Origin of the sequence: Mesorhizobium sp. WSM3860 (assembly GCF_002294995.1) — a bacterium.
Lineage (GTDB): Bacteria > Pseudomonadota > Alphaproteobacteria > Rhizobiales > Rhizobiaceae > Mesorhizobium.
In genome coordinates this window covers 111,751-201,919 of sequence record NZ_NSGF01000010.1, presented here as the reverse complement: position 1 = coordinate 201,919, position 90,169 = coordinate 111,751, and the positions used below count along the sequence as shown (strand labels likewise).

Annotated in this window: 86 protein-coding genes, 1 tRNA gene and 1 pseudogene (1 of these 88 cut by a window edge); 52 read left to right on the top strand and 36 right to left on the bottom strand. The window is 64.1% G+C overall.

Translation table 11 applies throughout. From position 1 onward, the window contains the following. Positions 1-124: 124 nt before the first annotated feature. The 4 genes from CK220_RS18140 to CK220_RS18125 all read right to left on the bottom strand — a co-directional run bounded on the left by CK220_RS18140 (position 125) and on the right by CK220_RS18125 (position 4,773). Positions 125-2,086 carry an acetyl/propionyl/methylcrotonyl-CoA carboxylase subunit alpha gene (locus CK220_RS18140; RefSeq protein ID WP_095812824.1) on the bottom strand — a complete coding sequence of 654 codons (1,962 nt, stop codon included), beginning with the start codon at positions 2,084-2,086 and terminating at the stop codon, positions 125-127. A gap of 49 nt (positions 2,087-2,135) precedes the next feature. Further along, positions 2,136-2,411: a hypothetical protein gene (locus CK220_RS18135; RefSeq protein ID WP_348629666.1), complete on the bottom strand. Its 276-nt coding sequence runs from the start codon at positions 2,409-2,411 to the stop codon at positions 2,136-2,138. A 221-nt stretch (positions 2,412-2,632) separates the two neighbouring features. Further along, positions 2,633-3,163 carry an O-acetyl-ADP-ribose deacetylase gene (locus CK220_RS18130; RefSeq protein ID WP_095812822.1) on the bottom strand — a complete coding sequence of 177 codons (531 nt, stop codon included), beginning with the start codon at positions 3,161-3,163 and terminating at the stop codon, positions 2,633-2,635. 2 nt (positions 3,164-3,165) lie between these two features. Further along, the gene (locus CK220_RS18125; protein ID WP_095812821.1) at positions 3,166-4,773 is read right to left on the bottom strand and encodes a carboxyl transferase domain-containing protein; all 1,608 of its coding nucleotides are present in this window, start codon (positions 4,771-4,773) and stop codon (positions 3,166-3,168) included. 105 nt (positions 4,774-4,878) lie between these two features. Between CK220_RS18125 and CK220_RS18120 the strand changes: the two genes are divergently transcribed. Both CK220_RS18120 and CK220_RS18115 read left to right on the top strand, forming a co-directional pair. Continuing rightward, positions 4,879-5,133, top strand: a complete 255-nt coding sequence (locus CK220_RS18120) for a type II toxin-antitoxin system HicA family toxin (protein ID WP_095812820.1) — start codon at positions 4,879-4,881, stop codon at positions 5,131-5,133. Continuing rightward, the gene (locus CK220_RS18115; RefSeq protein ID WP_095812819.1) at positions 5,130-5,498 is read left to right on the top strand and encodes a type II toxin-antitoxin system HicB family antitoxin; all 369 of its coding nucleotides are present in this window, start codon (positions 5,130-5,132) and stop codon (positions 5,496-5,498) included. The genes CK220_RS18120 and CK220_RS18115 overlap by 4 nt, the downstream gene beginning before the upstream one ends. On the opposite strand, the gene CK220_RS18110 is transcribed toward CK220_RS18115, so the two are convergent. The 4 genes from CK220_RS18110 to CK220_RS18095 form a co-directional block, all read right to left on the bottom strand. Next, positions 5,495-6,658 (bottom strand): isovaleryl-CoA dehydrogenase, encoded by a 1,164-nt coding sequence (locus CK220_RS18110; RefSeq protein ID WP_095812818.1) that lies wholly within the window; start codon positions 6,656-6,658, stop codon positions 5,495-5,497. The two genes, CK220_RS18115 and CK220_RS18110, sit on opposite strands and share 4 nt — an antisense overlap. Positions 6,659-6,715: 57 nt before the next feature. Continuing rightward, a complete protein-coding gene (locus CK220_RS18105; RefSeq protein ID WP_095812817.1) occupies positions 6,716-7,366 on the bottom strand; it encodes a TetR/AcrR family transcriptional regulator in 651 nt (216 codons plus the stop codon). Between the two features lie 223 nt (positions 7,367-7,589). Beyond that, entirely contained in the window at positions 7,590-7,871 is a 282-nt protein-coding gene (locus CK220_RS18100; protein ID WP_095812816.1) for an acylphosphatase, read from the bottom strand. A gap of 231 nt (positions 7,872-8,102) precedes the next feature. Further along, positions 8,103-9,215: a pyridoxal phosphate-dependent aminotransferase gene (locus CK220_RS18095; protein WP_095812815.1), complete on the bottom strand. Its 1,113-nt coding sequence runs from the start codon at positions 9,213-9,215 to the stop codon at positions 8,103-8,105. Between the two features lie 133 nt (positions 9,216-9,348). Between CK220_RS18095 and CK220_RS18090 the strand changes: the two genes are divergently transcribed. Both CK220_RS18090 and CK220_RS18085 read left to right on the top strand, forming a co-directional pair. Further along, complete coding sequence (locus CK220_RS18090; protein WP_095812814.1) at positions 9,349-11,025, top strand: sulfotransferase; 1,677 nt, start codon at positions 9,349-9,351, stop codon at positions 11,023-11,025. A 263-nt stretch (positions 11,026-11,288) separates the two neighbouring features. Further along, positions 11,289-12,953: a sulfotransferase gene (locus tag CK220_RS18085; protein ID WP_095812813.1), complete on the top strand. Its 1,665-nt coding sequence runs from the start codon at positions 11,289-11,291 to the stop codon at positions 12,951-12,953. Between the two features lie 378 nt (positions 12,954-13,331). Here the strand turns inward: CK220_RS18085 and CK220_RS18080 are convergent, their stop codons facing one another. The 3 genes from CK220_RS18080 to CK220_RS18070 form a co-directional block, all read right to left on the bottom strand. After that, a complete protein-coding gene (locus tag CK220_RS18080; protein ID WP_095812812.1) occupies positions 13,332-14,513 on the bottom strand; it encodes a porin in 1,182 nt (393 codons plus the stop codon). A gap of 89 nt (positions 14,514-14,602) precedes the next feature. Further along, the gene (locus CK220_RS18075) at positions 14,603-14,863 is read right to left on the bottom strand and encodes a GIY-YIG nuclease family protein (protein ID WP_095812811.1); all 261 of its coding nucleotides are present in this window, start codon (positions 14,861-14,863) and stop codon (positions 14,603-14,605) included. A gap of 91 nt (positions 14,864-14,954) precedes the next feature. Beyond that, positions 14,955-15,045: transfer RNA gene (locus tag CK220_RS18070), tRNA-Ser, on the bottom strand. A gap of 444 nt (positions 15,046-15,489) precedes the next feature. Between CK220_RS18070 and CK220_RS18065 the strand changes: the two genes are divergently transcribed. Beyond that, complete coding sequence (locus CK220_RS18065; RefSeq protein WP_095812810.1) at positions 15,490-16,656, top strand: porin; 1,167 nt, start codon at positions 15,490-15,492, stop codon at positions 16,654-16,656. Positions 16,657-16,901: 245 nt separating this feature from the next. Continuing rightward, positions 16,902-17,975, top strand: coding sequence for a site-specific integrase (locus tag CK220_RS18060; protein ID WP_095812809.1), 1,074 nt, complete (start codon positions 16,902-16,904; stop codon positions 17,973-17,975). 82 nt (positions 17,976-18,057) lie between these two features. Here the strand turns inward: CK220_RS18060 and CK220_RS18055 are convergent, their stop codons facing one another. Both CK220_RS18055 and CK220_RS18045 read right to left on the bottom strand, forming a co-directional pair. Next, entirely contained in the window at positions 18,058-18,951 is an 894-nt protein-coding gene (locus CK220_RS18055) for an alpha/beta hydrolase (protein ID WP_095812848.1), read from the bottom strand. A 324-nt stretch (positions 18,952-19,275) separates the two neighbouring features. Beyond that, complete coding sequence (locus tag CK220_RS18045; protein WP_095812808.1) at positions 19,276-21,318, bottom strand: lytic transglycosylase domain-containing protein; 2,043 nt, start codon at positions 21,316-21,318, stop codon at positions 19,276-19,278. Positions 21,319-21,619: 301 nt separating this feature from the next. On the opposite strand from CK220_RS18045, the gene dapA reads away from it, so the two are divergent. The 3 genes from dapA to CK220_RS18030 are packed head-to-tail and all read left to right on the top strand — an operon-like array spanning position 21,620 to position 23,791. After that, positions 21,620-22,501: a 4-hydroxy-tetrahydrodipicolinate synthase gene (dapA, locus tag CK220_RS18040; protein WP_095812807.1), complete on the top strand. Its 882-nt coding sequence runs from the start codon at positions 21,620-21,622 to the stop codon at positions 22,499-22,501. A 25-nt stretch (positions 22,502-22,526) separates the two neighbouring features. Further along, positions 22,527-23,006: an SsrA-binding protein SmpB gene (gene smpB, locus CK220_RS18035; protein ID WP_095812806.1), complete on the top strand. Its 480-nt coding sequence runs from the start codon at positions 22,527-22,529 to the stop codon at positions 23,004-23,006. 41 nt (positions 23,007-23,047) lie between these two features. Then, a complete protein-coding gene (locus CK220_RS18030; protein WP_245429256.1) occupies positions 23,048-23,791 on the top strand; it encodes a glycoside hydrolase family 25 protein in 744 nt (247 codons plus the stop codon). Here the strand turns inward: CK220_RS18030 and CK220_RS18025 are convergent. Further along, positions 23,760-24,416, bottom strand: coding sequence for a uracil-DNA glycosylase (locus CK220_RS18025; protein WP_095812804.1), 657 nt, complete (start codon positions 24,414-24,416; stop codon positions 23,760-23,762). The genes CK220_RS18030 and CK220_RS18025 overlap by 32 nt on opposite strands. A gap of 11 nt (positions 24,417-24,427) precedes the next feature. Beyond that, the gene (locus CK220_RS18020; RefSeq protein WP_066997475.1) at positions 24,428-25,009 is read right to left on the bottom strand and encodes an NYN domain-containing protein; all 582 of its coding nucleotides are present in this window, start codon (positions 25,007-25,009) and stop codon (positions 24,428-24,430) included. 296 nt (positions 25,010-25,305) lie between these two features. Here CK220_RS18020 and rpoZ point away from each other — a divergent pair, with 296 nt between their 5' ends. From rpoZ to CK220_RS17970, 10 genes are all read left to right on the top strand, one after another. Beyond that, positions 25,306-25,707, top strand: coding sequence for a DNA-directed RNA polymerase subunit omega (rpoZ, locus tag CK220_RS18015; protein WP_066997473.1), 402 nt, complete (start codon positions 25,306-25,308; stop codon positions 25,705-25,707). A gap of 125 nt (positions 25,708-25,832) precedes the next feature. Then, complete coding sequence (locus tag CK220_RS18010) at positions 25,833-28,061, top strand: bifunctional (p)ppGpp synthetase/guanosine-3',5'-bis(diphosphate) 3'-pyrophosphohydrolase (protein ID WP_095812803.1); 2,229 nt, start codon at positions 25,833-25,835, stop codon at positions 28,059-28,061. A gap of 26 nt (positions 28,062-28,087) precedes the next feature. Next, positions 28,088-28,666: an orotate phosphoribosyltransferase gene (gene pyrE / locus CK220_RS18005; RefSeq protein ID WP_095812802.1), complete on the top strand. Its 579-nt coding sequence runs from the start codon at positions 28,088-28,090 to the stop codon at positions 28,664-28,666. Positions 28,667-28,741: 75 nt separating this feature from the next. Continuing rightward, the gene (locus CK220_RS18000) at positions 28,742-29,122 is read left to right on the top strand and encodes a VOC family protein (RefSeq protein WP_095812801.1); all 381 of its coding nucleotides are present in this window, start codon (positions 28,742-28,744) and stop codon (positions 29,120-29,122) included. Between the two features lie 274 nt (positions 29,123-29,396). Beyond that, a complete protein-coding gene (locus tag CK220_RS17995; RefSeq protein ID WP_095812800.1) occupies positions 29,397-29,981 on the top strand; it encodes a DUF2062 domain-containing protein in 585 nt (194 codons plus the stop codon). After that, positions 29,978-30,391 carry a holo-ACP synthase gene (acpS, locus tag CK220_RS17990; RefSeq protein ID WP_095812799.1) on the top strand — a complete coding sequence of 138 codons (414 nt, stop codon included), beginning with the start codon at positions 29,978-29,980 and terminating at the stop codon, positions 30,389-30,391. Before CK220_RS17995 ends, acpS begins: the two co-directional genes overlap by 4 nt. Positions 30,392-30,471: 80 nt before the next feature. Continuing rightward, positions 30,472-31,221, top strand: a complete 750-nt coding sequence (gene lepB / locus CK220_RS17985; protein ID WP_066997458.1) for a signal peptidase I — start codon at positions 30,472-30,474, stop codon at positions 31,219-31,221. A 4-nt stretch (positions 31,222-31,225) separates the two neighbouring features. Continuing rightward, the gene (gene rnc, locus CK220_RS17980) at positions 31,226-31,942 is read left to right on the top strand and encodes a ribonuclease III (RefSeq protein ID WP_095812798.1); all 717 of its coding nucleotides are present in this window, start codon (positions 31,226-31,228) and stop codon (positions 31,940-31,942) included. Beyond that, a complete protein-coding gene (gene era / locus CK220_RS17975) occupies positions 31,927-32,859 on the top strand; it encodes a GTPase Era (protein ID WP_095812797.1) in 933 nt (310 codons plus the stop codon). The genes rnc and era overlap by 16 nt, the downstream gene beginning before the upstream one ends. A gap of 39 nt (positions 32,860-32,898) precedes the next feature. Then, complete coding sequence (locus tag CK220_RS17970; RefSeq protein WP_095812847.1) at positions 32,899-33,789, top strand: aminoglycoside phosphotransferase family protein; 891 nt, start codon at positions 32,899-32,901, stop codon at positions 33,787-33,789. A 34-nt stretch (positions 33,790-33,823) separates the two neighbouring features. On the opposite strand, the gene CK220_RS17965 is transcribed toward CK220_RS17970, so the two are convergent. Further along, on the bottom strand, positions 33,824-34,618 hold the full coding sequence (locus CK220_RS17965; RefSeq protein ID WP_095812846.1) for a type II CAAX endopeptidase family protein: 795 nt from the start codon (positions 34,616-34,618) through the stop codon (positions 33,824-33,826). Between the two features lie 283 nt (positions 34,619-34,901). On the opposite strand from CK220_RS17965, the gene recO reads away from it, so the two are divergent. Further along, entirely contained in the window at positions 34,902-35,654 is a 753-nt protein-coding gene (recO, locus tag CK220_RS17960; protein ID WP_095812796.1) for a DNA repair protein RecO, read from the top strand. Between the two features lie 9 nt (positions 35,655-35,663). Here recO and CK220_RS17955 read toward each other — a convergent pair whose 3' ends face one another. Further along, positions 35,664-36,128 carry an NUDIX domain-containing protein gene (locus tag CK220_RS17955; protein ID WP_095812795.1) on the bottom strand — a complete coding sequence of 155 codons (465 nt, stop codon included), beginning with the start codon at positions 36,126-36,128 and terminating at the stop codon, positions 35,664-35,666. 239 nt (positions 36,129-36,367) lie between these two features. On the opposite strand from CK220_RS17955, the gene CK220_RS17950 reads away from it, so the two are divergent. Next, positions 36,368-39,103 (top strand): DUF2339 domain-containing protein, encoded by a 2,736-nt coding sequence (locus CK220_RS17950; protein WP_095812794.1) that lies wholly within the window; start codon positions 36,368-36,370, stop codon positions 39,101-39,103. 3 nt (positions 39,104-39,106) lie between these two features. Here the strand turns inward: CK220_RS17950 and CK220_RS32515 are convergent. Continuing rightward, positions 39,107-39,220, bottom strand: a pseudogene (locus CK220_RS32515) (type II toxin-antitoxin system VapC family toxin); the annotation flags it as partial. Positions 39,221-39,412: 192 nt separating this feature from the next. Here CK220_RS32515 and CK220_RS17940 point away from each other — a divergent pair. The 5 genes from CK220_RS17940 to CK220_RS17920 all read left to right on the top strand — a co-directional run bounded on the left by CK220_RS17940 (position 39,413) and on the right by CK220_RS17920 (position 43,837). Further along, positions 39,413-39,931, top strand: a complete 519-nt coding sequence (locus tag CK220_RS17940; RefSeq protein WP_066998131.1) for an RNA polymerase sigma factor — start codon at positions 39,413-39,415, stop codon at positions 39,929-39,931. Next, entirely contained in the window at positions 39,928-40,719 is a 792-nt protein-coding gene (locus tag CK220_RS17935; protein WP_095812793.1) for an anti-sigma factor, read from the top strand. The genes CK220_RS17940 and CK220_RS17935 overlap by 4 nt, the downstream gene beginning before the upstream one ends. A gap of 206 nt (positions 40,720-40,925) precedes the next feature. Continuing rightward, positions 40,926-42,023 (top strand): GNAT family N-acetyltransferase/peptidase C39 family protein, encoded by a 1,098-nt coding sequence (locus CK220_RS17930; RefSeq protein ID WP_095812792.1) that lies wholly within the window; start codon positions 40,926-40,928, stop codon positions 42,021-42,023. 4 nt (positions 42,024-42,027) lie between these two features. Beyond that, on the top strand, positions 42,028-43,491 hold the full coding sequence (locus CK220_RS17925) for a RimK family protein (RefSeq protein WP_067321133.1): 1,464 nt from the start codon (positions 42,028-42,030) through the stop codon (positions 43,489-43,491). Positions 43,492-43,564: 73 nt separating this feature from the next. Beyond that, positions 43,565-43,837, top strand: coding sequence for a DUF3303 family protein (locus CK220_RS17920; protein WP_095812791.1), 273 nt, complete (start codon positions 43,565-43,567; stop codon positions 43,835-43,837). A gap of 13 nt (positions 43,838-43,850) precedes the next feature. On the opposite strand, the gene CK220_RS17915 is transcribed toward CK220_RS17920, so the two are convergent. After that, positions 43,851-44,762: a LysR substrate-binding domain-containing protein gene (locus CK220_RS17915; protein WP_095812790.1), complete on the bottom strand. Its 912-nt coding sequence runs from the start codon at positions 44,760-44,762 to the stop codon at positions 43,851-43,853. 105 nt (positions 44,763-44,867) lie between these two features. Here CK220_RS17915 and CK220_RS17910 point away from each other — a divergent pair, with 105 nt between their 5' ends. Next, positions 44,868-45,758 carry a fatty acid desaturase family protein gene (locus tag CK220_RS17910; RefSeq protein ID WP_095812845.1) on the top strand — a complete coding sequence of 297 codons (891 nt, stop codon included), beginning with the start codon at positions 44,868-44,870 and terminating at the stop codon, positions 45,756-45,758. A gap of 13 nt (positions 45,759-45,771) precedes the next feature. Here CK220_RS17910 and CK220_RS17905 read toward each other — a convergent pair whose 3' ends face one another. From CK220_RS17905 to CK220_RS17895, 3 genes are all read right to left on the bottom strand, one after another. Further along, a complete protein-coding gene (locus CK220_RS17905; protein WP_245429254.1) occupies positions 45,772-47,766 on the bottom strand; it encodes an EAL domain-containing protein in 1,995 nt (664 codons plus the stop codon). Between the two features lie 212 nt (positions 47,767-47,978). After that, a complete protein-coding gene (locus CK220_RS17900; RefSeq protein ID WP_095812788.1) occupies positions 47,979-48,617 on the bottom strand; it encodes an HD family hydrolase in 639 nt (212 codons plus the stop codon). Further along, a complete protein-coding gene (locus CK220_RS17895) occupies positions 48,617-49,480 on the bottom strand; it encodes a folate-binding protein YgfZ (RefSeq protein WP_095812787.1) in 864 nt (287 codons plus the stop codon). Before CK220_RS17895 ends, CK220_RS17900 begins: the two co-directional genes overlap by 1 nt. Positions 49,481-49,565: 85 nt before the next feature. Between CK220_RS17895 and CK220_RS17890 the strand changes: the two genes are divergently transcribed. From CK220_RS17890 to CK220_RS17880, 3 genes are all read left to right on the top strand, one after another. Further along, entirely contained in the window at positions 49,566-50,897 is a 1,332-nt protein-coding gene (locus tag CK220_RS17890) for a dihydroorotase (RefSeq protein WP_095812786.1), read from the top strand. 49 nt (positions 50,898-50,946) lie between these two features. After that, on the top strand, positions 50,947-51,171 hold the full coding sequence (locus tag CK220_RS17885) for a hypothetical protein (protein ID WP_095812785.1): 225 nt from the start codon (positions 50,947-50,949) through the stop codon (positions 51,169-51,171). 74 nt (positions 51,172-51,245) lie between these two features. Continuing rightward, positions 51,246-51,959 carry a nucleotidyl transferase AbiEii/AbiGii toxin family protein gene (locus CK220_RS17880; RefSeq protein ID WP_095812784.1) on the top strand — a complete coding sequence of 238 codons (714 nt, stop codon included), beginning with the start codon at positions 51,246-51,248 and terminating at the stop codon, positions 51,957-51,959. A 17-nt stretch (positions 51,960-51,976) separates the two neighbouring features. On the opposite strand, the gene CK220_RS17875 is transcribed toward CK220_RS17880, so the two are convergent. The 4 genes from CK220_RS17875 to CK220_RS17860 form a co-directional block, all read right to left on the bottom strand. Next, positions 51,977-52,771 (bottom strand): hypothetical protein, encoded by a 795-nt coding sequence (locus CK220_RS17875; RefSeq protein ID WP_095812783.1) that lies wholly within the window; start codon positions 52,769-52,771, stop codon positions 51,977-51,979. 152 nt (positions 52,772-52,923) lie between these two features. Continuing rightward, positions 52,924-53,181 carry a hypothetical protein gene (locus CK220_RS17870; RefSeq protein WP_040972051.1) on the bottom strand — a complete coding sequence of 86 codons (258 nt, stop codon included), beginning with the start codon at positions 53,179-53,181 and terminating at the stop codon, positions 52,924-52,926. A gap of 338 nt (positions 53,182-53,519) precedes the next feature. Further along, complete coding sequence (locus CK220_RS17865; protein ID WP_095812844.1) at positions 53,520-53,897, bottom strand: TIGR02301 family protein; 378 nt, start codon at positions 53,895-53,897, stop codon at positions 53,520-53,522. A 70-nt stretch (positions 53,898-53,967) separates the two neighbouring features. Beyond that, complete coding sequence (locus tag CK220_RS17860) at positions 53,968-54,393, bottom strand: NUDIX hydrolase (RefSeq protein WP_176479121.1); 426 nt, start codon at positions 54,391-54,393, stop codon at positions 53,968-53,970. A 122-nt stretch (positions 54,394-54,515) separates the two neighbouring features. Here CK220_RS17860 and CK220_RS17855 point away from each other — a divergent pair, with 122 nt between their 5' ends. After that, positions 54,516-55,277 carry an SOS response-associated peptidase gene (locus tag CK220_RS17855; protein ID WP_095812781.1) on the top strand — a complete coding sequence of 254 codons (762 nt, stop codon included), beginning with the start codon at positions 54,516-54,518 and terminating at the stop codon, positions 55,275-55,277. Positions 55,278-55,375: 98 nt separating this feature from the next. On the opposite strand, the gene CK220_RS17850 is transcribed toward CK220_RS17855, so the two are convergent. After that, entirely contained in the window at positions 55,376-55,531 is a 156-nt protein-coding gene (locus CK220_RS17850) for a hypothetical protein (protein WP_082953737.1), read from the bottom strand. Between the two features lie 387 nt (positions 55,532-55,918). On the opposite strand from CK220_RS17850, the gene cysS reads away from it, so the two are divergent. The 9 genes from cysS to CK220_RS17800 all read left to right on the top strand — a co-directional run bounded on the left by cysS (position 55,919) and on the right by CK220_RS17800 (position 63,789). Then, entirely contained in the window at positions 55,919-57,370 is a 1,452-nt protein-coding gene (gene cysS, locus CK220_RS17845) for a cysteine--tRNA ligase (RefSeq protein WP_095812780.1), read from the top strand. A gap of 283 nt (positions 57,371-57,653) precedes the next feature. Then, positions 57,654-58,058 (top strand): endonuclease domain-containing protein, encoded by a 405-nt coding sequence (locus tag CK220_RS17835; protein WP_095812778.1) that lies wholly within the window; start codon positions 57,654-57,656, stop codon positions 58,056-58,058. Next, a complete protein-coding gene (locus tag CK220_RS17830; protein WP_095777834.1) occupies positions 58,055-58,441 on the top strand; it encodes a VOC family protein in 387 nt (128 codons plus the stop codon). Before CK220_RS17835 ends, CK220_RS17830 begins: the two co-directional genes overlap by 4 nt. 18 nt (positions 58,442-58,459) lie before the next feature. After that, positions 58,460-58,951, top strand: a complete 492-nt coding sequence (locus CK220_RS17825; RefSeq protein ID WP_095812777.1) for a GFA family protein — start codon at positions 58,460-58,462, stop codon at positions 58,949-58,951. After that, positions 58,948-59,424: a GFA family protein gene (locus CK220_RS17820; RefSeq protein WP_095812843.1), complete on the top strand. Its 477-nt coding sequence runs from the start codon at positions 58,948-58,950 to the stop codon at positions 59,422-59,424. Before CK220_RS17825 ends, CK220_RS17820 begins: the two co-directional genes overlap by 4 nt. After that, a complete protein-coding gene (gene pip, locus CK220_RS17815; protein ID WP_095812776.1) occupies positions 59,421-60,386 on the top strand; it encodes a prolyl aminopeptidase in 966 nt (321 codons plus the stop codon). The genes CK220_RS17820 and pip overlap by 4 nt, the downstream gene beginning before the upstream one ends. A gap of 61 nt (positions 60,387-60,447) precedes the next feature. Continuing rightward, the gene (gene cimA, locus CK220_RS17810; protein WP_095812775.1) at positions 60,448-62,064 is read left to right on the top strand and encodes a citramalate synthase; all 1,617 of its coding nucleotides are present in this window, start codon (positions 60,448-60,450) and stop codon (positions 62,062-62,064) included. Between the two features lie 82 nt (positions 62,065-62,146). After that, positions 62,147-63,076 carry an EamA family transporter RarD gene (gene rarD, locus CK220_RS17805; protein ID WP_095812774.1) on the top strand — a complete coding sequence of 310 codons (930 nt, stop codon included), beginning with the start codon at positions 62,147-62,149 and terminating at the stop codon, positions 63,074-63,076. A gap of 26 nt (positions 63,077-63,102) precedes the next feature. Continuing rightward, positions 63,103-63,789 (top strand): glutathione S-transferase family protein, encoded by a 687-nt coding sequence (locus CK220_RS17800; protein ID WP_095812773.1) that lies wholly within the window; start codon positions 63,103-63,105, stop codon positions 63,787-63,789. 133 nt (positions 63,790-63,922) lie between these two features. On the opposite strand, the gene CK220_RS31470 is transcribed toward CK220_RS17800, so the two are convergent. Together CK220_RS31470 and CK220_RS17790 are read right to left on the bottom strand one after the other, a co-directional pair. Then, entirely contained in the window at positions 63,923-64,210 is a 288-nt protein-coding gene (locus CK220_RS31470) for a hypothetical protein (RefSeq protein ID WP_141245160.1), read from the bottom strand. A gap of 226 nt (positions 64,211-64,436) precedes the next feature. Beyond that, positions 64,437-65,789, bottom strand: coding sequence for a hypothetical protein (locus tag CK220_RS17790; protein WP_095812771.1), 1,353 nt, complete (start codon positions 65,787-65,789; stop codon positions 64,437-64,439). A 438-nt stretch (positions 65,790-66,227) separates the two neighbouring features. Between CK220_RS17790 and CK220_RS17785 the strand changes: the two genes are divergently transcribed. The 4 genes from CK220_RS17785 to CK220_RS17770 all read left to right on the top strand — a co-directional run bounded on the left by CK220_RS17785 (position 66,228) and on the right by CK220_RS17770 (position 75,026). Beyond that, positions 66,228-67,721, top strand: coding sequence for an efflux RND transporter periplasmic adaptor subunit (locus CK220_RS17785; RefSeq protein ID WP_245429253.1), 1,494 nt, complete (start codon positions 66,228-66,230; stop codon positions 67,719-67,721). After that, on the top strand, positions 67,718-70,852 hold the full coding sequence (locus CK220_RS17780; RefSeq protein WP_095812770.1) for a multidrug efflux RND transporter permease subunit: 3,135 nt from the start codon (positions 67,718-67,720) through the stop codon (positions 70,850-70,852). Before CK220_RS17785 ends, CK220_RS17780 begins: the two co-directional genes overlap by 4 nt. Further along, positions 70,849-74,067 carry an efflux RND transporter permease subunit gene (locus CK220_RS17775; protein WP_095812769.1) on the top strand — a complete coding sequence of 1,073 codons (3,219 nt, stop codon included), beginning with the start codon at positions 70,849-70,851 and terminating at the stop codon, positions 74,065-74,067. Before CK220_RS17780 ends, CK220_RS17775 begins: the two co-directional genes overlap by 4 nt. A 101-nt stretch (positions 74,068-74,168) precedes the next feature. Continuing rightward, entirely contained in the window at positions 74,169-75,026 is an 858-nt protein-coding gene (locus tag CK220_RS17770; protein WP_095812768.1) for a hypothetical protein, read from the top strand. 41 nt (positions 75,027-75,067) lie between these two features. On the opposite strand, the gene CK220_RS17765 is transcribed toward CK220_RS17770, so the two are convergent. Next, positions 75,068-75,358 carry a muconolactone Delta-isomerase family protein gene (locus tag CK220_RS17765; RefSeq protein WP_095812767.1) on the bottom strand — a complete coding sequence of 97 codons (291 nt, stop codon included), beginning with the start codon at positions 75,356-75,358 and terminating at the stop codon, positions 75,068-75,070. Positions 75,359-75,475: 117 nt separating this feature from the next. Here CK220_RS17765 and CK220_RS17760 point away from each other — a divergent pair, with 117 nt between their 5' ends. Beyond that, positions 75,476-76,351: a LysR substrate-binding domain-containing protein gene (locus CK220_RS17760; RefSeq protein ID WP_095812766.1), complete on the top strand. Its 876-nt coding sequence runs from the start codon at positions 75,476-75,478 to the stop codon at positions 76,349-76,351. A 94-nt stretch (positions 76,352-76,445) separates the two neighbouring features. Here the strand turns inward: CK220_RS17760 and CK220_RS17755 are convergent, their stop codons facing one another. Beyond that, positions 76,446-77,057: a TIGR00730 family Rossman fold protein gene (locus CK220_RS17755; RefSeq protein ID WP_095812841.1), complete on the bottom strand. Its 612-nt coding sequence runs from the start codon at positions 77,055-77,057 to the stop codon at positions 76,446-76,448. Between the two features lie 117 nt (positions 77,058-77,174). On the opposite strand from CK220_RS17755, the gene CK220_RS17750 reads away from it, so the two are divergent. The 6 genes from CK220_RS17750 to CK220_RS17725 all read left to right on the top strand — a co-directional run bounded on the left by CK220_RS17750 (position 77,175) and on the right by CK220_RS17725 (position 83,341). Next, positions 77,175-78,758 (top strand): LysM peptidoglycan-binding domain-containing protein, encoded by a 1,584-nt coding sequence (locus CK220_RS17750; protein WP_095812765.1) that lies wholly within the window; start codon positions 77,175-77,177, stop codon positions 78,756-78,758. Positions 78,759-78,899: 141 nt separating this feature from the next. Next, entirely contained in the window at positions 78,900-79,247 is a 348-nt protein-coding gene (locus CK220_RS17745; RefSeq protein ID WP_095812764.1) for a metalloregulator ArsR/SmtB family transcription factor, read from the top strand. Positions 79,248-79,254: 7 nt separating this feature from the next. Further along, positions 79,255-81,138 carry an ABC transporter ATP-binding protein/permease gene (locus tag CK220_RS17740; protein ID WP_095812763.1) on the top strand — a complete coding sequence of 628 codons (1,884 nt, stop codon included), beginning with the start codon at positions 79,255-79,257 and terminating at the stop codon, positions 81,136-81,138. 214 nt (positions 81,139-81,352) lie between these two features. Next, positions 81,353-81,694 carry an antibiotic biosynthesis monooxygenase gene (locus tag CK220_RS17735; protein WP_095812762.1) on the top strand — a complete coding sequence of 114 codons (342 nt, stop codon included), beginning with the start codon at positions 81,353-81,355 and terminating at the stop codon, positions 81,692-81,694. Between the two features lie 90 nt (positions 81,695-81,784). Further along, positions 81,785-82,522 carry a phosphatidylserine decarboxylase gene (locus CK220_RS17730; protein WP_280952737.1) on the top strand — a complete coding sequence of 246 codons (738 nt, stop codon included), beginning with the start codon at positions 81,785-81,787 and terminating at the stop codon, positions 82,520-82,522. Positions 82,523-82,597: 75 nt separating this feature from the next. Continuing rightward, complete coding sequence (locus CK220_RS17725; protein ID WP_245429258.1) at positions 82,598-83,341, top strand: phosphatidylcholine/phosphatidylserine synthase; 744 nt, start codon at positions 82,598-82,600, stop codon at positions 83,339-83,341. A 150-nt stretch (positions 83,342-83,491) separates the two neighbouring features. Here CK220_RS17725 and CK220_RS17720 read toward each other — a convergent pair whose 3' ends face one another. Both CK220_RS17720 and CK220_RS17715 read right to left on the bottom strand, forming a co-directional pair. Next, positions 83,492-85,714, bottom strand: a complete 2,223-nt coding sequence (locus CK220_RS17720) for an AMP-binding protein (RefSeq protein WP_095812759.1) — start codon at positions 85,712-85,714, stop codon at positions 83,492-83,494. 305 nt (positions 85,715-86,019) lie between these two features. Beyond that, positions 86,020-86,427: a 4-oxalocrotonate tautomerase family protein gene (locus tag CK220_RS17715; protein ID WP_095812840.1), complete on the bottom strand. Its 408-nt coding sequence runs from the start codon at positions 86,425-86,427 to the stop codon at positions 86,020-86,022. Positions 86,428-86,539: 112 nt separating this feature from the next. Here CK220_RS17715 and CK220_RS17710 point away from each other — a divergent pair, with 112 nt between their 5' ends. After that, a complete protein-coding gene (locus CK220_RS17710; protein ID WP_095812758.1) occupies positions 86,540-87,394 on the top strand; it encodes a LysR substrate-binding domain-containing protein in 855 nt (284 codons plus the stop codon). Positions 87,395-87,543: 149 nt separating this feature from the next. On the opposite strand, the gene CK220_RS17705 is transcribed toward CK220_RS17710, so the two are convergent. The 3 genes from CK220_RS17705 to CK220_RS17695 all read right to left on the bottom strand — a co-directional run. Then, a complete protein-coding gene (locus CK220_RS17705; RefSeq protein ID WP_095812839.1) occupies positions 87,544-88,443 on the bottom strand; it encodes a DMT family transporter in 900 nt (299 codons plus the stop codon). A gap of 55 nt (positions 88,444-88,498) precedes the next feature. Beyond that, positions 88,499-89,395, bottom strand: a complete 897-nt coding sequence (locus tag CK220_RS17700) for a DMT family transporter (protein ID WP_095812757.1) — start codon at positions 89,393-89,395, stop codon at positions 88,499-88,501. A gap of 138 nt (positions 89,396-89,533) precedes the next feature. Next, positions 89,534-90,169: the 3' end of a peptidase S10 gene (locus tag CK220_RS17695; RefSeq protein ID WP_095812756.1), read on the bottom strand. It continues 867 nt past the right edge of the window; only the last 636 of its 1,503 coding nucleotides appear in the window; its start codon lies beyond the right edge, outside the window; it ends in the stop codon at positions 89,534-89,536.

The following is a 90,169-nucleotide window of genomic DNA, read 5'->3' as shown; positions in this document are numbered from 1 at the left end:
ATCCTCGATGGCCTCACCGCAACCGAATGCACCAACTACTTCGAAAACGCCGGATACTGTTCAACCTAAAATCATCCAGCTCTAGCCAGTTTGTCCCGTTGACGATGCAAGGCGATCAGGCGTCTCAGCCCCGCGTGTCCTCGAACCGCACCAGCACCGTGCCGTCGCTCACCTGCGCGCCTTCGGCCGCGATCTCGGCAATCACCCCTTCATGGGGCGCGGCGATGGTGTGTTCCATCTTCATCGCCTCGAGGATCAGGAGCGGCTGGCCCTTGATCACGGCATCGCCGGCTGCCGCGCGCACCAGCTTGACCAATCCCGGCATCGGCGCGCGCAGGCTGTCCGACGCGGCTGCGGCCTCATCCGCCTTGGCCAGCGGATCCGGCACCGTGAACGTATATCCGATCGCGCCTTCGAACACCGTGACGTGGCCCGGCCAGCGCGCGCTGCGCGGCATGTTCCTGAGGTCGTGCGCGTTGATCGCGTCATGCGGCGCCTCCAGCGCCACCTGGAAGCGGCCGTCGGGCCGCGCCGATACCCGCGCCAGGATGTTCTCCTCGCCGTAACGCAGCCGGGTGCGGCGCGCGAGCGTATGGAAATGCGCATAGCCCGCGAACGAGGACCACGGATCGGCGGCCGGACCCAGCGCGCCTGCGTCGGCCGCCGCCAGCGCCGCAGCGGCGATCGCTTCATCGCTTGGCGCGGGAACAGCGACGAGAGCATCCTGATGCCGGCCGATCAGGCCGGTGTCGATATCGCCCGCCGCGAAATCGGCGTCGGCGGCGAGTGCTGCAAGGAAGGCAGTGTTGACCGTCGAACCGGCAACTTCGGTCCGGGCCAGCGCCTCGCGCAGCGCGCCAAGCGCGGTGGTTCTGTCCTTTGCATGCACCACCAGCTTGGCGATCATCGGATCGTAGAAGGGCGAGATCGCATCGCCGGACCGCACGCCGGTCTCGATGCGCATGGCGGCACCCTCGGGCGGTGCGTCGGGGAATCTGAGATGATACAGCGTGCCCGTCGCCGGCAAAAATCCCTTGGCCGCGTCCTCGGCGTAGATGCGCGCCTCGAAGGCATGTCCGGCTAGCGCGATCTCGTTCTGTGTCTTCGGCAGTTTTTCGCCGGCGGCGACACGCAGCTGCCATTCGACCAGATCGACGCCGGTGACCATCTCGGTGACGGGATGCTCAACCTGGAGCCGCGTGTTCATTTCCATGAACCAGAAGCGATCGGCCTTCAGGCCCTCGGAAGCATCGACGATGAATTCGATCGTGCCGGCGCCCGAATAGCTGATCGCCTTGGCGGCCTTCACCGCCGCTTCCGTCATCGCCTTGCGCAGCGCCGGCGTCATGCCGGGGGCGGGCGCCTCCTCGATCACCTTCTGGTGGCGGCGCTGCGCCGAGCAGTCGCGCTCGAAAAGATGCACGGCATTGCCGAAATTGTCGCCGAACACCTGGACTTCGATGTGGCGCGGCTTGTCGACGTATTTTTCGACCAGAACGCGGTCGTCGCCGAAGGCGGCCTTGGCCTCGCGCCGCGCGCCGGACAGCGCCTCGGAGAAGTCGTCGGGATGCTCGACGCGCCGCATGCCCTTGCCGCCGCCGCCGGCGCGCGCCTTGATCAGCACCGGATAGCCGATCTCGCGCGCCTTCGACGCCAACAGCACGATCTCCTGCGCCTCGCCGTGGTAGCCTGGCACCACCGGCACGCCGGCCTTTTCCATCAGCCGCTTGGCGGCGTCCTTCAGCCCCATGGCGCGGATCGAGGCGGCGGACGGGCCGATGAAGATGAGGCCTGCCGCCGTCACCTGGTCGACGAAGTCGGGGTTTTCGGACAGGAAGCCGTAGCCGGGATGGATCGCCTCGGCGCCGGTGGCAAGCGCCGCGGCAATGATCCTGTCGCCGCGCAGATAGCTGTCACCGACCGGCGAGGGGCCGATATGCACCGCCTCGTCGGCCATCTCGACATGCAAGGCGCGGGCATCGGCATCCGAATAGACGGCGACGGTGCGCGCGCCGAGCTTGCGCGCGGTGCGGATGACGCGGCAGGCGATCTCGCCGCGATTGGCGATCAGGATCTTGCCGAACATGGAGCCTCCCGGTCTTGCGTCGGGCGGCGCCAGTCTGGCAGGCGCCGGCCTATTTCGACGCCGCGATCGCGCAGCCGCCGCTCGCGGTATTGAGCCGCCACTTCTTCAGGCCGCCCTGGCAGTTGCGCATCGCGATATCCTCCGCGGCCTTCTGGGATGGTGCGTTGAGCGCCTTGCCGCAGACGACATAGAGATCCACTACTCGCGTATAGAAGGTCGTTGCATAAGCCGAATGGCCGCTCGCCGCGACATACGCTCTGTAGGCGCTTGTGCACTGGTCTTTGGGATTCATCGACAAAGGCGGTGGGAAACGCTTGTCGCCCACGCTGCCCGCCAGCGACCCGGCTGCGACGGCACCTGACGCTGTTAATATTAGAAGTCCTGCAAGTATCGAAGCGGTCGACTTGCAGCAATATTTTACAATCATGTTCGCCCCACCCAAATTGCTTAATGCAGGATGAGCAATAGCGAATATTCCCAGAGACCGCTAGCTCACTGGAAAAAAATCGCACTTGAGGGTTCCGATGATTCTGCCTGTCCATAAGTTCAGCTTTCCCCAATGGCAGCAACGGCGCGCCGGTATAGTTCCACCGTCTGCTCGTCGAAGCAGCAGAAAGTAACGGTCTGCGGCCGCGCGCTTTGTTGCAGGAAGTCGCTTACCGTGCCGACAGCAATGCCGGTCGCTTCGTCCTTCGGAAAACGATAGATCCCGGTCGAAATCGCCGGAAAGGCGATCGTCCGGCAGTCATGGTCGCGGGCAATTTCGAGCGAGCGGCGATAGCAGGAGGCAAGCAGCTCCGCCTCGTCCTTGCCGCCGCCCTGCCAGACCGGGCCGACAGTGTGGATGACATAGCGCGCCGGAAGCCGGTAGCCCTTGGTCAGCTTGGCATCGCCGGTCCTGCAGCCGTTCAGCGTCCGGCATTCGGCGACCAGTTCCGGCCCGGCGGCGCGGTGGATAGCGCCGTCGACACCACCGCCGCCGAGCAGCGAGGAATTGGCGGCGTTCACGATGGCGTCCACCGCAAGCTTGCTGATGTCGCCGGTATGGATGCGGATTCTTTCGTCGAGAGTACCCATCGTCACATCCTGAACACGCCGAACTTCGTCTCCTCGATCCCGGCATTGAGCGCGGCCGAGAGGCTGAGCGCCAGCACCTCGCGTGTTTTGGCCGGATCGATGATGCCGTCGTCCCAAAGCCTTGCCGAAGAATAGAGCGGATGACCCTCATGCTCGTATTTCATCAGGATCGGCTTCCTGAATTTCGCTTCCTCCTCGGCGCTCCATTCGCCGCCCTTGCGCTCGATGCCCTCGCGCTTGACCATGGCAAGCACCGTCGCCGCCTGCTCGCCGCCCATCACCGAAATGCGTGCATTCGGCCACATCCATAGGAAGCGGGGCGAATAGGCGCGGCCGCACATGCCGTAATTGCCGGCGCCGAACGAACCGCCGATGATCACGGTAAGTTTCGGCACGCGTGCCGTGGCGACCGCCGTGACCAGCTTGGCGCCGTCCTTGGCGATGCCGCCGGCCTCATACTTTCGCCCGACCATGAAGCCGGTGATGTTCTGCAGGAAGATCAGCGGAACGCCGCGCTGGCAGCAGAGCTCGATGAAGTGCGCGCCCTTCAGCGCGCTTTCCGAGAACAGCACGCCATTGTTACCGAGAATGCCGACCGGCATGCCGTGCAGATGCGCAAAACCGGTGACCAAGGTGGTGCCGTAGTTCTGCTTGAACTCGTCGAACTCCGAGCCGTCGACGAGACGCGCGATCACCTCGCGAACGTCATAGGGCTGGCGCAAATCCGTCGGCACGATGCCGTAGAGTTCATGCGGATCGTGAAGCGGCGATACAGGTTTCTGTAAGTTCAGGCTTACGGCCTTGTTTCGATTCAGGTTCCTGACGATGCGCCGGCAAATGGCCAGGGCGTGCTCGTCATCCATGGCGTAGTGGTCGGCAACGCCGGAAAGCCTGGTGTGGACCTCGGCGCCGCCGAGCTCCTCGGCGCTGACATCCTCGCCGGTGGCAGCCTTCACCAGCGGCGGACCGCCAAGAAAGATGGTCGCCTGGTTGCGCACCATGATCGTTTCGTCCGACATCGCCGGCACATAGGCCCCGCCAGCCGTGCAGGAGCCCATGACGCAAGCGATCTGCGGGATGCCGGCTGCCGACATGTTGGCCTGGTTGTAGAAGATGCGGCCGAAATGCTCTCGGTCGGGGAAGACCTCGTCCTGGTTGGGCAGGTTGGCGCCGCCGCTGTCGACCAGGTAGACGCAAGGCAGGTTGTTCTGCAGCGCGATCTCCTGGGCGCGCAGATGCTTCTTCACAGTCAGCGGATAATAGGTGCCGCCTTTCACCGTCGCGTCGTTGACGACGACCATCACCTCCCGGCCTTCGACGCGGCCGATGCCGGTGATGATGCCGGCCGACGGAATATCCTCGCCATACATCGACCATGCCGCGAACTGGCCGACCTCGAGAAAGGGCGAGCTGGTGTCGAGCAGTTGCGCCAATCTTTCGCGCGGCAGCAGCTTGCCGCGGCTTTGGTGGCGCTCGCGCGCCTCGTCCGAGCCGCCGCGCTCGATGCCCGCCGCCTTCTCGGCGATATCGTCGACCAGCGCCCGCATGCGCTCGGCATTGGCACGGAAGCTGTCGGAGGAAGGGGAGATCTGGGAGGTGAGGGCGGGCATTGACGAACCTCGGATGATATCATATTTTACTATCACTTTGGGCTCTCGCCCTACCCCGAGAGGAGCCGACTACCAAGGTATTCGATTTGGGGAGGGCGAAAAGTCATGAAGACAGCGCATCGGCAGACGCTGGACAAGATATTTGCGAATCCGGTCAGCGCTGCGATCAAATGGCGAGATGTTGAGGCTTTGCTGGTTGCGCTCGGCGCGCGAGTGTCGGAAGGGCGCGGATCGCGGGTCCGATTCACATTGAACGGGATAACGCTTCGAGTGCATCGACCGCATCCATCGCCGGATACGAAAACATACGTGATCCGAGAGATCAGGACCTTCCTAATAGATTCAGGTGTTGAGCTATGAAGCCCTACAAGGGATATCTGGGAACGATCGAGTTCGATGAAAACGATGTGGTGTTTCACGGTCGTATCGTGGGTATTCGCGACATCTTCACATATGAAGCCGACTCGGCGGAAGAATTGCTGAAGGCTTTTCATGAATGCGTTGACGACTACCTCGAATTTTGCGCTGAACAGAACAAGGAGCCAGAAAAGCCTTTTTCTGGCAAACTCGCTCTGCGCACCACGCCGGAAGTCCATCGTCTTGTCAGCCGAGCGGCCTCCAGCGACGGCAAATCCATCAATCAATGGGTATCGGACACGCTTGCCGAGGCGGCCCGCAAGCGGGTCGACGAAGGCTCGACGAAGGTTACAACCCGAGCGCACTAGACTCCCTCCGCCATGATCTCGCGGCCGATCAGCCAGCGGCGGATCTCGCTGGTGCCGGCGCCGATCTCGTAGAGCTTGGCGTCGCGCAAAAGCCGCCCGGTCGGATAGTCGTTGATATAGCCGTTGCCGCCGAGCAACTGGATGGCGTCGAGGGCCATCTGCGTCGCCTTCTCGGCCGCGAACAGCACGCAGCCGGCTGCGTCCTTGCGGGTGGTCTCGCCGCGGTCGCAGGCGCCGGCCACCGCATAGACATAGGCGCGCGCCGCGTTCATCGTCGAATACATGTCGGCGAGCTTGCCCTGCACCAATTGGAAGCTGCCGATCGGCTGACCGAACTGCTTGCGCTCATGCACGTAAGGCACCGCCACGTCGAGGCAGGCCGCCATCAGCCCGATCGGGCCGCCGGAGAGCACGGCGCGCTCATAGTCGAGGCCCGACATCAGCACCTCGACGCCGCGCCCTTCCTCATGCAGCACGTTCTCGAACGGCACCTCGACATTCTCGAAGACCAGTTCGCCGGTGTTCGAGCCGCGCATGCCGAGCTTGTCGAGTTTCTGGGCCACCGAAAACCCGGCAAAGGCCTTTTCGATGATGAAGGCGGTGATTCCGCGCGAATTGCGCTCCGGATCGGTCTTGGCATAGACCACCAAGGTCTCGGCGTCAGGACCGTTGGTAATCCACATTTTCGAGCCGTTGAGCACATAGCGGTCGTTGCGCTTTTCTGCGCGCAGGCGCAGCGACACGACGTCCGATCCGGCGCCGGTCTCCGACATCGCCAGCGCGCCGACCTTTTCGCCCGAGCAAAGCGCAGGGAGGTATTTCTCCTTCTGCGCCGGCGTTGCCCAGCGGTTGATCTGGTTGACGCAGAGATTGGAATGCGCGCCGTAGGAGAGGCCGACCGAGGCGGAAGCGCGCGAAATCTCCTCCATCGCCACGACATGGGCGAGATAGCCCATACCGCTGCCGCCGAACTCGGGATCGGCGGTGATGCCGAGCAGGCCGAGCGCGCCGAGTTCGCCCCACAGATGTGCCGGGAATTCGTTGGCGCGGTCGATATCGGCCGCGATCGGCGCGATCCTGTCTTGTGCGAAGCGCCTTACCGTATCGCGCAACGCCTCGATATCGGGATCAAGCCCGAAGTTCAGCGTGTTCGTGTACATGGCGTTCCTCCCGGCGCATGACCCCGAAATCGACTTCGATAAGGATGATGCGCGAAATCAAAGTGCCACGGCCTCCGTTGCGCGCCCGACGGGACGCGCGGCGCTGCAGGCGCCGATCTTCGCGCCGACGAGCCGCATTGTCATCGAAAGATATGTCGTGGTGACTTCAGAGATCGACAGCCGCTCGCCCGGACGGAACCAAACGATGACGCCGGTCATCATCTGGATCAGCGCCATGGCGGTGAGGCCGACATCGTCGGTCTCGAAGATGCCGGCCTCGGCGCCGTCGCGCAGGATCGCGCGCAACTCCTTCTCATAGGCCGTGCGCATCTTCAGGATCTGCGTCAGCCGTTCATGCGAGAGGCTGCGCAATTCCATGTTGGAGACATGGGTGGCGTGGCGCCGCTCGATATGGAAGGCAATGTGGTTCTCGACATAGGCGGCGAGCCGCGCCGCCGGATCGGCCGCTGCCGGGCGCGCGTCATCCCAGGCTTCCAGCAGGCCTTCCATATGCTCGCGCATCAGCGTGAACAGCAGGTCTTCCTTGGTCGGAAAGTAACGGTAAAGGGCGGCGGCCTGGACGCCGACTTCCGCCGCCAACTGGCGCATCGACATCGCCTCGTAGCCGAGCCGCGCGATCAGCCCCACCGCCGCCTCGCGGACGGCCGCCTCGGTTTTTTCGCCGTCTGAACCCGTGGTGCGTGCCATGCGTTCGCCTCCAAAAGAGATAATAAAACGAACGTTCAATTAATTCAAGTCTATCTCCCCTTGAGGGGGAGATGTCGCCAAAGGCGACAGAGGGGGTCGCCGCGCGTAGAGCGCCATCGTCCTTCGCGGCAAGCGTCAATGCCGAAGAGCTACGCGCAGCGACCCCTCTGGCCTGCCGGCCATCTCCCCCCTCGAGGGCCCCTCGAGGGGGGAGATCCCTGGTCTACGCGATGATCCTGAAATCGTCAGGTACGTCGTCGTCGGCCCCCGTGACCTCGACCTTCGAGACCAGCGCGCCCCGCGGCCCTTGCCAGAGGCGTTCGATCATCGCGTCGACCGCCGTGTCGCTGCCGGCGATCAGCGCCGTGACCGAGCCGTCGCCCTCGTTGCGCACCCAGCCCGTCACGCCAAGGCGAATGGCTTCGCTGCGCGTCCACACGCGATAGCTGACGCCTTGCACCATGCCGAAAATGTGTGCTCGCACGGCTCTTTTTCGCTCGGTCATCGCCTTTCCATTCTCCAGGCGAATCTGGCGCAGGAGCAGGCAAATGCAACGTTAAATGTTGGCGAAAGCCTCGCGACGGCCAATGTCCCCTCAAGTGGAAAATGTCCGGTCCACCCCCCGCAGCCTGCGGCGCAGCTGCTGCAGAGGATGGGCAGGACAGGGCGCTGTCCCGTCCACCTCTCCGCTGTCTCTGGCATTGTAAGGCTGCGCTTCGCCCGACGAAGGCTCGCCCTAATTCCCTCCCGCCGCCGCCAGCGCGCCGGGCAACTCTTCGGCGAAGAGGTCGAGCTCATGGTCGAGGCCGACGCTGACCCGGATGCAGCGGTCGAGCCGTGGCGCCATCGGTTTGCGGATGAAGACGTCGCGCGAGAGCAGCGCCTGCATCACCTTCAGCGCGAAGGCGCCGTCGCGGCCGCAGTCTATGGTGACGAAATTGGTCGCCGAGGGCAGCGGCTTCAGCCCGTTCTCCTCGGCGATGGCCGCAATGCGCCGGCGCCCGGCGGCCACGCGCGCCACCACCGAATTCAAATAGTCCTGGTCGGCAAGCGCCTCGAGCCCGGCGATCTGCGCCATGCGGCTGACGCCGTAATGGTTGCGGATCTTTTCGAAGTCGCGGATCACTTCCCGTTCGGCCACCGCATAGCCGCAGCGAATGCCGGCAAGCCCATAGGCCTTGGAGAAGGTGCGCATGCGCACGACGTTCGGCCGCGCGACGTCGATCGGCGGCAGCGCCGAGGCCGGTCCCAGCTCGCCATAGGCCTCGTCCAGCACCAGCATGGTGGTTTCCGGCAGCGCCTCGATGAAGCGGACGACGTCCGGCGCCTCCCACCAGCTTCCCATCGGATTGTCCGGATTGGAGAGATAGACGAGCGGCGCCTTTTCCCTGGTGACGGCGGCAAGCAGTCCGTCGAGGTCCTCCTTGTCGTTGGCGTAAGGAACCGTCACCAGCCGGCCGCCGACGCCGGCGATGTGGAAGTTGAAGGTGGGATAGGCGCCAAGCGAGGTCACCACCGCGTCGCCCGGCGCGACATACATGCGCGCCACAAGGCCGAGCAGCCCGTCAATGCCTTCGCCGACCACCACGTTCTCGACGCCGACATTGTGATGCGCGGCCGCTGCGACCTTCAGCTCGAAATTGTCGGGGTCGCAATACATCCACTGGTCGCGCGCGACGCTCTCCATGCGGGCAATCACGCGTGGCGAGGGCCCAAAACTGCTTTCGTTGGCGCCGATGCGGGCGCGGAAAGGCCGCCCGCGCCCGCGCTCCTGCGCCTCCGGCCCGACAAACGGCACCGTGGTGGGGAGCGCGCCGACGATCGGCGTAAGAGGAGGGCGCTGACGCATGGCAAATGGCTCGGTTGAAAAGGGAGCTTCTTGCTAGCGTGAGCGAAGGGTGGGTGCAAGCTGCGCGAGGAGCAACCGAAGACGCACCATAGCCGGACTAGATTCTCCCGAGCGCTTTTGCTAGCGAGGCAGGATGAGCAACCGATTGCCGCCCGCCTGGGCAAAGCACCTGAAAACTCAACCCTCGGCTAAGGCGGCACCGCCGAAAACCGCAGCACCCAAAGCACAGCCGACGCCCGGTCCGTCTCGCGCGCGAGCCGACGACATGCTGTTGAGGCAGGCGCTTGAGCTGCAGAAAGCCGAGCGGTTGCCTGAGGCAGAGGAACTTTGCCTTCGTGTCCTCGCGCATACCCCAAACCATCCGCTGGCCTTTTATATCCTGGGAACCCTCGGTATCGGATACGACAACGAGAAGGCCCTGCGCTACTTCGCCCGGGCGGTTGGAGAGGAGCCGCGAAATCCTTATTACCACCTTAGCCTCGGTGAGACCTACCTGAAACTCAGCGAATTTACGCCGGCAATCAGGCACATTCAGCAGGCCTTGGCCTTGAAGCCGGATCTGGTGGAAGCGCTTTGCGCCCTGGGCGATGCTTACAATTCCTTTGATAAGGGGGAGTTGGCGCTGCCGCTCTTTGAGAAGGCGCTGGAGATCGACCGTGATCATCCTCTGGCCCTGATCGGGCTGCCTAGTGCACTCACAGGCCTCGGTCGTATGGATGAAGCCGCAGTTCATCTGAAAGAATCGATAGAACGGCGCATATCGGTACCGACTGCCTACAACGCGCTTGTGCATACGCGCAAATTTACGGAAGAGCCACCGGAGCTAGCGGCAATCCTGAAGGAACTTCGGGACATGGGCCATGAGTCGGAAGGAGCGGCAGCCCTCCATCACGCCGCCGGAAAGGTACTCAACGACCTCCGTCGCTACAAGGAAGCGATGGATCACTTCAAGCAAGGGAATCAAGCCAGGGACCAAAAATTCGATCTGGAAAACTACCGTCGCTGGGTCGATGCCACGATCGAGACCTTCACGCCCGAACTGGTGGCTTCATTGGCCGCTCACGGCAACCCCTCGGAAGTACCTGTATTCATCGTCGGCATGCCTCGCTCGGGCACGACGCTGACGGAGCAGATCTGCGCCAGCCATCCTGAGGTTCATGGCGCCGGCGAACTCAGCAAGCTCAGACGAATTGCCAATGGGCTAGGCCTCAAAGACGGCTCCGACGCAAACATCGCCAAATCGGTCGCGACGATTACTCCCGAACTGACCAAGACGCTGGCATCGGAACATCTTGTCTATCTCCGCGAGCGTGCCCCGCACGCGCTCCGAATCGTCGACAAGATGCCTCACAATTTCGAGTTGATCGGCTTGATCGGCATTCTGTTTCCCAACGCGCGCATCATTCATTGTCGCCGCGACGCCATAGACAATTGTATTTCCTGTTTCGTGCTGCAGTTCAGTGAAGCGCACAACTATAGCGCAGATCTCGAGACACTAGGGCTTTACTACAGGGAATATGATCGCTTGATAAGGCACTGGAGCAAAGTCCTTCCGGGGCGCATCTTCGAAAACCAGTATGAGACTCTGATCGAAGACCAGGAGGAGCAGTCGCGCCGTCTCATAGATTATCTCGGGCTGCCTTGGGACGATGCTTGCTTGCGCTTTTTTGACAGGGACGGCTCGGTAAATACTTTCAGCCGTTGGCAGGTTCGGCAGCCGATCTACAAGTCGTCCGTCAAGCGATGGAAAAATTACGAGAGCGAGATTCGGCCCTTGATCGAAGCGTTGGGCGATCTGGCTGAAGTTTAGCGCGCTTCCCGGGGCGGGTTGACCGCTCGGCTGATCCACCGAGTTGCGCCGCTGATATTTGTCCAGTTGATGCGGCAGCGCCGTTGGCGCGGATGGCAAAGTTCGCTGGAAAACGGGGGTTCTTCGTGTCATGGCCTCGGGTGTGTGCGCAAGTCTGCCGCTCACGTCAAATTGACCGGCGGCGCCTTTGAAAAGGGGAGTCCCCGCCCGTGGCGCGATGTCTCTTTCTGGATTGCAAGGGCCTTTTTTGCTAAGCAAGACCGATGAATAATCGCCTGCCTCCGTCCTGGTCCAAACACATTAAGTCCGGCCCGGCGCTGAAGCACAAAATGCCCCATGCAGCACTCCCCAGGGCGAATGTGCTCTCTCGATCACAGGCCGATGACCTGCTGCTGAAGCGGGCCTACGAACATCAGCAGGCCAGGCGACTTGCCGAAGCTCAAGACCTATGCCTGCAGGTGCTGGCTCGAACGCCAAACCATCCGCTGGCTCTCTACATCATGGGCACCGTTTGTCTCGGTTACGACGACGAGGCGGCGCTACGCTATTTCGGACGTGCGATCGCTGAGGAGCCCAAGAACCCTTACTACCATCTCAGCCTCGGCGAGGCCTATGGCAAGCTGAGTGAATATTCGGCAGCGATCAATCATATTCAGTATGCCTTGGAAGTGCAGCCGGATCTCATAGAGGCGCTTTGTGCCCTGGGGCGCGTCTACACACAGTTCGACAAACCTGATCTGGCCTTGCCGCTGTACGAAAAGGCGCTGAAGATCAACCGCGACCATCCCAAGGCGCGGATCGGAATAGCGGCCGCGCTCGCTGGCCTTGGGCGCATGGATGAGGCCGCTTCCTATCTCGAAGAAGCGATCGAACGCCACATCGATGTGGCGGCTGCGTACTACGATCTTGTGCAAACCCGGAAGTTCACTGAGGAGCCCGCCGAACTCCAGTCGATCCTTCGCGAGCTGAACAGTCCGGGGCTCAAGCCGGAGGCCAAAGCGAGTCTCAACTACGCCGCCGGTAAAGTGGAGAACGACCTCAAGCGCTATGCGGCAGCCTTCGGCCACTTCAAGAAGGCGAAGCAAGCGGAAGGTTACAAATTCGACATCGATCAGTATCGTCGTTTCATAGACCTGACGATTGAAACTTTCACGCCGGAGCTGTTTGCCGAAAGGTCGGGCTGTGGCAACCCTTCCGAAGCGCCTGTATTCGTGGTGGGCATGCCGCGCTCGGGCACCACGCTTACCGAACAGATATGCGCCAGTCATCCCGAGGTTCACGGGGCGGGAGAGTTGAGCAAACTAAGGCGGGTGGCGAATGCAATCGGTCTACAAGCCTCGGCCTCCGATTTCAGCAAACCGATCACGACAATCACCGAAGGCTTGTCCAAGACGTTGGCCGATGAACACCTTTCCTATCTGCGGGAGCGCGCTCCGACGGCGCAGCGCATCATCGATAAGATGCCGCACAATTTCGAATTGATCGGCCTTCTCAGTCTTCTCTTCCCCAAGGCCCGCATCGTTCATTGTCGCCGCGATGCCATCGACAATTGCGTATCCTGCTATGTCCTGCCGTTCAGCTCGGCGCACGGCTACAATACGGACCTGCAGACACTAGGCCTCTACTATCGCGAATACGACCGCTTGATGCGTCACTGGAACGAGGTCTTCCCAGGCCGCATCTTCGAGAATCGATATGAGACACTTGTGGAGGACCAAGAGGCGCAGTCGCGCCGGCTTATCGATTATCTCGGGCTGCCGTGGGATGATGCCTGCTTGCGCTTCTTCGACAGGGAAGGGGCGGTCACCACCCCCAGCCGCTGGCAGGTTCGTCAGCCGATCTACAAATCCTCCCTGAGGCGCTGGAAGAATTTCGAAGCCGAGATCACCCCCCTGACTGAAGCCTTGGGTGACCTGGCGCAGGTTTGAATTCGATGGCTGGGCGCAGCCGCTCCGGCGAGCCAGTTGCTCGATCCGGAGATTCTGACGGCTTGGTCGCTTGGTCGAGGAAATGCGGCGACGCAAAGCCGGTTCGGTTATGACCGTTCGCGCCCCCTTTGTCCTGCCGGACCTTCGGCAGCAACTGCGGAGGCCGGACTGAACATCTCCCCACAAGTCGCGAGATTGGCAGCTTCGACATGCCGTTCCATGCCGCCGCTACGCCGATTGTGTCGAACACCAAACGGCGCCTCGGACATTGCTGCAACACCCAAACTGCGCAGCGATTGGGGACCTCGAGATGCAGTCAAAGCAGAAAAAACCCAGCGGTTGCCCGCCGGGTTTCCTGTCTCCCCAGAAATGTCTGGTTTAGAAGTCGCGCTGGAAACGGATGATACCGCCGACGCTGTTCTTCTTGGTGGCACCGGTCCAGTTGGAATTGTCCAGATCGCCGAACCTGCCATCGTGCAGGAAGTCAATCTCGGGCGTGACCGTGAGGCCGGGAACGACGGTGTAGGCAACGTTAGCTGCAATGCCGTAGTTCTTGAACTGATCGCCCGACACTTGGAGGTTGAAGGAGGCCTTGTCGCTGAACTTGTAAGTGCCGCCGGCCCAGAAGCCCCAGTGGCCGCCCCATGGCTTGTAGAAGGAGCGAGCGAGTCCAGCATCGCCAAGCTTGCCGTCGCTGCCGTAACCGAACATGCCGAACAGCGACAGTTCATTGGTCACGTTCACATCCAGGCGAACCTTGCCGGATACGTTTTCGTAGTTGCTGTCGTAGGCAACGACACCAACGATGTCGCCCCAGCCCTGCGTGTACTTCACGCCGCCGACGACATGCGGGACATAGCTGTCGATCGTGCCCTGACCATAACCATTATAATTGGTCATGGAACCACCCGAACCTTCTTCGAGCGAGACCACCGCCGAGAAGCCGTTGCCGGCATCGAAGTAGTACTGGATTTCGTTGGTCTGGAAACCACCGTAGGGGACCAGCGTGTCATTGATGACGTTGCCCGCATAGCCGACGAAGGTGTCGAAGGCCGATTCGTCGAGACCGACGCGCAGGCCACCGAGCTGGATCCAGGCGAAGTGCAGGTCGAAGGACTTATTGCCGGCGTCGTTGTGCAGGAAGCTGCCTGAAGCGGGGTCATACCCGCCCAGATCTGCGTTATGGTTGCCGAAATTCATGCGCATTTCGGTGTAGGTCTTCAACGTGCCGAGTTCGGTTTCCTGGCCGGTCCAGGTCTTGAGCGTGAAGCGGGTGTTCTTCAGCCAGGTGCCCTGGTCCTTGCCGGTTACGACATCGCTCGTGCGGGCGCCGTCGAACGAGCCGAGGTCGCCGCCAGCGGCGTCATAGCGGATATAGCCGCCGATGCGCAGGCAGGTCTCGGTGCCGGGGATATAGAAGTAGCCGGCGCCGTACACGTCGCAGATCTTGACGTATTCAGCCGGTTCCGGCTCGGCGACGGTCACCGCGTCGGCGGCGCGAGCACCGGAAACTGCGATCAGGGCCGCAGCTGAGCCGAGAAGAAGGCTCTTGATGTTCATTTTCTGACCTCCAGTCAGAATCGAGAGGGGAGGTCGATGAAAATCGGCTCATCATGTCGCTTTCTATTTTGATTTCAGGTAGATATCCCTTAGTCCGTCTCAGCGCTGCCTGTCCGCCAAAAACGCTTGTTCGCGAAGGCCTTGCCCGATCCGCTCTTGAAATATCGCTCGAGTTGCCGGGCGTTAGCCTCGGTTTCAACCGCGATGTAGGCCTTCAAGGTTATAGGCAGATGAGCCATGGTCGAAGTCACATAGCCCGATCGATGCGATTCGAAACGTCGTCGGAGGTCGTTGGTGGACCCGACATAGACGTCGCCGTTATGCAGCTGCAGGAAATAGACGTACCACATGGTCCCCCTACGCTACTTCGTAGCTTCGGGCGACACCCTACGCCCTGCCGGCCTCAGGTGGCCTGCCACCCGAAGCCCGCAGGGCGTAGGGTGGCGGAGAGGATGGGATTCGAACCCACGAGAAGCTTTTGACCTCTACTCCCTTAGCAGGGGAGCGCCTTCGACCACTCGGCCACCTCTCCGTCGCGCCGCTGGATAAAGAAAAGCGCCGCCACAATCAACAAGCCGGCGCCATAATCGCCGAAAATTTGGCATCGGCGGCAAGACGGATGGCCTCATGCGGCGATTCCATGGCGATTCCCTGGCGGCGGCGACTCGCAACTGGCGCCGCAATTTCGGCCGCCCATCGCCGGATTCGACCGGCCGCAACGCCTTAATGGTTAATGAGAACTTTCGGAGTGAGGCCAAATCGTGTCATTTGTGCAACAACGTTCGGGGATAGCGTCTGGACGAGCCTTCCGCCGATACGATCGTGGTTGAACGCCGCCGCCGCCTGGGTAAAGGTCACGTTCGAAGGAGCGGCGCGGTGCGCATCTTTTTCGGTAAGTGGGGATGGGGCAGGGAACGCTGTCCTTCAGCAAAAAATACCCAGACCCGTTTTTTAACTTTTGACTGGAGGTCAGAAAATGAACATCAAGAGCCTTCTTCTCGGCTCAGCTGCGGCCCTGATCGCAGTTTCCGGTGCTCGCGCCGCCGACGCGGTGACCGTCGCCGAGCCGGAACCGGCTGAATACGTCAAGATCTGCGACGTGTACGGTTCGGGCTACTTCTACATCCCCGGCACCGAAACCTGCCTGCGCATCGGCGGCTATGTCCGCTACGACATCGGCATCGGCGACGTCGGCTCGTTCGACGGCGCAAAGGCGTTCGATCATGAGGACGGCGACGAGCAGGATACGTTCTACAAGCAGGCCCGCTTCACGCTGAAGACCTGGACCGGCCAGGAGACCGAGCTCGGCACGTTGAAGACCTACACCGAGACCCGCTTCAACTTCGGCAATCACAACGACTACGCTACCCGCACAAATGGCGACACCAATTACGCCCACAACAAGGGCGTTTCGCTGAACTTCGCCTGGATCCAGCTCGGTGGTCGACGCGTCGGTAAGGACGAATCGGCCTTCAACACGTTCATCGGCTACGCCGGCAACGTCATCCAGGATACGCTCGTTCCCTACGGCGATTTCGACACCAACGTCGTCCAGTACTACTTCGACGCCGGCAACGGCTTCTCGGCGGTGGTCTCGCTGGAAGAAGGCCAGGGCCCCATCGGCACCATCGACAGCTATGTTCCGCACGTCGTCGGCGGTCTGAAGTGGACGCAGGGCTGGGGCGCCATCACCGGCGTCATCGCTTACGACAGCAACTATGAAGAAGTGGCCGGCAAGGTTCGGTTGGACGTGAATGCTACCGACGCGTTGTCGCTGTTCATCATGGCTGGCTACGGCACCGACGACAACCTCAGCGATGCGACCTGGTCAACCCCGGCTGGCGGCCGCGGCTTCTACAAGCTGTGGGGCGGCAGCTGGGCAGTCTGGGGCGGCGGCACCTACAAGTTCAACGAGAAGACCTCGTTCAACCTTCAGGCGTCATATGACGACTGGGAGAATCTCGGCATCGCAGCGAACGTCGCTTATGACATCGTGCCCGGTCTGACGATCACGGCCGAAGTCGACTACCTGCACGCTGGCAGGTTCGACGATTTCGGCACCGGTACCGACAGGCTCAACTGGACCAACGCCGACAAGAAGAACAGCGTCGGCGGCATGCTCCGCTTCCAGCGCTCCTTCTAAGGGCTGGACTGCAACAACATGAAATCCGGCCCGGGCATCGCTACGCCCGGGCCGTTTTTGCTTTTTCGCGATGGACCAACGCAACGAAAGGATGGGGGTGAAAACGGTAAGCTGATCGGGTCTGTATAGCGACTTTGTGGGATCCGCCGTGGCGGATGGGGTCGGAGGCCAGACTCGAAAACTCTTGAAAGGATGCTCCCGAGCGGTTAGGGCTGGTCCCTTAACCACAGGGGGTGTGGCTAAAAATGTCGAACGAAGCGATTCAAGAGGGGGAGCCCTCTGGTCATTTTGCGGTATTTTCTTCTCAGAATTCGAAGTTTAGGTATACCTATAACAAGATCCGGGAAGTAAAATCGTACAGGGTCAGTGAGCTCTTTACAGCATACCGGGATATACTCTGGGATGATGGGCGGCATAAATACAATGTCAGCTCATTCATCGGTGAAATAGACGAGATCCTTCTGGGAGAGCGTTTCAGCACCTTTGACCAGAACACCCTGGACAATCTTATCGGTACCTTGCGCCAGCGCGGGAACAGCAACGCAACCATCAATCGCAAGATGGCTGCACTCAGCAAGCTGCTGCGCAAGGCTCATAAGATGGGAGATATCCACAGCCTGCCCGAATTCCGCCGCCAGAAGGAGCGGGCGGGACGGATTCGCTTCCTCGAAAGGGACGAAGAGGCAAGGCTGTTCGCCGCCATCAAGAGCCGCAGCGAAGATGCTTACAGATTGTCCGTCTTCCTGGTCGATACCGGCTGCCGTCTCGGCGAGGCGCTCGGCCTGATTTGGAACGACATCCAGGAACACCGCGTCAGCTTCTGGATCACAAAGTCAGGCCGCAGCCGCACCATCCCGATGACCGAACGGGTCAAGGAGGTGATCAAGCTGCCGCCGACCACCGAGGGTCGCCGGCCGAAGGGGCCGTTCACGAAGCTCAGCCAGGCGCAGTACCGCGCCATCTGGAACGAGGCGAAGGCCGAAGTCGGTCTTGGCGCCGATGAGCAGGTGGTGCCGCATATCTTGCGCCACACCTGCGCTTCGCGACTCGTCCAGGGCGGCATCGACATCCGACGCGTGCAGATGTGGCTCGGCCACCAGACGCTGTCGATGACGATGCGTTACGCGCACCTCGCCACCAACGATCTCGATGGCTGCGTCGTCGTGCTCGAGAAGCCGCGCGCCGAAGAGGCGCCGCGGCCCGCAGAGAACTCGGTGTTTGCGTCCCCGTTGACCACGCCGTCACCGGCCAAACCCGCTCGCAAGGAGAGCGGATCGGAGCCGGCGAAGGCACGCCGCAGGAGCTCGAAGAGCAAATAGGCGGCACGCCACGGGCCGACCTCGCTGGCGGAACCTATATTTCAGGGACGAGCCCGGGGCTGAGTTAACCTCGGGCTTTACTTTACTTCGACTTGGCTTCGGCGCGATCGAGGAAATCCGCAATCTGCTCCGGCAGGTTGCCGGTTTCCAGGAAGGGCGCGTGTCCCTGGCCTTCCACCGTGATCGTGTCCATGCCGGGATGACGCTTTCCCATCTCTTCGAGCGTCGCGGTGGAGAGAAGCGTCGAATTGCCGCCGCGTATGGCGAGCAACGGCACGGCGGCAAGCGCGTCGAACTGTGGCCACAGATCCGGCAGTGGCTTGCTGAAGTCGACGTCGGCCAGCGTCCCGACCAGGGCAGGATCGAAATCGGGCACCAGCCCGGCATCCGTATCGCGGCAGATAGCGCCGACCATCCGCGCCCAGTCGGCATCGGTGAGCGCCGGGAAGCCGGCACCATGTACGCGCCGCTGCGCATCGACCGCCTCGGCGAATGACTTCGGCTTCGGCGCGCGATCGAGATAGGAGCGGATATGGGCGAGACCTTCCGCCTCGATCACCGGGCCGATATCGTTGAGGACAAGCGCCTTCAGCACGGCCGGCTTCAGCGCGCCGAGCACATGGATGATCAGCCCGCCGCGCGAGGTGCCGATGAAGGCTGCCTCTTCGATGCCCAGATCCGACAAGCCAGCGAGCACGTCGCCGGCTTCGACCCCGACATTGTAGCGGCTGATATCGGGATCGTAGTCGGATTGGCCGCGTCCGCGATAGTCGAAAGCCACGACCTTGCGCGTCGTCTTCGCCTTGCTGGAGAGGTAAAGCGCGAGCTCATGGAAGTCGCGCGCATTGCGGGTGAGGCCCGGCAGGCAAACGACCGGCCGGCCACCGCTGTTCGCCTCGCCATAAATCCGGGCGTGCAGTTTCAGCCCATCGGGCGCGGCATAGAAGAAGTCGAAGAAACCCTGATCGCTGGACATAAGCATTCTCGCGACTATCGGATCATATCCGACTGCTAAAGGCGGGCGGGACGGTCAATCCAAGGCCGACGAAATTTCGAGGCACAGCGGGACAGCACCCCCCTCTGGCCTGCCGGCCATCTCCCCCGCAAGGGGGCAGATTAGATGTCGCCAGGGCTTTCGCCAATCTCCGACGTTGGAGAGGGAGAGCCAGCACGCGAACTGCCAATCTCCCCCCTTGCGGGGGAGATGGCCGGCAGGCCAGAGGGGGGTGTGAAGGAACTCGATCGTATGAAGTCGAGCGCTCTGTCTTCACAACAAGAAGGCAATCATACTGAGGCTTCCTCAACTCCGCCCGTTCACCAGATCGCCGACAATGTCGTATTTGCCGGAAATGCGCATCTTGTAGACTTCGTAATTCTCCATGACGCGCTGCACGTAACTTCTTGTTTCCGTGTAGGGAATCCGCTCGACCCAGTCGACGACGGCGTCCACGTCCTTGCCGCGCGGATCACCATATTTCGCCACCCACTGGGCGGCGCGGTTTGGACCGGCATTGTAGCCGGCGAAGGTCAGCACATAGGAGCCGTTGAAGCGGTCGAGCTGTTCGCCGAGGAAGGCTGAACCGAGCGTAGCGTTATAACCGGCATCGGTCGTCAGCCGCGTTTGCGAGAAGCTCATGCCGGCCTTCTTTGCCAGCTGCTTGGCGGTGCCCGGCATCAACTGCAAAAGGCCGCGCGCGCCGGCGCTCGAAATCGCTCCGACATTGAACTCGCTCTCCTGGCGGGCGATGGCATAGGCCAGCGCCTTGCCGGAGCCGGAGATATCGGCCGAATCGGGAATGACACCCAACGGATGCGACAGCGCGCCGACATCGATGCCGCGCTGGGCGGCGATTTTGCCGACCTTCAGCGCCATGAAATGGTTGCCCTGTTTTTCGGCAAGCCCCGCCAGCAGCGCAAGCTCGCCCGGGCTGGTCAGCTGCCCGGCAAGGTCGCGGTAGAGCGTCTCGGCATAGCGGTCATAGCCTGCCTCCTGCAGCCGCTTGATCGCGCTCACCGCCTCGCGGCCCTCGAAGCTTTGGCGGTCGGCCGCGCTGGGCGTGGGATAGGCGATGTTCAGCGTCCTGAGGCCCACACGCTCGCCGGCCAACTGGCCATAGAAGGTGGTGCCGTAGCTGGCTGCCCGGATGAAATAGTCCTTGGCGCTGCCCGGACCGCCGGCTTCCGCAGCGCGGCCAAGCCAGTAGTAAGCACGCGACAGCGACACCGGGCCCTGGGCGAGCTCGGCGATGCGTGAGAAATGCGAGGCGGCCGTTGCCGGGTCGTTGAGACCGCGCAATGCATACCAGCCGGCATGGAACTCGGCTTCCGCGGCGCTGGCCGCGCTTTCGGCCGCATGCATGGAGGCAATCTTGTAGGCGGTCTTTATGTCGCCCTGATCGACCAGCTCGCGCGAAAGAACGCGCCGCTCCACCCACCAGGCATCAGGGTCGACCAACGCGTCGCGATCGGTCGGCGCCTTCATCACCACTGCCGCGGCATCGGCAAATTTTTGCTGCTTGCGCAGATATTCCGCCTCGGCGAAGAAATAGCCGGCCGAACGCTGCGCCGCCGGCACGGCCTTCAACAGTTTCGCCGCGTTTTTGTCGGCTTTATCGACCGCCACCCAGGCATCCGCCAGCTGCTGGGCGCCGGCAAGGCCGGCGACGCGCAGCGCCGAGGATGGCCGGTCGGCATAGAACATGCGCTCCATGCGATAGCGATGATCAGGGGCCGGGATCAGCGTGCCGAATTCCTTGATGATGGAAGCCTCGTCCTTGGCTTCCAGCTTCTCCGTGCGCCAGAAGGGGACCAGCACCGCGCGCGCCGCCGCTTGGTTGCCCAGCGCCACCTGCGAGCGGGCGAGGATCGTCACGCCTTCCGGCGTCAGCGGCTGGCTGCGGCCGAAGGCCCGCACCACCGCTTGCGGCGGCGGGTTCTCGCGATAGAGCGCGCGCTCGCTGTTCCTGCGCAACGCGATCGTGCCCGGCCATCCGGGCAGCATCTTGGCGGCATCGGCGATCTCGCCGCTCGGCACCTGGTCGCCGCCATAGAGCGCGATCGCCCAGGCCAGGATGTGCCGGTCGAGCGAGGTGGCGGGCAGCGTGTCGCGGGCATTGCGCGCCGCGGCGATGTTGTTCACCGCGAGCGCGTCGAGCCCGCTCTTCAATTGCGCGATGCTGGCCGGCGGCTGAGACTGCTGCGCCTGGTCCGCGGCCGACGGCGAGCCCGGCGCGGCAATCGCCGCCGTCACGCGCACGTCGACGCTGCCGCCGATCGCCATACCTGGTATCAGCGCGACGACCGCGCTCAAAAGCGCGAACAGATGAGGCCGACTTGTCGGCATTGTTCCACCCCGGCACATTGTCAGCAGGCAGCGCCTTCGAGGCCGACCCGGAGCCTAAACTTAGGTCGTGAAAGGCTCGTAAACAAAAGGTTATCGAGGCCGTTCGAAATACGCTTGCTGGCACTATAGCGATGCTTGCCGCTGAACCGTGTCGAGACTATGGTGCGCGGCTTCGCTTTCGGTTAGAAGGCCCGCAATTATCGCATCGACAAAACGCTGATGCATGTCGCCCAAAAGTGAGTACCCGGGTTTGGGAGAACGACATGCTTAGACCAACAAAGTCCCAAGGAGTTTGGACAATATGCTGAGAGGCTCGCTGACTGCGCTCGTGACACCGTTCGAAAAGAGCGGGCGTTTCGACGAGAAAGCCTTTCGCGCGTTTGTCGAATGGCAGATCGCCGAGGGCACCAAGGGCCTCGTCCCCGTCGGCACCACCGGCGAATCGCCGACGCTGTCGCATGACGAGCACCGCCATGTCGTCAAGGTCTGCATCGAGGTCGCCAAGGGTAGGGTTCCAGTTGTGGCCGGCGCCGGCTCCAACAATACCGAGGAGGCCGTCGGCCTGGTGCAATATGCCGAAAAGGCAGGCGCCGATGCAGCACTCGTCGTCACGCCTTATTACAACAAGCCGACCCAGCGCGGCCTTTACGAGCATTTTGCCGCCGTCGCCAGGGCAACCAAGCTGCCGATCATCATCTACAACATCCCGCCGCGCTCGGTGATCGACATGACGCCCGAGACGATGGGCAGGCTGCGCCACGACTTCAAGAACATCGCCGGCGTCAAGGACGCGACCGGCAAGGTCGAGCGCGTCTCGGAACAGCGCATGACCTGTGGCAAGGATTTCATCCAGCTTTCCGGCGAGGATGCGTCCGCGCTCGGCTTCAACGCCCATGGCGGCGTCGGCTGCATCTCGGTGACGTCGAATGTCGCGCCGCGGCTCTGCGCCGAATTCCAGGAAGCGACGCTCTCCGGCGACAGCGCCAAGGCGCTAGAACTGCAGGATCGTCTCCTGCCGCTGCACAAGGCGATCTTCACCGAGCCCGGCCTGTGCGGCGCCAAATACGCGCTGTCGAAGCTCGGCAAAGTCGAGAATGTCGTGCGCTCGCCGCTGGTCACGATCGAGGCCTCGACGGCCGAGAAGATCGATCAGGCGATGCAGCACGCCGGCTTGATTAATTAGCGATGAGGCGCCACCTCTCCGCATTATGAATCAAGTCAAGAAAGCCGATCCCAACAACAGGACGGTCGCCGAAAACCGCAAGGCGCGCTTTTCCTACGAGGTGCTCGACACGATCGAGACCGGCTTGGTGCTGACCGGCACCGAGGTCAAGTCGCTGCGCCAGGGCCAGGCCAACATTCAGGAAAGCTATGCCTCTGCCGAGAGCGGCGAAATCTGGCTGATCAATTCCTATCTGCCGGAATATCTCCAAGCCAACCGCTTCAACCATGAGCCGCGCCGGCGCCGTAAGCTGCTCGTCAGCAAGCGCGAGATGGCCAAGCTTGCGCAAAGCGTCGAGCGCGACGGCATGACGCTGGTGCCGCTTAAAATCTATTTCAACGATCGCGGCCGCGCCAAGCTCTTGCTCGCCATCGCCCGCGGCAAGAAGCTGCACGATAAGCGCGAGACCGAAAAGCAGCGCGACTGGTCGCGCGAGAAAGGTCGGCTCCTCAAGGAGCGCGGGTAACCACCTTCGATATGCGGGCAAGGCGAGCAGGGGGCCAAGGCTTGAGGAACGGCTTGATTGCCTTGGCCCTGGCTTTCGTCGTTCTGGCGCTTGGCATCTGGGCAGAGGGCTTTTTCCGGCCCCGCGCCTTCCCGCCGGATCGCGGCGAATTCCCCATAAGGGGCATCGATGTTTCGCATCACCAGGGCAGGATCGACTGGCCGCGCGTCGCGGCCGATGATGTCGCCTTCGCCATCATCAAGGCGACGGAAGGCGGTGATTATGTCGATGATGCCTTCGCCGAGAATTTGCGCCAGGCCCGCGCGGCGGGCCTAGCTGTCGGCGCCTATCATTTCTTCACTTTCTGCCGCCCGGGCGCCGATCAGGCCAGGAACTTCATCTCGGTCGTGCCGCGCGGTGAGCAGCTCTTGCCGCCGGTGGTCGACATCGAGTTCCACGGCAACTGTCCGCGGCGCCCTTCACCCGCCGAGCTGAACGCGGAACTGCTTGCATTCCTGGGCCCGGTCGAGGCGGCTTACGGCAAGCCGGCCATCCTCTATATTACCGATGAGACGGCGCCGACCTATGCCGCTCATATCGCGGTTCGCCAGCGCTGGCTGCGCTCTGTGCGGGGGCCGCTGAACGAAGACGACTGGGTCTATTGGCAATATCTCGACACAGGCCGTGTCGACGGCATCGACGGCGACGTCGACCTGAATGTGCTGAAGGGCGGGCCGGCGAGGCTCTCGGAGCTGTTTGCGGCCACGCCTTACTCTAGCTCTTCAGGAACACCGCTATCTCCTTGAACACAGCGACGAACATCTCTTCCGTCAGCACGCCGGTATTGGTGTTGTAGCGCGAGCAGTGATAGCTGGAGAACAGCGTGATGCCGCCGGCCTGCTGGCGTCCGCCGTGGCGGAACGGAAGGGTGGCGACGCGCCCGCCCAGTGCCCGCACGGTCGATTGATGCGCGATCGAGCCCAGCGTCAGGATGGCTCGCAGATTGGCAAAGCGCGCGATCGTCGGCATGAGGAAGGTGCGGCAGGTGGCGATCTCAGCGCCGACCGGCTTGTTTTCCGGCGGCACGCATCGCACCGCATTGGTGATCGCGGTGCCGACGAGCGCCAGCCCGTCATCGGGCCTGGCCTTGAATTCCCCGCGCGCCAACCCTTGAGCGATCAGCGTTCGGTAGAGCAGGTCGCCGGCATAGTCGCCGGTGAAGGGACGCCCGGTGCGATTGGCGCCGCGCAGGCCGGGCGCCAGCCCGACAATGAGGAGCCTGACCGAGTCCTCGCCCACCGGCGGCAGGAAGGTCGGCACCGGTGCATTGAACCAGCCCGGCTCGCGCTGGCGCCAGGCGGCGATGAAGTCGTGCAGACGCGGGCAAAGCGGACAATTGCGGTCAGGCTCGGGAGAAGACGCGGCGCTCAAGGCCGCCCCGCTCAATAATCGTCCTCGTCGGCTTCAGCCGGCTCAGGTCGACGGACCGGCCGTTCCGATGGATCGCGGCCGACTTCATTCTTCAGCGTCATGAGGTCGATGAAGTGGTCGGCCTGACGTCGCAGGTCGTCGGAGATCATCGGCGGCTGCGAGGCCATGGTCGAGATGATCGACACCTTGCGGCCACGCCGCTGCAGCGCCTCGACCAACGTGCGGAAGTCGCCGTCGCCGGAGAAGATGACATAGTGGTCGACGACATCGGCAAGCTCCAGTGCATCGACGGTGAGCTCGATGTCCATATTGCCCTTGATCTTGCGGCGGCCGGTCGAGTCGGTGAACTCCTTGGCAGGCTTGGTCACCACCTTGAAGCCGTTATAGTCCAGCCAGTCGATCAGCGGCCGGATCGAGGAATACTCCTGATCTTCGACCAGCGCCGTGTAGTAATAGGCCCTGAGCAGATAGCCGCGCTTTTGGAAGCTCGACAGAAGCTTGCGGTAGTCGATGTCGAAGCCCAGCGCCCGCGAGGTGGCGTAGAGGTTGGCGCCGTCGATGAAAAGAGCGATCTTTTCACGGGGATCGAACATTGAAAAATATCCCTTTTCAAAAATTTCTGTCGTCTAAAAGGACGTGACGGGCAGGTCCGATAATGGTCCCTCTTGCCGCCTCTTTCGAGATAACGCCAGATTTATGGATATCCAAGGGCAGGGGCGCTCATTGCAAGCAATTGTGATCGGCACTAGGTAAGGGAGGCGATGTCGGGTATTGAGCCGGGCAAGGGCTCGTGCTTCAGCGGTGCCGCCATAAAGCTTGTATTTCGGCGGCGTCCTTGTTATGGAGCCCGCCAGTTTTCCATCAAATCCACGCATGAAAGGGGCAGTCCATGGCCCGCGTAACCGTTGAAGATTGCATCGACAAGGTCGACAACCGTTTCGAGCTCGTGCTGCTCGCCGGCCACCGTGCCCGCCAGATCAGCCAGGGCGCGCAGATCACCGTTCCTCGCGACAATGACAAGAATCCGGTCATTGCGCTGCGCGAGATCGCCGACGAGACGCTGTCGCCCGACGACCTCAAGGAAGACCTGATCCACTCGCTGCAGAAGCATGTCGAGGTCGACGAGCCGGAGGCCGAGGGCGAGGCGATCGCCGACCAGACCGGCGCTGCCACCGCCGCTGCCGACACCGACGATGCCGAAGAGAACATCGCCTTCGACCGCATGAGCGAGGAAGACCTGCTCGCCGGCATCGAGGGGCTGGTGCCGCCGGAAAAGAGCGACGACTACTAAGCTCTTGGACACGGGCCTGGATCACGCATCCGGGACTTCCGTATGGTCGGTTTCGTGGCTATCTATGGGATGCGTCGCACGCTGGTGCGGCGCATCAATCATTTCATCACCGCGAGATCCCGCCCATGATGCGTCAGTATGAGCTTGTCGAGCGCGTCCAGCGCTACAAGCCTGACGTCAATGAGGCGCTGCTCAACAAGGCCTATGTCTACGCCATGCAGAAGCATGGCCACCAGAAGCGCGCCTCGGGCGATCCCTATTTCTCGCACCCGCTGGAAGTCGCCGCCATCCTCACCGAGATGCATATGGACGAGGCGACCATCGCCGTTGCCCTGCTGCACGACACGATTGAGGACACAAGCGCGACCAGGGCTGAGATCGACGAGCTGTTCGGCCCCGAGATGGGCAAGCTGGTCGAGGGACTGACCAAGCTTAAGAAGCTCGACCTCGTTTCCAAGAAGGCCGAGCAGGCCGAGAACCTACGCAAGCTGCTGCTGGCCATCTCCGAGGATATTCGCGTTCTGCTGGTCAAGCTCGCCGATCGCCTGCACAACATGCGAACGCTCGACCATATGCCCGAGTCCAAGCGCCTGCGCATCGCCGAGGAGACGATGGACATCTATGCGCCGCTCGCCGGCCGCATGGGCATGCAAGGCATGCGCGAGGAACTTGAGGAGATCGCCTTCCGCTACATCAATCCGGAGGCCTATCGCGCCGTCACCGCCAGGCTCGCCGAAATCTTCGAGCGCAACAAGGGCGTGCTGGACGAGATCGAGAAGGCGCTATCCGGCCTGTTCGAAAAGCACGCAATCAAAGCCAGCGTCAAAAGCCGGCAGAAAAAGCCTTGGTCGGTGTTTCGCAAGATGGAGGCCAAGGCGCTTTCCTTCGAGCAGCTCTCCGACATCTTCGGTTTCCGTGTGGTCGTCGACACCGTCGAGGACTGCTACCGCGCGCTTGGCGCCATCCACACCACCTGGTCGATGGTGCCCGGGCGCTTCAAGGATTACATCTCGACCCCAAAGCAGAACGACTACCGCTCGATCCACACCACCATTGTCGGGCCGTCACGCCAGCGCGTCGAATTGCAGATCCGCACCCGCGAGATGAACAAGATCGCCGAATACGGCGTCGCCGCGCATTCGATCTACAAGGACAGCGGTGGCAAGCCGAATGGCGCAGCGCACGCGATCTCCAAGGAGACCAACGCCTATGCCTGGCTGCGCCGCACCATCGAGCAACTGGCCGAGGGCGACAATCCCGAGGATTTCCTGGAAAACACCAAGCTCGAGCTGTTCCAGGACCAGGTGTTCTGCTTCACGCCCAAGGGCATGCTGATCGCGCTGCCGCGCGGCGCCACCCCCATCGACTTCGCCTATGCCGTCCACACCGATGTCGGCGACACCTGTGTCGGCGCCAAGGTCAATGGCCGCATCATGCCGCTGATGACGGAGTTGAAGAACGGCGACGAGGTCGAGATCATCCGCTCCAAGGCGCAGGTGCCTCCGGCAGCCTGGGAATCGGTCGTCGTCACCGGCAAGGCGCGCTCCGCCATTCGCCGCGCCACCAAGAACGCCATCCGCAAGCAATATTCCGGGCTCGGCGCCCGCATCCTTGAACGCGCGTTCGAGCGCGCCGGCAAGAACTTCACCAAGGAAAGCCTGAAGCCGGTTCTGCATCGCCTGGCGCGCAAGGACACAGAGGACGTGCTGGCCTCTGTCGGCCGCGGCGAGCTTGCCTCGACCGATGTCATGAAAGCAGTCTTCCCCGACTACAAGGACGAGCGCGTCACGGTCGCGGCGCCCAAGCAGCGCGAGGAAGGCTGGTCGAAGATCCGCAACGCCGCCGGCATGCTGTTCCAGATGCCCGGCCGCGCCGCGCGCAAGGGCAAGGACCAGCAGCGCGACGGTGCGGTGCCTATTCGCGGCGTGCGCGGCGACTTGCCGGTGCGCTTCGCGCCGGAAGGGGCGGTGCCCGGCGACCGCATCGTCGGCATCATCCAGCCGGGAACCGGCATCACCATTTATCCTATCCAGTCGCCGGCCCTGCAGGCTTTCGACGACCAGCCCGAGCGCTGGATCGATGTGCGCTGGGATATAGACGAGCGCACCAAGGAGCGCTTCCCGGCCCGCATCTCGGTTACAGCCATCAATGCGCCGGGCTCGCTCGCCGACATCGCGCAGGTCGTCGCGTCCAACGATGCCAATATCCACACGCTGTCCATGGTGCGCACCGCGCCCGATTTCACCGAGATGCTGATCGACCTCGAGGTTTGGGACCTGAAGCACCTCAACCGGCTGCTGTCGCAGCTCAAGGACAATTCGAGCGTCAGCGACGCACGGCGTGTGAACGGCTAGACGATTAACGACGAATGGGGAACGAAATGAACACCGATGAAGTGCTGGGCATTTTCCGCGAGGCCGGCGCGGTTCTCGAGGGGCACTTCATCCTGACGTCCGGCCTGCGCAGCCCGATCTTCCTGCAGAAGGCGCGCGTCTTCATGCATGCCGACAAGACCGAGCGCCTGTGCAAGGCGCTGGCCGAGAAGATTCGTAAGGCGGTGCCGGGCAGGATCGACTATGTCGTCGGCCCGGCGATCGGCGGCCTGATCCCGGCTTATGAGACCTCGCGTCATCTCGGCGCCCCGGCGGTCTGGGTCGAGCGGGAAGGGGGCGAGTTCCGGCTGCGTCGCTTTGAGATTGCCAAGGGATCGCGCGTCGTCATTGTCGAGGACATCGTCACCACGGGTCTCTCGATTCGCGAAACCATCAACTGCCTGCGCGAGCTCGGCGCCGAGGTGGTGGCAGCCGCCTGCATCATCGACCGCTCGGCCGGCAAGACCGATGTCGGCGTGCCGCTGATTGCGCTCGCCGAATATGAGGTGCCGGCCTACCCGCCCGACAGCCTGCCGGCGGAACTTGCCGCTATCCCTGCCGTTAAGCCGGGGAGCCGTAACATCTGAGGTCGCAACGGATGAAAACAAGCACTTGAGCGTGCCCGTTGAAACCCTTAACCAGCAATGCGCGCTGACGCCCGAATGATCGCCGGCATCGATCATTTCGTGCTGACGGTCCGCTCTGTCGAAGCGACTTGCGATTTCTATCAGCGCGTGCTGGGCATGCGGCGGCTGGACGAGCCGAACCGGCCGACCGCGCTTCTGTTCGGATCGCAGAAGATCAACCTGCACGAAGTCGACCGTACTTTCGAGCCGAAGGCAAAGGCGCCGACGCCGGGTGCCGGCGATTTCTGCCTCATTGCGGCGGTGCCTCTTTCCGACATCCGCGCCAGCCTCGCAGCCAACGGCGTGGCGGTCGAAGTCGGGCCAGTCGAGCGCAACGGCGCTCGTGGCAGGATGATGTCGGTCTATTTCCGCGATCCCGACGACAATCTGGTCGAGGTCAGCGAATATCGGACTTAGCTGAAAGGCCCAGGCTGATCGTGCCCAATATCTCGGCGCGGCGGTTGCGCAGGGCGACTGGCCAAGCATGCTTTGCCCGGTCTTCCTTAGTTTCGCCAGAATGGCGCTCTTGTTAGAGCCTGCGGCAGACCAATCGCGGCGACGTTTCGTTGTCCCGTGGTCTGGCAATCGCTATATCAAAGTTTTGTTGCCTTCCTGCGCCGTTGAAGCGCAAGATATGTTGGCGCGACCCGGCTGGCAGGGAAGCGTGTGTTGGACCAGGAACTGAAACAGAGTGCTTTTTCGACGCCGAGAGCCTGATGGCCTCCTGGAGCGGGTGCGTACTTATCTATGGCCGCGCCGCTCGTTCTCGCGCTCCGTTCAGTATTTCTCCAAGCGCATTCTGCGGCTGAAAGCGACGCCCCATTCGGTCGCCGCCGGCGTTGCGGCGGGCGTTTTCGCCTCCTTCTTCCCGCTTGGCTTCCACTTCATCATCGCCGCCGTGCTCTGCTGGGTGGTCGCCGGCAATCTGGTGGCGGCAGCCCTCGGTGCGGTGTTCTTCGGCAATCCGTTGACCTTCCCGTTGCTCTGGGGCGCGTCCTGGGAGACCGGCAAGCTCATCCTGCATGAACATCTGCCCAGGCACGGGCCGCCGGAGCATCTCGGCGAAATGATGCACATCCTTTCCTTCGCCAAGCTGTGGCGCCCGATCCTGGAGCCGATGCTTCTCGGCGCGGTGCCCCTCGGCTTGGTCTTCGGGCTCGTCTTCTATGCTGTCACGCGGTGGGGCATGACCGCTTTTCGCGCGCAACGGCAGCGGCGAATGGCCGAGCGAGCCAGGACGGCCCGGCAAGGCGGACGGGAAGTTCCCGCCGAATGATCATCGGCATCGGCAGCGACCTGATTGACATCAGACGTATCGAGAAGTCGCTGGAACGGCACGGCCAGCGCTTTATCCAGCGTATCTACACCGAGGTCGAGCAGGCCAAGTCGGAGAGGCGCGCGGCCCGTGCCGCTTCCTACGCCAAGCGCTTCGCCGCCAAGGAGGCCTGCGCCAAGGCGCTTGGCACCGGCATGGCCGAGGGCGTCTTCTGGCGCGACATGGGCGTGGTCAACCTGCCCAGCGGCGCGCCGACCATGGCGCTCACCGGCGGCGCTGCCGCCAGGCTGGAAAAAATCCTGCCCAAGGGCCACCATGCGCTGATCCACCTGACCATCACCGACGATTTTCCGCTTGCTCAAGCCTTTGTGATCATCGAGGCAGTGCCCGCCGAACAAGCGCCACATTGATTCCATCTGACCACGAGCGGCATGACGTTGCCCAGCGCGCGCCGAGACTCTATACCAACCAACGCACAATCGAGGACGACATGAGCGTGGCTGAAAAATCGCAGAAGAAATCCGGCGGGCTTGGGGAAACCTTTTCCGTCATTATCCAGGCTCTGCTGCTCGCGCTTGTCATCCGCACGCTGCTGTTCCAGCCCTTCTCCATCCCCTCCGGCTCGATGCGGCCGACGCTGCTCGAAGGCGACTACCTGTTCGTCACCAAATGGGCCTATGGCTATTCGCGCTACTCGCTGCCCTTCGGACCCAACATTTTCTCCGGCCGCATCTGGGGCTCTGAGCCCAAGCGCGGTGACGTGGTGGTGTTCAAGTTCCCGCCGGATCCGTCCGTCGACTACATCAAGCGCGTCGTCGGCCTGCCCGGCGACAAGATCCAGGTCAAGGACGGCCAGCTCTTCATCAACGGTACCGCCGTGCCGCGCGAAAAGGTCGGCCAGATCGACAATCCCGATATCACCGAGGTCGACCGTCCAGTCGACGTCTATCGCGAGACGCTGCCCAACGGCGTCACCTATGACACGCTCGATCTGACGCCCAATTCGATCGGCGACAACACGCGCGAGTTCGACGTGCCGCCCGGCCACTATTTCATGATGGGCGACAACCGCGACAATTCCTCCGACAGCCGCTTCACCGTCGGTTTCGTGCCGGCCGAGAACCTCGTCGGGCGCGCCAACGTCATCTTCTTCTCGATCGCCGATGGCGCAAGCCCGTTGGAAATCTGGAAGTGGCCGTCGCTGATGCGTGCCGGGCGCTTGTTCCATCTCGTCCACTAAGGTCATGGCGGCGACCAAGCGTTTGACCGCCGATGCCCTTGCCGAAGCGCTTGTCGAGCGCACCGGCCACGCCTTCGCCGACCGCCAGCGGCTGCAGCGCGCGCTGACCCATGCCAGCGCGCGTTCAACCCACGCCGGCGTCGACTACGAACGCTTCGAATTTTTGGGCGACCGCGTTCTCGGCCTTGTCGTGGCCGATATGCTGCTGGCCGCTTTCCCCGATGCCGCCGAGGGCGAGCTGTCGCTCCGCCTTAACGCGCTGGTCAATGCCGAAGCGCTCTCCGAGATCGCCGAAGAGATCGGTCTGCCGGAACTGATCCGCGCCGGCTCCGACGTGCGCAATCTTGAAGGCCGCAAGCGAACCAATCTGCGCGCCGACGCGCTGGAGTCGCTGATCGCCGTGCTTTACCTGGATGGTGGGCTTGAGACTGCCCGCGCGTTTATCCACCGCTACTGGCAGCCGCGCTCGCAGGCGATCGGTGCTGCCCGCCGCGACGCCAAGACCGAGTTGCAGGAATGGGCGCATCAGGCAGCGTCGGGCGCGATGCCGGCCTACCGGGTGGATGCTCGGGAGGGGCCCGACCACGACCCGCTGTTCACCGTGAGCGTCAAGGTCGGCTCTATCGCGCCGGCGATCGGCAGCGGCCGTTCCAAGCGCGAAGCGGAGCAGGCGGCGGCGGCGGCGTTGCTGCTGCGCGAAGGCGTATGGAGCGCTGCATGACCGTCACCGAAACTTCCGAAACGCCTGCCACGCGCTCCGGCTTCGTCGCGCTGATCGGCGCGCCCAATGCCGGCAAGTCGACGTTGCTCAACCAACTCGTCGGCGCCAAGGTCTCGATCGTCACCCACAAGGTGCAGACGACGCGCGCGATCGTGCGCGGCATCGCCACGCATGACAACGCGCAGATCGTCTTCGTCGACACGCCCGGCATCTTCAAGCCGAGGCGGCGGCTGGACACGGCCATGGTCACCACCGCCTGGGGTGGCGCCAAGGATGCCGATGTCGTGGTGCTGCTGATCGATGCCGAACGCGGCATCAAGGGCGATGCCGACGCCATTCTCGACCGGCTCACGGACGTTAAGCAGCCGATGCTGCTCGTCCTCAACAAGGTCGACCGGGTCAAGCCGGAGACGCTTCTTGCTTTGGCCGCGGCAGCGAACGAAAGGGCGCCGTTCAAGCGCACCTTCATGGTCTCGGCGCTCACTGGCTCCGGCTGCAAGGACCTGCTGGACTATCTTGCGGAGACGCTTCCAGCCGGCCCCTGGTACTATCCGGAAGACCAGATTTCCGACCTGCCGATGCGCCAGCTCGCGGCCGAGATCACACGCGAAAAGCTCTATCTCAGGCTCCATCAGGAGCTTCCCTATTCCTCGCATATCGAGACCGAGAAGTGGGAGGAGAAGAAGGACGGCTCGGTGCGCATCGAACAGGTCATCTACGTCGAGCGCGAGAGCCAGAAGAAGATCGTGCTCGGTCACAAAGGCGAGACGATCCGCGCCATCGGCCAGGCCGCGCGCGCCGAGATCGCCGACATCCTCGAGCAGAAGGTGCATCTCTTCCTGTTCGTCAAGGTGCGCGAGAACTGGGGCGACGATCCCGAGCGTTATCGCGAAATGGGACTGGAGTTTCCCAACTGATCCATGTCGCCCAAAAGCGACGCGGTTTGGGATAACGACATGCACACCCCGAAGATAGATATCGACACCGATCTCGTGCGCCGGCTGGTCGACGCGCAGTTTCCCGAATGGCGGCATCTGCCTGTGAAGCCGGTCGCCTTCGGCGGCTGGGACAACCGTACCTTCCATCTCGGCGACGCGATGACGGTCAGGCTGCCAAGTGCTGCTCCCTATGCGCTGCAGGTCGAGAAGGAGCATCGCTGGCTGCCCAAGCTCGCGCCGCTTCTGCCGCTGCCGATTCCCGAGCCGCTCGCCATGGGCGAGCCCGCGGCGAGCTATCCCTGGCACTGGTCCATCTACCGCTGGATCGAAGGCGAGACGGCGAAAACCGGGCGCATCGCCGACCTTCGCGGGTTCGCGGTCTCGGTGGCTGAGTTCCTCGTAGCCCTGAAACGGATCGATCCGACCGCCGGGCCGGCACCTGGCCAACACGATTTTTATCGCGGCGGCCCGCTGGCCGTCTATGACGGCGAGGCGAGACAGGCCATCGCTGCGCTCGAAGGCCGGATCGATACGCAAGCCGCCACTGCCGTCTGGGAGGCGGCGCTTGCTGCCGGCTGGCACGGCTCGCCCGTCTGGTTCCACGGCGATGTCGCCTCAGGCAACCTGCTGGTCGAGGACGGTCGTCTGAGCGCTGTCATCGACTTCGGCACGTCGGGCGTCGGCGACCCTTCCTGCGATCTGGCGATAGCCTGGACGCTGTTCGAAGGCGAGAGCCGCCAGGCATTCCGCGCCCGGATCGCCGTGGATGACGCCACCTGGACGCGCGGCCGCGGCTGGACGCTGTGGAAGGCGCTGATCACGGTAGCCGGTCACGACGCCAACCAGGCCGAGTTCGGGAGGCAGCGCCGGGTGATCGACGAAGTGCTCGCCGATGATCGCAAGGCGTGACGGCGTCGAGCAGGCGCCGTCACCGGTCGAGTATTCATGCAGTGGCAAGTCGCCTCGCAGGCCGTTGTACAAAGCTTTCCGTGCCGTAATAGGCAACGATCGCGACCGCGATGACCGCCCAGATCGCAACCGCGATCCATTGCTGCTGGATGTAGTCGCCGTCAACGAACGCCTTGGCGAGGAAGCGCACGCTGTTCTGGTGTGAGACATGCATCAGGATGGGGAGCAATACGCTGCCCGTGTTCTGGTAAAGCCAGGTGAAGACGATCCCGGCCAGCACGACGTTGATCGTGCCGTAGAGGCTGAGATCGCCGATCAGGCCGAGCGGCAAGTGCCAGATTGCCCATATCACGCCGAGGATCAGGCTGCCGGCGAGCGCCGGACGGCCGCCAAGAAGATACGGGGTCGCAAAGCCGCGCCAGCCGGGTTCCTCGCCCAGCGGACCGCTGAATACGGCATAGAGCGCGATCATAGGCGCCACCTCGGAGAAGGCCGGGATGTTCCCCCAGGACGGCTCCGCCGAACCGAGCAACGGATTGATCAGGATCGAGGCGAGCTGCATCCCGAACGGCAGGCCGACCGCCACCAGATACCAGATCGGGCTAACGCGCCATTTCACTATCGAGGCGAGGATGGTCTTCACCGCGCCCCAGCCGCCGGCGAGTGCCGCGACGATGAAGCCGGAGACTGCCGGTCCGAAGGTGAACCAGGGAATGCTCTCGCCATGCGACAGATAGAAGGGAATGAACGCCAACCATGTCAGGCCGAGCGCCAGCGAAAAGAAGATGGTCAGCTGGTGCCTGCGCACCACGCCCAGGAAGGAGTTCATATCGATCCTCTCATCGGGCCATTGTTGCGAGAGGTCGCCTGCCCGAGAGGTCGACGCTTCGGCAAAAGGCCAGCCGAACCGCTCGGCGGTCTGCGCCGGCCACCCGGTCGCGCCTGTATTTGGCGCCGGCTCGGCCGAAAAATCCCGACCGCTTTCTGAGAATTTTCCGATATTGCCGCCGCGGCGGCAGCAGCAGATGTTGCCGGCCTTCCCTGTCAGGACAGATTTTGAGTCAGGGGCGGCAATCTTGATTTCGCCGCCCAACAGGTGGAAAGCTCGACCCATGGAATGGCGCGACGAGGGAATCATTCTCGGCACCCGCAAGCATGGCGAAACCAGCGCCATCCTCGAGGTGATGACGCGCGCCCATGGCCGGCATCTCGGCCTGGTGCGGGGCGGCCGCTCGCGCAAGCAGCAGCCGGTGCTGCAGCCCGGCAATCGCGTCGATCTTTTGTGGCGGGCACGTCTCGACGAGCATCTCGGCATCTTCCAGGCCGAGGCGATCGAGATGAACGCCGCCCGGCTGATGGACAGCGCAGTCGCCGTCTACGGCCTGCAGACCATGGCCGCGCATCTCAGGCTTCTGCCCGAACGCGATGCCCATGGCGGCCTCTACGAGGCTCTAGCGGTGATGATCTCCCATCTGGGCGATGCCGATGCCGCGGGCGAGCTGGTGGCGCGCTTCGAATTGCTGATCCTGGATGAGCTCGGCTTCGGCCTCGACCTCAGCCAGTGCGCGGCGACCGGATCGCGGCAGGATCTCGCCTATGTCTCGCCGAGATCCGGGCGCGCCGTCTCGCGCGCCGCGGGCGCGGCTTGGCACGACAAGATGCTGGCGCTCCCCGCCTTCCTGCAGCGCGGCTCCGGCGTACGCGCCGATGCCGCGGCGCTGGAGAACGCCTTCCGGCTGACCGGCTTCTTCTTCACCCGCCATGTCTATGAGCCGCGCGGCATCGAGCCGCCCGACGCACGCGCCGGCTTCCTCGCGGCTCTGCGCCGGCACCAGGCGGCGGTGAAGGTGATTGCCGGCGAATAGGGCGAGGATCTAATCGGCTCTCCGTCGTTCCAGAAAATCGTCGAGGATGGAACGCTGGCCTTTCAGGATCTTGAGACCTGCCTCTGGGAGTGAGAACCAGCCGGCTTTGTCCACTTCGGGAAATTCCTTCATGGCGCCCGATCTTGGCGGCCACTCCATTGTGAACATGTTGCTCCTGACGGCATCCACATCGATGTCGGCTTCGACGCTCCAGGCGATCACGATTTTACCGCCCGGCTGCTTGTAGCTGCCGACTGGCTGGAAATCGCCGTCGATCGCGACGCCTAGCTCCTCCTCGGCCTCGCGCCGAGCGGCCACGAGATCATCCTCGCCATCGTCGATGAGCCCCTTCGGGATAGACCAGGCCCCTTCATCTTTCCTTGCCCAGAAGGGTCCGCCGGGATGGACCAGCAGGAACTCGAACACACCGGCGGTTTGCCTGAAGATCAGCAGGCCTGCGCTTCGCTGCGGCATCGATCATCCTCTTGGTAATTGTTTCGGAGAATAGCACGAGTATTTCTGGGCCAGCGGCAGGCAATTTGCGGCCCAAGCCTCACCCGTTTCGACGTATCGCCGTTGGATAAAGCCGGCGGTCGCTGGCAATCGGCGCCGAAACATGCTCGATCTTGCAGGCCGGCAAGGCGCTGATTGGGTAGCCGCCTCATTGCCGCATTTGTCGGCCACGACTGGCACGGTTTTGAGGGGAAACCGCCATGTTTTTCGGCCTGATCGCCATTGCCGCCGTCATCGCTTTATTCGTCATCATTTCACGCCAGCAGACCCGCATCGGCCTGATCGAGCGCGAGCTTGGCGCGCTGCGCAGCCTGGTGCTTTCGGCTGCCCCGCAGGCCGCGCCAAGGACTGGCGAGGCCGCGGAAGCTGCGTCAAGCGGAGTTCCCGCCGTGATTGCCGCAGGGGGCTCGCCGCCGGCAGGTGAAACAATCCCGCAGGCCGCCGCCGCGACCCCCGAAGCGCCAGCCCAAGCGGGCGAGGGGGCTCCGTCCGAACCCGCCGGAGAGGGACGACTGACGCAACCTGCCGCGCCGGCCGAAGCGGCAGTGCCTGCAATGGCCGCCCGCGATGTCGAGACGGCGCTCGGCACGCGCTGGGCGGTCTGGGTCGGCGGCATCGCGCTGGCGCTGGGTGGCCTGTTCCTGATCCGCTATACGATCGAGGCCGGCATTTTCGGTCCCGGCGTGCGCCTCACCATGGCCGGCGTTCTCGGCCTTGTGCTGCTTGCCGGCGCCGAGTTCATCCGCCGCACCGGCTTCAGGGTGCCGGTGCAGGGCGCCGCCGGCGCCTATATCCCGGCGATTCTGACGGGCGCCGGCGCCTTCATCCTGTTCGGCACCGTCTATGCAGCCCATGGCATCTACGGCTTCATTGGTCCGGCGCCCGCCTTCACGCTGCTCGGCGCGATCGGCGTCGCCACCATTGCCGTCTCGCTGGTTCACGGCCTGGCGCTGGCCGGCATCGGCCTTGTCGGCGCCATGGTCACGCCGGCGCTCGTCGCCTCGGAGGCGCCGAACCCCTGGGCGCTGTTCGTCTACCTGGCGATCGTGCTTGCCGCCACGGCGGCCATCGCCCGCATCCGCGATTGGAAGGCGCTTGTCGCGGCAGCCTTCGCCGGCACCGGCATCTGGACCATCGCCTACATGATCAATGCACCGGAGGTGAATCTCTCGACGGTGCTGTTCATCAGCCTGGCCTCGCTTGCCGTGCTCGCCTTCGTCTGGCTAGCCCATTTCTTGATTACTGGCCGCGACGACGCGGAGCCCGGCTTCGACTGGCCATCGATCGCGCCCGGCTTCTTCGTTGCGCTGACCGCGCTCGGGCTGTCGATCGATCCGGTGTTTGTCGAGGCGGGCGATGCCTTGCACGGCGCGGCGCTGCTTGCCGCGCTGCTGTCAGTGGCGCTCTACCGGCCGCGCGCCTTGCCGCTCCTCTTCGCCGCCGGCCTGGCGACGGCGCTGATCTATCTCGGCATCATCCCGCCCGCCACCATCGGCGCCGATGCGCTGGATGTCGGCCTGGGCGCCGAGCCGCTGGCGGCATCCGACACGCTGACCTTCCGCCTCGGCATCGCGCTTGCCCTTGTTTTCATCGGAGCCGGGTTCTGGGCCGCGCGCCGCTTTGCAGCTGCTGCGCCCATCCGCGCCGCGTCATGGGCGGCATGGGGTGTCATTGTGCCGCTGGTCGTGCTCACCGCGCTTTGGGTCACCTTCGGCGACATCGACCGCGATTTTGGCTACGCGCTGCCGGCACTGCTTCTGGTGCTCGTCTTTGCCGCCGGCGGCGAGTGGATCGCGCGTGCGGAGGAACCACCGCTCCGCGGCGGCCCCGCCGTCTCCTTCGCGCTCGGCGGCGCCGGCGTCGCAGGCTCGCTGATGCTGCACATGGCCTTCGGCTCCGGCTGGACGACGGTGCTGCTCGCCGCCGCCGCCGTCGTGCCGGCGCTCGCGACACGCTGGCGCAGCTTCCCGGTGCTGGGCTGGATCGCGGTCGGCCTGGCGGTCGCCGTGCTCGGTCGCGTAGCCTTCGATCCGACCATCGTCGGTGCAGCGGCACTGTCGAGGACCCCGGTCTTCAACTGGCTCTTGCCGGGCTATGGCGTGCCTGCGCTCGCCTTCGGCTTCGCTGCCTGGCAACTCGCGCGCACCACCGACGGACGGCCGCGTCTTGTCATGGAAGCGGCCTCGGCACTGTTCGGCCTGCTCGCCATTGCGATGCTGGTGCGCCATGCCATGCATGGCGGCGTCATTGACGCCGGCCCCGTCACGCTTGCCGAACAGGCGATCTACACGCTGATCGCGCTCGGCGCCGGCGCCATCCTTGTCGCCATCGACATGCGCTCGCCGAGCTCGGTGCTGCGCTATGGCTCGATGGCCGCCGGGGTGCTCTCGGTCGCCTTCATCGTCATCCGGCATTTCGTGGTGCTGAACCCGCTGCTGACGGATGAATCGACCGGCGCCATCCCGTTTTTCAACCTGTTGTTCCTCGCCTATTTGCTGCCGGCGGTCGCAGCAGGAGCATTGGCGCTTTATGTCCGCGACAGGCGCCCGAGATGGTATGCCGCGATGCTGGCACTGGGCGGAGCGCTGCTCGGCTTCGCCTACGCCACGCTGTCGGTGCGGCGCCTGTTCAAGGGCGAGTTCATCGGCCTGTGGAGCGGCCTCGGCCAGCTCGAGACCTACACCTATTCGGCGCTCTGGCTGGTCATCGGCGTGGCGCTGCTGACCGCCGGCGTCGGGCTGAGGTCGCAGGTGCTGCGCATTGCCTCGGCCGTGCTCATCGCGGTCGCCGTGCTGAAGGTCTTCCTCTTCGACATGTCGGAGCTGGAAGGCGTGCTGCGCGCGCTCTCCTTCATCGGTCTGGGCGCCGTGCTTATCGGTATCGGACTTTTCTATCAGCGCCTGCTGACAAGAGCGGCGAGGTTAGAGGCCGAATAAAGGTCAGGCCAGATCGGTCTGCGAGAAGTCGTTGCCCTTGTAGAGCAGAGGTACGCGATAGGCGTTGGCTAATGCGTAGCTAAAGCAGTCGCCGAAATTCAGGTTGGCTGGGTGACCGACATATCGAACATGAGAGCCGGTATTCAACTTTGGTTCCGCTTCAGCTCAAGCCGGGAATAAACCTGCATCCGCCGCCGTTATTCAGGTGCTTGGGTACCGGAGCGGGTGGTCCGCTTCGCGCTGGCTGCTTGCGCCGCGCCGGGAAGGCGCGTTCAATCGAAATGGAAGACGACCACGAAACAAGCGGTCATGGACGACAAGAAGGCAGCGATCCTGAGCGAGATACCGCGTCTGCGCCGCTACGCGCGCTCGTTGCTGCGCGACCGCGATTCCGCCGACGATCTCGTCCAGGACTGCCTGGAGCGAGCGCTTGTGCGGCTCGACAACTGGCAAACTGGAGAAAGCCCCAGGAGGTGGCTGTTTACGATCATGCATCATCTGTTCATCGATCAGATGCGCAAGGTTAACCGGCGAGGCGAGGCGGCAATGTTGCCTCTGGAAGCCGGCGAAGCCCAGGCTGCGCCCGCCGATCAGGTCGAAAGCATAGCCTCGCGCGAGATCATGGATGCTTTGCAGGCGATCGGCCCCGATCGCCGCGCGGCATTGGTCATGGTCGCTATCGAAGGCTTTTCCTATGCCGAGGCAGCCAACATTCTGGGCGTGCCGGCCGGCACGCTGATGTCGCGCATCGCGCGCGGTCGCGAGGAACTGCGCGGCCTGCTGGACGACTCCTCGCGCCGCCGCTCGATTAGGATTGTCGAGCGATGACCCGGCGCGATTTCACTGACCGCGATATCCACATGGCCCTCGATGGCGAGCTGCCGGGCGAGGAGCGCGTAGCCTATGACGCCTGGCTCGAAGCCAATCCCGAAATGAAGGCGAAGAGCGCCCGTTACATCGCCGACCGTGCGGCGCTCCGCGCCGCCCTGGCCGGCGTGATGGACGAACCGGTGCCGGCAAAGTTGCGGCAGGCGGTGCTTGGCGAAGCGCCGGCGCGGACGCCTGCCTGGCGCTCGCGCTGGTGGCTTTCGGCGGCGGCCGCAGCCGTGCTGACGGTCGGCGGGTTCGGTGGCTATCTCGCCGGCATCGACGGCGTCGGCCGAAGCGAGAGCGACGACCAGCTCGCCGAGCAGGCGATCGCCGCCCATCTCATCTACGCCGCCGAGAAGCGTCACGCGGTCGAGGTGCCGGCAAGCGACAAGGACCACCTGCAGACCTGGCTGTCCAACCGGGTAGGGCTGAAGCTGGTGGCGCCCGATCTCGCGGCCGAGGGCTTCGCACTCGTCGGCGGCCGGCTGTTGCCAGCGGGCGAGCGTGGCAAGGCCGCGATGTTGCTTTACGAGGACGCCAAGGGCGAGCGCATCTCGCTCTTCGTCACCGCCGAATCATCGCAGACGACCAAGGGAACCTATACGGCCGAGGCTGACGGGCCCGAGGCGGTCTATTGGCTGGACAAGGGTTACGGTTGTGCCGTCGTCGGCTCGCTGCCGCCCGAGCGTCTGTCGGAGGTCGCCAAGAGCGCCTATGGCCAGCTTCTGGCCGGTATTTCGAGTTGAGGAGGAGGCTGTTTTCAACGGCCTGCGCTGTTTCGAAATGGTGGTTCAGTTCAAAGCCATGGTGCTTTTCTGCCGCCGCGGAACCTGTCACAATTCGGCCCTAATCAAGGAGCGATAGCGCTTGATGAAGACCGGCGCTTCGGCCGGGTGCTGCTTTTGACCGGGGCCGTTTCCTTTAATCCAATCGAGGTTCTCCCAAACCCCGCATGCCTGCCGAGATCCGCAAGGCCCGCGCGTCGGACGTCGATGACCTCGCCGCCATCGAGAAGGCTGTTTTCTCAAGCGATCGCCTGTCGCGCCGGTCCTTTCGCCAGTTGATCGAGCGTGAGACCGCCGAGATGCTGGTGGCCGAGAATGACGGCCATGTCGCCGGCTACGCGGTGGTCTTGTTTCGCAAGGGCAGCGGCGTGGCCCGGCTCTATTCCATCGCTGTCGGTCCGTTCTTCGGCAATCTCGGCATCGGCCGCCAACTGCTGGCCGCGGCCGAAGAGGCGGCTTATGAACACGATCGCATGATGCTGCGGCTCGAGGTTCGCGAGGACAATCAGCGCGCCATCCGCATCTACGAGCAGGCAGGCTACCGAAAAATCGGCCGCGAGCCCGACTATTACGAGGACGGCGCCACCGCGCTGCGTTACGAAAAGACGCTGCGCGGCGATGTCCCGACGAGCACCGGGGTGCCGTTTTACCAGCAGACCTGCGAGTTCACCTGCGGTCCATGCTGCCTGATGATGGCGATGGCCAATTTCGATTCCGGCTTCGTGCCTGATCCGGTCATGGAAATACGCCTGTGGCGCGAGGCGACCACGGTATTCATGATGTCAGGGCCGGGCGGCTGCGAGCCTTTCGGCCTGGCGGTTTCCGGCTATGAAAGCGGGCTTGCCGCCGAGATCTTCGTATCCTTCCACGGCGCGCTGTTCCTGCAGTCGGTGCGCAGCGAGGACAAGCGCCGGGTGATGGAGCTCGCCCAGGTCGACTTCCGCCGGCGCGCGGAACTTTACGGCATCCCGGTGAATTACCGTCCGTTCGGCATCGACGACATCCGCGCGGCTCTTGCCGAGGGCAAGCTGGTGCTTGTGCTGATCAGCGGCTTCCTGATGTTCGGCAAGAAGGTGCCGCACTGGGTGCTGGCCATCGGCGACGACGGCGACCATATCCTCATCCACGATCCCTGGGTCGAAGACGAAAGGCAGGAAACCATCCTCGACGCCGCCAACATTCCCGTGCCCTATGGCATCTTCATGAACATGGCTCAGTTCGGCCGCGACGGGTTGCGCGCCGCCATCACTCTGGGAAAACGCTGACACAATGACCTGGGTCATCCTTACAGGCAGGCAGAACGATCTCGACCAGGTGGCGACACCGCACAAGATCATCACCAACCGCGACTATCTCGCGCATCCGGCGCTGTTTCGCGGCCAGCGGCCGAAGGTGATCAACCTGTCGAACAATTACGGCTATCAGAGCCGCGGCTATTATGCCTCGCTGCTCGCCGGATCGCGCGGCCACAAAGTGATCCCGACCGTCGAGACCATGATCGATCTGTCGGAGCGCAAGCTCTATGAGCATGCGTTGCCGGAACTCGAGCTCGCGCTCAACAAATGCCGCAAGGATCTCGACGGAACCTTTCCCACGAAGGTTGCCGTCTTTTTCGGCATCGGGCCCTCGAAAGTGTGGGACCGGTTCACCAAGCTCTTGTTCGACTGGTTCCGCGCGCCGGCGCTCGAGGTCCACATCAAGGACAGCGCCGAATGGGCCTCGATCCGCAAGATCGGCTTCCTGCCGCTCGCGCGCATGAGCGAGGAGCAAGAAGAAGTCTTCCTGCAATGCCTGGAGACCTACACCAACCGCGAGTGGCGCGACACCAAGGGGCGCACGCCGGCGCGCTACACGTTCGCGACGCTCGTCGATCCGCATGAGGAATTGCCGCCTTCGGAGATTTCGTCCTTGCGCTACTGGGCGAGGATCGCGGAGAAGATGGGCGTCGAGGTGGAGCCGATCACCAGGAAGGATCTAGCCAAGCTCGCCAATTACGACGCGCTGTTCATCCGCGAGACGACATCCATCTCCAACCACACCTACCGCTTCGCGCGCCGCGCCCAGCAGGAGGGCATGCCGGTGATCGACGACCCGCTGTCGATGATCCGCTGCACCAACAAGGTCTATCTCAACGAGCTGATGACCTACAACAAGGTGCCGGTGCCGCCGACGGTTATGATTGCCGGCACCTCCGATCTGGAGCTCGCCGCCCAGACCCTGGGCTTCCCGCTGGTGCTGAAAATCCCGGACTCATCCTTCTCGCGCGGCGTCAAGAAATGCGAGAACCTTGCCGATCTGACAAAGCTGGCGACCGAGTGGCTGGAGGATTCCGATCTCCTCATCGCGCAGAAATTCATCCCCACCGAATATGACTGGCGCGTCGGCGTGCTCGGCGGCCAACCGCTGTTTGCCGTGCATTACCTGATGGCCAAGAAACACTGGCAGATCGTCAATCACAAGGCCAACGGCAAGCCCGATCAGGGCGGCATCAAGACCTTCACGCTGAAGCAGACGCCGCCGCACGTCGTCGAGACGGCGGTCAAGGCGGCACGCTGCATCGGCGACGGGCTCTACGGCGTCGATCTCAAGGAAACCAAGGACGGGGTCTTCGTCATCGAGGTCAACGACAACCCCAATCTCGACCATGGCTGGGAGGATTCCGGCGAGAAGGACGAGCTCTGGGTGCGCCTGACGCAATGGTTCCTGGAGCGCCTGGAGCGCACTGGCCGCTAGAGCATTTTGCAGCCGGGCGGGATCGCCTGGCGTCGCAGAATGCGGCTGAGACAATCATCCGAATGGGGGCAAGATGCTGTTTTTCGTGATCGAGGATTTTCACGGCTGCGACCGCAAGGAAATCTACCGGCGTTTCCGCGATCGGGGTCGGCTGAAACCGGACGAGCTTGTCGTTCACCATAGCTGGATCGCAGGCGACATGAGCCGCTGCTTCCTGCTGGTCGAGGCCGATGACGTCACGCACCTGCAGCGTTGGGTCATCGAATGGGCCGATCTGGTGGAGTTCGAGATCGTTCCGGTGGCCACCAGCAAGGACATGGTGGCGGCGTTGGCCGGGCATCTCTGACCAGGCGCGGACGTCAGACCAGCGCCGGCGATTTGACGGCGCGCACGCATGCGGCGATCAGCCACTCGCGAAACGCCGCCACCGCATCGCGCCTTGCGCTGCGTTCGGGGATCGTCAGGCAATAAGGCTGGCGCAGTTCCAGCGCTCGGGCAACGGGCCGGACCAGCCGGCCGTCCTCCAGCGCCCGTGCGCAGTAGATGCCTTGCGCCAGCGCCACGCCCAGTCCCGATATGGCGAGATCGAGCGCCGCCCGCGACGAGTTGGCGGAAAGGCCGCACTGCGCCGCCCGTCCTGGCTCGATGCCCGCCGCCTCGAGCCAGTTGCGCCAGGACGGAAAGGCGGCGCCGGACGGTCCCCAGTCGGTGTGGATCAGCGGCAGGCCGGCGAGAGTTTCCGGCTTGGTTGCGCCGGCAAGGCCGGGGGCGCAGACGGGGTAGACGGCGTCCTGGACGATCTCCTCGGTCGGGTGCTCGCGATAGTGCGGGCCGTAGGATAGCCGGATGTCGATCATCTGATGGTCGAACGGCACCGGGTCGTCGTCGCCTCTCAGCGATATATCCGCGGCGCCGTGGCTGGCGACAAAGCCGGCGAGGCGTTCGGAAAGCCAGCCCATCGCCATCGAAGGCGGCACCGAGATGACGAGCCTTGGCCGGAACGCATCGCCGCCTACATCCCGTGCAACGCTGCCGATTTCCTGGAAGGCCATGGTGAGCCTCGGCAGCATCTCGACGCCGGCTTCGGTGAGCACGACGCGCCGGTTGACGCGGTGGAACAGCTTGCGGCCCATCTGCTCCTCCGCGGTGCGGATGAGCTGGCTGACCGCCGCCGCCGAAATCGACAGCTCTTCCGCCGCCGCGGCAAAGCTGCCGCTGCGCGCCGCCGCCTCGAAGGCTTGAAGACCGCGCAGGGAGGGAAGTGCGACCATGGCTACCAGAAGATAAGTTGAACTTATCTATTTTGCAGAATTCCTCGTTTTTCGAAAGCTTTCTTTCTGCAGTACGGTAGCGTCATGAGCGCCATCGACCACACCATCGACCACCGCGACGTCATCGCCTCGCTGACCAATGAGGAGCGCAGCCTGCTGACCGGCAAGTCCGATCTGCCGGGCATCATCCAATTTGCCGTCCATTTCGGCGCCATCGTCGCTCTCGGCGCGCTGATCGCGGCCAAGGTGCCTTACTGGCCGGTTCTGATGCTGCCGCAGGGCATCCTGATTGTGTTCCTGTTCACGCTGCTGCATGAGACCGTGCACAGGACGGCCTTCGAAACGCATTGGCTGAACGATGCCGTCGCGCGGCTCTGCAGCCTGGCGATCGCGCTACCCGCCGACTGGTTCCGCTACTTCCATTTCGCTCACCATCGCTTCACTCAGGACCCGGAGAACGATCCGGAATTGGCTTTCCCGAAGCCCGAGACCTTGCGACAGTACATCGTCCATGTCTCGGGGCTGCCGGTGTGGTGGGGTCATTTCAAGACGCTCTACACCAATGCCAGCGGCCGCTGCCGGGACAGCTATGTGCCGCCGAAAGGCTTGCCGAAAGTCCAGGCCGAAGCGCGGGCGATGATCGCCTTCTACCTCGTCGTGCTGACGCTTGCGATCTGGCTCAAGGCGACCGTGCTCCTCTACGTCTGGCTCGTACCGGCACTGCTCGGGCAGCCCTTTCTCAGGCTTTATCTGCTGGCCGAGCATGGCCGCTGCCCCTTCGTCGCCAACATGCTGGAAAACACCAGGACGACGCTGACCAACTGGCTCGTGCGCAAGCTCGCCTGGAACATGCCCTACCATGCCGAGCACCACGCCTATCCGGGCGTGCCGTTCCATCAATTGCCGGCTTTTCATCGGCTGATCGCGCGGCATCTCAAAGTGGTAGAGCCCGGCTATGTGAGCTTCCACGAGAAATATTTCGAGACGCTGCGCTGACAGGTCCCCGGCTTCAACCGGATCGGCGAAGCTTTTCCTGCGAGCGCAGCAGCCGGCTCATCTCCGAGGCCTTGGCCGGCGCGCCGATCAGAAAACCTTGCGCCTCGCCGCAGCCGGCCTTGCGCAGCATGTCGAGCTGCGCTTCGGTCTCGACGCCTTCGGCGGTGACGGTGATGCCGAGCTCGGCACCGAGCCCGATGACCGTGCGCACGATCGCCGCCGTGTCGCGTTTGTCGAGATCGTGGATGAAGGAGCGGTCGATCTTGATCTTGTCGACCGGGAAGCGCCGCAGATAACCGAGCGAAGAATAGCCGGTGCCGAAATCGTCCAGCGCGATGCGAACGCCGAGCCCGCGCAATTGCCCGAGCGTCCTCAGCACGCTATCGCTCTCGTCCATTATCACCGTTTCGGTGATTTCGAGTTCCAGCCGGCTTGCAGGCAGGCCGGAAAAGGCGAGCGCCGCAATCACGCTGCGGGCGAAGCCGCCGCTCTTGATCTGGGCCGCCGAGACGTTGACCGCCATGCGCACGTCCTGCGGCCAGCCCGCCGCCACGCCGCAGGCCTTGCGCAGCGCCCAGTCGCCGAGCTGCACGATCAGCCCGGTTTCCTCGGCCGCGGCGATGAAGTCTTGCGGCGGCACCAGCCCGCGCGACGGCGAGCGCCAGCGCATCAGCGCTTCTGCGCCGACGATCTCGCCGGAGGCGATGTCGAGAATCGGCTGGAAATCCAGTTCGAACTCGCGCCTCGGGAGTGCAGCTTCCAGCTCGGCCTCGAGCGCCAGGCGCTCCCGCACCATCGCGTCCATGCCCGGCTCGAAGAAACGGTAGATGTTGCGCCCCTCGCTCTTGCCCCGGTATAGCGCCATGTCGGCATTGGTGAGCAGCGTATCCGCATCCTGCCCGTCGCTGGGATAAAGCGCGATGCCGAGGCTCACCCCGACATGCATTTCGCGGCCCTTGTCGCGATAAGGCTTGCCGATCACCTCGATAATGCGCTTGGCCAGCCTTTCGGCGTCGCCTGCCGCCTTGACGTTGAACTGGATGATGGCGAACTCGTCGCCGCCGAAACGCGCCACCACGTCCTTGTCGCTGCGCAGGCAGCGCTGCAGGCGCTCGGCCACGCTTTTCAGCAACCAGTCGCCGGCCGGATGCCCGAACGTATCGTTGACGGCCTTGAAGCGGTCGAGGTCGAGCGAGAAGATCGCCACCGGCGCGGCCTTGGCCTCGCTCAATGCCTGGTCGAGCCGCTCGCGGAACATCGAGCGGTTGGGCAGGTTGGTCAGCGTGTCGTGATGCGCCAGATGGATCATGCGCTCTTCGGCGCGGCGACGCTCGGTAACATCGTCGAAGGTCACGACCCAGCCGCCGCCGCCCATCGGCTGGCGTACGACGAGAAATGTCCTGCCGTCGGCGAGATAGCGGTAAGCCGACTGCATCTTGCCCGCCCGAAGGGCGGCTTCGGTTCTGGCGACTTCGCTGTCGACGTCGATCTTGGTGTAGATGCCGAGCTCAAGCAGTCGTTCGAGTGCGTCGCGATGCGTCGTTCCAAACGGGAAGTCCGCCTCGATGACCTTGTAAAGCTCCAGAAAACGCTGATTACGCACGATCATCTTGCCGTCGGCGTCGTACATCAGCAGCCCTTGCGACATGTTGGCCAAAGCGGCGTTGAAGCGGCGATGCTGCTCCTTCAGCTCGTCTTCGGCGCGCCGCTGCACGGTCACGTCCTCGTAGATCGACACCCAGCCGCCGGAACCCAGCGGCCGATGCGAGATGACGATGATGCGCCCGTCCGCCAGCGTCTCCTCATAAGTCGAGGGCTTGGCGCCATCGATATAGGGTTTACGGACGGCGTAGAGCTCCTCGGCGCTTTGCGAGGCGATGCCGATATCGACGCTGTGCTGCAAGATGTCGAAGAAGCGGATGCCGGGCTTCGTGACTTTGGCGTCGAGGCGGAAGAGGTCGATGTAATTTCGGTTGCAGATGATCATGCGCTCGTCGGCGTCGAACATGCACAGCCCATGCGACATGTTCTCGACGGCAGCCGAAAAGCGCTCGTTTTGTGCGCGAAGTTCCTCCGCTATTCGTCGAACCGGGCCAATACCGGTTGCCTTCCGCCTGACTGCGGCCGAACCAGCCTTGACATGAGCAACGGGCATGAGCGCGCCTGCTGACCGTGACTGAACACGTTACTGTCGTGGCCGCCGGTTAATTTAGCGTTCTTTTATTTGACGGAATTGGCAGCAAGAAAAGGCTGGCGTTTGGCTTCCAGCGCCGCGAACCGTTTCAGAAATGCCGCCTGCGCCCAGGTCACCGAGCGTGGCGTGAAGTCGAAGCGGTCGGCGGAAAAGCTGCGCGGCCGGCCGAAATACTCCGTCGCCTCCGCGGTCGAGAAGCCGGCAAGCAGTGTCGCCTCGTAATAGGCGGCGATCTGGTCGGCGCGCTTGATGTCCTTGCGCAAGGCGGCGCCGAGCTCGGCCGGTAGCGAGAAACGCTGATGGATGGCGCGCTGCAGCCTGAGCTCGCAGTCCCTGTAGGAGCCGCCCATCACCGATTTGAAGGGCGAGATCATGTCGCCGATGACATATTCGGGGGCGTCGTGGAGTAGTGCGGCGAGCCGCGCCTCGGCGGCAGCGGCCGGCACCAGCTCGCCATAGAGCGTCTCGACCAGCAGCGAATGCTGAGCCACCGAAAACGCGTGCTCGCCGCTGGTCTGGCCGTTCCAGCGGGCGACGCGGGCGAGCCCATGCGCGATGTCGGCAATCTCGATGTCGAGCGGCGAGGGGTCGAGCAGGTCGAGCCGCCGGCCTGACAGCATGCGCTGCCACGCGCGCGGCGGCGCTCCCGCCCTGTCGGCCGCCATCAGGCCTCCTCCGCGCTGACGGTGTCCTGCGGGAAGGAGAACTTCGCCCAGCCCGGGATGGCGAGCGTCACCGGGACCTCGCCGGCCATAATCTTTTCGCCCGCGTCGGATGCTGCCTTGACGCGGTCGATGCGGGCAATGGCGAGGCCGCGTCCGCCGCTTACCGAACCCAGCGTGCCGACCGGGCGGCCGGCGACGGTGAGCTCGGTACCGGACGCAGGCAGGGGACCCCCGGCCGTGGCGATCAGCACGCGGCGTCGCGCGGTGCCGCGATGCTGCATGCGCGAGACGACTTCCTGGCCAACATAGCAGCCTTTCTTGAAGCCGACGCCGCCGGTCTCATCGAGCAGAACGTCATGTGGGAAAGCGTCACCGGGCTGATAATCGCTGCCGCTTTCGGCGATGCCGTTGGCGATACGCAGGGCCTGCCATGCGCCGGCATCGCCGCTGTCCTGAACTGCGCCGTCATAGGTGCGCCTGACCTCCACCTCGCGGAAGCGGGCGTCGGCGAGCGAAGTTGAATCGGCAAATGAGGCGGTTGAATCACGGCCCCATGCAATCGTGACAAGCGCCTGATCCTGCTTGGCAATCTCGGCCTTTGCCCGCAACCGGTAAAGCATCAGCCGGCGCACAAAATCATCGGCTATGTCGGTCCGGCATTCCAGCCGGAAGCCGTTCTCGCCGGCTCGAGAGATGAGAAAATCGAACAGGATCTTGCCTTGCGGTGAAAGCAGCGCGCCGGGCTTTGCCTCGCCGGCGCCGAGCGCATCGAGATCGGTCGTGAGGATGTTTTGCAAAAAATGCTCGGCATCCGGGCCTGACACGGAAATGAGCGCGCGGTCTTTCAGCAGGGCGAAGGGCATGGGCGTGAAGTCGGCCTGATCTTGCAAAAATGATGGTCATTACGTAAGCCGGCCACACTCCCCCCGCAAGAGATTGGACCAGTCCATGGCAACCACCTTCGACCTCATCCTGACAGGCGGCACGGTGGTCAACCATGACGGAGAAGGCCGGCGCGATGTCGGCGTGAAGGCCGGGCGAATTGCCGCGATAGGCGATCTCGGCCAAGCGTCGGCCGGCGAGACGATCGATTGCGCAGGCCTGCACATCCTGCCCGGCGTCGTCGATAGCCAGGTGCATTTCCGCGAGCCTGGACTGGAGCACAAGGAAGATCTGGAAACGGGGTCTCGCGCCGCGGTTCTGGGCGGCGTCACCGCGGTCTTCGAGATGCCCAACACCAATCCGCTGACCACCAGCGAGGCGGCCCTTGCCGACAAGGTGCGGCGCGCCACCGGCCGCATGCATTGCGACTTCGCTTTCTGGGTTGGCGGCACGCGCGACAATGCCGGCGATGTCGGCGAGCTCGAACGGCTGCCGGGCGCCGCCGGCATCAAGGTGTTCATGGGCTCGTCCACCGGCGACCTGCTGGTCGAGGACGACGAGGGTGTCGCCTCGATCCTGCGAAACACGCGTCGCCGCGCCGCTTTCCATTCGGAGGACGAGTTCCGTCTGCGCGAGCGGCTCGGTCTGCGCGTCGAGGGCGATCCCTCGTCGCATCCTGTCTGGCGCGACGAGATCGCGGCGCTGCGCTGCACCGAGCGGCTGGTGCGCATCGCCAGGCAGACGCGCGCGCGCATCCATGTACTGCACATCTCGACGGCCGAGGAGATCGCCTTCCTCGAACAGCATAAGGACGTCGCTACCTGCGAGGCGACGCCGCATCACTTGACGCTTTCGGCTGGCGATTATGCGCGGCTCGGCACGCTGATCCAGATGAACCCGCCGGTGCGCGCGGCGCGCCACGGCGACGGCGTCTGGCACGGCATTGCGCAGGGCATCGTCGATGTGCTGGGCTCGGATCACGCGCCGCACACGCTGGCCGAGAAGGCTAAGCCTTATCCTGCCTCGCCTTCGGGCATGACGGGCGTGCAGACGCTGGTGCCGATCATGCTCGACCATGTCAACGCCGGCCGGCTCACTTTGCAGCGTTTCGTCGATCTCTCCAGTCACGGTCCGCAGCGCATCTTCGGCATGGCGCGGAAAGGCCGCATCGCCGCCGGCTACGACGCCGATTTCACCGTCGTCGACCTGAAGCGCCGCGAGACCATCACCAACGCGCAGGCTGGCTCCAAGGCCGGCTGGACGCCCTATGACGGCAAAGAGGTCACCGGCTGGCCGGTCGGCACGATCGTGCGCGGTGAGCGAGTGATGTGGGAGGGCGAGATCGTCACGCCCGGCCAGGGCAGGCCGGTGGAGTTTTCCGAGGCGCTGCCGGCGTAGAACACCGGCGTTGGATTTCTTAAGCGCTCTGCACTATGTTGAGCGCGTCATGACCGCAAATATTGCGCCGATTGTTCCCGCAGAGTTCCCGCAGCTCCAGGCGCTCGCCTGGAACCGCGATGCCGCGCGCCCGATCCCGGCGGAAGAGGCATTCGCACTTTACGAACGCAATTGGCGCTTTGTCGATCAGAAGCGCCTTACAGCGCGTGAGAAGCTGCTTATAAGGAAGCTGGCTGACAAATTTGGTCATGGCATCCTTCTGACCACGTCCTGAAACCCCGGACATCCTCTCCTCGATTTTCTTGTCGCTGCCACACCGCCAAACAGGAAACACCGCGAGTTGAGATCATGAAGGAGTTCAGAAAACCGGAACACAGGATCATTGCCGAAGCCCTCGGGCTGATGGACCGTGACTTCCTGACGACCGTTCAGTGCTGGTTTGGCGGCGGCACGGCCATTGTCATGAAACTTGGCGAATATCGACGGTCATTGGACCTGGATTTCCTTTGCGCGAACGCCAACGGCTATCGCGAACTGCGAACACGAGCCTCAGAGCTTGGTGTCAGGGCCTTTTTCCCGGAGCCCGTTCAGGCCGTTCGGGATTTTCAGATCGACCAGTATGGCCTGAGGACAGTCGTGCGCCTCAACGGCCAGCCGATCCGCTTCGAAGTTGTCCGCGAAGGACGCATCGATTTGCGAGGGCGTTTCGACGAGGATTTGGGGGTACCGGCCCTCGTTCCTGCAGATATGTTTGCCGAGAAGCTGTTGGCGAATGCCGATCGATGCCAAGATCCCGCAACCGCATTTCGAGATGCTTTCGATCTTGGAATGTTGGTCAAGTCTTATGGGCAAATCCCAACCGATGCTCTTGATAAGGCGGAAAGAGCCTACGGCCCCGACATCCGGCTCAAGGTCGCCTGGGTGGTGGACAAGCTCCAGGACAAAAGCGAGTTGCGCGACGCAGCCGACATTCTGCAAATGGACGTTGCGGTGGGAACCGATGCGTTTTCGGCCTTGCGAGAGGAAGCCGCTCGCATATGGCCGGAGGTCGGATATCGATAAGCGCGAGTCCGCTAGGCTCAATCCCCGGCGACGAAGAACAGCCACTGGCCGCTGGGCGTGATGCCGACGCGGTAGAAGATGTAAGCGCCGAACTGCTTCATATCGTCATAGTCGCTTGCGGTGACGAGTTTGAACAACTCGACGCGCTGCCTGGGGTCCAGCTTGTCGAGCGGCAGCGCGAAAAAATACGGCCAGACATAGAGCTCCTGCGGCGTGCCGGCGTCGACATGGACATAGCCGGCGTTGAGCACCTCTTCCAGAATGGCGAGAATCTCCTGGCCGTCGCCGTCGCCCGAGAGCCCCTTGAGGAAAGTGACCGGGTCGCCGTCGATGTCGCCGAGCGACAGCTGCGTCATGGATTCGCCCGAGCCGATCAGCGGCCGAAGTTTCTCGATGTCGCCGCTCTTGCAGGCGTCGATGATCAGGCCGTGCATGCGTTTGACCGGTTCGGGAAGCTTGGCGAGGTCGTAGACGACGGCTGGCGGCGGCGCATCCGGGTCGGAGCGCGGTCTGGTGATGCCGCCGCTGCCGGTCGGCGCTTCGGGCGCGCTCTTGTCCGTCTCGTCGGCCGGCTGGCTGTTGTCGGAGGGTTTGGTGCCGGGCGCGGCCGGCATCGGCACGTTGGTCCCCGGAGCGGTCGTTTCGTCACTGGTGGGCGGCGTGACCGGCGAAGGCAAATCCTCGCGCTGGATCTCGCTCAGCGCATAGGAAGGCGTGGTGGCCAGGCAGATTGCCAATGGTCCGGCGCAGGAAGCAGCGATCCAGATGCCGAGGGCCAGCCCGCGCGGCCTGCCTGCCAACGAAAATCTCACCCCTTGCCTCTCCATGGTTCCGGGCTCGCTAGAGCAATTCCAGGAAAACTGTGTAACGGCTTCCGTCCGGAATTGCGAAAAAACAAATGGCTAGGCGGCCGGCATGATGCCCAAACGGCGCGTCGCCGTCAAAAGCGGCCAAGGCGGGCGGGCTAGTGCTTGAGCCGTTCCGGCTCGAAGGCGCCGGAGATCACCTTTTCGCGCATGCGGTCGAGCAGGGCCAGCGCTGAGGTCTCACCATTGGCGCGCAGCATCTCGCCGAAGGCGGTTTCCAGCGCTGCCTCGGCGATGATTTCGGGCTCGATGCCGGCCGACAACCCTTCCGCCCAGGCTTCGCTGTGGCTCTCCACGGCGGTCAGGCGCTTTTCTTCCCTGACCAACGCGTCGATGTCGCTGACGCCATGTTCCATTGCGGTGTCCACCTTTTCAAGCGTCGGTCCGGCAAGGGACCGGGCTTGACTTGCCAGTTCATGCGCTGCCCGCACAAGTCCTTGTAAATACGACATTTTGCAGTCGCAAATCTACGTATCGAGCAAGGCTGCGATCAATTTCGACCAAGCTTAGCCGATTAGACCGGCTTGCGGCATTAAAACCTTCAGTTTGAGTTAATTCGGCATTTATCCACTAACGTTTCATTAACATTGTTGCACAAGCGCAACAGATGATTGCACCAAGGTGCAGCCTGAAACAATAAGGCCGGCCACATTGGAGCCAGTTCGTGGTGGATAGTCGCGATCGATGCCGATCCTCAATTGCCGTAGCGGGATGCGATGTCGCGCGACAGCGTCTCGCCTTCCTTCATGTAGCGGGCAATGGCCTCGGTCGCTGAAGGCGTGCATTGCGTGTAGGTGCCGCTGAAGGAACGGTAGCCGCGATTGAAGGAGGCGATGAAGCGGGCGCGCCGGTTGGGATCGGGATTTTCCGACTCGAGCAGCTTTTCCATCTCGAGCCGCCACTGGTCGCCCTTTTCGCCGCAGAGGTTGCGCAGGAAATGCAGCGAACCCAGCACCTCGGCGAGCCGCATCAGCCCGGGCTCGAACGGCGCCTCGGCCGCCGATGCCGGCTGCGCCGTGACGGCCAAGCTGATGGCGAGGCTTGCGGCGAGAAAGGGGGAGGCGCGGGTCATCAGGGCCTTGCGATGGAAGAGCAAGGCTTTGTGGCGAAACATTTTGTCGCCCGCAAGGCCCATTCTGGGGTCACCGCTCGGCGGCTTGCGCAGGGCCGAGCAATTCCTCGGCAACTTCAAAAACGTCGCCCGCCAGCGGCATCCCCGCCATTTCCGCCAGCGTGTAGAACGCCGCCGTCTCGGCGTCGTCGCTCGCTGCCGGCTCGCCGCCGACATAGGCCGCGCCGAACACCGTCAGCAGATAGTCGACCGCGTGGTTTTCGGCACGGCCGTCGATATGGATGTCGCGCAGCGGGCGGTAATCCTTAGCCTCGAGCCCGGTTTCCTCCTTGAGCTCGCGCGCCGCGGCTTGCGCCAGCGTCTCGCCCGGCTCGACCTTGCCGCCGGGATACGCGTAGAGCCCCTGCGAAGGCGGGCGCGCCCGCTTGACCAGCAGCACCGTCTTGCCGCGTACGATGGCGACGGAGACGGCGGGAATGAGCTTGCGTGGTTCCATGACGTGTTGAATGCTCTCGCAGCCTGTTGTGGACCGACCGGCCGTACTGAGCATTAGCGGTTGCGGCGCGGCGGTTCCATCGCCACTTTTTTTGATGCGTCAATCTCGAAGAGCCTTGATCCATGTGCGGACGCTTTGCCTTGACCGCCTCGCCGGACCAGACCGCCGCCATTCTGGGCCTGGTGGAGCTGGAGGCGTTTCCGGCCCGCTACAATATCGCTCCGACGCAGCCGGTGCTGATGGCGCTCGCCGGTCCGCCAAGAGCGCCAGGCTCCAACCTGCCTGACCGCCAGGCTATGCTGGTGCGCTGGGGCCTGATCCCGACTTGGGTCAAGGATACGAAGGAATTTCCGCTGCTCTTCAACGCGCGCTCGGAAGGCGTGCTGCAGAAGGCATCGTTCAAGACTGCCATGCGCCATCGCCGGGCCCTGGTGCCGGCCTCCGGCTTTTATGAATGGCAGCAATCGGGCAGCGCCAAGGGCCAGCCCTACTGGATCCGGCCGCGGCGGGGCGGGGTGATCGCCTTCGCCGGCCTGATCGAGACCTATGCCGAGCCGGGCGGCTCCGAGATGGACACCGGCGCGATCCTCACCACGCGGGCCAATACAGGCATCGCCCATATCCACGACCGCATGCCGGTGGTGATCGAGGAACGCGATTTCGCCCGCTGGCTGGATTGCCGCACGCAGGAGCCGCGCGACGTGCTCGACCTCCTCAAGCCCGCCGAGCCCGATTTCTTCGAGGCGATTCCGATATCCGACCTCGTCAACAAGGTCGCCAACACCGGGCCGGAGATTCAGGAGCGGGGCATGGTCGGGCCGCAGCCCGACAAGGTCAGTCGCCACAAACCCGGCGCGGACGAAAGCCAGATGACCCTGTTTTAGCGAGGCTCGCGCTTGGCGTCGGCCCCTTTTCCGGGGTGCGCTTCGGCAGCCTCAACGCCGGCGTTCCCATCGTGGGAGACTACGCCGGTCGTGCCGTTTCAGGCGGCGCGCGGCGAGATGATCTTCTGCGCCGGCTTCTTCTTCTTCGCCGTGTGAAGAAGGGCTGCGACGATTGCCGCAGGACCGATCGCGCGGTAGTGGCTGGCGAGCGGCTGTTGCGCCGGTCGGCTTTGTTCCTGCTTACTTCGTGGCATTGGGTCTCTTCCCTGGTAACGTTTTCGTGTCTGCGTCTGGTGGTCGATTCGGACCAAATCGTGACCTTTGGCGGTCTAGTCCGATAATGTTTCATCACTGTGCCGAGATGCTTAATAAAATGTTTCGACCCGTTTTTACCTGTGATGGAACGACAGCTTTCCCGAGTTGAGCGACTTGACGGCAACACCTGCGGGCGCGATAAAGCCGGCCATGAAAACGTCTTTCGCCATTTGTGGCATTTGCATTATTGGCTAGCCTCGCGCTGGTCCGGACGTTTTCGCCTTATCTTCCCCTAGATTGGACAAACGCCCCGGCCAGCAGGCTGGAGCCCGATTTGCGCGCGCGCGCGGAGGCTCCGTCCAACATAAGGGATCGGAAGGGCACGCATGTCTGACGCATCGAAGGGCTTCAGCCTCTACAACACGCTGACGCGGGCGAAGGAGCGTTTCGTTCCGATCGATCCGAAAAACGTGCGCATGTATGTTTGCGGCCCGACCGTCTACGACTTTGCCCATATCGGCAACGCGCGGCCGGCGATCGTCTTCGACGTGCTGTTCCGTTTGCTGCGCCAACTCTATGGGGAAAAGCACGTCACGTATGTGCGCAACATCACGGATGTCGACGACAAGATAAATGCGCGCGCCCTGCGCGATTTCGGCGCCGAGATCGAAGCCGGGAAGCTTTCGCTGAACGACGCGATCCGGAAGGTCACCGAAGAGACCGCCGAGCAGTATCACGAGGATGTCGCCGCGCTCGGCTGCCTGGAGCCGACCCATGAGCCGCGGGCGACGGAGTTCGTCGCGCCCCGCGCCGACGGCAAGGCCGACATGCTGTCGCTGATAGCGCAGCTGATCGAGCGCGGCCACGCCTATGTCGCCGGCGGCGAGGTGCTCTTCGATACCGCCTCGATGCCCGATTATGGCGAGCTTTCGAAGCGCAATCTCGACGAGCAGCAGGCCGGCGCCCGCATCGCCGTCGACGCGCACAAGAGGAACCCCGGCGATTTCGTCTTATGGAAACTCTCGACGCCGGAAGAGCCCGGCTGGGCAAGCCCGTGGGGCAGGGGCCGTCCGGGCTGGCACATCGAATGCTCGGCCATGTCGGCCGCCTATCTCGGCTCGGTCTTCGACATCCATGGCGGCGGCCTCGACCTGATCTTCCCGCACCACGAGAATGAGATCGCCCAGTCGCGCTGCGCCCACGGCACCAAGGTCATGGCCAATGTGTGGATGCACAACGGCTTCCTTCAGGTCGAGGGCCAGAAAATGTCGAAGAGCCTCGGCAATTTCTATTCGATCCATGAGCTCTTGGAGACCGAGACTTTCGGCGGCAGGAAATGGCCGGGCGAGGTGCTGCGGCTGGCGATGCTGATGACGCATTACCGCGAGCCGATCGACTTTTCCGTACGCAAGCTGGAGGAGGCGGAAAACACGCTGCGCAAATGGAAGCGTGCGGCCGACCTTGCGCCCGCGGCGGCGAAGGACCTGCCGGCAGGCGTGGTGGAGGCGCTGTCCGACGACCTCGCCACCTACGCCGCCTTCCAGCGGCTGACGCAGCTTGCCGGCGAGGCGGTGGAGTTCGCTGGCGCCGGCGAGAATGCCGCCGCGGCTTCGCTGAAAGCGGCGCTTGCCTTCCTCGGCTTCGACGTCGGCGCAGCGAAGGTGGACGAAACCGCTATCGCTGAGGCGATCGCCAGGCGCCTGAGGTTCATCGCCGACAAGAACTGGGGTGAGGCCGACCGCATCCGCGACGAGCTGCTGGCGGAAGGCGTTCAGCTCAAGGACGGCAAGGATCCGGTCACAAACCAGCGCGTGACGACCTGGGAGATCAAGCGGTGAGGGTGGCGCTGCACATCGTTGCAAGGCTGGCGAAAGCGCCGGTGACGTCCAATCTCCCCCCTTGCGGGGGAGATGTCCGGCAGGACAGAGGGGGGTGCGAAGGAACTCCAGGGTTCGAGCGTTCCCGCTCACACAATCGCTGTTTCCTAGGAGGGCAGCACTCTCTCGTTGCCACGTCGGCGGGACAGCACCCCCCTCTGTCCTGCCGGACATCTCCCCCGCAAGGGGGGAGATTGGCCGCCGCATTCGGTTTCGCCAATCTCCAACATAGGGTCGCGTAGCCATGGGACACGACCTCGTTCCACAGCGTCAGCGCAACAATGCGAAATCGATGCGTCGGGTCATGACCGATGCAGAACTGAAGCTTTGGAACGAGTTGCGTGCTCATCGCCTCATGGGAATGAGCTTTCGCCGGCAAGTGCCCATAGGGCCTTACATCGTCGACTTCGCTTGCTCGTCCCATCGACTGATCGTGGAAGTTGACGGCAGCCAGCATGCCGACGCCGAACATTCGCGGCGCGACGAAGCGCGAGGCACCTATCTTAGCGCCAGTGGCTGGACCATCCTACGCTTCTGGAAGCACGACGTGATCCGCGATATCGACAATGTCTGCCAGCACATCGTCATTGCGGCCGGCCTGGCCGGCGCCGAAGTGCCGGAGACCGCAACGCAGGAGCTCGTTCCATGATCGATCATCTCGGCATCAGCGTTTCCGATTTCGAAAAATCCAAGGCCTTCTACGACCAGGCGATGGCGCCGCTTGGCGCTTCGCTGCTCTATATGGTGCCGGAGGAATACACCGGCGGCGCCAAGGTCGGCGGCTATGGCCGCGACCGGCCGGTGTTCTGGCTGAGCGCGGGCAAGGAGAAGCCGAAGGACCATCAGCATGTCGCCTTCACCGCGCGCAGCCGCGCCGAGGTCGACGCCTTCCATGCCGCGGCTCTTGCGGCCGGCGGCAAGGACAATGGCGGGCCGGGCCTGCGTCCGCATTATCACCCCAATTATTACGGCGCCTTCGTCTTCGATCCCGACGGCAACAATGTCGAGGCGGTCTGCCATGACCCGGAGTGAGCTCGAAGGGAGGGATCGATGAGCCTCGATAACCGGCCGGTCTATACGGGCGGCTGCCAGTGCGGCGCCGTGCGTTTCCGCGTCGAGGGCGCGCTGGGCGATGCCTCGGTCTGCCATTGCCGCATGTGCCAGAAGGCGAGCGGCAATTTCTATCTGCCGTTGGTGTCGGTGCGCGGCGCCAGGCTCGACTGGACGCGCGGCGAGCCGAAGCGCTTCCGTTCGTCCAACGCGGCATGGCGCGGCTTCTGCGCCGAATGCGGCACGCCGCTGACCTTCGAGGCGCCGGATGGCGTGGCGCTGGCAATCGCCGCCTTCGACGACCCGACCGGCATCGCGCCCACCATCCAGTGGGGCGTCGAGGAGAAGCTTCCCTATGTCCACGGCATCGCGAAACTGCCGTCCGAGGAGACGATGGGCGATGTTTCGTCCGCGCCTTATCTCGCCGATCTCGTCTCCTATCAGCATCCCGACCACGACACCGAGAAATGGCCGCCGGAGGAAAAACCATGACCGATGAAGTTCGAACAGGCGGCTGCCAGTGCGGCGCCGTGCGCTTCCGCATCCACGGCAAGCTCGGGCGCCCGTCCATCTGCCATTGCCGCATGTGCCAGAAACAGTTCGGCAATCTCTTCGGTGCCCTGGTGACGGTGCCGAAGGACGGCGTCGAATGGACCCATGAGGAGCCGAGCTATTTCCAGTCCTCGGTCAACATCGACCGCGGTTTCTGCCGCCGCTGCGGCACGCCGCTGACCTACCGCCAGCCGGGCGGGCTGGAGATCGCCATCGGCGCCTTCGACGACCGTTCGGATCTGGCGCCGCAGATCCAGGTCAACTACGCGGTGCGTCTGCCCTGGGTGGAGAAGATCTTCGAGGCGCCGGCCCACGAGGACCCCGACTACTATCGACGGCAGGAGCAGATCATCTCCTTCCAGCATCCCGACCACGAGACGGCCAACTGGCCGCAGCAGGGACTGAAACTATGACGATCCACAGCAGCTCCTTGCGCACGCTCTATCCCGAGCTCGAGCCGTTCGAAACAGGCATGCTCGACGTCGGTGACGGCCACACCATCTATTGGGAGCGCTGCGGTACCAAAGGCGCCAAGCCAGCCGTGTTCCTGCATGGCGGCCCTGGCGGCACGATCTCGCCGAAACACCGGCGGCTGTTCGACCCGAAACTCTACGACGTCATCCTGTTCGACCAGCGCGGCTGCGGGAAATCCATGCCCAACGCCTCGCTGGAGGCCAACACCACCTGGGATCTTGTCGCCGACATCGAACGCCTGCGCGAGATGGCGGGCTTCGACAAATGGCTGGTGTTCGGCGGCTCGTGGGGCTCGACGCTGGCGCTCGCCTATTCCGAGACGCATCCCGAGCGCGTCAGCGAGCTCGTCGTGCGCGGCATCTATACGCTCACCCGCGCCGAGCTCGGATGGTACTATCAGTTCGGCGTCTCCGAGATGTTTCCCGACAAGTGGGAGCGTTTTCTGGCGCCGATCCCCGAGGCCGAGCGCGGCGACATGATGGCCGCTTACCGCAAGCGGCTGGTGGGTACCGACCATAAGGCGAAGGTCGAGGCGGCGCGCGCGTGGAGCCTGTGGGAAGGCGAGACGATCACGCTGCTGCCCGAGCCCGAGACCAGCGCGCCTTTCGGCCAGGACGACTATGCCGTCGCCTTCGCCCGCATCGAGAACCACTATTTCGTCCATGCCGGCTGGCTGGAAGAAGGACAGCTGCTGCGCGACGCCTGGAAGCTCAAGGACATCCCCGGCACCATCGTCCACGGCCGCTACGACATGCCGTGCCCGGCGCGCTATGCCTGGGCCTTGCACAAGGCCTGGCCGAAGGCGGATTTCCACCTGATCGAGGGTGCCGGCCACGCCTATTCGGAGCCGGGGATTCTGGACCGGCTGATCCGGGCGACGGACAAGTTTGCGGGGAAGTAATGATGTACGCTCGCGCTCTACGGCCGGGGCGCGAAGGATCGCGGCTTTTCGAGTTACGACCATGACAAAACAACGCCTTTACCTCTTCGACACCACGCTGCGCGACGGCCAGCAGACGCCGGGCATCGACTTTTCCGTTGAGGACAAGATCGCGATCGCCAAGCTGCTCGACGGGTTTGGCATCGACTATGTCGAGGGCGGCTATCCCGGCGCCAATCCGACCGATACCGCCTTCTTCCAGCAGAAGCGCACGGAAAGCGCGAAATTCGTCGCCTTCGGCATGACCAAGCGGGCAGGGATCTCGGCGTCCAACGATCCGGGGCTGGCGGCGCTGGTGCAGTCGAAATCCGACGCCGTGTGCTTCGTCGCCAAGAGCTGGGATTATCACGTGCGCGTGGCGCTGGGCTGCACCAACGAGGAGAACCTTGAGTCGATAAAAATCTCGGTCGAGACGGCGGTCGCGTCCGGCAAGGAGGCGATGGTCGACTGCGAACATTTCTTCGACGGCTTCAAGGCTAATCCCGCTTACGCGCTGGCCTGCGCCAAGACCGCCTATGATGCCGGGGCGCGCTGGGTGGTGCTGTGCGACACCAATGGCGGCGCGCAGCCTTCGGAAGTGCGGGTCATCGTCGAGAAGGTGATCGCGGGCGGTATTCCGGGCGACCATCTCGGCATCCACGCCCATGACGACACCGGCCAGGCAGTTGCTAATTCGCTGGCAGCCGTCGAGGCCGGCGTGCGCCAGATCCAGGGCACGCTGAACGGCATTGGCGAGCGCTGCGGCAACGCCAATCTGATCTCCATCGTGCCGACGCTGGCGTTGAAGCCGGCCTTCGCCGACCGCTTCGAGACAGGCATTTCGGCCGAAGCACTGACCGGCATTTCGCGGCTCTCCCGCGCCTTCGACGAATTGCTCAACCGCGCTCCGGAGGCGCAGGCGCCCTATGTTGGCTCATCCGCCTTCGCCACCAAGGCCGGCATCCATGCCTCGGCGCTGGCCAAGGAGCCGGCGACTTACGAGCATGTGCCGCCGGAAGCCGTCGGCAACCGCCGCCGCGTCATGGTCTCCGACCAGGGCGGCAAGGCCAATTTCCTCGCCGAATTGAAGCGGCGCGGCATCGACGTCCCGAAGGACGACAGCCGGCTCGACGCGCTGATCGCCGTCGTCAAGGAGCGCGAGGCCGAAGGCTACGCCTATGAAGGCGCCGACGCCTCCTTCGAGCTCTTGGCCCGCAAGATGCTGCACGGCCTGCCCGAGTTTTTCAACGTTACTTCGTTCCGCTGCATGGTCGAGCGCCGCTTCGACGCCAACGGCAATCTGAAGACCGTCTCCGAGGCGATCGTGAAGGTGATGGTCGACGGCGAGGAGAAGATGTCGGTGGCCGAGGGCCACGGTCCGGTCAACGCGCTCGACATCGCGCTGCGCAAGGATCTGGGCAAGTATCAGAACGAGATCGTCGACCTCGAGCTTGCCGACTTCAAGGTGCGCATCCTCAACGGCGGCACCGAAGCCATCACCCGAGTGCTGATCGAATCGCACGATTCCACCGGGGCCCGCTGGTGGACGGTCGGCGTGTCGGAAAACATCATCGACGCCTCCTTCCAGGCGCTGATGGATTCGATCATCTACAAGTTGATGAAGAACCGCGAGATGGCGGGACTGGTGGCGGCGGAGTAGGTTGAACCATCATCAAAAGTCCATTGATCCATCAGTATTTTGCGATGGTCTTGGACGATCCGCTGGGCCATAGCGTTGGGCCATGGTCACCGCAACAGCCGATCTCGATCAAGACGCCAAGGCTCGCCGCGGCTTTCTTTTGGCGCTCGGCGCCTATTTCCTCTGGGGGCTTCTGCCCTTCTACATGAAAGCGGTGGCGCATCTGCCGCTGATCGAGGTGATCTCGCACCGGATCGTCTGGTCGGTGCCGATCGCCGCTGCTGTGCTGATCTGGGCCGGCCGCACCGCCGACTTCAAGGCGGCGATCCGTTCGCCGAAAAGCCTTGGCATGGCGGCGCTGACGGCGGTGCTGATCTCGATCAACTGGGGCATCTATGTCTGGGCGATCGCGGTCGACCGCACCGTCGAGACCGCGCTCGGCTACTACATCAATCCTCTGGTCAACGTAGTCGTCGGCGCCTTGCTGCTCAGCGAGAAGCTCGACCGGCTGCAGATCGCGGCGGTGGCGCTGGCCGCCATTGCGGTGACCGTGCTCACCGTCGAGGCCGGCAAATTGCCCTGGGTATCGCTGGCGCTCGCCTTCTCCTTCGCCGCCTACGGCTTTTTCCGCAAGACGCTGCCGATCGGCCCGAGCCAGGGCTTTCTGCTCGAAGTGCTTTTGCTGTCGGTGCCGGCGCTTTGCTACATCGCCTATTTGATCGCCACGGGACAGGACCATTTCATATCCAGCACCGGCGCCGACACCGCGCTGCTGATCGGCTGCGGGCCGGTGACCGCGGTGCCGCTGCTGCTCTTTGCCTTCGGCGCCAGGCTTTTGCGCCTCTCCACCATCGGCATCATGCAATATATCGCGCCGACCATGGTGTTCCTGATCGCCGTGCTGATCTTCGATGAGCCGTTCGGCACCACGCAGGCCATAGCTTTCGCCCTGATCTGGACTGCGCTGGCCATGTATAGCTGGTCGATGTTCAGGGGCCGAGAGGTCCGCCAGCCGACAACGGCGGCACGCTAGGAAATTCCAGGGAAGGTGCCGATCCGATGTATCTGCTGCACATTGGCAACAAGAACTATTCATCCTGGTCGCTACGGCCCTGGGTGCTCATGCGCACTCTCGACATCCCGTTCGAGGAGCGGCTGACGCCGTTCCCGACCGGACCGAGTTTCAACCTCTACCGGCAATTCTCGCCGAATGGCCGCGTGCCTTGCCTGGTCGACGACGGCTGGGCGGTCTGGGATTCGCTCTCGATCGTCGAATATCTGGCAGAGCGACATCAGGGCGTCTGGCCGGCCGATGCGAAAGCGCGCGCCTGGGCGCGTTCGGCCGCCGCCGAAATGCATTCGAGCTTTACGGCGCTGCGCAATGACTGCCCTATGAGCTGTGGCGTGCGCGTCGAACTGGCACCGATGTCCGATGCGCTGAAGCACGACATTTTCCGTATGGGCGACTTGTGGAACGACGGCCTTGCGCGTTTCGGCGGCCCGTTCCTGGCCGGTGACCGCTTCAGTGCCATCGATGCTTTCTTCGCCCCGGTAGCTTTCCGGGCCCAGTCCTATGGACTGGCTTTCGAGGGCGCCGCCGCTGCTTATCCCAAGCGGTTGCTCGATCTCCCTGCCATGCGCGAATGGTATGCGGCCGGCCTCGCCGAGATATCGCGCGAGCCGGGCCACGAGGCGGAGGTCGCGGCCGCTGGCATCATCGTTGACGATTTTCGGGCAACCGCCTGAAGCGCTACACGCGCCCCAGCCGCCGCACGACCACCCACGTCTGATCGAGCCGCTGCCGCTCAGACCAGACGAAGTTGAGCCGTCCATGAAAGGAAATGCCCGCCCCTGGCAATCTGGGACGGGCTGGCCTTGGCTAGCACCCTTCGGTGGTCTTTTTCATCTGGCCGGGCGCGGCCGTTTTCGCATCGGTATCCTGCTGTCCGGGAGCTGCCTGCTTCGCGCTGCCCGTCTGCTGGCCAGGCGCGCAGTCCTTTGCCGAATTGGTCGCGCCCGTGGTGGTCGAGTCGGTGCCCTGTGTGCTGGGTGTCGTTGTCGTGGTCGTCGTGGTCGTGGACGATCCGCTGGTGGTGCTGCTGGATTGCGCCATAGCAAGACCGGCGGACATGGCCACAATGGCTGAAGCGAGAAGAAGCCGTTTCATTCATCATCTCCTGGAAGCGGCAATTTCCCTTCTCTTGTGAAACAGCGAAAGGAAGCGTCGGTTCCCTTGGCTGTAGCCGGATAAACGTGCTTACCAGGAAGGAGCCCCTACCGACGAGGCCGAGCGTGACGCGCGCGCCGGCGCCGGCAAGCGCCTGCGCGAAGGGCAAGTCCCAACCCGCGCCTGGCGCCAGTGATAAAAGCGTGTCCTCCGGGACGGAACAGTCCTACTCCTGCCGTCGCGCCAACGCTGCCTGGACGGCCGCCATTCCGGGGTCGCGACCCTTGAGCAGATCGTCGATCGACCATGGCGCGGCAATGTCGGGCTCCAGCGTCTTGAGCGCAACCGGCTTGCGGCCCTTCCCTTTGTCGATGGTGGCGACAAGCACGGGCGTCGTGCCCGTTGCGGAACTCGGTTGCGCCATGCCGACGAAACAGTCGGTGTAGGCCTTGCAGCCGTTTTGAAGGTCATAGCGCTGCGTCGCGGACTGCAGCACGAGGCCCGAATGCGGCAGCGTCACCTGCTGCTGGTCGGCGAAGAACATCATGCGGTCGCCGGGCGCTTCGCCGACCAGCGTGACCCTGTCGCCGCCCGCCTGCTTGAGATAGGCGACGTCGACAATTCCCGCCGAAAAGGTAATCGGGCTTTCCAGAACGAACAGCCGTCCCGGCGGGCTGACACGGGACGGCCAGGAGCTGAGGACATCGCGGGTCAGCATCAAGTTGCCGCCGGTGTTGAAGCGCATATCGAGGACGAGGTTCTTGCGGCCGAGGCGGACCCGGGCGGCTTCGACCTCAGCCAGGAAATCGGCGATCTTCCCGGTCTTGCCGTCGACGTTGCGACTGATTTGGGCGACGACGCCATCGAGTTCGGGCGCATCGCGCCAGCGGAAAGGCTGTTCCTGATCCTGCAGCGGCCAGGGCGCGCGGCCCTTGGGAAATATCTTCACCCAGTCGCGGCGCTGCGGCTCCGGGGCGAGCTTGCGGTCGATGACGCGGCCGTCGGGCCTCTGGAAACGAAAGATCGCGTCGCCGGTGGCATTGGCGAGCCCGAGCGCATGCAGCAGGTCGGGCCGGACGATCGCGTCGGTCGCCTCGATGTCGCGCCATGCCGCCACACCGCCATGCAGGCTGCGCAGCGCCGAGGAGACTTCGGCAGCCGGATGGCCGTCGATGCCGGCGAGTCGGCTGCCCAGCAGATCGCCGTTTTGGGGACTGGCCGCTATGACGTAGAAGGCGCCGCCGATCGGCAGCAACGACACTGCCACGCCGTTGGCGCGCGGCAGCTTGCAGGTCGTGTGCCCATCGTCGGCCAGCGCTGCGACCTGGCAGAGGTGGACGGTGAACATCGCCGCATCGATCGAGCCCGCCGCTGCGTCCAAGGCCTGCAGGCGAAGTTCCGCTTCCGCGCGGGCGGCTTGCGAATAGGACCGGTCGACGTCGAGGAAGTCGCGACGGAAGACTTTCAAATCCTCGACCTGCGCGTCATGCGAGGTAGCTCCGTCCGGACTTTGCGCGGTCGCGTGGCCGAGCGCCAACAGGCTGAGCAGGGGCAAGGCGAGCAGCCGGGCAAAGGTCATGGCTTCCCTCTTCGATCGCGATCCGGCCCGCTGCCGATAAAGCTGAGGAATAGGGCAGCTTCGCACGTGGCCGCGTTCACATCTTTGCGAGCGGGATGGAGTGGGGTCGCGCTCGGAGGCTGCGGTTGCGCCGGGACTGGAACGGCGCCCGACCGTCAAAAGGCGGTCCATCGCACGGGCCGGATTCACCCCTTAACGCCTTGTCATCATTGGCCGGCGCGCCGCGGTCGGTCACTCCCACGCGATGGGGGCGCGTCCCCGAACAGCCCGCCCGGGCATGCATTTTGAGTGTGGTCTTCGACCTAACCCATTCAATTTCTTACGGGAATTTAATGTCATGCGCAATTGCGCGGCCCGTTTCCGGCGTTATGTTCCCGGCCTGATTGCTCTTGGGCCCGTGACTCTGGCCAGGACGTGGTTCGATGGATAGGTGACAAAGTGGACGACGAAGTCGCCAGCCGGCTACAGCCGCTCCGTGAGCCGATGACAGACTTGAAGCCGGTGGTCGTGCGGCGCCGGCGCCGCGGCTGGATTATCGCGCTGCTGCTGGTGGCGGCTGGCGCAGGAGTCGCCTTCTGGCTCCATCCAGCACCGGTGCAGCAGCAAAGCGCGCGCGGTGGCGGGCGCTTCCGGGGCGGCGATCTCGGCGCGCAGCCGGTCGCCGTCGCCTCGGTGACGCAGGCCGACATCCCGATCACGCTGGAGGCGCTCGGCACGGTAACCTCGCTGTCGACGGTGACGGTGCGCCCGCAGGTCAGCGGGCAGATCACCGCGATCGGCTTCACCGAAGGGGAGATGGTGAAGAAGGGCGATTTTCTTGCCCAGGTCGACGACCGCACTCTCCAAGCCTCGCTGCATCAGCTGCAGGGCCAATTGAAGCACGACCAGGCGCTGCTGACCGATGCCAGGCTCGACCTCGACCGCGATCTGAAGCTGACCTCCAACGCCATCACGCAGCAGGCAGTGGATTTGCAGCGCGCGACGGTGCAATCCGACGAGGGCACGGTCATGTCCGACCAGGCGCAGATCGAGGCCGTCCAGGTCAATATCGCCAACAGTCACGTCACGGCGCCCGCCGACGGCCGCATCGGCCTGCGCCTCGTCGACCAGGGCAATTACGTCACGCCTTCCGACAGCACCGGCATCGCGGTGATCACCGAGATGCAGCCGATTTCGGTGCTGTTCTCGCTGCCCGAGGACAGCCTCGCCGAGGTGCTGGAACAGACGCATGGCAATGCCGGGCTCAAGGCTGGCTTGTTCGACCGCAACGACACCAAGCAGATCGCCGAAGGCACGCTGCAGACGATCGACAACCAGATCGATCCGACCACCGGCACGGTGAAGCTGCGCGCTGTGTTCCCTAACGCCAACGGCGCGCTTTATCCCAACCAGTTCGTCAACGTGCACCTCCTGGTGCGCACGCTGACCGGTGTGACGGTGCTGCCCAACGCCGCCATCCAGCACGGCGCTCCAGGCACTTTCGTCTATCAGCTCAACGACGACAGCACCGTCTCGGTGAAGACCGTTTCCCTTGGCCCGGGCGACGCCTCGGTCACGCAATTGCTGTCGGGCCTTTCGCCGGGCGCCAAGGTGGTCGTCGATGGCGTGGACCGGCTGAAGGACGGCGCCAAGGTGACGGTGCCTGACAACAGCGCTGCGCCGACCGCCGGCGCTGGGTCTCCCGCGCAACCACAAGCGGCTGGTACGGGCAGCCCGGCCGCCGGTGCGCCGGCCGCCGCCACCAGCAATACGTCTGCCGTCAATCGCGGCAACGCGCCCGCGATGTCGAGCGGCCAGGGCCGAGGCTCGGCAGGCGAGGGCACGGACGCATCCGGCGATGCCGGCCGCAAGCATCACCGCCACCATCGTCGCGACAGCAACGGTAATAGCGGCAGCAGCGGAAATGGCGGCGACAGCGGCGAAGGCCAATGAGCACGCCCAGCGGTCTCGTCTCCGGGTGGCTTAACCCGTCGCGGCCGTTTATCCTGCGGCCGGTGGCGACCACGCTGATTATGGCGACCATCCTGGTGGTCGGCATGATTGCCTATCTCTTCCTGCCGCTCTCGGCGCTGCCCGAGGTCGACTATCCGACAATCCAGGTGCAGACCTTCTACCCCGGCGCCAGCCCGGAGGTGATGACGACTTCAGTCACGGCGCCGCTGGAGCGCCAGTTCGGCCAGATGCCGGGGCTGGAGCAGATGTCGTCTGGAAGCTCGGCCGGCGCCTCGGTCATCACGCTGCGCTTCAGCCTCGACCTCAGCCTGGACATTGCCGAGCAGGAGGTGCAGGCGGCGATCAACGCGGCCGGCAATCTCTTGCCCGCCGACCTGCCGGCGCCGCCGATCTACGCCAAGGTGAACCCGGCCGACGCGCCGATCCTGACGCTCGCGATCACCTCGAAGACGCTGCCGCTGACCGAAGTCGAGAACTATGCCGAGACGCGGCTGGCGCAAAAGATCTCGCAGCTTCCGGGCGTCGGGCTGGTCAGCATCTCCGGCGGCGAGCGGCCGGCCGTGCGCATCCGCGTCAAGCTCAAGGCGGTGGCCGCCATGGGGCTCAACATCGACGATCTGCGCACCACCATCGGCACGCTCAACGTCAACACGCCGAAAGGCAGCTTCGACGGGCCGGCCCGCTCGTACACCATCAACGCCAACGACCAGATCAGCGACCCCAAAACCTATGCCGACATGGTCGTCGCTTACCGCAACGGCGCGCCGGTCAGGCTGGGCGAGGTCGCCGATATCATAGAGGGGCCGGAGAACTCGAAGCTGGGCGCTTGGGAAAACCGCTCGCCGGCGATCCTGCTCAACATCCAGCGCCAGCCCGGCGCCAATGTCATCCGCGTCGTCGACTCGGTGAAGCTGCTGCTGCCGCAGCTTCGCGCCGGCTTGCCGGCGGCGATCGCTGTCGAGCCGCTGACCGACCGCACGACCACCATCCGTGCTTCAGTCCATGACGTCGAGTTCGAGCTGGCGACGGCGGCGCTTCTGGTCGTGCTCGTCACCTTCCTGTTCCTGCGCAACATTCCGGCGACGATCATTCCGAGCCTGTCGGTGCCGCTGTCGCTGATCGGCACGTTCGCGGTGATGTATCTGTGGGGGTTCAGCCTCGACAATCTGTCGCTGATGGCGCTGACCATCGCCTCCGGCTTCGTCATCGACGACGCCATCGTCATGATCGAAAACATCTCACGCTTCATCGAGCATGGCGACGATCCGGTCACCGCCGCGCTCGAAGGCTCGGCCCAGATCGGCTTCACCATCATCTCGCTCACCGTCTCGCTGGTCGCGGTGCTGATCCCGCTTCTGTTCATGGGCGACGTCGTCGGCCGCCTGTTTCACGAATTCGCCATCACACTTGCGATCGCCATCGTCATTTCGGCCATCGTCTCGCTGACGCTGGTGCCGATGATGTGCGCCAGGCTCCTCAAGCCGCCGTCCGGGCGCAGGCAGGGCGCGCTGGCGCGCGGCGCCGAGGCCGCCTTTGACGCTGTCGCGAATGGCTATGCCGCCGCCTTGCGCTGGGTGCTCGACCGTCAGGCGCTGACGCTGCTGGTCGCCGCAGCCACGCTTGCGCTCACCGTCTATCTCTACGTCGTCATCCCGAAAGGCTTCTTCCCGGTTCAGGACACCGGCGCGATTGCGGCGGTCACCGAGGCCGCGGGCTCGGCCTCCTATGCCGACATGGCAGCGCACCAGCAGGCGCTCGCCGATGTCATCCTGAAGGACCCGGATGTCGCGAGCCTGTCGTCCTTCATCGGCGTCGACGGCCAGAACATGACCGCCAACAGCGGCCACATGCTGATCAATCGGAAGCCGCGCGACGAGCGCGAGGCCGATGCCAGCGCGATCATCCGGCGGCTCGCTCGGCAGACCGCCGCCGTGACCGGCATCGCGCTGCATATGCAGCCAGTGCAGGACCTCACCGTCGATTCGACGACGAGCCCATCGCAATATCAGTATGTGCTGCAGGATTCCGATCCGGTGGAGCTGGCGACGTGGACATCGAAGCTCACCGACAGGCTGGCGGCGCTGCCGGAACTCGCCGATGTTGCCAGCGACAGCCAGCAGAGCGGGCTAGCCGTCGACGTCACCATCGACCGCGCGACGGCGGCACGCTTCGGCATCACCCCCGCGACCGTCGACAACGCGCTCTACGACGCCTTCGGCCAGCGCATCATCTCGACCATCTTCACCCAGTCGAACGAATATCGCGTCATCCTTGAAGCCGATCCCTCGGTCGGCCAGACGCCGGCTTCGCTCGGCTCGATCTACCTGCCGTCCTCCGGTTCCGGGCAAGTGCCGCTGTCGGCGATCGCCAACATCGCTGTCCGGCAGGCGCCGCTGCTGGTGAACCACCTTGCCCAGTTCCCGGCCGCGACCATCTCCTTCAATCTCGCGCCCGGCATCTCGCTCGGCGACGCCACCGCGGCGATCACCAATGCGGAACATGACATGCAGCCGCCCGCCGGCCTGGTCACCGGCTTCCAGGGCGCCGCGCTTGCCTTGCAAAGCTCGCTGTCCAACGAGCTGCTGCTGGTGCTCGCGGCAGTCGCCACCGTCTATGTCGTGCTTGGCGTGCTCTATGAGAGCTTCATCCACCCGCTGACGATCCTCTCGACGCTGCCCTCGGCAACCGTGGGCGCGCTGATGGCGCTGATGCTCGCTGGCCACGATCTCGACGTGATCGGCATCATCGGCATCGTGCTCTTGGTCGGCATCGTCAAGAAGAACGCCATCATGATGATCGACTTCGCCCTGCAGGCCGAGCGCCTGCAGGGGCTGGACCCGCGCGAGGCGATCTACGAAGCCTGCTTGCTGCGGTTGCGGCCGATCCTGATGACGACGATGGCCGCGCTGTTCGGGGCGCTCCCGCTCCTGCTCGGCGGTCTTGCCGGCTCGGAATTGCACCAGCCGCTCGGCATCACCATCGTTGGCGGGCTGATCGTCAGCCAGGTGCTGACGCTTTTCACAACGCCGGTGATCTACCTTGCCTTCGATGGACTGACGCGGTCCGGGGCGCGTGAAGCGAGAGCGCCGGCCGGCGGGCTTACGCCGTGAACCTCTCCGCGCCCTTCATCGCCAGGCCGGTCGCCACCACGCTGCTGGCCATCGGATTGGCGGCGGCGGGCCTGATCGCATACGTCAATCTTCCCGTCGCGCCGCTGCCCAAGGTCGATTTCCCGACCATCTCGGTGCAGGCCTCGATGCCGGGCGCCAGCCCCGACACGATGTCGACCGATGTCGCGGCGCCGCTCGAACGCCATCTCGGCCAGATCGCCGGCGTTTCCGAGATGACCTCGCGCTCAGGCACCGGCTCGACCAATGTGGTGCTGCAATTCGACCTTGATCGCGATATCAACGGCGCGGCGCGGGACGTTCAAGCCGCCATCAACGCCGCGCGCGCCGACCTGCCGTCCGACCTGCGCAGCAACCCGACCTACCGCAAATACAATCCCGCCGATGCGCCGGTGATGATCCTGGCGCTGACCTCACGAACGCTGACCTCCGGCCAGCTCTACGATGCCGCCGCGACCGTGCTGCAGCAGCGCCTGTCCCAGGTCGAGGGCGTCGGCAATGTCGATCTCGGCGGCTCGTCGCTGCCCGCCGTTCGTGTGGAGCTCAATCCAGGCGCGCTGTTCCACTACGGCATCGGCCTGGAGGACGTGCGTGCGGCACTTGCCTCGGCCAATGCCCGCAGTCCGAAGGGTTTCGAGGAAGACGGCGCGCTGCGCTACCAGCTCTACACCAACGACCAGGCGAGCCATGCCGCCGACTATCGCGACCTGGTGATCGCCTGGCGCAACAGTGCGGCGGTGCGGTTGCGCGACATCGCCGATGTCGAGGACTCGGTCGAGGACGTGCGCAATCTCGGTCTCGCCAATGGCGTGCCGGCCGTGCTTTTGGTGCTCTATCGCGAGCCCAACGCCAACATCATCGACACGGTCGACCGCGTGCGCGCGCTGATCCCGACGCTGCAGGCTTCGGTGCCGGCGGATGCGCGCCTCAGCATCGCGTCCGACAGCAGCCTCACCATCCGCGGCTCGCTGCACGACACCGAGCTGACGCTGGTGCTCGCGGTGCTGCTGGTCGTTTTCGTGGTGTTCTGCTTTTTGCGCGACTGGCGCGCGGCGCTGATCCCGAGCGTGGCGCTGGTCGTCTCGATCCTCGGCACCTTCGGGGCAATGTATCTGCTCGGCTACACGCTCGACAATCTGTCCTTGATGGCGCTCACCATCGCCACCGGCTTCGTCGTCGACGACGCCATTGTGGTGCTGGAAAACATCATGCGCCACATCGAGGACGGCATGCCGCGCGGCCGGGCGGCGCTCGTCGGCGCTCAGGAGGTCGGCTTCACCGTTCTGTCGATGAGCGCTTCTCTCGTCGCCGTGTTCCTGCCGATCCTGTTGATGGGCGGCATACTCGGCCGCCTGTTCCAGGAATTCGCCATGACCTTGTCGCTGGCGATCGCCATTTCGCTGGTGCTGTCACTGACGGTGACGCCCATGATGTGCGCGCATTTTTTGCGCGCGGGTGCAGTCCGGTCGGAGCGCCGTTCCATCCTCGCCCGCTTCGGCGAAAGCGTCTTCGAGCGCGTCCGCGCCGGCTACGGCCGCTCGCTTGCCTGGTCGCTCGACAATGCCGAGGTGATGCTGATCATCCTGATCGCCGCCGTCGCGCTCAATGTCTACCTCTACACGATCGTGCCTAAGGGCTTCTTCCCGCAGCAGGACACGGGTGAGCTGATCGGCGGCCTGCGCGCCGACCAGGCCATTTCCTTCCAGCTCATGCGGCAGAAGTTCGAGCGGCTGGAGGCGATCCTGAAGAGCGACCCGGCGGTGGCAAACGTCGTCGGCTACATCGGCGGCCGCCAGACCAATTCGGGCTTCGTCTATGTCAACCTGAAGCCGAAGGGTGATCGCGCGCCGCTGCAGGCGGTGCTGGGGCGGCTACGCGCGCAGCTCAGGCAATTGCCCGGCGCGCAGCTCTTCCTCAACCCGCGCCAGGAGATCAGGGTCGGCGGCCGCCAGAGCCTCGCAACCTATCAATACACGCTGCAGGCCGATACGACCGCGGACCTCGACGAATGGGCGCCGAAACTGGTCGAATTGCTGAAACAGGCGCCGGAGCTAACCGACGTCAATTCGGACCGCGACGAGGCCGGGCTCGAAACCAACATCACCGTCGACCGCGAGAGCGCGGCCCGGCTCGGCCTGACGCCGGCGAGCATCGACAACACGCTTTACGACGCCTTCGGCCAGCGCCAGGTGTCGACCATCTTCAACGCCCGCAACCAGTACCATGTCGTAATGGAGGTGGCGCCGCGTTACCTCCAGGACCCGAGCGCACTCAACGGCATCTATGTCAGCACCTCGGGCGCGGCGGCGAGCGGCACGCAAAACACCAACGCGCTGGCCGGCAGCCTGTCTGGCTCGCTGCAGAACCAGGCGACCAATGCGATCGCCGTGACCGGCCACGGCAGCGCCTCGAGCGGCGCCGCCGTCAGCACAGCGGCCGAGACCATGGTGCCGCTCGCCGCCTTCAGCACCTACGGTCCGGCGATCACGCCGCTTTCGGTCAATCACCAGGGCCACTTCGTCGCGACGACGATCTCGTTCAACCTTGCCGATGGCGCCACGCTCGGCGACGCCTCGGGTGCAATCGACCGCGCCATGGCGGAGCTCAAAATGCCGGTGTCGATCCACGGCTCGCTTGCCGGCACGGCGCTCGCCTTCCGCTCCAACCTGCTCAACGAGCTTCTGCTGATCGCTGCCGCGCTCGCCACGATCTATGTCGTGCTCGGCGTGCTCTACGAAAGCTACGTGCACCCGATCACCATCCTGTCGACGCTGCCTTCGGCCGGCATCGGCGCGCTGCTCGCGCTCATCGTCACCGGCATGGAATTCGACGTGATCTCGCTGATCGGCATCATTCTCTTGATCGGCATCGTCAAGAAGAACGCCATCATGATGATCGACATGGCCTTGCAGGCCGAGCGCCAGGAAGGGCTGGCCGCGCGCGAAGCCATTCACAAGGCGAGCCTCCAGCGCTTCCGGCCGATCATGATGACGACCTTCGCGGCTTTGCTGGGCGCCTTGCCGCTGGCGCTGGAGACCGGCACCGGGGCGGAGCTTAGGCAACCGCTCGGCATCGCGATCGTCGGCGGCCTCATCGTCTCGCAGCTCTTGACGCTCTACACCACGCCGGTCGTCTATCTCTATCTCGACCGGCTCAGCGCCCGCAGACCGACGCTGCGAGTGGCGCCGGCGGAGTGATCGGGCACAGCGACCTTGAGTTGTTCGAGCCTTGATCGTGAGATCTGGGCTATCGCTTCGTGAACTGGCAAGATGCTATCGGATGCGCCGCGGGGAAGGCGATGACTTTGCTTCAGTTCAATATAACCGGCGAACAGATCTCAAACGATGAGACGGAAGAAGTCATCCGCGAGGCGGAACCGCATCGCAGCCTGGTCCGCTACCGCCCCGATGGCGGCGGCGAGCTGTTCATCCATACCCGGGTGAACATGCAGCTTCTGCGCGCTGCGGCGGCCCTTCCGATCCTGCTCCTGAAGCTCACCCCGCGTGCAAGCGAATTAACGCCGCGTGACGCTCTGCTGACGCTCAAAGGATCGGCTCGGAATTACGCCTTCCTCGAAAGGCTTTGCGACGATCTGGCAAACGCCGGCTGTCTTGCTTGCTACATAGCGGAGCAGCATGGCGAGGGGCGCAGGGATTTCTATTTCACGACCGAAGATGTCGCCGGCTTCGAGCGGATCGCCCGCAAGGCTGCCGAGGCGTTTGCCTTTCCGCTCACTCTCGAATCGCATTCGCTCGCCGCGGTGGCGCCGCTCATCCTGCCTGCCGAGGCGATTGGCGACCTCAACCTGGAAATCGCCCCGGAGGCCCGTATTCGCCCGACGCGCTTCGAGTTCTGGGGCGCGGAGCCTGCACTGAAAAAGCTGTGCGCCGAGCTCGAAAAGCGCGGCTATCGCTTCCTCAGCTTCGAGGCGTTCTCCCGCGAATTGCGCATGGCAAAGAACGTGCCCATCGACGGAGAAGGGTTCGGGGCGGTGTTGAAGGAAATCGTTCCTTTGGCCCGTTCCCAGCAATGCAGCTATTGCGGCACCGAGACCGTCGAAGGGCGCGACCAGTTCCTGCTCACCCGCCCATTGCCCGAGCGCTACACCGGGGCGTCGCGGGCGGGCCTTTTGCGTCGCATCTTTGGTCGCTTATAGGTGCTGCCGGGTGAGGGGCAGCACCTATCTTCATGCCGGTCTCAGCGCTTCGGGCCGAAGCCGGGATAGGGATTGAGCGGCACGATCGCCGCGATGTCCATCATTCCGGCCTCGACCAGCGGCAGGGTGGCGAGATGGCCGCGCACCTCCTTGTCGTCGGCAGCCTCGAACATCATGCCGCTGCCGGGAATATCGCCGCGGTTCCAGACCTGGCGCACGGCGCCTTGCGCATAGAGCGTGCGCCGCTGCTCGGCTTCGCCCGGAAGCAGCGGCGCGAAATCGCCATCGCTGAACTTTTCGGTGTTGCGGGTGAGAAGGGCAAAGAACTGCATGGCGGTCTCCTTTGTGGCCGGTTGATGCGGAAGATATCGCGCCGGCTGGTCAGACTGTCCAAGACTGATTAGGCTAAAGTTCAGACCTTCAAGGACTGGAAGTCATAGAGGGAAACAATGCTTGACCTGCGGCAGATCCGCTATTTCGTCGCCGTGGCCGAGGCCGGCAATGTCGGTCGCGCCGCCGAGCAGCTGCATATCTCGCAGTCGCCCTTGAGCCGGCAGATCATGCAGCTCGAGGAGCAATTGGGCGTCACGCTTTTCGAGCGGTCGAAGCAGCGCGTCCATCTCAACGCCGAGGGCAGGGCCTTCCTAGCCGAGGCCCGGGCGCTGCTCGCCAATGCCGCGCGGCTGGAAGAACTCGGCCGCAATCTTGCAAGCGGCGCCGCCGGCAGCCTCGCCATCGGCTATGTCGAGGGGGCGGTGCATGCCGGGCTGATCGCCGCGATGCTCAGGGAATTCCGCCGCGAGCGGCCGGATTTTCATCTGCAACTGAGGAGCCGCCGCACGGCCGCGCAGTTCGAGGATCTACGCCAGCGCGTGCTCGACCTCGGTTTCGTCTATGCGCCGGCGCCGCAAGGCGATCCGGACATCGACAGCATGCTGCTGCGGCGCGAACCGCTGGTGCTGGCGATGCCCGAGGGCGATTCTCTGGCCGGCGTCGCCGAGATCCGGGCCCGCCATCTCGACGGCCGCGTCTGGATCACCGTCGTGCGCCAACCCGACGACACCAACCGCGCGCAGTTCCTGGCGGCCTGCATGGAGGCCGGTTTCTTGCCCGACATCGCCTATGAGACGGCCGATCCCTTGACCTCGCTTGGCCTGGTCAGCGCCGGGCTGGGCCTGGCGACGGTACAGGAAAGCCTGCAAAGCGCCGCGCCGGCCGGCATCGTCTTTCGCGACCTGCCATGGTTCACGCGCAGCGTTGAAATTCATCTCGCCTGGCGGCGCAACGACAGGCGCGCGGTGATTGCCGATCTGAGGAGGCGGTGAGTAGTGAGTAGCGAATAGTGAATAGTGAATAGTGAATAGTGTGAAGCCGGTCATGTGCTCGGTTGTTCACTACTCACTACTCACTACTCACTCCTCACATCTTATCTATCACCGACTGCACACCCTCCGTCGGCGCGTCGACCGACGAGCCCGCCACCATGATGGCGGCGACGATGGCCTCGGGGTCGTTGACCACCAGCGGCTTCACCCTATGTGCGGTGTGGATGAAGCCTTCGCCCGACATGTGCTCGATGAGCGCCAGCATCGGGTCCCAGAAGGCCTTGATGTTGGCGAACACGATCGGCTTGCGGTGATGGCCGAGTTGCGCCCAGGTCATGATTTCGACGATCTCCTCGACCGTGCCGATGCCGCCGGGCAGCGCCACGAAGGCGTCGGATTTCTCGAACATCCTGTGCTTGCGCTCGTGCATGTTGTCGGTGATCAGCAGCTCGTCGAGCTTGTCGAGAGCGGTCGCGGTTGCCTCCTTGTTGATCAGGAAGCGCGGGATGATGCCGGTCACCTTGCCGCCGGCCTTGAGCGCCCCGTCAGCGACGGCGCCCATGATTCCCTTGGTGCCGCCGCCATAGATCAGGCGCAGGCCGGACTTCGCCAGCGAGCGGCCGAGCAGGTGGCCGGCCTTGACATAGGCCTCGTCGCGGCCCGGAGACGAACCGCAATAGACGCAGACGGATCGAATCGTGTTCATGGTCATGATTGGTGATAGGGACGGTTGGCGCGGTCAAGCCCAAGGACGGGCTTTTTCTTGTGAGCTTGGTGAAAACACGCTAGACCGGCGTTAGGTGGCTAAGGGGCAGAAAAGATTATGGCTATCAATCCTTCCAAGGCGTTTTTGTTCGCGGCGGGCGGCGTTGCCGTCGTCGCGGCGGTCGCCTACGGGTCGGGCGCGCTCGACCCATACATCAGCAAGCAGAAACCGGCACAGGTCGCGTCGCTGCCGCAGGCAGGCACGAAGCCGGCCGAGTCCTCAAGCGCCTCCACCGAGGCGCGCCTGCCGCAGGCGCAAGCACCGGCCAATACAATGGCGCCGGCCAACAACACGATGGCGCCGGCCAACAAGATGGCGCCCGCCAACAATGCAATGGCGCCTGCCAACAACGCGACAGCCCCGGCGGAATCCGCGCCGGCCGCTCAGGCGCCGGCCGCCGCAGGACCGACGCTGCCAACCTTTGATGTCGTGCGCGTCGAAGGCAATGGCTCGATTGTCGTCGCCGGCAGCGCGGCGCCCAATGCCAAGGTCGAAGTCCTGAACGGCGGCACGGTGCTCGGCTCGACCGATGCCGGTCCCGACGGCGCCTTCGCCATCGTGCTCGACGATCCGCTGAAGCCAGGCGATTACACGATCACGCTGCGCTCCACCGCCGGCGGCGTCGCCGTCGCCTCGGCGCAGACCGCCGTCGTCTCGGTGCCGCAGAGCCCGACCGGGCAGGTGCTGGCGATGGTCGAGGAGCCGGGCAAGCCGTCCGAATTGCTGACCATTCCGCAGCCCGCGGCCAAGCCGGCGGCACCTGCCGCCGACGGTCAGGCAGCCGCACCGGATGCGCAAGCGCCGGCCGCAACCGCGCCGGCGGGGTCTGCCCCGGCGACGGCGCCGGCTGCAACGGCACCGGCAGCTACGGATCAGGCTTCCGCTCCGACCCAGAACGCCCCCGCAGCAGACGAGCCGAAGATCGCCGTCGAGGCGGTTGAGATCGACGGCGGCAAGATCTTCGTCGCGGGCAGGGCCGATCCCGGCCGCAAGGTGCGCGCCTATGCCGACGATGTCCTGCTTGGCGAGGCCAAAACCTCGCCTGACGGCCATTTCCTGATCGAGGCGGCGCGCGACATTCCGGTCGGCAACCACACCATTCATGTCGACGGCCTTGCCGACGACGGCGTTAAGGTCGTCGCCCGCGCCGCTGTGCCGTTCGAACGCGAGCCCGGCGAGTCGATTGCCGCCGTCGCGCCCAGCGAGGCCAAGCCCGCGGAAAGCAAGCTCGCCCAGGGTGCAGGGTCCCAATCGGCGGAGGCAAAGCCCGGGGCGGCCAATCCCGCCGAGACAACGGCGCCGGCCACGGCAACCGCGGAAGCGGGCAAGCCCGCCGCGTCGGCCGAGGTCGCTGAAGCGAATCCTGCGGCCGACGTGCCGGAAACCATGGCACCGAAGCTCGAACACGCCGATGGCGCCGTCATCATCCGCCGCAACGATACGCTCTGGCGCATCTCGCGGCGCGTCTATGGCCATGGCGTGCGCTACTCGACCATCTATCTCGCCAACCAGGATCAGATCCGCAATCCCGACCGCATCTGGCCCGGCCAGGTCTTCAAAGTGCCCGGCAAGTCGAAGGAAGGCGAGCCGGCCGACATGAAAGCCATGGGCGACCAGATGACGGCGCCCAAGACGGAGTAGCGAGCGCAATCTTCCTCGTGGGGGAGATGCCAGGCCGGGCAGAGGGGGGCGCTGTCCCGCCAGCGTTTTCGACACTTCCTGCCGTGCTACCCATCCGCCTAGCTTGCCCTCTCATCCTCCATCGTTTATCGGCGATGAACGATGACCGAATCCCTATCCGACAACCGCGCCCTCGACAGCCGCGCCCTCGACAGCCGCGGCATCGCCACGCGGTTCGCGGCACTGTCGCATCCGGCGCGCATTGAGATACTGAAGCATCTCTCGGCCAGTAGCTGCTGCTCCTGCCGCGAGGTGGTCGATCATCTCGATCTCGCCCAGTCGACAGTTTCGCAGCATCTGAAGATCCTGGTCGAAGCTGGGCTCGTCCGCTTCGAGGCGGATCGCCAGCGTTCACGCTACGCAGTGGACCGCGCTACGCTCGCCGAAGTCTCGGCGTCGCTCGCAGCCCTGGTCGATTCCTGCTGCGGCAAAAGCATGAAAGAAAGCTAACAACAAAATGGCCGACAAGACCGTCTCCGCCGAAACCGGCACCCTCACCACACTGCGCAATCTGTGGCCCTATATGTGGCCGGCCGACCGTGCCGACTTGAGAGCCCGCGTTACCTGGGCGACACTGCTTCTCGTCGTCGCCAAGGTGACCCTGGTCGCCGGCCCCTATTTCTTCAAATGGGCAACCGATGCGCTGGCCCACGGCTCGAAGACGCCGCCGCCGCTGCCCGCCTTCATGCTCGCGCCGGTGATGCTGGTCATCGCCTATAATGTGCTGAGGCTGGTCCAGCTCGGCTTCAACCAGCTGCGCGACGCGCTCTTTGCCCGCGTCGGCCAATATGCGGTGCGCCAGCTTGCCTTCCGCACCTTCGTGCACATGCATCAGCTGTCGCTGCGCTTCCATCTTGAGCGCCGCACCGGCGGTCTGTCGCGCATCATCGAGCGCGGCACCAAGGGCATCGAGACGATCGTGCGCTTCGTCATGCTGAACACGGCGCCGACCATTCTCGAATTCGCGCTGACGGCCGGCATCTTCGCCTACACCTATGGCTGGAAATACGTTGCCGTGGTCGCGGTAACCGTGTGGATCTATGTCTGGTTCACAGTCAAGGCCAGCGACTGGCGCATCTCGATCCGCCGCGACATGAACGAAAGCGACACCGACGCCAATACCAAGGCGATCGACTCGCTCTTGAATTTCGAGACGGTCAAATATTTCACCAACGAGCGCATGGAAGCCGAGCGCTTCGACCGCTCGATGGCGCGTTATGAAACCGCCGCCACCAAGACCTGGACCTCGCTCGGCTGGCTTAACTTCGGCCAGGGTCTCATCTTCGGCCTCGGCACGGTCATCGTCATGTGCATGTCGGCGCTGGAGGTGCAGGCCGGCACGCAGTCGGTCGGCGATTTCGTCTTCATCAACGCCATGCTGATGCAGCTGTCGGTGCCGCTCAACTTCATCGGCTTCATCTATCGCGAAATCCGCCAGGGTTTGACCGATATCGAGCACATGTTCGACCTGCTCGACGTGCCCCAGGAGATCGTCGACAAGCCGGACGCCAGGCCGCTGAAGGTGAGTGCCGGCAAGGTCGAGTTCCGCGACGTGCACTTCTCCTATGATTCGAACCGCAAGATCCTGAAGGGCGTCTCCTTCGAGGTGCCGGCCGGCAAGACGGTCGCCATCGTCGGCCCCTCCGGCGCAGGCAAGTCGACCATCTCCAGGCTTCTGTTCCGCTTCTATGACGTGCAGCGCGGCCAGGTGCTGATCGACGGCCAGGATATCCGCGACGTCACGCAGGAGAGCCTGCGCGCGGTGCTCGGCATGGTGCCGCAGGACACCGTGCTCTTCAACGACACCATCGCCTACAACATCCGCTACGGCCGCGTCGGCGCCAGCGAGGAGGAGGTGCGCAAGGCGGCCGAGCTCGCCCAGATCGGGCCGTTCATCGAGAAGCTGCCCGAGGGCTATCGCTCGATGGTCGGCGAGCGCGGCCTGAAACTGTCGGGCGGCGAGAAGCAGCGCGTGGCGATCGCCCGCACCATCCTCAAGGCGCCGCCGATCCTGATGCTCGACGAGGCGACCTCGGCGCTGGACACCCAGACCGAGCAGGAGATCCAGGCGGCGCTGGACCTCGTCAGCAAGGGCCGCACCACGCTTGTGATTGCCCACCGGCTGTCGACGGTGATTTCGGCCGACGAGATCATCGTGCTGAAGGACGGCCAGATCGCCGAGCGCGGCACCCACGCCGCGCTCTTGCGCCAGCAGGGCCTCTACACCTCGATGTGGGACCGCCAGCGCGAAGCCACGGAAGCCGAGGAGCGCCTGCGCATTGCGCGTGAAAGCGACGAGTTCGGTGTGATCGTACGGAGAAGGACGTCGGAGGTGAGCTAGCGCCGAGACGGTTGAGGGGTGTTCCAGGGAATGCCAGCGTCTCACTCCGCTGGAGCACCCCTCATCCGACCGAGCTTCGCTCGGCCACCTTCTCCCACAAGGGGAGAAGGGAGGTTGCGCCGAAAAATTCCCCTTGACCTCAACCTAGCTTGAGCTTGCAAACCGTCTCCGAGCCCCTGCGAAGCAAGCCTTCCAAGAACGGAGACTGATCGAAATGAGCACTCAAAATCAACGCAATGGCAGCGTCTTCCGGGTCGACAAATTCGTCGTCCCGGCGGAAGCGCGCGACGAGATCCTCGGCAAGGTCAGGACGACGCACGAATTGCTGCGCCAGCAGGACGGCTTCGTGCAGGACTTCCTGCTCGAGCAGTTCTCCGGCCCCGGCGAATTCAACATCGTCACCATGGTCGAATGGGAAAGCCAGGCCGCCGTCGACAAAGTCGTGCCGATCGTCAAGGCAGCGCACGAGCGCATCGCCTTCAGCCCGCATGAAACGATCGCGCGCCTCGGCGTCAAGGCCGATATCGCCAATTATCAGCGCGTGCCGGAGTTGTAAGGGACTGGCCAATGAATCTATTTTCGGCATGACGTACGGACCCTATTCGCCTCTCCCATTGTTGCGTTGCGGGGAGGGGGGCTTTCCGCTATTCAGACCGGACCTGAAACAGGGACGGCTCCCAGCCCTATGACGCTTCTCGATACGATCAAGAATACGTTCGTTCCGATCCATCGCGAGGGCTATCCCTTCATCGCCGCCTTCGGTGCGGCCACGCTGTTCCTCGGCTATTTCTCCACGATCCTGTTCTGGGTCGGGCTGATCCTCACCGGCTGGTGCATTTATTTTTACCGTGATCCAGAGCGCGTCACGCCGGTCGACGACCGGCTGGTCGTGAGCCCGGCGGACGGGGTGATTTCAGCAGTTGGGCCTGCGGTTCCGCCGCGCGAGCTTGGCCTGGGCACGGGCGAAATGACCCGTATCTCGGTGTTCATGAATGTCTTTTCCTGCCACATCAACCGCGCGCCGGTGCGCGGCAGGATCACGCGCATCGAGCACCGTCCCGGCAAGTTCCTCAATGCCGAGCTAGACAAGGCAAGCTCGGAGAACGAGCGCAACGGGCTGGTCATCGACAGCCCCAACGGCACCATTGCCGCGGTGCAGATCGCCGGCCTTGTGGCGCGCCGCATCGTCTGCTGGGCCGAGCAGGGCGGTTCGATCGGCATCGGCGAGCGTTTTGGCCTGATCCGCTTCGGCTCCCGCGTCGACGTCTTCCTGCCGTCGAACGCCGTGCCGCGCGTCGCCGTCGGCCAGACGGCGGTAGGCGGCGAGACGGTCCTTGCCGAATTCGGCGGCGCGGCGGTCGCCCCGCTGGTCAGGATTTCCTGAGCGGTGGGCGCGCCTTTCAAGAAGTTCGAGGCACACGCCAGCGGCGGCCCGCGCATCCGCGAGATACCGATGCGCATGGTGCTGCCCAATTTGGTGACCGTTCTTGCGATCTGCGCCGGCCTCTCCGGCATCCGCTTCGCCTTCGAGGACCGCTTCGAGCCGGCGGTGGTCATGGTTCTGCTCGCCGCCTTCCTCGACGGCATCGACGGCCGCTTGGCGCGCATGCTGAAGGCTACCTCGAAGTTCGGCGCGCAGATGGATTCGCTGGCCGATATCGTCAATTTCGGCGTCGCGCCCGCGCTGGTGCTCTATGCCTTCCTGCTCGACCGCGCCGGCTCGCCGGGCTGGATCGCGGCGCTTCTGTTCACCATTGCCTGCGGCATGCGGCTCGCTCGTTTCAACGTGCTGGCCGACGACACCGATCAGCCGGCCTGGCAGACCGAGTATTTCGTCGGCGTCCCGGCGCCGGCGGGCGCTGTGCTGGTCATGCTGCCTTGCTATCTCTACTTCTTGCGGCTCGGCCTGGAACCGACCCGGCCGACGGCCTTCGTCGCCACCGGCTTCACCGTGCTCGTCGCCTTCCTTCTGGTCAGTCGCCTGCCGGTCTATTCGGGCAAGAGCGTCAAGGTGCCGGGAGACAGGGTGCTTCCGGTGATCCTCGGCGTCGTGCTCTACATCCTGCTGTTGATGGCCTATCCCTGGTACACGCTGACGGCCTCGGTCGCTGGCTACCTCGTCTTCCTGCCGTTCTCGGTGCGCGCCTATTCGAAGCGCGCCATGCGCGAAGGCGAGAAGGTGCCGCCTTCGGATATCGGGTAGCGGCTGATCTCCCCCCTTGCGGGGGTGATGTCGCCGAAGGCGACAGAGGGGGTCGCCGCGCATGAAGCGCCAACCTCTTCAACACGCCGGCTCTCTATGTGAGACGACCCCCTCTGCCGCTTCGCGGCCATCTTCCCCTCGAGGGGGAGATTACGCCGCCGCGCTCAGCCCCAGCCGATCGATCGCCAGCTTCCGCGCCGACACGTAATCCGTCTTGCCGGAACCCAGCACCGGGATCTCTTCCACCTTGATGATGTCATTGGGCACCATCAACTCGGCCGCGCCCGCCTTCTTGCCGAACTGGCGCAACTCTTCGGCATTGGCATCGTCGGCCGTGGTGACCAGCACGATGCGCTCGCCGCGTCCTTTGTCGGGCACCGCCACCGCGGCATGGCGCTGTTCCGGCCACAGCGACTGCACCAGCATCTCGACCGCGCCCAGCGACACCATCTCGCCGGCGATCTTGGCGAAGCGTTTTGCCCGCCCGCGGATGGTGATGAAGCCGTCGCGGTCGACCGAGACGATGTCGCCGGTGTCGTGCCAGCCTTCGAGCGGCTGCAACTCGCCGGGGCGGTCGGCGGTCATGTAGCCCATCATCATGTTCGGCCCGTCGAGCCAGAGCCGGCCGGCATCGGCGATGCCCTCGACCGGCTCGAGCTTCATGCGGATCGCCGGCAGCAGGCGGCCGACGGTGCCGTCGCGGTTGTGGATGGCGGTGTTCACCGCCACGACGGGCGCCGCCTCGGTCAGCCCAAAACCTTCGATGATCGATGCCTGGAAACGGTCGCGGTAGGTGCGCCTCGTCTCGGGCTTTACCGCTTCGGCGCCGGCCACCACGAAACGCAGGCTGGAGAAGTCGCCGTCCTTGGCGGTGCGGGCATAGTTGGCGAGGAAGGTATCGGTGCCGAACATGACGGTCGGCTTCACCTTGCGCGCGATCTCCGGAATGATCTTGTAGTGCAGCGGCGATGGATAGAGGAACAGCTTCACGCCGGTTACCAGGGGCAGGATGGTGCCGCCGGTCAGCCCGAAGGAATGGAAGACGGGCAGCACGTTGAGCAGGATGTCGGCCGGCGAGATCGTGATGCGCGCCTCGGCCTGCATGGCGTTGGCGAGCAGGCTGCGGTGCGACAGCACCACCGCCTTCGGCGTTCCTTCCGAGCCCGAGGTGAACAGGATCACCGCTGGTTTCGACGCCTGCTGCCGCTGCAGCGGAAAACGCCAGAAAAGCGCCGCCGCGACCTTGTCGAGCATGGTCACGCTCTCGCGCACATCCTCCAGCCACAGCATCTTAGCGCCGCCTGCCTCGACGGCGGCGACGATGTCGTCGATGGCGGCCTTCTCGATGAACGCGCGAGAAGAGACCACCGTGCGAATGACCGCCGTGCGGATCGCGGCGGTGACGCTCGCCGGGCCGGCGGTGTAGTTGATCATCGCCGCGACGCGGGCGGCCGAGATAAGCCCGACAAACGAGAGCACCACGCCATTGGCGTTGGGCAGGAGCAGGCCGACCGCTTCGCCCGGCGCCGTCACCGCCTCGAAGCGGCGGCCGAGCACGCGCGCGCCGATGAACATCTTACGATAGCTGAGCGCGCCCGAGATCACATCCTCGATGATCGGATGCGAGGCGCCGACGCGATCCGCCGCGTCGCGCATGGCCAGAAACAGGCCGCGGTCGAGATTGCTGCCGTAGAGCCGGGCCTCGGCAAACCGGTCGAACAGCGCGTTGGTGTTGGAGGCCGTGTCCGGGTTGCGCGCCAGCAGCTCGGCGATGGTCATCGGCTCAAGCACGCTGAGCGACAGGCGTGGGAACCAGTGGCGCGGCGCCTTCTCGGCCGGCGTCAGCGACATCGGCAGGTCGCGCGACCCTGCGATGAAGATCGGCACGATGCGGGCGTCGGCCTGCATGGCGATGCGAGTGATGGCGCGGAACAGCCGGAACGACTTCACGTCCGGCTCGACGTCGTCGGGCAGATAGACCGCAAGCCGGCCCTTGCCCTTCAGCACGCGCACCAGCCGCCGGCTGACGAAGACATGTTCGGCATTGAAGGCGATGGTGCGGGCAAGCTCGCGCCACGGCTCCAGCCAGGGCGAGCGGGCCGAGGCCTCGTCCAGAATGTGCAGCGTGTCGTCCGGCAAGAGCGACAGCATCAGCGCCGGCTCGATGCGCGATTGGTGCGAAACGACATAAATGACCGGTGTGCGTGCATTGCGGGCAATGCGGATGCGATCGTCGGCAATGCGGTAGGCGAGCTTGAACGGCACGTAGAGCAACGCCTGGGTAAAGCGCAGGTCGAGCCGGAACCTCTCTATTAGGCCGATCAGCAGCCAGGCAAAGACAAGACCGGCAAGCAGCGCCAAAGTCAGGATCATGCCGCTCTCTCCCAGTGTCCTCCACGGTGCGGCTCTTGGGCGGCCGCTTCGGCGCAGAGGGTAGCGGAAGTGGGGGCAAGGTCAATGTGGGGCTGGGAGGGCGCCCCTTCTCCCCTTGCTGCGGGAGAAGGTGGCCGGGCGAAGCTCGGACGCATGAGGGTGTTGGACGGATCGCTGCGCTGGAGATGTAAGTGCCTGAAAGCAATCGATTCTTCGAAGCCGCGCTTCTTCCAGCACCCCTCGTCCGTCTCGGCGTGCGCGCCGATCCACCTTCTCCCGCAAGGGGACAAGGGAAGGCAAGCCGACTACGCCGCGTTCAGTCTCCCGCTGATGAACCGAAACTCTTGGCTCTTGCCGCCAAAGCCGTATGCCGCGGCCGGAACCTCATGCACCAGCGCGTAGCTTTCCACATGCACGCCGCCGAGCAGGCGGCCGAAGGCGTCGAAGATCGCCTTGAGATAGGCTTCGAGCTCGAGCTTGGTGTTGGTGCCGTCCACCACCTTGATGTCGAGCCAAAAGGTGCTCGTGCCATGCTCGGCCAGCGACTTGCCGCCGGCGAACCAGTGCTGCGGATCGACGTAGCTGACCGCGACCGCGGTGATCGTCGGGTCCTTGCGCAGATGCGTGGCTGTAATCTCGGTGATCTCCTTCGCGATCGCCGCGGAACGTTTTGCGTCCGGCTCGCCGGTGAGGCTGACATTGATGATCGGCATTTTTCTCTCCTTGCTTCTGACGGCTTGGCGCCGCCGATAAAGGGACCATGCCATCGTCCATGGATCAAAAAAATCGTATTGTTTTTGACAAATACTTCGATATTTTCGAAGTATGGAAACTCTCGCTCCCGACCTGCTCAAAACCTTCATCGCCTTCGTCGATGGCGGCTCCCTGGCCAGGGCGGCGTCTGCTGTCGGCCGCTCGCCGTCCGCAGTCACGGCGCAGATGCAGCGGCTGGAGGAGATTGTCGGGGAGCCGCTGCTCGCGCCCCAGGGCCGGGGGCGCGGCCTGACGCCTGCCGGCGAGGACCTTGTCGGCCACGCCAGGCGCATCCTTGCCGTCCACACCGAGGCCTGGCTGGCGCTGAAAGGCGCGCGCGTTGGCGGCCGCATTGCCATCGGCACGACGCAGGACTTTGCGGACCATGGTCTACCGGAGCTGTTGCGCGCCTTCGCCGCCAGCCATCCCCGCGTCAGGATCGAGCTGCGCGTCGGCCGCTCCCTGGAGCTCGGGTCAGCCTTGCAGGCGGGCCAGCTCGACCTCGCGATCACCATGCGCCATGCGCCATCCCCGGATGAAGCGTTCCTGATCGGCGAGCCGATGCTGTGGCTCTGCTCCGAAAAAGGGCTGGCGACGCGGCAAGAGGTGGTGCCGCTGGCGCTGCTCGACCCCTATTGCGGCTTCCGGGAGGCTGCGCTCAATGCGCTTGACGCCGTCGGCCACCGCTACCGCATCGCTGCCGGCAGCGCCAGCCTTGCCGGCCTGCGCAGCGCGGTCAACGCCGGCATCGCGCTGACTCCGCGCACCCGGCGTCTTGCCCATTCCGGCATCGTAGAGGCGTCCCCCGATCTCGACCTCCCGCCGCTGCCCATGGCCGGCTTCGCCATCCGGCTCGGCCGCGAGGCGGCTCGTCCGGCGCGGGATCTGGCGGAGCTTCTGGGCAACGGCCTGGCGCTGCCGCCTTGAACGGCCAGGAGCGCCCAAAGAAAAAGCCGACCTTTTTGCGGGTCGGCTTCTAGTCGGACGGGTCGAGGGGTTTGGGGGGACTTGGGGGGTGACCCGTCGATCTAACAATGCCTGAGTCCAATGATGGTTCCGTGACCCGCGAAAAAAATTTACGAACGCGCCGATTTGGCCCTCAACCAGTCACGTCCGGCATGCGCGAAAACCGCGCAAAGCACGGTCGCGCCGCCGACGATGCTGGCCATCGGTGGGAATTCGCCGAGAAACAGCAAGGCGAAAAGGATAGCGAACGGCACTTCGGCCGAGCCGAGCAGGCCGGATTCGGCGGCGGGGATAAGCCGTGAACCTTCGGTCCAGAGGATCGAGGCCAGCGCGAAGGAGCAGCCGAAGGTGGCAAGCAACGCCACGTCGCGGGTCGAAACGGCCAGCGGATCGGTGACGAACCAGCCGAGCACGAAGAGCAGGAAGGCGGACACCGCGCCGGCCCAGACGACGGGCGAATCGCGGAAGGCGCGCACCATGATCATGTAGAGCGCACTGCCGGTGGTCATCAAAAGCGCCAGCCCGTCGCCGAACAGGTGGCCGCTGCCAAGGCCGCCGCCCACCATGATGGCGACGCCGCAAAGCGACACGGCCGCCGCCAGCATCGTCTGCAGCCGGAATTTTTCCTGCACCAGCAGCAAGGCAAACAGTGCGGCAATGAAGGGTGAGGTGGCATAGATCACCGCGACATTGGCAACATAGGTGTATTTGAACGCCGAGATGAAGGCGATGCTGGCGGCGGCCCCCTCGACGGCCAGCAGCCAGCCGCGCCAGCCGAGCCTGAGGCTCTGGGGTCCGCCCGAGCGCCGGCGGCGCCACAGCACGTAGAGAGCAATCAGGATCGAGCCGAAGAAGCCTCGCCAGCAGGTAATGGTCAGTGGATCGGCATGAATCGACTTGGTCAGCACGCCGGTGAGCGCGAAGGCGACAGCCGAGGCCGAGACCAGCACGACGCCCAGCATGCGCTCGGACGTGGCGTCGGCGGTGCCCCTGGCAAGCTTTTCAGGCATGTCGATCGTATCCGTCATGGCACCAGACTATGTCGTTCCTGCTGACAGCCTTCTGTCATGAGTCCTGGACCCGTTTGCGGAAATGCTCGTTGCCGACGATCAGCAGGCCGGCGCCGATGATCAGCGCCGCGCCCATGAAGACTTCGGTTCTCGGCACGTCGCCCCAGATGGCGAAGCCCAGCGCAAACGCCCAGATCAGCGAGGTGTATTCGAATGGCGCCACGATGGACACCGGCGCCCGTTTCATGCCCTCGAACAGCATGTATTGCGCCACGCCGCCGAGCGCGCCGACGCTCATGAGAAGCATGAGCTGCGGCGCGTCCGGCATGCGCCACCAGATCAACGCCGGCACCGCCGAAAAAAGCAGAAAGTAGAAGTTGTTGAGCACCAGCTGGATCGTCGTGCGCTCCTGCATCGCGGTCTTGCGCAAGAGCACCACGGCGATGCCCCACAAAAGCGCTGCCGCCAGCACAAGCAGCACCGGCACGGATAAGCCGAGACGCGTCGGATCGCAGGCGATGAAGACGCCAACGAATCCGACAAACACCGCCGCCCAGCGCAAGAGCGGCACGGTCTCGCCCAGCATCACCACCGACAGCACGGTGACGATGATCGGCGCGGCGTAGTAGATGGTGGTGAGCTCCGCGAGCTGCAGCGAGCGTGCGGCGTTGTAGTAGCAGAGCCAGGCCGCGAGCGTGAACGCGCTGCGCACCAGCATCGGCCGCACGATGGGCGAGCTTGCGGTGTCGGCGAAAAGCTTCCGTCCGCCGATCGCGCCGCAGGCGGCAAGGACGGTGACCGAGCGGAAGAACATGATCTGCCACACCGTCATGCCGGCGACCAACAGCTTGATCGAGGCATCCTGGGCGGAAAACAGGAAATAGGCGGCCGCGGTGAACAGGATGCCGGCCAGCACCCTTTCGCGACTTTCTAGGATGACGACGTCGGCCATGCGGGATTGGTTTTGCCGTGTGGAGGCGCTCCGCCCATCGGATCCACTGTGCCAGCTATACGGTCGAAAGCTTGTACCGCGCTGTTCCACCGCGGCGCTTGCGTTGGGGCAGAGCCCTCGTGGACGATCGAGAAGCGCTTACTGCGTCGCCTGGTAGAGCTGCGAAGCTGCCTCCTTCAGCGCGCGCCTTCCGTCCGGCCTGAGATACATCATGTGGCCGCCCTCCACGACATCGAGCCGGACCGGTTTGGCGTCGGCGAGCGAGGGAAGCTGGTTCACCAGATAGCGCGAGGCGAGGTAGGGCGTGACGAGATCAGTATAGCCGTTGACTATGACGACACCGAGCGAGGGGTTGAGCGAACGCGCCCGCTGCAGGTCGTTCATCGCCCCGGCATAGCCTTGCCGCGAGGTGCCGTAGTCCCAATTGTGACTGATCTCGCCGTTGAGCAGCCGGTAGCTGACATCCGTGCGATAATTCAGTTCGTTGCGGGCGTAAGCGACGAAGGCCGAGGTCAGCACCGGCACGCTGCGATCGAGCACCGGGTCAGGGCCTTCGATGCGGGCGCTCCCGGGCGAGATATCGGCGGTGCTGATCATGGCATCGTAAGGGCTGAGCACCTTTCCCTTGGCGCGCTGGAACTCGCGGGCGAATAGGCCGGTCGGGATACGGGCGAAATTGCGTTCGACGAGCTCGAGCGGCAGGCCGGTGATTTCCGCCACGCGCCCGCTGGCAAGCTTTCCGCCTTGCTCCAGTCCGCTGGCGAGAGCTGTCAG

Bases quoted from the DNA above. Each gene is read 5' to 3' on its own strand.
- CK220_RS18140 (WP_095812824.1), bottom strand. From the start codon at position 2,086: ATGTTCGGCAAGATCCTGATCGCCAATCGCGGCGAGATCGCCTGCCGC.
- CK220_RS18130 (WP_095812822.1), bottom strand. From the start codon at position 3,163: ATGGGTACTCTCGACGAAAGAATCCGCATCCATACCGGCGACATCAGC.
- CK220_RS18125 (WP_095812821.1), bottom strand. From the start codon at position 4,773: ATGCCCGCCCTCACCTCCCAGATCTCCCCTTCCTCCGACAGCTTCCGT.
- CK220_RS18120 (WP_095812820.1), top strand. From the start codon at position 4,879: ATGAAGACAGCGCATCGGCAGACGCTGGACAAGATATTTGCGAATCCG.
- CK220_RS18115 (WP_095812819.1), top strand. From the start codon at position 5,130: ATGAAGCCCTACAAGGGATATCTGGGAACGATCGAGTTCGATGAAAAC.
- CK220_RS18110 (WP_095812818.1), bottom strand. From the start codon at position 6,658: ATGTACACGAACACGCTGAACTTCGGGCTTGATCCCGATATCGAGGCG.
- CK220_RS18105 (WP_095812817.1), bottom strand. From the start codon at position 7,366: ATGGCACGCACCACGGGTTCAGACGGCGAAAAAACCGAGGCGGCCGTC.
- CK220_RS18100 (WP_095812816.1), bottom strand. From the start codon at position 7,871: ATGACCGAGCGAAAAAGAGCCGTGCGAGCACACATTTTCGGCATGGTG.
- CK220_RS18095 (WP_095812815.1), bottom strand. From the start codon at position 9,215: ATGCGTCAGCGCCCTCCTCTTACGCCGATCGTCGGCGCGCTCCCCACC.
- CK220_RS18090 (WP_095812814.1), top strand. From the start codon at position 9,349: ATGAGCAACCGATTGCCGCCCGCCTGGGCAAAGCACCTGAAAACTCAA.
- CK220_RS18085 (WP_095812813.1), top strand. From the start codon at position 11,289: ATGAATAATCGCCTGCCTCCGTCCTGGTCCAAACACATTAAGTCCGGC.
- CK220_RS18080 (WP_095812812.1), bottom strand. From the start codon at position 14,513: ATGAACATCAAGAGCCTTCTTCTCGGCTCAGCTGCGGCCCTGATCGCA.
- CK220_RS18075 (WP_095812811.1), bottom strand. From the start codon at position 14,863: ATGTGGTACGTCTATTTCCTGCAGCTGCATAACGGCGACGTCTATGTC.
- CK220_RS18065 (WP_095812810.1), top strand. From the start codon at position 15,490: ATGAACATCAAGAGCCTTCTTCTCGGCTCAGCTGCGGCCCTGATCGCA.
- CK220_RS18060 (WP_095812809.1), top strand. From the start codon at position 16,902: ATGTCGAACGAAGCGATTCAAGAGGGGGAGCCCTCTGGTCATTTTGCG.
- CK220_RS18055 (WP_095812848.1), bottom strand. From the start codon at position 18,951: ATGTCCAGCGATCAGGGTTTCTTCGACTTCTTCTATGCCGCGCCCGAT.
- CK220_RS18045 (WP_095812808.1), bottom strand. From the start codon at position 21,318: ATGCCGACAAGTCGGCCTCATCTGTTCGCGCTTTTGAGCGCGGTCGTC.
- dapA (WP_095812807.1), top strand. From the start codon at position 21,620: ATGCTGAGAGGCTCGCTGACTGCGCTCGTGACACCGTTCGAAAAGAGC.
- smpB (WP_095812806.1), top strand. From the start codon at position 22,527: ATGAATCAAGTCAAGAAAGCCGATCCCAACAACAGGACGGTCGCCGAA.
- CK220_RS18020 (WP_066997475.1), bottom strand. From the start codon at position 25,009: ATGTTCGATCCCCGTGAAAAGATCGCTCTTTTCATCGACGGCGCCAAC.
- rpoZ (WP_066997473.1), top strand. From the start codon at position 25,306: ATGGCCCGCGTAACCGTTGAAGATTGCATCGACAAGGTCGACAACCGT.
- CK220_RS18010 (WP_095812803.1), top strand. From the start codon at position 25,833: ATGATGCGTCAGTATGAGCTTGTCGAGCGCGTCCAGCGCTACAAGCCT.
- pyrE (WP_095812802.1), top strand. From the start codon at position 28,088: ATGAACACCGATGAAGTGCTGGGCATTTTCCGCGAGGCCGGCGCGGTT.
- CK220_RS18000 (WP_095812801.1), top strand. From the start codon at position 28,742: ATGATCGCCGGCATCGATCATTTCGTGCTGACGGTCCGCTCTGTCGAA.
- acpS (WP_095812799.1), top strand. From the start codon at position 29,978: ATGATCATCGGCATCGGCAGCGACCTGATTGACATCAGACGTATCGAG.
- lepB (WP_066997458.1), top strand. From the start codon at position 30,472: ATGAGCGTGGCTGAAAAATCGCAGAAGAAATCCGGCGGGCTTGGGGAA.
- rnc (WP_095812798.1), top strand. From the start codon at position 31,226: ATGGCGGCGACCAAGCGTTTGACCGCCGATGCCCTTGCCGAAGCGCTT.
- era (WP_095812797.1), top strand. From the start codon at position 31,927: ATGGAGCGCTGCATGACCGTCACCGAAACTTCCGAAACGCCTGCCACG.
- CK220_RS17970 (WP_095812847.1), top strand. From the start codon at position 32,899: ATGCACACCCCGAAGATAGATATCGACACCGATCTCGTGCGCCGGCTG.
- CK220_RS17965 (WP_095812846.1), bottom strand. From the start codon at position 34,618: ATGAACTCCTTCCTGGGCGTGGTGCGCAGGCACCAGCTGACCATCTTC.
- recO (WP_095812796.1), top strand. From the start codon at position 34,902: ATGGAATGGCGCGACGAGGGAATCATTCTCGGCACCCGCAAGCATGGC.
- CK220_RS17955 (WP_095812795.1), bottom strand. From the start codon at position 36,128: ATGCCGCAGCGAAGCGCAGGCCTGCTGATCTTCAGGCAAACCGCCGGT.
- CK220_RS17950 (WP_095812794.1), top strand. From the start codon at position 36,368: ATGTTTTTCGGCCTGATCGCCATTGCCGCCGTCATCGCTTTATTCGTC.
- CK220_RS17940 (WP_066998131.1), top strand. From the start codon at position 39,413: ATGGACGACAAGAAGGCAGCGATCCTGAGCGAGATACCGCGTCTGCGC.
- CK220_RS17935 (WP_095812793.1), top strand. From the start codon at position 39,928: ATGACCCGGCGCGATTTCACTGACCGCGATATCCACATGGCCCTCGAT.
- CK220_RS17930 (WP_095812792.1), top strand. From the start codon at position 40,926: ATGCCTGCCGAGATCCGCAAGGCCCGCGCGTCGGACGTCGATGACCTC.
- CK220_RS17925 (WP_067321133.1), top strand. From the start codon at position 42,028: ATGACCTGGGTCATCCTTACAGGCAGGCAGAACGATCTCGACCAGGTG.
- CK220_RS17920 (WP_095812791.1), top strand. From the start codon at position 43,565: ATGCTGTTTTTCGTGATCGAGGATTTTCACGGCTGCGACCGCAAGGAA.
- CK220_RS17915 (WP_095812790.1), bottom strand. From the start codon at position 44,762: ATGGTCGCACTTCCCTCCCTGCGCGGTCTTCAAGCCTTCGAGGCGGCG.
- CK220_RS17905 (WP_245429254.1), bottom strand. From the start codon at position 47,766: ATGTTCGACGCCGACGAGCGCATGATCATCTGCAACCGAAATTACATC.
- CK220_RS17900 (WP_095812788.1), bottom strand. From the start codon at position 48,617: ATGGCGGCCGACAGGGCGGGAGCGCCGCCGCGCGCGTGGCAGCGCATG.
- CK220_RS17895 (WP_095812787.1), bottom strand. From the start codon at position 49,480: ATGCCCTTCGCCCTGCTGAAAGACCGCGCGCTCATTTCCGTGTCAGGC.
- CK220_RS17890 (WP_095812786.1), top strand. From the start codon at position 49,566: ATGGCAACCACCTTCGACCTCATCCTGACAGGCGGCACGGTGGTCAAC.
- CK220_RS17885 (WP_095812785.1), top strand. From the start codon at position 50,947: ATGACCGCAAATATTGCGCCGATTGTTCCCGCAGAGTTCCCGCAGCTC.
- CK220_RS17880 (WP_095812784.1), top strand. From the start codon at position 51,246: ATGAAGGAGTTCAGAAAACCGGAACACAGGATCATTGCCGAAGCCCTC.
- CK220_RS17870 (WP_040972051.1), bottom strand. From the start codon at position 53,181: ATGGAACATGGCGTCAGCGACATCGACGCGTTGGTCAGGGAAGAAAAG.
- CK220_RS17865 (WP_095812844.1), bottom strand. From the start codon at position 53,897: ATGACCCGCGCCTCCCCCTTTCTCGCCGCAAGCCTCGCCATCAGCTTG.
- CK220_RS17860 (WP_176479121.1), bottom strand. From the start codon at position 54,393: ATGGAACCACGCAAGCTCATTCCCGCCGTCTCCGTCGCCATCGTACGC.
- CK220_RS17855 (WP_095812781.1), top strand. From the start codon at position 54,516: ATGTGCGGACGCTTTGCCTTGACCGCCTCGCCGGACCAGACCGCCGCC.
- CK220_RS17850 (WP_082953737.1), bottom strand. From the start codon at position 55,531: ATGCCACGAAGTAAGCAGGAACAAAGCCGACCGGCGCAACAGCCGCTC.
- cysS (WP_095812780.1), top strand. From the start codon at position 55,919: ATGTCTGACGCATCGAAGGGCTTCAGCCTCTACAACACGCTGACGCGG.
- CK220_RS17835 (WP_095812778.1), top strand. From the start codon at position 57,654: ATGGGACACGACCTCGTTCCACAGCGTCAGCGCAACAATGCGAAATCG.
- CK220_RS17830 (WP_095777834.1), top strand. From the start codon at position 58,055: ATGATCGATCATCTCGGCATCAGCGTTTCCGATTTCGAAAAATCCAAG.
- CK220_RS17825 (WP_095812777.1), top strand. From the start codon at position 58,460: ATGAGCCTCGATAACCGGCCGGTCTATACGGGCGGCTGCCAGTGCGGC.
- CK220_RS17820 (WP_095812843.1), top strand. From the start codon at position 58,948: ATGACCGATGAAGTTCGAACAGGCGGCTGCCAGTGCGGCGCCGTGCGC.
- pip (WP_095812776.1), top strand. From the start codon at position 59,421: ATGACGATCCACAGCAGCTCCTTGCGCACGCTCTATCCCGAGCTCGAG.
- cimA (WP_095812775.1), top strand. From the start codon at position 60,448: ATGACAAAACAACGCCTTTACCTCTTCGACACCACGCTGCGCGACGGC.
- rarD (WP_095812774.1), top strand. From the start codon at position 62,147: ATGGTCACCGCAACAGCCGATCTCGATCAAGACGCCAAGGCTCGCCGC.
- CK220_RS17800 (WP_095812773.1), top strand. From the start codon at position 63,103: ATGTATCTGCTGCACATTGGCAACAAGAACTATTCATCCTGGTCGCTA.
- CK220_RS31470 (WP_141245160.1), bottom strand. From the start codon at position 64,210: ATGAAACGGCTTCTTCTCGCTTCAGCCATTGTGGCCATGTCCGCCGGT.
- CK220_RS17790 (WP_095812771.1), bottom strand. From the start codon at position 65,789: ATGACCTTTGCCCGGCTGCTCGCCTTGCCCCTGCTCAGCCTGTTGGCG.
- CK220_RS17780 (WP_095812770.1), top strand. From the start codon at position 67,718: ATGAGCACGCCCAGCGGTCTCGTCTCCGGGTGGCTTAACCCGTCGCGG.
- CK220_RS17770 (WP_095812768.1), top strand. From the start codon at position 74,169: ATGACTTTGCTTCAGTTCAATATAACCGGCGAACAGATCTCAAACGAT.
- CK220_RS17765 (WP_095812767.1), bottom strand. From the start codon at position 75,358: ATGCAGTTCTTTGCCCTTCTCACCCGCAACACCGAAAAGTTCAGCGAT.
- CK220_RS17760 (WP_095812766.1), top strand. From the start codon at position 75,476: ATGCTTGACCTGCGGCAGATCCGCTATTTCGTCGCCGTGGCCGAGGCC.
- CK220_RS17755 (WP_095812841.1), bottom strand. From the start codon at position 77,057: ATGAACACGATTCGATCCGTCTGCGTCTATTGCGGTTCGTCTCCGGGC.
- CK220_RS17750 (WP_095812765.1), top strand. From the start codon at position 77,175: ATGGCTATCAATCCTTCCAAGGCGTTTTTGTTCGCGGCGGGCGGCGTT.
- CK220_RS17745 (WP_095812764.1), top strand. From the start codon at position 78,900: ATGACCGAATCCCTATCCGACAACCGCGCCCTCGACAGCCGCGCCCTC.
- CK220_RS17740 (WP_095812763.1), top strand. From the start codon at position 79,255: ATGGCCGACAAGACCGTCTCCGCCGAAACCGGCACCCTCACCACACTG.
- CK220_RS17735 (WP_095812762.1), top strand. From the start codon at position 81,353: ATGAGCACTCAAAATCAACGCAATGGCAGCGTCTTCCGGGTCGACAAA.
- CK220_RS17725 (WP_245429258.1), top strand. From the start codon at position 82,598: ATGGTGCTGCCCAATTTGGTGACCGTTCTTGCGATCTGCGCCGGCCTC.
- CK220_RS17720 (WP_095812759.1), bottom strand. From the start codon at position 85,714: ATGATCCTGACTTTGGCGCTGCTTGCCGGTCTTGTCTTTGCCTGGCTG.
- CK220_RS17715 (WP_095812840.1), bottom strand. From the start codon at position 86,427: ATGCCGATCATCAATGTCAGCCTCACCGGCGAGCCGGACGCAAAACGT.
- CK220_RS17710 (WP_095812758.1), top strand. From the start codon at position 86,540: ATGGAAACTCTCGCTCCCGACCTGCTCAAAACCTTCATCGCCTTCGTC.
- CK220_RS17705 (WP_095812839.1), bottom strand. From the start codon at position 88,443: ATGCCTGAAAAGCTTGCCAGGGGCACCGCCGACGCCACGTCCGAGCGC.
- CK220_RS17700 (WP_095812757.1), bottom strand. From the start codon at position 89,395: ATGGCCGACGTCGTCATCCTAGAAAGTCGCGAAAGGGTGCTGGCCGGC.